This window comes from Pseudomonas phytophila, from assembly GCF_025643095.1.
GTDB classification, from domain to species: Bacteria; Pseudomonadota; Gammaproteobacteria; order Pseudomonadales; family Pseudomonadaceae; genus Aquipseudomonas; species Aquipseudomonas quasicaspiana.
In genome coordinates, this window is the sequence record NZ_CP081201.1 from 3,324,407 (window position 1) to 3,439,749 (window position 115,343).

Genomic DNA, 115,343 nt, shown 5'->3' on the forward strand with positions numbered 1-115,343 from the left:
GTGCCGCCGAACTTGAGGCCCTATTGAAAGGCGTGATGAATTCGGCGTATGGCGCTGATAATTACGACGCCTCGCGACAGTGCTGGAAGCACTCTTTTCAGGCAGGTCAGGACTCTTTGGATTACTGCATGCTGGGTACTGTTTCCAGAGTCGTCAGTGCCGAAACCGGCAGCACTGTTTACGTGCAAGCCCACAGTGATCCTGAAGCTGAAATATATTCCCAGGTTGATCCCGGACTGGAAGGGCTTTTTCTGGCCGGGCTGGACGCTAACCAGAATGTGAAGCTACTGGCCTCCAGGCCGGCAATCGACAAAGGGCAGGCAGGCGATTGCGGTTGCCTTGATGCCAAAGTCATTCAGGTCGGGCCTGACCGATATGGCTGGCTGTCTACCACTGGTGGTATCTGGCAGGGCGTGCAAGTGACTCGTTATTCACTTGAGGTTCCTGTTGGTGATGAGATTCGTGATGTTTCGGCGATTCCACAGATCAGTGAAAACTCGCCGGATGAAACCCACGAACTTAAGATCAAAAGTGACGGCGGGGTGGTGGCAGGTATGTACCCTCTGGAAGTAGTCAGCAAACGCAGCGATAAAGTGCTCGACACACGGCTGGTGCAGTACGACGAAGCCAAGCGGATTTACCCGTGGGCTCAATGAGTCGCAGCCGCTAATAAGCCATGCAGCAAATAATTGCCGCATGCCAAAGCGATATATCAGGTCAATGCAGGCGTCGCGTAACCCACGTCCTGCATCTGGTTCATTTTGAAACTCAGCAGTAATGAGCGAAGTTCAGCAGGTCGTACGGGCTTGGACAGTATCGGGATATCCGGATCGTTGAGCGATTGCTGTACATGCTGTAATTCATGACCGGTAATCACGATAGCGGGTATCCGTCGGCCATGCATTTCGCGCAGATAGGCAATGCTGTCAGCACCGGTCGCGGTCCGGTCAAGGTCGAAGTCGGTGACAACAAGGTCGCAATCCACGCGGGTCTGGGGGATCGCTGATGCGGTCTGCACATCGCAGCCCCATTTTCGCAGCAACATTGCGGTCGCTTGCAGAACGTTGTGGTTATCTTCAATCAGCAACACACGCAAGCCACCGAGCAGGCGTTTGTTCCAGTCGATATCAGGCGCTGGAACCACCACGTTGGCGGGTACGATCGGCAAGCCGTCAATGATCACGGATGTGCCGCGCTCAGGCCATGACTTGATGCTGAGTTGCAGTTTCAACAATCGGGCAATACGGCTGACAATACTCAGCCCCAGGCCGACGCCCTCAATGTCTTGATCTCGCTTCTCACGAACCCGATAAAACTCATTGCACAAGTGCGGCAAATGTTCAGCCGATATTCCGCGGCCAAGATCGTAAACGCCAATGCTCAACTTGCCTTTATGCTGTCGGCAGCCAATCAGTACCGGTTTGTCTGGCGCATATTTGAACGCGTTTGAGAGTAGATTCTGCACCAGCGTGCGTAATAACGCGGCGTCACAGCGAACATGCTGGCGGCACGGTCGCAGTCGGACTTCAACGCCTGCCCAGTTGGCCGCTTCGCTATTCTGACTGACCAGATTGCTCAGTAAAGCGTCGACATCGATGGTTTCCAGATGCGGCTTCATATCGCCCTGATTGAGGGTGTAGATATCCAGCAACGATCGGAAAAGTTGCTCAACGGCGCTCAAGGCCCGGTCGATGTTGTCGACCAGCCGCCGCTCATCATTGCCCAGTTGCCCGTCGCGCAGGCAGGCGGTGAACAAACTGATGGAGTGAATCGGTTGACGCAGGTCATGACTGGCTTGTGCCAGGAACCGTGACTTGGCCTCATTCGCGGCCTGGGTTTCCTCAAGCGCGATATGCAGACGCGAGAGCAGGAAATAAACGAATAGCGGCAGCACCAGCATCGTCAGGATCATCATCACCGCAACGGCAGGGTGTTGCTGCAGGAAAGGTGTGAACTGGATGATCAGCGCCAGGGAGGCGAGGGCAAATCCGGTGGCCAGCAACAGATACGTGCGCCCGTAGCGCATGCCGTAGCCCACCGTCATGCTCAACATTACCGAATAGACGGGCAGCATCGCTTCGCCCCCGACGGTAATGGTGACAATCCCGGCCATATTGTCGACCACAAGAGCAAACATTCTGCGCGGAGTTGAAGCGCCAGGTTTTTGTGCGATGCGTATGATCAACCCCGTGTTGACGATACCGAAGGCCAGGCAATAAGCCAGAATCACCCACATCCGCGTAGCCGTCATATCGTCCATTGCATAGGCGATGAGGGTGTATAACGAGGAGGTGGCAATCACTGCCATGCGCAACAGAGCCTGAATCATCTCCAGGTCTTTGCATTTGGTGAGTATCGATATCATTGACATCGCAGCGCCTTATCCTGGAATTGGCCGAAAGATTGCCAGGCTGGATCACATAATGCGGTTATAACACCGGACTCTTTTGTCTTCCCTGGAACGGTCCGTATGTTGTTGGTTGCCCATGTATAAACAGGGCGGGGCACTGGTCGTCTGAAACGTTGAGGCCGACGTGGAGTCAGCCCTGCGTTACTTGATGACCAGGCTGGAAAACTGCGCGGCAGCGGCTGAGCGTGTTGGCACGCCCAATACCTTGAGCAGACTGGATACATGGATGCGCACAGTAAAAGGGGAAACACCCAGTTCCTTGGCGATTTCCTTATTGGTTTTTCCAGAGGCTACCAGACTCAGTACCTGTTTCTGGCGAGCCGTCAGGTGGCTGAGTATCTTCACGTCAGCATCGTTAAGGATCGAACCGCCGGGTTTGTACTTGACGACAATCTCACCTTCGCGAATAGCGAGGATGGATTCTGCAATTTCCTGGGGATCGATGTTCTTTCCGATAAAACCGTCCGCGCCATGTGACATGACGAGGGAGATGGTCTCCAGATCATCGACCATAGACACCACAATGATGGACGTGCGTTTGAATTCCGCGCGCAGTTCGGCAATGGCCTGCATCGAACTCAAACCGGGAAAATGCAGATCCAGAAACAACGTATCAACTTCAGTGCCGGACCGGGCCAATGCCAGCACCTCATCGAGATTGCTGGCCTGCTCAATGACCGACCCGGGTAGCAGTCGCTCGATGGTCCGAAACATACCTTCACGAAACAGCGGGTGGTCGTCAGCCACGATAATTCTGCACGACATTCGTCTGTCTCCGTAATTCGAGGGAGCATCATACATACGAGGACGCGGTCTGTATCAAAAGTGATACGCAGTCAGAGTGTGGTTTCGTCGCAAAGTTGCACTGACAAGGGAACTTTTCAGGCGAAAGTTTGTGTGCGGTTTCCCTGACGAGGGAGAAGCGAAGGGAATCTGTTGCTTAGGAAGCAGTGGTGCGGGGACGGATTCGGCAATGCCGGGCACTTAAGGTTCGAGTACAACAATCTCTGAGCATAGAACAGCTTGCCCGGCTGCAGACTAATATTTTTTGAAAACCGGATCAGTGCACGCTGAATAAATAACGCTGCATGGCGCGCCCCCATTTACTTCGCAGTCTTTCGTTGCCAGATCAATTGCAATCTCCTCGCTTTCCGCCCCCTGGATATAGCTGATTGTTTTTGACGAAATCATGGCAGCACACTGATTGAAGAATACAAAATCTACTTCGCAATCTTTCGCTTCGCCTTGGGCGCATAGACGCATCGCCGACTCTCGCGCCTCGCGTTCAGAAAACTTGCCGACGGCACCGCCCGACTCGCCCGTCGCATCTGATCCCGCAATAGCGCCCCAGGTTTTGATCCATTCACCTGTAGGCCGGGGAGGAGCACTCTGGTTGTACTGAGGGTCGTCCGGCAGGCATTGCATGCTACCCGCCTGAGCGCCCATCGGGCAGCGTGTTTGTGCTTCTGCATACATCCCGAATATCAACATTGGCAAGCAGGCGAAAGGCGCGATCTTTTTCATCTCAGAACCCCGGTCTTTGATACTTCACGCTTGAACCAACGCCGTCACGGCTGGTGTGCCTGTGACGGCGTTTAATCTCTTATACCTACTCAGCTTTCAAAGCGTACGTCGGGCCCCACGCCGAATCGCCCTGGACTTCACGGGCCTTGATCTGGATTGGGCGGTAGGTAAGCCCTTTCAGGGTTTCCGCCAGTTTAGGCATGCCCCAGTCCGCAGGGTTGTCGGCTTTCCTGACTTCTTCGAGTTCCCCAAGCATTTGCACAAGGGCGACTTGTTTGAGCTCGCAACGCATCTGCTCCTGATCCGTCTGCTTGCAGCTTTTCTCTTTGAACGTTGCTGCGGGTGGTTCTGCGAAGAAGCCATCAATCAGAATGACTTCGCCAGCGGCGATATCAAAGGCGGCAAATTCCTTGTCCAGTTCGACCTTTACCGCACGGGCTTCGAGGGTCCGCTGCTCCGTGCTGGACACCCAGCCAGCGGCGGAGGTTTGTTGTTTGACGTCGTAGGATGATTTCCCCCAACTGGTGCATTCATTGTTAACAACGCGCCTTGAGGTGCAGTAATCCTCCTGAACTGTCTGATTGCGGTAGCTTGCGTCCTCCCATTTCTGACCGCGCTCGAACTCGTCGATGGTAAAGGATTTGAGCATCGCATGGCCTAGCGGCGATGGGCTGATATTGCGCCCACCAGGGGTTTCGAAACCACGCGTTCGTGGCAAGTTGTAGCTCACGCCGCTGATTGAGTAATGACCAGGATCGACCAGATAAATCATGTACATCGTCCGCCCGAAAACCACCTGGAAGTAAGCGTGTTTCGGGTCGTCCTCATCGCCGCGGTTTTTGGTGTCGTACCCCACCTTGAACATTGAAGAAGCACGCGAAGTATTCGTCCACTCGGTGGTGCCCGAGCGCATCCTCAGGAAGTTAGCGATGGAGTCATTGTTCTGAAAATCAGTGTGCAGGCTATCCAGGCTTGGGCTGGGAACAACAATGATTGCTTTGCCTGCACTTTTGAACTGCGCAAGCATTTCATCTGTTGCGCTATTTTGGGCAAATCGGGAGGCAGGCTGCGCTGGAACTGCCTGAGTAGTGCCGTATGGCGAGTAAGCAGCGTAGGGCGACGATGTCGCCGGTACGCAGCCGCTTAGCGCTACGCCACATATACTGGCGCTAAACAGCAGGAGGGCGTGAGTCGATAGCGTACTCATTTCAGCAACGTCCGGCAGCTTTCAACAATGCATTACAGTTTGCTGGTGCGGCGGCGGGTGCCGGAGCTTGATTGCCGGTCTGCTTTGCAGAACCCTCGACAGGACCAGAACACAGCGTGTCCGAATCAAGGCCGACGAGGGTAGTGTAGTAGCAGTTGTAAACACCCTTGTTTGTCTGTGCTTTGAACTTCACAGAGTCGAGCTCGCCGCGCTTGTCAAAAATCCGCACTTTCTCAGGCGTGGTATTAAGTGTGACGGCTGCCTTTTCCTGCAGACCGCTATCGCTGACCGTTTTCGACGCGATCATTCCGCAACCTTGCAGTAATAACGCTGCGGTAACGGTGCCGAGTGCCTTGATGAGTGTCTTATTGGAGATCATGATGTCGCACCTGTTTAGTTTTAGTTCGGTGTGGAGATGTGCAGAGCAATGTGCTCCGCAGATAATCGATGCTTAAAACTTTTCAAATATCGGATCAGTACACTCGGCGAGTGCAATCCTGCAGGACTGCCCAGAGTTCTTCTCGCACAATGTCATTGCATCGATCAGATGCGCGTTCCTTACTGTCCCCTCTTGAAGTGCCCGCATCTGGCCCGCATTGTGGGCTGCCCGGAGCTACCCCGGCAGGGCACGCTGTCTGACCAAAAGCGGAGTGAGACGCTAGAAGTGCAAATAACGAACACAGTTGGGTACGACGCATTAGATGGCCTGTTTAAGAAAGTGAGGTCTGCGCTCGCATCGATCGCGACGGTTCATTATTCAGTGTTGACGTTAACGCCCAGTCAGTCGCCGGGACAATAGTACACATGTGCTATTGATAAGCGCTGACCAAGTGCCCCACTATTTCTGGAGGAATAATCAGGCCGCAGCACTCAAGTGCGCGGGCCCTTAATTGCAGTATTGGACTGCTAGTGAATAACGTGCTGGTTGAATGAGCATGTTGTGCATCTTGCAAGGACAGGATTGAAATAATGTTCAAGATAACAGTGGCGGCTTTGATGTTTTTAGCTGTTTCAGGTTGCGTTAGCCTTAATCCCGAGCGCGAAATGATCAAACAGCTCATAGGCAAGGATGTCAATGAAGCTAAAGGGTTTCTGTTTTCAACCATGGGCAATCCCGTGTATGAGCCAACTCCCGTACCCAGCATCATTGCCGATTCCATTCCGGGCAGTGTCGGGGGGTTATACCAATGGGAAGCGCTGGCTTATTACGAAGATGTGCCGGAGCAAACAGGGTCGTACCAGGATGTTGACTCAGGTCGGCCCGTCATTGTGCACACCTACGACTATAAACGCGTGAATCACTACTGCACGGTCAATCTCCAGGTCGACACTCGAAATATCATTAGAGAAGCGAAAGCGGTGGGTTCAGGGTGCACTCGGATGTCCAAGAGCTGGTATTTCGGTAGCTGACACAGGTCTCAACTGCTCGCACTGAATGAATGACGCCTCAGTACTTCCTGAAGTACGGTTCGGTGCAATCCGTGCCCCTGACGAAACATTGCGCCCCGGAGTCCTCTTGGCATTCTTGCAATGCAGTTCGTTTCGCAATGTCCGCGGTTTCAGCGGTGATGATCTTCCCGCCTGTACGACCTTTGGCTGCCTGTACGACAGCCACACATTGATTCTTATAAGTCATGTTGACCTTGCAGTCCGAATTCCCAAAGTCCGCACAGATTTTTATTGCTTCAGCTTCGGCGTCGTTTTTTGAAAATTTCCCGGTACTGCTGCCGATATCACCGCTTTCCGAACTAGCGATCGCCCCCCAGGTTTTAATCCATTCACCTGTTGGCCTGGGAGCGGCGTTCACTTCTGCCTGAGGATCATCCGGTATGCATTGGATGTTTCCCGCCTGGACTCCGATTGGGCATCGCGTTTGGCCCATGGCGGTGGTGGAGATAATCGAACCAAACAGAAATACACACGAGAAAGAACGGAGCATTTAACAAACCTCGAGCTGGTATCTATTGGGCGCATTCAGCCCAGGTTGCTGCCACTTAGAATTTCTCGAAAACAGGGGGCGAGCACTCTGTTAACAGAACAGCGCAGGTGGAGTTTGTGCTGCTTTCACATTCCTTGACTGCGAGATCTGCGGCTTTCTCCCTCGGTCCTGTCACGGTTGCTGATTGCCCTGATTCGGCTCGGGCCACCGAGATGCATTGATTATAGAAATAATGCTTCGCCACACACTTGCCTGCACCAAACGCTTCGCACCGAGCGACCGCCTCTGCGGCAGCGTCGGATTTGGATAACTTGCCTGAGGCCAGTCCAATGTCTCCCGAACTGTTTGCGGAAAGAGCCCCCCAGGTTTTGATCCATTTTCCCGTTGGCTGAGGCGGTGAAGAGTCGCCTCTCGATGTGCTCGAATCAGGTCCGCATTGCGGGCTGCCTGGTGCTACGCCGCCTGGGCAAGCTGTCTGTCCTGACGCGGCAGTTGAGGCAAGCAGGGCGAGCAGTGTAAAAAGTCTGAAACGTCGCATTCTGAATGGCCCGGGATGTTTATCTGGGGAATGACGCAATCGACAGCGCGATAACGTGGGTCAGGTAATGAAAGTCGCTTAACTGATAGTTTTAATGGTTATTGCTATAGAGTCGGGTGCATGGGCCTATCGTGAAGTGACCCAGACCGATAAAACATAGTACATGTGTGCTATTGAAAGCCGGGCTGGCCTCCAAGAATAATGGCTGGCACTTGCTCCTGCGCTTTATACCCATGCGGGTGTGAGCACTAATAAGATTTATTCGGCATTCCCGTGCCCCATTGCTCAGGAGAGCTGACGTTGCGCGGTATGGACTTAGCGTTTAATTCGCATAAAAAACAGGGTGCTTTCATGCGCGGGACCAGTGACAAGCTGTATGGAAGCGCGCCGGTGCGTTGCGTGATGGCGCTGGTGTTAACGTTTGCCTCGGTGACTACGGCTTGCGCCGAGTCCTCTTCTGCACTCACGGAACCCGTGGGTGGCTGGCGTTACAACGGCCTTCTGGACCGAAGTGAGGCACCGCGAGTCGCGTATCCCACACCTCCCATCGACCGCGGCGCACAGCGCAGTCGCACCATGATCGAGGGCCAGATCAAAGCCCTTGGCAAACAACGCGGCCCCAATGTCCTCTCGGTCAACGGCAACCCTTTGAACCTTTATACGGATGAGCAGGGGCGCTTTGCCCGGCCATACGCCTTTGGTGCGGGCTCCAACAGTGTCGAGGTGCGCAGCGCCGAAGGCAAATCCCTCAAACGCGTGCAGTTTTATGAAGCCAACAACCAGCGCACGCCAGCACGCATTCGTGTCGTGCTGGGCTGGGATGATCCAAATGCCGAGCTCGACTTGCACATCGTTACGCCCGACGGCCAGCACGCGTTCTTCGCCCATCCAGTGCTGACCAACGGCGGCGGTCTGGATACCGACAGCGTGGATGGACCTGGCCCGGAGATGTTCACCATGACTGCGCCGTTGCAGGGCACCTACCTGATTTACGTGAATTATTGGGGCAACTACAGCAGTGGCGGCGGTTATAACTTCGATGAAGCCAGTAACGAAAAAGAAGTGATTACTTCGCAGATAAACCTGGTGCTCAACGAAAACACTGTCAATGAAAAACGCGAGACATTCATCGTGCCTTTGCGTGGCATCGGTGACCTGCTCTTGGTCAAGACATTCAACTATTGATCATCCCCTCCCACGGATGAATTGGGTTTTGTGAACATGAGCGATAACTCGACTTCAGCGACTTCCGAGCCAACCGGCACGCCCGTCGTAAAACCTGTCCGACGCTGGCCATTGCTGTTGGGCGGACTGTGTGTGGTCGCCGGTGTTGCCGGTGCAATGGGTTGGCTGATGCTCAAACCCAAGGGGCCGATGGTCGAAATTGCCAGTGACAAACTGCACTTGAGCCGACCGGATGGTTTGCTGGAAACAACATCCTTGAGCCAGTTGCCCAAGGATTTGCTGGCGGTGCCGTTCCTGAAAGACACACTCACCGAAGATTTCGTTTTCTATTACGAAACCCATACTGATCGCCTTGGATTGATCGGTAGCCTGCGCAGAATCATCTACGAATATGACCTGACATTGCAGGACACCCTGATTGAGCAACTCCTCGATCAACCTGCGGACATCGCACTGTGGCGCGGCAAGGACGGGCGCCTCAAAGACTTTCTTATGGTCATGGATCGAGGTGGCATGGCCAAGATGCTGGAACAGTTGCTCAAAGTGCTCTATGACCCGCAGCTGAGTGAAATCGGTGTGGTGAAGATCGGTTCCGATGAGGTGCCGCTCTATCTTTTGAATTACAACGCCAGCAAGTCGCTGGCGTTCGCCTCCTATGGCGACAAGCTGGTGGTGGTGTCAAATCCGAACAAAATCGCGGGGCGTGATTCGTCCACCTATGAAAGGGAACCCTCCACCCTGAGTCAGCCTTTGGGCCAGGAACTCGGAAAGTCCGCCCCGGAGTCGGGCAGCATTTCGCCCGAAGCCCTGGCCGCATTACTCAGTGGCGAAAAATTGTTCACCGAAGCATTTGGGCTGCAGCCACGCGCGCCGCAGGTCAAGCAACGGCTGTCGGTCAACGCCAGTGTTCTTGCCATGGGGTATCAGCGCTTCATTCCGAACTTCGCTGGCCTGCGTTTCGAAATGGACGAGAAGGGCTGGCACAGCTTTCTGGCGATGAACGAAACCGAACATCAGCCAGGCTTTGATTTCAAGCCGATCTGGCAGGCGATGCCCATCGGTGCCAGCGCCTGTGTGGCCTTGCCCCTTGCGGCCGCGCAACAAAAACCATTGCTGATAAAGCTCGGAGCAGAAGAGCCGGTTGCACAGGCGCTCACTGCGCACATCTCTGATGCAGCGGGTCTTTGCTGGTATGCCGATTCGCGTTTGTACACGCCGTTGCTGGTTGCTCATCTGAACGACAAGAACAGCGCCAGCCTGGACGGTGATCTCGGCAAGCTGTTCGGTTCCATGGTCGGCTCCTACGAGGCCAATGCCGAAGGTCATGTGTTCCCGGTGGTCGAGAAGCAGCAGGGCGATACTCATCAGTGGCAGCGACAAGTCAGCACCCGTTTTGGTCCGTATCTGGCCAGAGAGGCGGAAAACCCTGATGCGGTCAGCGGCAATGCGTTCATGAAGGTCAGTCTGGCGCGGCACGGTTCGACACTGCTGTTCTCCCTGGACGACCAACTCCTGGACAAAGCCGTGGGCACCCTCGACAAACGTTTCCCGCCGCTGGCCGACGTGCTGCCCGGCGATCAACTGGTCCCGATGTATTTCAACCCGGGGGCCATCGCGCAACTTCTGCAGCAAGAAACCCTGGGCAGTCTGCCCAAGGACATGGAACCGGTTTTTTACAACGCCGCGCAGACGCATCTGATCCCGAAATTGCAGAAACTCGGTGGGTACGGCAAGTACGCGCTGACGCTGCCCCAAGGTACTGAGCCTGATGGTCAATGGCAGTGGTTGCAATTGGAGTGGAAGCCGCTGTGATTGCTCTGGGTCGAGGCCTTGCTCTGCTGGCCATCTTGTTCGGCAGCCCAGCATTTGCCAGTCAGATTCCAGCGCTCGACGCGCAGCAGTCTCAGGTATTTCGTGCCTGGTTCGTACGTATTGCTCAAGAGCAACTGGCCCAAGGGCCCAGCCCACGCTGGTATCAGCAGGATTGCGCGGGCCTGGTGCGCTTTGCCAGCAATGAAGCACTGAAGGTTCACGACGACAAATGGCTGCGCAGCAATGGCTTGTCCAATCGTTACCTGCCGCCGGAGATGCAACTGAGCGACGCTCAGCGAGGGCTCGCCCAGCAATGGCAGCAAGGCGACGGACAAACCGGCCCCTACGTGAATGCGATCAAACTGATTCAGTTCAACAGTCATCTGGTAGGGCGCGACATGGCTCAGGCCCGACCCGGTGACCTGATGTTTTTCGATCAGGGCGACGACCAGCACCTGATGATCTGGATGGGCCGCTACATCGCTTATCACACCGGCACCACGACACCCACTGACAACGGCATGCGCTCGGCAAGCCTGCAGCAACTCATGACATGGAAGGACACCCGATGGATACCCGACGCTGCCAACCCGAATTTCATCGGCGTCTATCGACTCAACTTTCTCTCCCAATGATCGGTGCCCGCATGCCGCGTATTTGCTCTCTGATTACATTGTCGCTGGCACTGTTGCTGCCTATGACCAGCGTCAACGCCGACGACAGCGTCGAGCCAAGCGGCTATAGCGCAGTACCGGGAGAAAGCTTTTTTCTACTGGCGGACAGCAGTTTTTCCAGCGATGAGCAGGCCAAAGTACGCCTGGAAGCTCCGGGCCGTGACTATCGCCGGTTCCGCATGCAGCCTTACGGCGGCGCGGATATCCGCGTGTATCGCATCGACAAACCCATGGACTTCCTCAAGCGCCAGAAAAACCTGCACCGCGTGGTCAGTGACGGACAGTTCAGGGGCGAAGGGCTTTCCAACACCCTCGCGTATCTCTGGGACAGCTGGTATCGCCAGTCCCGACGCGTCATGCAGCGTGCGTTTTCCTATGAGTCCCGCAAGCAGGTCACCGAGGAAGTGCCTGAGCTGAAGATGGGTAACGCCATGGCTGCGCCTACACCCTACGAGGCCCAAGCGCAGTTCGCACTGATCCCCGGCTTGCCGGTGGTGAGTCAGTTCCGTTACCCGATCTGGGAAGCAAAACCGATCCAGCCACCGGCTGGTGTTGACCTGAACGGCTCGTCCAGCAAGTTCATCAAAGTCGTGCCCGGTAACGTCTACATCCCGCTTGGCAAGTTAAAGCCCGGGCTGTATCTCGTGGAGGCGCTGATCGGCAAGTACCGCGCCACGACCATGGTGTTCGTCTCCAATACCGTTGCGGTGAGCAAAGTTGCCGGTGATGAGCTTCTGGTGTGGGCTGCCCGCAAAAACGAAGGCAGCCCGGCCGAGAAGGTCAATGTGCTCTGGACCGACGGCCTGGGCGTCATGAGCAGCGGCGCGACTGATGCGCAGGGTTTGCTCAGACTGAAACACGTCAGCCCCGAACGCTCATTCGTGATCGGTGAAGACCAGGAGGGCGGTGTTTTCGTTGCAGAGAATTTCTATTACGACAGCGAGATCTACGACACCAAACTCTTCGCGTTCACTGACCGGCCGCTATACCGCCCTGGAGACTGGGTCTCGTTGAAGATCGTCGGGCGGGAGTTCAAGAATGCCCGCGATTCCGTGGCGCCAGCCGCTGCCGATGTTGACGTGACCATCCTCGATGCCACCGGTACTGCGCTGCAGTCGCTGGCCCTGAAGCTTGATTCGAAGGCGGGCGCCCAAGGCCGTTTTCAGCTTCCGGACAATGCCGTTGCCGGTGGTTACGAAGTGCGTTTCAGGTACAAGGATCAGGCCTACAGCAGCGCGTTTCGCGTAGCGGAGTACATCAAGCCGCACTTTGAGATAGCCCTGAACCTCGCTAAACAGGACTACAGCATCAACGAACCGGTGAAAGGCAACCTGACCTTGCTCTATCCCGATGGCAAGCCGGTGGCGAATGCAAAGCTGACCCTCAGCTTGCGCGCCCAGCAGCTGTCGACTGTCGATAATGAGCTGCAATACCTCGGGCAGTTTCCGGTGGAATTGAAGAGCGCCGAACTCACCACTGACGCGAAGGGTAATGCGACGCTGGACCTGCCGCCGGCGTTCAGCCCTAGCCGCTACATGCTCACCGTGTTTGCCAGTGACGGTGCGGCGTATCGTGTCCGGACCACGAAAGAAATCCTGATTGACCGGGGCGCCGCCAGCTACCGGATTACCGCCCCGCAACGGTTCAGTGCTGTGGGTGAAAAGGTTGTCTTCGGCTATTCGAACGAAGGTGGCAGCGAGCAAACCCGCTCGGTGACACCTGCCAGCTATAAATGGGTACGACTGGAGGACCAGACCAGCGGCGGTGACAAACTCGTCGCGGGGAATGAAGGTTTCAGCGTGACCTTTCAGCAACCAGGCACTTACAACCTGACGTTGATGGATGAAAGCGGTCGGTTGTTGGGGGCCACCGGCCATTCGGTGAGCGGTGACGGCGTGAAGGCGGTAGCGGGTACTGTTGAAGTCATTTTCGACAAGCCCGAGTACACCGTCGGCGACGAAGCTACTGCGCTGATCACCTTCCCTGAGCCCGTCAGCGATGCGTTGCTGTCTCTGGAGCGCGACAAGGTTGAAGCCACGGCGTTGCTGTCCAAGGGCGGCGACTGGTTGAAGCTGGAAAAGCTCAACGATACCCAGTACCGGGCGCGAATTGCCGTGAAGGATAACTTCGCCCCGAATCTGACCTTTTCGGTGCTGTACACCAAAGGCGGGCAGTACAGCTTCCAGAACGCCGGGATCAAGGTCGTTGCACCGCAGATCGACGTAGTCATCGCCACCGACAAAGACGCTTATCGGCCGGGCGACACTGTGTCCGTTGACCTGACGACTCAGTTCGCAGGCAAGCCGATTCCCGCGCATCTGACGGTCAGCGTGGTCGACGAGATGATCTATGCACTGCAGCCGGAAATTGCGCCTGCCATCGACCAGTTCTTCCACCACCCGCGCCGCAACAATGTACGCACCAGTGCCAGCTTGTCCTTCATCAGCTACGACGTCGCGTTGCCCGGCAGCCCGACCGCGCCCGGCAAGGCCAATCGCAGTGATCGCAGCGTTAAAGTGCTGGAGCGGCCACGCCGTGAGGACGTTGACACCGCTGCGTGGGAGCCTGAACTGGTGACCGATGCAAACGGCAAAGTGCGCTTCACTTTCAAAATGCCGGACTCGCTGACTCGCTGGCGCATCACTGCCAGGGCCATCGATCAAACAGGGCAGGTCGGTCAGAAAAAGCAATTCGTGCGCTCGGAAAAACCGTTGTACCTGAAATGGAGCGGGCCAACCCGATTCCGCGCCGGAGATAAACCGGATCTCGGCGTGTTCGCGTTCAGCCAGGCCGACCAGCCGGTCAAGTCAGAACTCGTGACCCACTACGCGGGAGCCGAGCAGCGCATACCGGTGACCTTGAACAAAGGCATCAACTACATCGCATTGCCTGCATTCTCCCTCGCAAGCGGCGAGTGGAAGGCCGAGTTGGTGCAGGACGGTAAAACTGCTGATGCGCTGGCCGTAAGCCTGACCGCCACTGGTGAGGGCTGGCAGGTCACGCAGAGCCAGAGTCTGGACGCGGTCAGTGGCGATACACCGCTGACCTTGCCAGCCGATGCCACCGCCATTCGACTGCGTCTGGATGACAGCTCACAAGCGTTGTTCCGCTCGGCACTGGATGATCTGCTGAGCTACCCCTATGGCGGTGTCGAGCAGATAGCCAGCCGTTTGCTGCCACTGGGCATGGCGTATCCAGTACTGTCATCTGATCCGCAAATCAGAGACCGCTTGCGCTTGATCATGCAAAACAGCCGTTTACGTCTGGTGCATCTGGCGGGGCCGTCGGCAAGCTTTAACTGGTGGGGCTACGGCGGTGAGCCGGACGCGTTCCTCACGGCTTACGCTTACTATGCCGACTGGCACGCGAGCAAGGCGCTGGAATTGTCGCTGCCGCCCGAGCACTGGCAACGCGTGCTGAATGTCTATGCGAAGCAGGCCGGTAAAACGCCGCTGTTGCAACGCGCGCTGATCCTCTCGTTTGCCAGACAAATGCAATTGCCGGTCAATACGCTGCTCAGTGGCTTGATGGATGACCTGGCTAAAGCCGGCGAGGGTGCTCAGGCCAATGTGATGGACATGGATGAGGGCAGCATCGTCATGAATGCTCCGGATTCTGCTTTGGGCCTCGCAGCCGCGCGGGTCATGACGGCTTCGCTGGCCAGGCAGAACAAGGTGATCATCCCAGAGGCGTTCAGTCGCCAGTTGCCGGGTGCCCAGCAGCGTCTGGATGTCAGCTCCGAGCCATTCGCCGAAGCCTTGAACCTGTCGCTCAAAGCTTTCGATCAAGAACGTGCGCGTGCGTTGTTGCAGCGTTTACTGCCTCAGCAATCAACCCTTGAGCGTGCTCTGGCGTTGAGCTGGTTGCAGCGCAGCATCGAGCAGGCGTCGCCGACTATCGCGCTGGCGCCAGGCGAAGGCTGGAAGAAGCGCTACGGTGCCAGCGGTGAAATGTACTGGACATGGGAAGGTGCCAATCCCGTCCCTTCATCGTTGTCATTGGCCGGAGCCCAGGAACGCCCTCTGCGTGCGTTGCTCAGCTACCAGACCCGACAGCCTGCGGTGGAGCCAATGCCTGTGACCGTCACTCGCCGACTTTCTCGTCTTGTGCCGGGCACTGAAGCGTTCACCTTCAGCCTCGAAGCCGTGGACGGCAAACCGCTGTCCAGTGACAGCCTCTATCTGGATGAAGTCATCATTACCAGTAAGGCTGCCAAGCCACTGCGCTACGGCATGATCGAAGTGCCATTGCCGCCCGGCGCTGATATCGAGCAAACGACCTGGGGTATCAAACTCCAGGGTAAGGCGGGCACGGAAGCGGCGGCGCTTGAGAAAGCGCGCTTCGAGCCGGGCCAGCTGGGCTACGCGATTCCGGTGGATGCCTTGAGCGGTGAGTTGCGCATGCGGCATCTGGTGCGTTTCTCGCAAAAAGGCCAGTTCAATCTGCCGCCAGTGCGCTTCACCCAGGTCTACGCACCTCAGCACCAAACCCTTGAGCAGAAACCTGCATACGGCCAGATCAAGGTCAATTGACGTGCGTTCACGCTGGCTCTGGCTGGTGCTGTTTCTACTCCCTGCGCTGGCCTCGGCGCAGGAGGACCCGATTCAGGTGGCGTTGAAGGGAGAGCTGTTGTCCCTAAACCGCACCGGGCTGGTTTCGCGAGCACCGCTGCCCGCTGATTTACAGGCCCCGCTGGGCAGTCTGTGGAAGTTGTTTGTCTACGCCTGGTTGGTAGACACCGGCGCCACCGAGCCCGCCTATGAGTGTCGAGGGCAGTCCAAGGAAGAAGTTTATTGCTGCACGGCCGGTGGCAGCATCGGTCGCGATCAGGCATTGGTGAAATCCTGTGGCTTGTATTTTGAGCCTCAGCGTCTCGGCATCTCCGAGTCGGACTGGCGAGCTTATTGGCAAGCGCGCAAAGCACCGCCATGGCTGCTCAGCACTTCCACACTGCAGCCGCAAACCCAGGTTCCCGTGGCGCAATTGCTGGAAACTCTGGGCACGCTTCCGGCACAGGATCAGGCGCGACGGGTGCTGCTTGATGTGGTGCTGGGTGCGGTGGACAACAATGTCGTTGGCACGTTGGCTGGCCTTCTGCGGATCAAAACCTGGAGCTGGTTTGCCGACGACGCCGCTGCGCAACGGGAGGGCGGCTTTGCCGGCTGGACCGTGGATGGCACGCCCATCTGGGCGCAGGGGCGCGGCACCAGCCAGACGGTCTTGCGCAATTACAGCGAGGCCCTGGCGTCGGTCCTGCCCGCAGGCTGGCCCGCCGAGCCGGGACGTTGCGTGGAGGTCGACCTGTTTTCACGTTACCCGATCGGGTACGTGCTCAAGGCGGGCCGCGCCGGTGAGTCAGGCCCCTTGCTGGGCGACTATCGCGTCGAGTTTTTGAATGGCAACCAACTGGACATCCACAGCGACGGCGAACTCTTTCTGGTGAAAGACAAACTCGTCGCCCGGCTGGACCGCGAAGAATATGTGGCGCGTGTGCTGCAACGCGAAGCCAGGGCAGAGCCCGCCGAGGCCGCCAAGGCGCTGGCCGTCGCGATTCGCACTTACCTCCTGCAAAACGCCGGCCGCACGGGTGAATGTCTGACTATCGATGACAGCAGCAACCGACAGCGCGTAGCGCCGCGCCCGGCGAATGCCGAATCACGCGGTATAGCCGCGTTGACCAGCGACCTGATCCTCGTGGGCACTAATGTCACCTATCACTTGACGCAACCGGATGCCGACAAATTGTCCTGGGAGCAAGCGGTAGAACAAGCCAACGCGGGCCAGCGTTACGACGCCATCCTGTCCCACGCCTATCCACGCGCAAGCCTCAGTCGCTGGGACAATCCGGTCGCGTCCTGCACAGCATTGCCCGACGCTCAGGAGTGGCTGCAAAAACAGCGCCGGGTCTGGCGTCAACGGCTCGAAGGGGAGGTGGGTTACAACGAAGTCAGTACGTTTGCCGTATGCCGTGTGGCCTTCGGTAATCCCCATGTCGACCGCGAACGCAACCGGATCTACGTACGCGGCGTGCTGTCGCTTCAAGACCGTCTCGACCTGACCCACGAGTATCTGCACCTGGCGTTCGAGGCGCATCCCAATGGTCAGGATGAAGCGTATATCGAAGGGCTCGCCCGGCGTCTTTTGCTGGAGTAGTACCCGTTAACTTACTGGCAATGGCAACACAAACTATCCCGCTCTGATTACTAGGCGTTGGCCACGACGAGTAAGCGGATAGTACACCTGTACTATCGAAAAACTTCAGAGTGTCGAATATGATTTTTTCACGATTCCACCCATTCCAGTAATTTTGAACGAGACGGTGTATGACAAGCATGATGAATGAAAGGTCTGAGCCGACAGTAAAGCTTTCCGCCCAGCCAGCCGCTTTCAGAGTTTTAAAAAGCGCAGCCACAAAACATGCGCTTGTCGCCGCGCTGCTGTCTTCATTGGTGGGGTGTACTTCGATCCCTAGTCAGGAGCTCAGTAGTGTAAAAGATGCCCAGGGTAAAGATGTCAATGAGGCCATCGCAAAACTTGCGCCTCTGATGGGCGAGCCTAGCGCTGTACAGCCTGACCGTAAAAATCCGGATAACACCGCTTATTACTGGAGTCGGTATAAGGGTACGTTTTCAGAAAACAAGTACATGGGGTCTACTCATGACCGGAGCGCAGGGTATCTTCAGATTACAGATCAATACCAACAGAATACGTGGACGGAACACTGCTACGTCAAGGTCGTGGCTGACCCTCAAGACATCGTAGTGGATTACGAAGTGGAGAACTGTGGTTTCATGGACCCTTTTTTTGGAAGTGGTGAACTCAAAAAAGATTGTCTTGTGTGTAAGCTGGCTGAGTAATGGTTAGTTCAGGGTTGAGGTCTCAGGCCCGCGAATACTGCACTGTAAAATAGCTCTATGTGTCATACAGTTTTTCACTGATTCATTTATTCGACGTGCTGTTCAATTTTTCTTTCATCTCGTTTGCTACCGCTGTAAGGACACTGAATGAATAACGTGCAACGCTGTGTGTTACTGTCGTCAATCGCGCTGCTCGTTGCATGTGGGCCTGACTCCGATACTTCAGGATCGAAATCCGGAGAGTGGGTCAGTACCTGGGGCGCGGTCATGACCTCGGACCAACTCGACAAGGTCTGGACGACCACTAAACAGCAAAGCGCGGACTACGCCAAACAGGATGTTCTTGGCAGGTGCGAATCAGCGGGCGCTACGGATTGCTTTCTCGTCGCGACCTATTCCGATCAGTGCGTGGCAGCGGTCCAGTCAGAAGACGGGAACGTAAATGCTGTTTTCACCGCTGACGATCCCTTGACGGCGCAAGAGAAGTCGATGGGCTACTGTAAGCGCAATGCCAAAAAATCAGAATGTAATCTGGTATTCACGGAATGTACTCAGCCGAGGTACAAAAAAAATTAAATGTTGCGCTTGATTGAATCTGGAGTAGCACCGTGAAGAAGACTGCCCTGTTTTTACTCGCATCGTCTGTCCTGCTGACAGCCTGCGGGCCCGACAAAATCGTTTACGATCTTCCTTCACCCAATGGCAAATATCACGCCCAGGTTCGAAGCTGTCCTGAGACCGGATCCATTACGTGGGGCGAGCAACTGGAGGTCAGCATTCTCGAAGTGGGCGTAGGGGAAGAATGCCATTCAGCGGTGAAGTCCCTCACAGGATTCAAAGCGGGCCCGCCCGGATTGGCAGTCGAACAGTTGCAACTTGAATGGCTATCGGACACACAGTTCAGGGCGTGGTACCCGGGTTTGAAACCGAACGTGGATCCCACGGGGTCGTACACAAAACCCAACACGCCGGTCCAGATAATATATCTGCCGAAGCCGTGACATTTGATGATTGCTTCCGCTTTGAAAACTGCAGCTCTCAGGGCAGCGACTGCTTTGCTGCTGACAGGTGCGCTGAACGCACCACTGGCTACGGCAGCCGAAATAACAGAGCTGTGCGACCTGACATTCACCGGAAACATCAAGCTTGCTGGCGTACCGGTCGCGCGTACCTGGCCGCAGCAATCCAAAGGGCTGTCTTATCTCGATGATGTGGGCCCCGGGATGCTGTTTGCCTACGACTCAGCGGGAACACTCTCATTCTGGATGCGCAATACATGGGTGCCTTTGTCCGTCGCTTACATTGGCGAGGATCGAAGGGTGTTCAAGATGGAGGACATGGAGCCGGATTCTGCGGACTATCACTTGTCCGGGCAGCCTGCCAAATATGCGCTGGAGGTCATGCAGGGGCAGTTTGAGCGAAAGGGGATTGCGGTGGGTTCAAGGCTTGAAAACATAGAGTGTCGAGCCAAGCGTCAAGCCGGATAGCGCAGCTATTAGGACACGAAGAACCATAATTCGTTAAGCAAATAACAGTGGGAGATCAACTATGTTTGCGGGCGTCCCCGGCACTGCACGGCGCAGAACAGCGTGTGTCTTGACTCTATGGCTAAGCAGCGCACTTGCTCCGGCTATGGCGCTGACGCCCGTAGAGCAGCCCATTGATCCCATGGCAGCACTGGAGGATTTCCGCTCAGAGGATCTTGCGTGGACATCGCGTAAAATGCGCGACTTCATGGAGCTGTGGTTCGACGTCACCGAACTGGACGAGCTGCCTTGTGCACCCGCTGACATCAAGTTATCGCCGATCACGACTGTCTGCGAATATAAACCAGACAACCAGGCTGATCATTCAAAGCCGCCACGGTTATTGGTTGGCCTTGTCGGCAAAGACGCGAATACCGCCCGCGTTGTCAGTGTCGTAAGTGAGCGGGCGCTCAGCGAAGCCACCTGGAAGTGCCGTCCTTCGCAACTGAATACGTTTGTGTGCTCGCCTGTTGGTGGTGGCAGTGCTGAGGATGACCGGTTATTTACCCAATGGGGTAAATGGCTGCCCCCCACGGAACGTGAGTGGTTTGCCTGGCACGCGACAGATCCGGAAATGAGGTACATCCAGAGTGCAGTCGCGTCAGGCGGAACAATACCGGCTGATGTTCAGCGATTGCTCTCGTGGAAAAACTGGCAGGGCGAAGCCACGAACGCTGTACGGATCGAGCGATTGGTCATGATCGGTCAGTTATGTCGGGTGCTGGATCAGGCTGACGCTGACACCATAACTCGCAATGCTCACGCGCAATTGAACTATAACCGGTACGCATTGGCTGATCAGGACAAGCGCCGTGCCGAAGAATGGTTGAAGGCGCTGCGTATCGGTGCAACTCAGTCTGCGAGGCTATCTGATGCGACCGATGAGGCATCCTGCAAGCGTTTTGCTGCGCCCTATGGAACGCTGTCAAAACTGCTGACCTGGACAGACAAACCGCAGGAGGCGAGTCCGGGCGTACGAGCAAGTCCCAGGACTTTTCCCTGAGAAACGGGAGACTCTTGCAGGGTCTACGTTTGGTGCGCGAGCGCGCGGCGTCTTGGCGACTCTACTGCAGGGATAAGCAGTTTTTCAGTTGGAGCGTGGTTTGCCCGCGAACCAGTCGACTCGGTAGGTCAGACGCACCGCATTATCGTTCTTCGCGGGCAAGCCTCGCTCCTACAGATCCAATGTTTGCTCCACGTTATTGTGGGGCCTCGGCGCCTGTGGGACGCCTGCTGGGATAAGCGGTTTTTTGTTGGAGCGAGGTTTGTCCGCGAACCAGTCGACTCGGTAGGTCAGATGTAGCGCATTACCGTTCTTCGCCGGTAAGCCTCGCTCCAACACGTTATGTTTTTGCAGCGATGGACACTGGGATCTTCAGGACAGCCGTTATTCAGAACAACCCTGCCTTTATCTTCTGCTCAATGATCTGACCTAACTCACGCCCAGGGGATTGATAAAGCAATGAAGAGTGCGGGCAGTGTGGTGCATGTTTGAACGGGTGTGGATCAATCAGATGTTGTGAATAACCACAATGCTGGCAGTACACCGACTCGCCCCTGAGTCTCCAGTGCTTGTTCCATGCCTGCAGTGGGAGATAAGGTATGGTCATCAGGGCCTACCGTATATTGAAAGGTGAGTCGTATGCGTTTAACTGAGTTCATACGGTTGGCCGTCTCCTCAATGTCGACATCACGTGTGGCCGGTATTTAGCTCCGCCGTCAATGTCTGCATAGAAGACGCCATCAGGACTGTATCAATTTGCTGCTGATCAAACGGAAACAATTCGTTTGTTTATGACTGTCAGGTTAAGTTTCATCTCATCAGTCGCGCAATAGTACGGATGTACTATGCGCTATTACACTGATGCAATCTTGAATAGGGCGGTATAGGTAATTTCCCAAAGACCCGCCAAGGATATCGATTACAGCGACTCATCCTGAATGCGGTAAAGCGTCCAGCATGCTTCTCGCTTGAAGAACAATGAGAGTTGATAGCCCGTGTCGGCTTTGGTCAGTTTGATCATGCCTGATCCGTCCCTTTGAGCCGCTTGGCAAGCGTCAAACCTTGCTCGTGCTGCTGCTGATCGCTGGGCATCAGTGGAAACTGCAGTTGGGACTTGTCCAGTAGCTCAGAGACAGGACGAGGTTCCGGTTGAGCCTCAGGATCGATGTACTCGCTCTGCAGAGGCGTACTGACGAAGGCTTTCTGTACCTCAATGTCGTTGGCGAAGCGCTTCAGGAAACCATCGAAATCCTGAGCCGGACACGCCGCCATGCTCGCCTGCGCAGGTGGTTGAGTGTTTGCGGCGAGTGAGGGCGCGCTGTAAAACGTGGCGGCCGAGATCACCGACATTGCCAGCAGAACGGCTCTGCGGGTTCCCCGATAAGCAAGCGTATTCATCAAAGCGCCTCCGACCATTCTTTGTGGATTGCCGCGATGCGTGCTGCGTAGGCCACGGAGAGGCAGACGGCATCCTTGCACGCGCGGACCAGGGCATCGCGCCACTCTTTCTGTTGCACGCCCATGGGGTCCAGCGCCTTACCGGTCTCACCATCGACCCCTTTGGTTTCTGCCCTCACGTCGTCGACCAGATTCAGCATTTTGGTTTCCTGGGCTCGCAGGCTGTCACTGGAACAGGCGATATCCTCGAGCGTGGTCAACTTTGCACTTTCATCGTCGCAGCGCTCGGCAAACCCAAAGTCGGAATAGCCGGGCGGAATATCGTCGGCTCCGGCATTTGCGTGCAGGGTCAAGACAAGGAGAAGGGCGCTTGTCACGCACAGGCCAATCCTTTTTTTCATCTGTCTGCCTCTTTCTATAGTGATCGACACAATAAAGGGGCTTTCGACGCATTAGAAATACTACACCTGTACTATTGAAAAGCCTTGGGCTTTGGGAAAAGCTTGATTGCTGAAACCTCTCATTGAACCGGATTTAAATCATGATGCGATGCCTGGCTGTATTGTGCGCCGTTGTATTCTCCCTGCATGCATCTGCGGAGGACAAATACTCTGCGGAATATGATGCGTGCGTCGAGAAGTCTGAAGGTATTACCTCCAATCTGAATGACTGCAATAACAAGGAACTGGCGTTACAGAATGCCCGCCTGAATGAGTCCTACAAAGCCGCGATGGGTGCACTCTCGGACGAGCAAAAAACACAACTGCGCGATGCGCAACGGTTATGGGTCAAATACCGAGACGCCAATTGCTTCATGTATTACAACTTTTCGGGCGGCACCATGGACCAGATCAACGGCGCTGGCTGCATGTTGACCATGACCATCGACAGAACCGGGGAACTCAAGTGGTTTGCTGAAACTGGCGAGTGAACTGAAATGCCCTGATGGCGTGTCGAAACGGGTGCGAAGGCCCCATTCGGGGTGGGGCCGATGTTCATCAAAGAGAAGACAGCTCTTTCGGCACTGGATAGTGGCTGCCGTCATATTCCAGCGTGAAACGGGTAATCACCGGTTTGGCTGAGATCCTTTCACACTCTTCGCCCTTGGGCCGGTTCTGGGTGTCGATGACTTTCTGCTCGATTTCCAGGGCCGCGAGACCTTTATTGCTTTTGTCCGAGATGGAGATCGTGCGCTGCGTCTCGGTAAATTCGCCAGCACAACGAGTGTCCCATTCACCGTTGCTTCTTTTGACCTCCAGCCCACTCACCACCGGCTTCAATTGAGCGCCTGGCAGCGCTGCGTACAAGGTCAGGACTTTACTTTCGAACGGATTGGGACGCGACGAGCCGCCGTAGGTAACTCGCACACCAAACGCTCGCAGCTTCGGTGCCAACTGATAACGGGCAGTATCCAGTTCCAGTCCGGAAAAATAGATGGCGTCTGAGCTGATCGCGGCTGCTTGATAGTGCTGCGAGATGATCTTGCCATTGCTGGCGTTCGCGACGATTACACCGAGGCCATAGTCGCCCTGGCCATCCTCGGTGACATTTTCGGCGAAGGGCAGAGCGGCCAGAACCTGGCTGGAGTTGGCCGGATTGATTTTGCACACCGCGTGCTCGCTGTCGAGCTTCAAGTCCGGGCGCAGCGTCTCGGCCCATCCCCGAATGTTGTCTGCACAGCTGGCCGATGCAAACACTGGTAACGCAAGCAATGGGAAGAAAAACAGGGGTAAGACGGTAAGTTTACGCATCGAGCTGTAGTCCGTTAGTAAGGGGACGAAAAATGAGTGCCAGCGGAGAATGTCCCGTTAGTGCTCACATCTTGAAGTTGCTCGGACCTACCGATAAGGCATTCTTGTCTGAGTACCCGCTATCAGCGTAAACAGGCGGAATGACACCACCACGACCAGTATTTTCAAAACAAAGCTCTCGCTCCATAACATAATCATGCTGGGTGCCGCTCCATGTTGGGGGGCTAAAATATCTTCATGGAGCAAACTGACATAAAGGCCGGGCCACTGAAGCATAATAAAATAGGTGGCCAGTAGATACGGAATGAATACCCACAGGATACAGCCCACCACTCGCCAGAACTCCCCCTTCATCATGAGAAAACTCTCACGTATCGCGGCGACACAGTTACGACCCCTCAGCAATACCAGGCAATGGCAGAGGGTCAGTCTGATCATCAGCCAGATTGCGAAAGGGTAAGGCAAATATCTGACTGTTTGCCAGAACTGGGTAGGCAGGTAGTCAAAGGTATTGAACATGAGCTGCCTCCACTCGTGCTCCCCCATGAACGGCAAATCACCGAGTATGTACAGCAACTCATTGAGCGCTGAAAGCGCCGCCAGATAGGGCCAACGGCGTAGCGCGATGGACAGTAACTCGGCCTTGCCTAACTGTTCGTCGCGGCTGCGGGCTTCCAGAGTGAGAATCACAAATGCCGCGTAGAGCGGTATAAAGCCTGTATTGATCAGCGCGCTCCAGGCCCACGCAGTGTCGTCCCCCAGTTGGCTTCTAATGAGCTGTCTTAAAAGCATCTCCACTAACAGCACTGGCAGGCATAACACGGCGATGCTCAGGGCATTTTGTCGTATCAGGCCAAATGAAGATTTTATAATGTCCAAAGGCGCCATACGGATCACTCCTTATTGACTGGTCGTTCGGCGACCACTGTGAAAAAGCGAAATACCACAATGGTCGTAAACAGCCGGATAAAACCCGCGAATATCGAATAGGCCGTGACGCTAGCTGGGCTGTCTTGCTGAAGAGCAATCATGACGTCTGCCGCCCAGTCGGGCTGCGGAATGAATACGATAAGAATAGCCAGCAACACCGGGGCCAGTAGTAACGCAAGGCAAGCCACTACCGGCCATAGCAGCCCTCTGGACAGGATGATACTTTCGCGTATTGATGCTTTTATCGAGAGTCCTCGAAATATCACCAGGCACTGATTAAACATCAGTCGCATCATTGCCCACAGTGCCAGGAAAAACACTGCCCACTTGAATGCCGCCCATACCCCGGGAGGGATGAACTGAACGGTGGCAAGGATGATCTTTAGCCACGTATCAGCCGAAACGAACGCCAGACCGGCAATGACGATCAGTATCTGGTCGAGCGCAGACAGCACAGCCAGCGCTGGCCACAGGCGTATTACTTTGGACAGTAAGCCGGCTTTGGCCAGTGGCTCGTCCCGGCCGCGCGCATCGAGAATGAGCAGCAGCAATCCGGTGTAGAGCGGCGGGATGACTGTGCCGATTATCGCCTGCCATGCCCAGTCGTTATCGATACCCAATAAGCTTCTACTGATATCTCTTATGAACATCTCTACGACCAGAAGTGGAACGCACAGCAACGCGATACTTCCGGCGTTACGGAATAGCAGGCGAAATGACGCTGTCAGGATCTTGAGCGGATTCATTCAAATTTCTTCACAGAGGATAAAAGCTCTATCCGGTTATTTTTCTGCGGTGAATAACGCCTAGGGCGTTGTAACAGCGCGACTGCATTAACTGATCCACTGAACCAGGAACCGGGTTACGGCCCCCAGCGATCGAACACGGTATTTTGTATCGCAGGGTCATACACTATCTTAACGTTCTCGGTCTCACTGACCGCCTTGGCCAGCGCAAGGAATATCGTGTTGCACGTGTGATGACCTAGTCGTAACTCGCCGAATTCAGGCTTCGCCCCCAGTGTCCAAATATGACCCCGAACTTCATTGTCATGGCTCAATTCTGACCAGACAAAAACCGATGCTTCCGGTTTGCCATTCACATTGAGGTAGACGTTACTACCCACGCGCGTCCCCCCAAATCGCGCCTGATAATAACCCTCAAGAGCTTCCCATTCACCCGATGGCGCTCTTGTGAACAGCAGAGGAGGGGATTCATCGCCAGCAGAGCCTGCTCTGGCCTTTGATGGCGAAGCGCGCAGCGTACTGAATGCCATCCAGCCGAGCAGCATCACGCCCAGAACCAGCACTGACCAGAGCCCGACACGTTTCCAGTCGATACCTGATGCGTCATCCGGTGACATCGGGATCAGTTTGACCTGCGTATTGTCGGCTTCAGCGCGACCCAGACTATTCATTTTCTGCGGGGTGAAGTCCGGGATCAGCGTCGCAATCGGTAAATCGGCGGGTTTTGCTGCAGCGTTGCCAATCGCCAGGGTAAACGGACCGTCGCCCCGGGCCAGAAACACCACCTGCGGCGCGCGCAACGCGAAACGCAAGGTAGGCGACGAAGAGCCCAGTCCTCCGCCGCGCTCGTCGAGTTCGAGTTTGACCTGACGCACGATTGTGCCGTTGGTCTCTACTTCATTCTGGACAACTTCCTTACCGTCTTGCGTCAGCCGGTAAAGCAGGCCATTGCCGATGGCCTGCCAGGGTGCCTTGCTGTCCGTTCGACCGTAAAAGCGGCCCGGGGCGACGCTGTTAGCCTGGGCAATGTTGACTTGCAGGCGCTCGACGGGCAGGCCATTCGGTAATCGCCATATATAGCTGCCAGCTTTTTCAACGCTGCCAGTCACGGGTTCCGACCAGGCAAGCGGTAACGGTGGGGTGTCGGTATTCACCGTCACCAACTGCGCTGACGTGAGCATCGGTGCTTCGGCCGAGGAGCTCCATATCAGGCGCAGATAACGTGCGGTGCGACCGGGCAGGGTGACCTCGCGCTGTTCTACAGTTTGATCGTCGAATGACAGACGCGCTACCTGGCTCGCGCCCCATGGACTCCAGTTCTGCAAATCATCGCTGGCTTCGATGCTGAAACGCTGAAATCCGTCTTGAGCGCTATCCCAGTCAAGAATCAGTTTTTGCAGAGGTTGTTTGATGGTGCTGGTGTCCAGCAGCCAGCCTCGCAAGACCTGCTCATCCGGAGATGCGCCATCCTGAGGTTGAACCTCCACGAGCGTACCCGTGGCGCTGCGCTCGACCTTGATCCTGGGCGCTCTGTCGAGCTCGTCCGCCCGGTTGTAAAGAGGGAACCACTTCACCATCGTCGGCGCTTGTGACTGCTTCGCCTGAGGCGGATTACGGTCGAGGGCATACGCCTGAGCCTGTCCTTGGGCATTGAAAATGCGCAGATCACCCAGATCCTGCTGTCGAGAATTGAGCTGCACATTCATGGGCAGCTCAATTCGATACCACGGGCCGTTACCGCTTAGTTTCAAGGGGGTCTGGCTGGCGAAATCTGCCTGGTTGTCATCAGCGCTGGCAAGTGTCGAGCCAAGCAATGCGACACCACACAGGGCTAGCCGGAACAGCTGCTTATAACTCAAGAGTGTGCTCCTCATAGTGACAGGTCCGGTTTGCCGGCAACTGAATCAGCTTTTTGCGTGTTGGTCTTTTTTGGCGGCAGAGGGGCGAAGTAGCCCACCACCAATAGCAGGATGCCGACCCCGATGAAGGAGATGACCCGCGCCATACCGCCACGGTCGCTCAGCTCTACCAGGAACAGCTTGGCAACCACGACCCCGATCAGCACTGCGCCGGTAATCCATACTTCACGCTGCCTGCGAAGGTGGCCGCTAATCATTAGCGCCAGTGCTATAAACGTCCAGACGATAGAGAGTGCCGCTTGCAAGAGCGTGGGATCGATGGGACTGCGAAACACCATCCCGGTGATCAGGGCGAACAACGAAGCACCGCCCGTAATGACCGCCAGTCTTTCGGCATGTTTAGCCTCAATGCCAATCAGCGGCAGGTTATGACGGATCCAGTTCACGATCCCCAGCAGGGCAAACAACAGGCCCAGATCCAGAGGGTTGAGCAGTGGTATGTAAGGCAGCGGGTCGGCTTTGACGTTGCTGTAGTAGTTCATCAACCAGAACCACCCCAGCGACCAAAGGACAAAGGGAACGGCGGCCCAAACGCGATAAGCCTTTGGATACGCGTCAACCGGCCATGGCCAGCGACGGCTCGCGGCCATGGCAATCAGGTAAAGGCTGGGGATCAGCGAGCCCGCAAAGGAAAACCAGGCGCTGTAATCAGCATTGGAGTCGATAAGGTTATCCAAGCCGTATCTCAGCTCAAGGCTGAGCAGCACTATGTATAACAACGCCCCCAGAATGTGGGCGCCAGTCACTGCCCTGCGAGGCAGCAAGTCAGCCAGGCGATGCAACGAGAGCATGTGCACCATCAGCAATGCGGTCCATCCCACCCACGCCCAGTGTGCAAACGGGTGTGTGTACTCGGTCAACGAGAAGACAAGTACAAGCCAACTGACCGGTTTCAGCCCCAGGCATAGCGCAGCCAGGCCGGGCCAACGCCAATGTCTCGCCCCAAAAGTCCACAGACCGACACTGATCGCGACTGACAGCAGTAGCAGCGAAGCGAAAAGGGTATGAGGTGCCAGGTGCATGTTCGCTACGAGTAACGACGTTCCCCACCATGCACCGCCCCAGACCAGAAATATCGCGGAAAGTGCTTTCTCGTTCATGTAGCGCAAAGTCTTGATGCGGTGCACCTGCAGGGCGCTGAACAAGCCGGAGAGGGCGATGATCATTGGCGTCCAGAAATCCCCCCCTTTTGTTGAGGGGAAGTACCAGGTGGTCATCACGCCGATGAATGCCAGACCTGCAGCTATTTGCAGCAGCACCCCAAAGCCACGAGCCAGCAGACGTTGCTGACGCATACCTAGCCAGAAGATTGCCGCACCTTCGATGGCCCAGGCGCTGGTGGTCCACTTCGCGCCCAGTCCCAGCGGAATGGCGAGGGTGGCAAACACGATGCCGAGTGCCAGGCATGTTTCAACCAGCAGCAAGGCACGTCCCGGTACCCGGCCAGAAAGCAGGCGGGCGATTCCCATGTAAAGCAGGCCCAACGCCAGGGCGCTGAACGCCGAGCCGAATTCGAGATCGGCTGTCAGTGCGTATTGCAAACCGAAGCCCACGAGCGGCGTACCCAACAGCAGCGTGCCGTCGACGTAGTCACCCTGACGTCGGGACCATTGCAGCATCGCCTCGCGGCCGGCGTCTGTCGGGGCATCGCTGAGCTCCTGCAGTTTGCGTCGGGCAAACAGAAGTCCGATGGCCAGATACATCAGGAAGAACAGAATCAGGAACGGCTCGACGCTCCAGAACAGATCCGGGGTGTAGGAGCGCAACCCCCATGCCACGCCAATCCCGAACGTGCCAAAAAAACCGATCAGATTGAGCAGACGCCAGGTCTTGAACCAGGCGATAGCGAAAATCCCGACGTTGAGCAAAGCGAAATAGCTGAACAGCGTGACATGACTGCCCTGGCCCGTGGAGGAGAGAATCGGCGCGGCAAAACCGCCCAGTGTCGCCGCACAGGCCAGCGCCAGGGAGTTCTGAGTAATCGCGAGCATGGCGGAGAACAGCATGATGACCACCAACAGCGCAAAGCCCAGCGTCGGGTCCAGTAACTCATGCACGCGAATGGCACCGCTGACGGTCAGGTACAACACGCCGACGCCGGTGCCTTGCATCATCAGCGCGAAGGCTGGTTTACGATGGCGCAGCCACCAGCCCAGGCCGAGCAACGCGATTGCGCTGCCAGCAACCCCTGCGTATCGGGTTTCGATTGGCACCACAACGCCTTCGGTGGCGTAACGCAACAGAAAGGCGAGCCCCAAAAAGAGCACCACAGCCCCTATTCGCAGCACAGTATTGCCACCCAATAACCAGTCACGCGCAGCCATGAAAGCGACGTTTACAACGTTCGGCATGGAGGGTTTTGGTGGGGCAGGTCGAGTGGGCGGCTGGCTGGTGACGGGCGACGCTGCGGGCTTTATGGGTAAGTCCGGGGTTTGCGAAGGAAGCTCCCAGACGAGCTCCATCTCAGGCGCCTGGCTTACAGAAGTGGAAGTAGTGTCGGAAAGCGGCGCAGATGCTGCGGCTTGCCCTGGCGAATCCGATGCCTGCACAGGCATCGACTCCAGCAGAGAGAGGCGTGCTTGCAAGGTTCCAATCTGCTGCTGCGCTTGCGCCAGCTGTTCGCTTTGCCGGGCAGAATCCAGGCGCAGCGTCGTTACTCGCTGATTGAGCCAGACGCCCAGGCCCAGCAGTAGCAGAGGAGCGCCAATGACCCAGATATAAGCCGGATTATCATTGAGAAAATCGGCTATCCCCAGACCCATTTCCAGAAGAAGAGACAGCACTCAATAACATCCTTTTTGATCAGCAACAGGGGCGCATTGATCGCTCACTATTAAGCGTCAGTGCGTGACGAGGCAGTCAAAAATCTGCCAGCCGTCGCCTGAAAGTTATGAATAAGTCTGAAGTTTGAAATCTGCACTTATTTTCAATAACTTAAAGTGTTTCGAGCGCGTAAAAAATAGTACACCTGTACTATACCGCCGTGCGGTAATCACCCCGTATAAGTGTCAATACAATGATCTTCTCTAAACGGAATTTGAATGCACACTTCACCGCTGGCTTTGCCCCCAAGGCGTGTGACCATTCTCGGTTCCGGCCATGCGCTGCCGGACAGAATAGTCACCAGTACCGCCCTCGATCATGAGTTGGGCCTGGCGGCGGGCAGCGTCGAGCAGATCAGCGGGGTTGTTCATAGGCATGTTGCGTCCAGCGCGGAAACGGCTGCAAGCCTGGGTGCGGCTGCCGCGCGAAATGCCTTGGCGGCCGCCGGCATCGAGCTGGACCAGATCGACTTGATCGCCTGCGCCAGTGGCACTATGGATCAGGGCATGCCCTGCAACGCCGCATTGTTGCAACGAGAGTTGGGCATGGGGCACTCAGGCATTCCCGCGATGGACATCAATGCCAGTTGCCTGGGGTTCATTGCCGCCGTCGACACCTTGTCATGGCCCCTCGTTGCGGGCCGCTACCGGCGCGTTCTGCTGGTCTGCTCAGACATCGCCTCCTGCGGGCTGGACTGGCAGCAAGTGGAGGTCAGCGGCATTTTTGGTGACGGCGCAGCGGCTGTTGTTCTGTGCGCCAGCGAAGGCGGAGCAAAAATTATCGCCTCGAACCTCAAGACGTTTTCCGAAGGTGCGCATTTATGCCAGATCCCGGCCGGTGGATCGCGCTTTCACCCGCGGCGTATCGATATCCCGTTCGAACCTCTGACCAGTTTTTCCATGCAGGGCAAAGGCGTATTCCGTCTTGCCGCGAAGCACCTGCCCACTTTGGTGAGCGATCTGCTGGATCAGGCGGGCCTGAATCAGGATCAGATCGACTGGGTAATCCCTCATCAAGCCAGCCAGCAAGCGATGCAGCATGCGGCCAGACGCCTGGGTTTTGCCCCGGAAAAAGTCATCGATGTATTTGCTCACCACGGCAACCAGGTGGCCGCATCGCTGCCGACAGCGCTGGACATTGCGATTCGTGATCAGCGCATTCAACGCGGGCAGATTCTGATGTTGATCGGAACCGGTGCCGGGTTATCGATCGGCGGCATGATCCTGGAGTATTGATGAAAGTTCTCGTGACCGGTGGCACAGGTTTCATTGGTCGGCATATCGCCTGGCGACTTGCCTCCCAAGGCTGTGAAGTGCTGTTCAGCGGCCGCAACCCGGTAGCAGCGGCGGATGTCATTCGCCATAGCCCTGGCGCGATTCAGTGGCTTGCGCTTGAGCACGGTTCTCCAGCCGGGGCGAGCGCGCTGGTTGAGGCGACGCATGGCTGTGCGGCAGTCGTCCATTGCGCGGCGTTGTCCTCGCCCTGGGGAACAACAGAAGCGTTTGCCCGGGCCAATCTGCTGGCCACCGAAGAGGTCCTGAACGCCTGCCGCGTCAATCAGGTGAAGCGCCTTGTACACCTCTCGACGCCCAGCCTGTACTTTGCCTTTCGCGACCGGCTCGACATCCATGAAAGCGAACCTTTGCCTGCGCCGGTCAACGAGTACGCGCGCACCAAAGCGCTGGCCGAAACCATGGTGAAGGAAGCGGGTCTTGCCGAGGCGGTGATTTTGCGCCCGCGCGCGGTATTCGGCCCGTGGGACGGTACGTTATTGCCGCGCCTGTTGCGTGTCATGCAGCGTGGACACATACCGCTGATGCGCGGAGGCAGGGCTCAACTGGACCTGACCTGCATCGACAATCTGGTACACGCCGTGGAACTGAGCCTCAATCAACCGTTGCCGCGCCCGGTCTGCACCTACAACGTGAGCAACGGTACGCCGCTGGCCGTTGAAGATCTGCTGCAACGCATTGCCGAACAATTTCAGCTGACGCTGCGAACCCGACGCCTGCCATGGCGGGTCGTGGATGCCGTAGCGCTGGCGTTCGAAACCAGCGCTCGCCTGCGGCAAAGTGGCGAACCTTTACTGACTCGCTATGGTGCTGGAGTGCTTGCATTCAGCCAGACCCTTAATCTGGACGCGATACGCAACGAGTTGGGTTACCGCACGGTGATCACTCAGGAGGAGGGCATTCGCCAACACGCTCAGTGGTGGCTTGCGCAACAGGGCATCAAACAATGAGCCGGACGGTCAGCCTCAACGTTTTGCGTGCCGGTTGGTGCCGACATCTGGCATGCATGGCAGATCGCAGCGCTCGTTGGGCGCCGACGCGTTTCCCGTCATTGTGCGGGCTGATTCGCCATCCCGTCGCTGGCTGGATCCTGTACGACACGGGCTACGCCGAACATTTCTTCAAGGCTACCCAGGACCTGCCAGAGCGTTTGTATCGCACAGCGGTGCCGGTGCAGTTGCCCGTTCAGGAGCAATTGCTCGCCCAACTGAAGGGCTTCGGCATTCAGCCGGAGGATATCCGCACAGTGATCATTTCGCATTTTCACGGCGATCATGTCGCCGGGTTGCGAGACTTCAATCAGGCTTCATTCATTGCTCTTGATGCTGATCGGCAGCACATTGAAAGCCTGCGCGGCTCGCGTTGGCGGGCCACCCTTGGCGGCCATTTGCCTGGCTTGTTGCCGGATGATTTCGCCAGTCGGCTGAGCCTTGCCGATCATTGCAGGCAAGCAACCTTACCGGAATGGATGGCCCCCTTCACCCATGGCCTCGACCTGTTAGGTGACGGCAGCCTGATCGGTGTGCCGCTACCGGGACACAGCCATGGCCAACTGGGTCTATTTATCCCTGATGCGCAAGGGCGTCCGGTGTTTCTGGTGGCCGACGCTTGCTGGTCGGTGCCCGCGTGTCGCGCAGAACGACTGCCGGCGGCGCCCGCGCTGTGGTTTGCCGGTCACGACGCCAGACAATACCGACAGACCTACGCCAGCCTTGGCACGCTGATCCGGCGAGAACCCGCCGTGGCAATGCTGCCTTCGCACTGCACGCATGCCTGGGAGGCGTTCAGCAATGAGCAATGAACGCTTGATCGGCAAGCTGCGCAGCGCACTGAGTTTTCTCAACAGTCGCTATCGCTTGCGGTTCACTCGACGAGAGCAACTGGAGGCGTGGCAAGCTCAACAGTTGAAGCATTTCCTGAAAGATGTGTTGCCGACAGCCGAGCGCTTCAAAGACCATCAGTACACGCATCTGGCGGACTTTCCGCTGATGGACAAAGCGACAATGATGAGCGACTTTGCTGCTTACAACACTCGCGGTCTTGGTCTGGATCAGGTCTTGCCAGTTGCGCGGCGGGCAGAAGAATCCCGCGACTTCAGCCCCACGCTGGGCGATATAACTGTGGGGCTTTCAAGTGGCACGTCCGGTAACCAGGGCGTGTTTCTGGTCAGCTCCCTTGAGCGTCAGCGTTGGGCAGGGATTCTCCTGGCGCGGACCTTGCCGGGCCGCTTCCTTCCTCGTCTGCTGTGCTTCTGGCAAGCGCCTCTGCGGATCGCTTTTTTTCTGCGTGCCAACAGCCGCTTGTACACCACGTTGAGCAGTCGCCGTATCGACTTCGCCTTTCACGACCTGACACTCGGGCTCGACGCTTCACTTGAACGTCTGCAGGCACAGAATCCCGATGTGCTGGTGGCTCCGGCGACCGTGTTGCGAGGTCTGGCTGAAGCCTCATTGAACGGGCTTTTATCGATACGTCCAACGCATATCCTGTCGGTTGCCGAGGTGCTTGAAAGCACGGATGCAGATGCCGTGCTCAAAGCCTTCGGGGTGATGCCGCAGCAGATTTATCAGGCCAGCGAAGGCTTTCTCGGTTACACCTGCGAGCAGGGGACTTTGCACCTCAATGAAAGCCATCTGCACATTGAGCCGGAGTGGCTCGACGCCGAGCACACCCGTTTTCAGCCCATCATTACCGACTTTTCAAGACGCACGCAGATGATCGTGAGGTATCGCCTCAACGACGTGCTGCGCATCAGTGAAGCCCCTTGTGCTTGCGGACGGGTCGAACGGGCGATTGCCACTATCGAGGGGCGTGCCGACGACATTCTCTGGCTGCCTGATGTGGCGGGACGTCAGTTGCGGGCGCTGTATCCGGATGTCCTGCGCCGTACCTTGCTAATGCATGGCGCTAAGCTGCAGGAATATGAGATCCATCAGACCAGGCTGAACTGGCAGATCAACATTCAGGCCTACGGCGATCATGACGCGCTGTGCAAGGCGATCAGCGAAACCCTTCACCAGTTATGTGCCGGGCAGGGCATGCGTCCACCGGAGTTCATCTTCGGGCACTGGCAAGCGCCGCCCCCGCACGTCAAACGCCGACGTTTGAAACTCCTGCAATTGCCTGAGGGGCTGCCATGCGCGTACTGATTCTGGGGGCTCGTGCACCGGCCTGTCTGGAGTGGGCGAGGGCCTTCAACGAGGCCGGCTGGACCGTGAGCGTGGGGGACTCGCTGGGTCAGCCGCTGAGCCGTTTCAGTCGTTCAGTACACCACTTCGTTCGTTTACCCGAGCCCAGACTCGACCCCGCAGGCTGGATCGAAGCGCTGGCCAGCGTGATCAAGGCAGAACGTATCGACGTGTTGCTGCCAACCTGCGAAGAAGTGTTCTATCTGGCCCATGGCCTGGAGCGCCTCAGGCCATTGTGCCGGGTGCTGACCAGTGATTTTGCGCTGCTGCATCGGCTGCATCACAAGGGCCAGTTTGCGGCCATGATACAGGGCTGGACGTTGTCGACACCCGAAACCCGGCTGCTGACGGATTACCCGTCTGTGTTGGCGTTGAGCGCGGAGACTGAGGAGTGGGTGTTCAAACCGGCTTATTCGCGTTTCGCTTCGCAAACCCTGATTCAGCCAAACGTGACGCAGTTGAGTCAAGTCCAGCCCAGTATTGAAGCGCCCTGGGTTGCGCAGCGGTTTATTCATGGGCGGGAGTTTTGCAGCTTCAGCGTGTTGATCGATGGCCAGTTGCGCGCTCATAGCGTTTACCAGCCGCGCTACCGTGTGGGCCGGGGTTCGGGGATCTATCTTTCCCCTGCGACGCCGGAACCTGTGCGTCGATTCCTGGAGCAGTTCGGCCGTGAAACCGGCTATACCGGGCAGGTCGGCTTTGACTTTATCGAAGATCAAGCAGGCCGTTTCCATGTGCTGGAGTGCAACCCGAGGGCCACCAGTGGCGTGCACCTGTTCGACAATCAGCGTCAGGCGCTGGTGAACAGCCTTGGCGAAGCATCCAGCGGCATGATTGAGCCTACCCAGGAACCGCGCATGATCGCACTGGCGATGCTTTTACTGGCTGCGCCGTCACGTGCATTGAGCGCGGCGTTCTGGCGCGATTACCGGCTGGCCCGCGACGTGATCGTTCAGCAAGGTGATGTCCTGCCGCTGGCCGCCCAATGGTTGAGCCTTGGGGAAATCATCTATCGCGCTGCCTCCCGCCGCTGCGGGTTGCTGGCCGCATCCACCGCGGACATCGAGTGGAACGGGCAGGCATTAGGGGAGCCGCCCCAGTGAAGCTGTTGTTTCGGGAGCAACTCCTTCAGGAGCCGGTGACCCCCAATGACAGTCCAGCCCGACAATACGTCCGCGGCTGGACCGAGGCAGGACTGATCGCCAATGTCAGCACTCGGATGGCGCTGCTGGACACCGGGACGCAGCAGCTTGCGGTGAGCATCAATGATGGACACGACCCTGAAGACAACTGCTATGTGGTGTCGCCCCGTACCGCCTACAGCGGTTACGCCCGCGAAGAACTCAACCGCATTGGCCGTCCGTGGCTGACCCGACCACTGAGCGCCCTGACCCAAGGCGTGGACGCCTTGTTGAGCGCAGCCAAAGTCGACAAGCTGGTTCATGTCAACAACTGGTTGCTGTCGACCAATCTGTATCCCGCTGACTGGGATCTGAACGAGCTGCCGCAGATCAGCGCTTTTTTGCAGCGAACATTTCCCGATCACGCTCTGTGTTTTCGCTCGATCAATGCGTTCAGCAACCGCGAACTGAAACAGCGTTTGAGAGGGCTCGGCTTCCTGAGTATCCCTAGCCGACAGGTGTATGTATTCGACGGCCGGAGCGGGGCAGATGCGCCGTTCCTCCGGCATCACAACACCCGACTCGACCGCACTCTGTTGCGACGCAGCCCCTATGAAGTGGTGCCTGGCTCGGCCCTGAGCGACAGCGATTTTGTGCGGGTAGAGCAGCTGTATAACCTGCTGTATCTGGACAAGTATTGCAGGCTCAACCCGCAGTACAGCGCCCGCTGGATGCAGCGTGGTCAACGTGAAGGCTGGCTGGAGATACGCGTTCTGCGCACCCCGGATGGCCGTATCGACGGCGCGTTGGGCTGGTTTGCCAATGACGCTACCATCAGCACCCCGATTGTGGGATACGACACTGCATTGCCACAGAAAACCGGCTTGTACCGGCAATTGACCTGTCTGTGCCTGCTGGAAGCCGCCGAGCGCCGCACCGTGCTGAATTTCAGCTCCGGCGCTGCCGGTTTCAAACGCTTGCGCGGGGGGCAGCCGCAGATCGAGTACAGCCTGATCAAGGTCGCCCATTTGCCCTGGCGGCGTCGCTGGATATGGCGATTGCTCAGCGTTTTGCTGCATGGAATAGGTGTGCCCCTCATGAGAACACTCAAACTGTGAATCCCCTTTCTCAATGGTGGCCGGTAGCGCTGAGCCACAAACTGAAAAAAGACCCGATGGCCTGTCAGGTTCACGACATGCCACTGGTGCTGTTCCGCGCCGATGATGGACGCGCCGCCGCATTGCCGGATCGTTGTCCCCATCGTTTTGCGCCATTGAGTCAGGGCAAGGTTCGCGATGGACATATCGAATGCCCTTATCACGGTTGGCGGTTTGCCGCAGACGGCCGTTGCACCCGGGTACCCGGCACTGATCAGTGCCCCTCCAGCAAAGCATTGCTTAACAGCCTGGCCTGCTGCGAAGCCCACGGCCTGGTGTGGGTCTGCCTGAATGACCAGCGTCCAGCTGAGGCGCCGGTTGCCCCGGCCCAGCAGGGGCAGAAACTCGATACGTTCTGGATGACGGATCAAGTGCAGTGCTCATTGCAGGACGCAGCGGAGAATTTCCTGGACGGATTTCATACTCATTTTGTTCATGCGGGCTGGATTCGCCACGATAAGCAGCGCCAACGCATCTCGGCCCGGGTTCGTCCGCTCGATGACGGTATCGAAGCGATTTACAGCGAGGAGGGCAAACAGTCAGGGCTTATCTCACGGTTGTTCGAAGGGCAGCGGGGCGAGAGCATGGGGCGTTTTCGTCTTCCCGGGCTTTCGGAAATCGAGTACCGCGATGGCAACGATCACCTCAATCTGCTGGTCAGCGCCTGGATGACTCCGTGTGCTGACGGGCAGTTGCGGGTCTTTGCGCGAATCGCGACTGCGCGGGGCAAAATTCCCGCCGTACTGAAACGTGCCGTATTGCGGCAGGCGTTCAAGGTCATCCTGCGCCAGGACCGACAGATTCTGGAACAGGTCAGTGCCAACAGACGACGCTTCCAGCAATACCCGGCCACGCCCCTGGACGGTCCGCAAGACTTGCTGGGGCCTGGCATCCGGCATCTGCTTGAGCAGGGGCAGCCGCTGGTTTTTGACGAGCGCTCGTTTGATATCTCGCTGTGAAGCAACCCAATCTTCGCGAATGAATTCGCTCCCACGGATTTGCGCACAGCTTCAGGTTCATGAAGAGCCTGTGGGTCCGAATTCATTCGGGAAGGCAGTATTCCTGACGATACAAAGGCTGCGGATGTACCGGCCCCTTCGCGAATGAATTCGCGCAGATAACCGTCTCAGGCGGATCGCAAATCCCTGTGGGAGCCGGGCTTGCCCGCGATACTGGCGACTCGGTTTTATGGCCATACCGCGTCGTCGTTCATCGCGAGCAAGCTCAGCTCCCACAGGTTGGTAGCATCTCAAGCTCATGCAAAACCTGTGGGTCCGAATTCATTCGGAAGGCAGTATTTCAGTCGATACAAAGGCTGCGGATGTACCGGCCCCTTCGCGAATGAATTCGCACAGATAACCGTCTCAGGCGGATCGCAAATCCCTGTGGGAGCCGGGCTTGCCCGCGATACTGGCGACTCGGTTTCATGGCCATACCGCGTCGTCGTTCATCGCGAGCAAGCTCAGCTCCCACAGGTTGGTAGCATCTCAAGCTTATGCAAAACCTGTGGGACCGAATTCATTCGGGAAGGCAGTATTCCTGACGATACAGCTACATCGAATGCACCGGCCCATTCGCGAATGAATTCGCACAGATAACCGTCTCAGGCGGATCGCAAATCCCTGTGGGAGCCGGGCTTGCCCGCGATACTGGCGACTCGGTTTCATGGCCATACCGGGTCATCGTTCATCGCGAGCAAGCTCAGCTCCCACAGGTTGGTAGCATCTCAAGCTCATGCAAAACCTGTGGGTCCGAATTCATTCGGGAAGGCAGTATTCCTGACGATACAGCTACATCGAATGCACCGGCCCCTTCGCGAATGAATTCGCACAGATAACCGTCTCAGGCGGATCGCAAATCCCTGTGGGAGCCGGGCTTGCCCGCGATAGTGGCGACTCGGTTTCATGGCCATACCGAGTCGTCGTTCATCGCGAGCAAGCTCAGCTCCCACAGGTTGGTAGCATCTCAAGCTTATGCAAAACCTGTGGGACCGAATTCATTCGGGAAGGCAGTATTTCAGTCGATACAAAGGCTGCGGATGTACCGGCCCCTTCGCGAATGAATTCGCTCCCACGGATTTGTGTTTGCAGGGAAACATAGAATCCCCACGGGTAAAAGTCTCGGGACCGGTAGCTGAAAAATCACTACCGGCTCTGCGCATCCTGGCGATTGATTGAGTCGTTGGCGTCTTTCTGGTAGCGCGGCGCGAAGTGCGGCAACAGTAACCGGGCCCAGGAAGAGACGATTTTGCTGGTTTCCTGAGGGCAACGCGCAGCTCTCGACTTTGGAAGCAGCCCTCGATCAACGATTGAGGCGTACTCCTGCGGATTACGGCCGTACACCATGCAGAGCAAGTTGTAATACCGCTGTTCGTTCAGGGAGTGCTCGTCCGAGAATGCATCGTGGAGTGCATTGCCATTTTGTAGTGAGGCATTGTTTTTGAACCAGGTCGCGGTCATCGACAATACCCGGGTGAGCTGCTCTGGGGTTTCATCACGGTTTACATGCATCAGGATCATGGTCGCCGCCATTTGATCGACTGCATCTTCTTCCCGGCCGGTAGAAGGCAGGTTCAACAAGTCGATAAACGCATGCCCGGTTTCATGCAGCAGAATAAACCGCAGGTTGGACTTCACGTAATCGGTTGGAAAATCCGGGTCGTTGTTCGTATTCAGTTCATCGGCCTGACGCAGCAGGTAGTTAACCATCTCATAGCAGAGGAATACCGCCGAGTCTTTCGGGCTGTAGAACGCATTCACCATCCCGCACTCCATGGCCACATAGTGCAGAGGGCGAGGCATCATGAACATGCCGTCCATGGCGTCAATTTCTACGTTACCGACCAGCAGGTCGGCCTTGCGCGTGAAACGATAGGCTTCTTCCAGCCGTGCATCACGAGGCGCCTGATACGTATAGGAGAACCGCGTGCCCTTACCGTCCGAGACATCGGTTTTTTGCGCGTTCTGTGCGGCAGGTTGCTGCTGTGCGGGTTGTTGTTGTTGTTGTTGTTGTTGTTGTTGCACAGGTTGCTGTGCGGGTGGTTGCGTATTCGCGTTGTTCTGAGGCGGGTTGCCGCCGGACTCGTTTTTCGCAGCCTGAGCCAGCCCGACAAGGTAGGAATAGTCAGGCTCTCTGTTTTGGCGAGGGGTATCGAAGGGCTCGAAGCTGTTTGAAATCAATACCGAGATCGCCTGCATTTCTGCATCCCGGCTGCCGCTCCAGACCAGATCATAACCACGGACTTCGCCACCACGCTGTTCATAGCGGCTGTAGTATTTGCCGGTGCCGCGATCACCCGCGATGATGAACAAGCTGCCTTTTCTGAACGAGTAAGTCACGGTGGATTTACCGTTGCCGGTCAGGTCGTTATACAACGTGTCGATGGCGTCGGGTTTGACCCTATCAATACGTAATAGCTGGATCGAAACACTTCTGTCTTCGGAGTCAATATTGACGAAGTTGGGTTCCGGGTTAGTGGTCCTGGTGAGCAACTTTGAAGGGTAGGCCAGCGTCACGCCGGATTTGGGCTCGGTGATAGTCGTCCAGCCATACTTCGTGCGGTTATTCAGCGCCATACCACCCAGATGCACGGCGAGGTCGGCATTGAGCATGCCGGTGCCAGGTTGCTTGTATTGCTGCTGAACAGTTGCAATGGCGTCCCGGGTGCCTTTGCCAAACTGACCATCGATCCAGCCGTTGTAAAAACCGCCCCAGATCAAGCCTTCCTGGATCAGCTTTCGCTCATCGTAATTGAGCGAGCCTTCGGTGTTGTCGGCATTCTGGGTGGCGTAGGGGTTAGCGGGGGCGGCGACACCCGCGAACACACTTGCAGGCTGCCAGCCCAAAGCTGCAACGGTCGTGATGAATGCCACGTGCAGCATTCGATTTTTCCAGCTCGTCGAGGAGCGTGTTTCTAAGGTCCCTATCATCAATGGAATAGCCCCTGAAGTGCGCTCGCCAGATTAAGTAAGTTCGTCATCGTTCAGTTCAGTTCTCAGGCAGGGCTTCATAGCCTTCCAGTGCGTAGCCTTTGATACTCGTGCCCGTCAGATGAGCGTCATCGCACCTGTAACTTCGCCTTTCATAACTGTAGGAAGTTCGTATGCTACTCATATTTATATCGCGCAGCAGTCGTCGGAATTGCCAGCCTTCCTCAACGTCATAAGTCAGGTGTTTGTCATCAATGGCAACCACACCGTCGGAGTAGATCAACGTCTGCCTCGATCCGTTATCACCGGGCAAAGGCTGCGGATCGGCTTTCTGCTGATCGGTTCGCCAGGTCGCCTCAAGGAAAGCACGGCAGGCGGCAGCGCTGGGCAACGTGCGGTCTTCGAGCGTACTCGGCGGCAGTTGCCCGCTGGCATGGACGCCGGCGGGCAGTACCAGAAGTACAAGTGACACCATGAAGCCTGCTGAGGCTTTACGCGGTGTTGTTCTCCAGACGGATGCAGTAGCCATACTCCGTATTATCCTTAATTGCTGCACTGTCGACGGCTTTTAATGTCTGCCGCGAAATCACGCTATTGGCATAATTAGCAAGGCGGTGGTTATTAGCAATTTACGGGGAAACGATAAAATTCCAATAGCACATCCGTACTATAGGTGTCGCGATAGCGAGTGTGCTAACAACTAACTTTGACGAGCGTTGTTTCAAAGGCATCAAAGATTCGGACATGCTCAGTGTGCCTCCGGCCAGGCATCTACCCAACCCCATAAGGTCCAGGGACTGATGTGCAGTTAAATTTAAGCGGGCGCCAGTTCCCCTTTTAAACGGGGGGTCCTGCAGCCAGACACGCCGGTCCTGCTCTAAGTTCTTCAACGCTATCGACATTCAAGAGTGTGCTCAGCCCGGCGCTTAAATTCCCTGGATCCGCAAGACGGAAAAGCAATCGTTGCAAGGCCGCTACGCAGCGCAACAAGAGCGGCGGCAATTCACTTGTCGGGTGGCGTCATGTGTCGTCCGCAACCGCCCTCGGAATCAGCTTTAAGGATGGTTTGATCTGGAGCCACGTAGAGCGTGATCTTGCAGTCCACATTTGTCGTTTCGTCGGCGTAATAATTGGTGATGTTTCGAACACCACCACTCACGTTCTCACTGCTGCCTTTGTAGACCGTATCGGTTTCCCAGTGTGATTCAAACCAGACGAGGGTAAACACGCCATCAGGAGTCTGGTCCATCTGATGGGGTCCACCCCACTTTTTATAAGCATCCTGTACGTTGCGGCCTTCCCACGCGGAGCGTGCCATCAGCTCTGGAACAGAGGCGCAGGCACTGATCAACGTTATGCTCGAAAGCAATAAAGGTTTGAGCGCACGAATCACCATGTCGGGTTCTCATCAAATTTGCAGGAGTCGTACTCCATCGCAGGCTTCAAAGCCTTGCCGAAGTGGGCGTTTATCATCTTGACGGAGTTACTGCACGCTTCTGGATCCCGATCGTTTTGTGCCTTTGCCTTGTCAAGCATGGGACCCATCACATCGAGTTCTTTCGACAGGTTTGCGCACGCGGTTTTCGTACTCATCTTTCCCGGCTCGGCCAGTTGCCCTTCACACTGTTTGCCGAGTGCATCGAGCTTTCTGAAGTCAACACGAGCGCACTGTTTCGGAATAAGTTCATCAAGTTGCGCAGCCTGGAACCTGTTCAACGTTTGCATGGCTTTGTCCATATCGCCGCTGATCTGATCCATCACTGTTTCGCGGCAACCATTGCCACGCTGGGCGGCTGTCATGCGAGCGGGTTCCTGCTGCGCCTGAGCGATCACTTTGGCAGTCTCTTCACGCAAAGAACCGCAGGCCAGAGGCTGGGCACCGGATTGCAATTGACTGTCGCAAGCTTTGGTCAGGAACGCGACAGTATCGGTTTTAACCCCTCCACACTGCGTAGGGGCGTAAGCCGCAGCACCATTGGAGGGTTTTGGCGGTACACCTGCGCATGCGGAGAGAAAAACAAACACAGCGACGGGCGCTAAAGTTTTGAGTGTGCTTGCAGTCATTAATCAAATCCTGACGGAATTAGGCTAATTGAATTGCGTAAATCCAATCAAAAAATAGTATTTGATTGGATGACGACTATCCATAGCACACGTGTGCTATTGAATCATGCGGGGTTCGGCGGAATCATTAATGGTTTTCTGATAGCGCGGCGCGAAGTATGGCGACAGGAAGTCCACCCAGGCTTCATATTTCCTCGGCGCATCTTCTCTGCAACTTGCTGCTCTGGATTCCGGAAGCAGCCTCTGATCGATAATCGATGCGTACTTCTTCGGGTTGCTGCCATAAATCATGCACAGCACGTTGGAATAACGTTCCTCATTCCAGGCGTGTTTTTCGGAAAAATAGTCGCGGGTGTAAGCCGGCTGCACTGACGGATCGGCTTTGAATCCGGCCGCGTTCATTGCCAGCATGTGCGTGAGTTCTTCAGGATCGTCCTCATTTTTCATACCCAGCAGAATCAGGGTGGCGACCAGTTGATCGACAGCTTCTTCGACGTTCATAGGGGGTGGCAGTTTCAGCAGGTCAATAAGTGCGTGGCCTGTCGCATGCAGCAGAATAAGCTGCAGCCTGGCCTTGATGTATTGAAGCCGGAATGCCGGATCCTCATTGACGTAGAGGGAGTTAGCCTGGCGAAGAAGGTAGTCGACCATCTCATAACACAGGAAAACTGCGGATTCCTCTGGGTTGTAATCCGCGTCCACGCGACAAGGTCTGGCGATATAACGCAAAGGATGCTGTGTCATGAACATCCCATCCAGCGCGGTGATTGCGATGTTGCTTCTCAGCAAGTCAGACTTGCGTGCCACGCGATAGGCGTCTACAGCTTTCCCACTTGTGAACTCCTCGTAAGAATACGAAAAGCGCGGCCCAAGCCCGTCGGGAGTCGCTTCCACCGGGGCTTGCTGTTTGAGGGGTGAAGCCTTGGTGCCGGCGGTTTGTTTTTTTATTTCCCGAGAAAGCCCCCCCAGATACGGGTAATGAGGAAACTTTATCCCGTGAGGTTTAAGAAAGGGGTCTGATGTCCCGAGCGTGCCGAATGCGAAACTGTTGGCAATCAAGGGGGATAGAATTTTCATCTCTGTATCACGCTCGCGGAACCAAATCAGGTCATAACCACGAATCTCATCCCCTCGTTGCTCGTAACGGCTGTAGTGCTTAACAGCACCACGCTCCCCGGCGCTGACGAACATGTTCTCGTTCTTTAGCTTATAAGTGATGTTTGACTTTGAGTTTTCAGTCGTTTGCTTATAAAGGGCGTCAATAGCGTCAAATTGGACGCCAACCTGATTGACCATCTGAAGCACTATTTTCTTGTCGTCGGAGACAAAGCCCATCGCTCCGGTGCGTGGGTCCGGGGATGCTGTGAGTAATATCTCCGGGTAGGAAAGCGTCACGCCCGTCCTCGGGTCGATATAGGTTTCCCAGCCGAATTTATTTCTTGAGTGTTGGGCTAACTGGTACAGACGCGCGGCTATTTTAGTACTCAGCCGACCCGTTTCGGGTTGTTGGTACTGTTTCTGGATTACCGCAATAGCGTCACGCGTGTCCTTTTCAAAGTTGCCATCGATCCCGCCAGTATAAACCCCGCTCCAGATCAAGCCTTCCTGAATGATTTTGCGCTCATCAAGATTGAGCAGGTTTTCAATATCATCCGTCGTCTGAACAGGATAGGGAGGAGCGGGGGCTGTCGGCGCGGCAAGTGCGCCCAGCGGCTGCCAGAGGAACGCCGATGCTGTGAAAATATAGGCCAGATGAAGCATATGATTTCTCCAGCGCTTCGAGGCACTGCTTGCAACAGTCAGTATCGTCAATGGATTGTTTCCTTTGCTTCTGCAATGGCCTGCTAATCAGGTCCGTCGTTCGTGGCGTATGACCTCAACGAAATTCCGGATAGTCATGAATCAATCTGGCCTCCACGTTATCCACCAATGCGTAGCGCTCCACCGATTTCATCTCCTGCACGAAACTCCAGGGCGTGTCGATGAGGAGGTGGCCCACGGTAAAATCGGGGAGACCTTTTCGACGACGCAGGGCCTGAACGGCAAGCAGCTCAGCGGGGAAGCAGCGATCCAGCGTGGCGTCAAATTCATATCTTTTCCGGTCTGTATTTTCTTTGCTCCGGCTGATATGAAAGTCTGCCGCCTCTTGCATGACGGTGGTGAAGGTGGCTTGATCTTCGCTTTGCCAGTGCTCCAGCAGCGCCCGGTAACCGGGTACAAGCGGCTCTGGAGCCATGAAATCCGTTTCGATGTTGAACGCCTGGGAAAACAGACCAATCAAGAAAGCGTCGCTCGTGCCGCGCTTTATTCTGCGCATCTCACGCATAGTGTTAATGCGCTGATCTTTCTCGGCCATTTCGATAAATAAACGGGCACAGATCTCGGCGCGGTCCCACCAGGAAAACATCGCCGGACTGGCAGCCCTCATTCCGTATTTAAACTCTCTTGGCCAGCTCCCCAGATCCTGACGCATATGGCTGTACATGCCGTCCCAACGCAGCATCAGTGTCCGCAAGGAGGCTGCGCGTTGAAGCGTACGGCTGAGCATCGGCCTGTCGCTGCGAAGAAATGCGTCACAGCTGGCCACATCGTAGTAATGAGCCAGGCTGTCCAGATGCAGTCCCGCCTTGGCGTGAAGTGGGCCAGCGGTATCGAGGTAGGCCTGGACAGCGGCTGTGAAATTCTCGTGTTTTCTTTCAAGCCTGGCGCGTTCAACCCACTCACTACAATCCAGTGCCAGGCGTTTCAAGGATGGATGGATGTGGCTTTGCATACGATGTCGCCCCTGATCTGGCCATGTAAGTGTGCTCACTGAGGGTTTTGCAGAAACACCACATACCCTAAAAATCCCTCACTGCGCTCCAGATAAGCCGGCGCGTTCCACTCACCGCCCTGAATCAGTCCTACTTTGAAAGGCAGCCCCAGGCGACTCAGTCGCGGCAGATAGGCTTTGTAGTCTGGAATGCTGTGCCTGCCCTGATACGTTTGAACCACTACCTCATCGATCACGCCTTTGAGCTCGCCGATGACTGAAGTGTCCGCGTTACTGCTCCAGTCCATCAGGCCAGTGATACTGAGCCGATAGTTTTTGGGCAGGCGCTTTCGTAGATCGCGCAGAAATTCCACGTACTCGCCGAGATATCGTGTACGGGCGTCAAAGTCGACCTGTATGCCGACAACGTTGTTACCAGCCTGCTGCCATCGATTGAGCTGTCCGAGCAACTGCGTGTATACAGAGTCCGGCCAACGCAGGGTATGTGCACGATAAACAATCCAGAGCTCTTCCTGAGGCAGCCTGGAGACTGGCATGCCCTGCGCGACAAAATTCACCCGTTGATGGCGCTCACTGCGTGAACTGCTGATTTGTCCTTGCAGCACATACAGTGTTTTGGCCTTGGCGAGCACGTCTTGCGATGACACGCCTCCCCATAGCCAGAACGCATCATAGTCGTCGGCCTTGACTGCGGCAGATGCCGTAGCAACTTGCAGCAGGCTGACCAGGGTCAGCCATAACAGGGTCCGCATTTACCAGTAATACTGTTGGGATTTGGCCCAACGGGTATCAGCAAATTCCTTCTTGAGGTCCTGGAACCAGAATTTACGGACTTTGGGTTCTACATCCTCTCCGCCACAGCTATTGATACCCGCCGGGCCATAGCAATTAATCCCGCGGTAAAGCGCATAAGCGACGTCTGTGTGACTGGCCTTTGGATTGTTGATGACCGTTACGTAAGCGTTATGCCGTGAGAACGACTCGCCCGGGAAACTCGAGGGACCGCTGCCCAGCACGCCATCAGTCAGCTTTTCATTCAGTGGCGAGTCGTCCAGATGGTTACGCAGCATGAACTCACCCATGCAAATCAAACCCTGGTCGTCACTTGCGTTTTTCTCCAGTACCGCCGCAATCTCGGCGATGCTCGGGCAGCGGTAACCGGACTCAGCCTTTTCACCGTTCCATTTGAACAGTGCCAGTGACTGGCCCTGATCATATTGATAGCCCAGGCTGTAACTGAGCTTGGTGTCAGGGACTTGATCAGGCAGTTGTTTCAGGTCCTTGGCAAACGCTGCGAACTGACCGTGCATCAATTGTTTATAGAGCAGCAGGAAGAGGGCGGTGTCGCGTTCAGTTTTGCTGATCCCCTGAGTAACCTGTTGACGCAGTAGATCTGCATTAGCCGATTTGGCTAGCAGGATATACCGCACTTTCTCGTTCTTGATCGGCGAGTCTGCGCGGAATGCATCGGCTACCTGACCGCTGCGCTCATAGTTCATCGCCAACACGAGCTGCAGTTGCTCTTGCTGCAAAGGCAATTTGGCCTTGGTCAACAATTGCAGCCAGAGTTGCTGTGCGGTCTTGTCATCCTTGATGGCCTCCAGCGCCAGGCCGCGCAAGACTTGCTGGCTGAACGCGACATAGCCAAGCGTGTCAGGCACCTCGGAAGGCAACAATTGCAGCGCGCGATTCGGGTTTTTTTCGGTGTAGAAGGCGACCGCTGCTTGCAGGTAGCTGAACAGTGCGGGCTGTTGAGCAAAAATCTCTTTCTGCTGAAGCAGTGCCGGTTCGGTCAACGTGTTCGATATGCCCACGCGCATCCACATCAGGTCATTGACCGCCGCAATCAGCGGCGAACTGACAGGCGCTTTATTAGGCGTGATCAGCTTCAGATCCAGTTCGCGAATCAGCGCATCGTAAGCTGCGCTGTCGGCTTGAGTGACTTTGTCGATGTCGGCAAACAGCGCTTCATACTCGGCAGCGAGCTTGTTGGTGTCTTGTAACAGCCAGTGGACACGGCGCTGCAGCCCTTTGGCGGTGGCGGAATACGTGCCTGACGGGAGCGTTTGAAGGTACTTCTCGAAGGCCTCCTCGGCGCGTTGGGCAGCCGCTTTATCGACCCGGTCAGGCTTCAATTCGCCGTACTCGAAGGCTTTTTCCTGAGCCAGGTTCAACTCACTGCGGCCGATCATGTACAGCGATGTGTCTTTCAGCCAGGGATTGGGATTATTCGCGAGCGACGTAAAGCCAGACGTGGATTCAAGGAACCGGCCGCTGTAAAAATCCCCCGCTGCCTCCAGATAGGTCGCGAAAGATTTGCCTGCAGCGGACTGCAGATCCGCAGGCAGCATGCTTTTAACTTGCTCTCGCTCCCAACTGCAAGCCGAGAGCATGCGCAACCGGCTAGTGCCCAGCGCAGAGCGTTCAGCAGGGGATAAATCCTGTGTGTTGACCAGCGCCTGAATGAAGTTGGCGGCCGTCTGTTCATTGTTGCTTCGGCAACGACTGCCTTCACCGTCGACCAGTGTCGAGCTGGCAACCTCCGCCTGCTCGCGCTTGATTCCCAGGCTTGTCAGCAATGGATCAAGGCTCTGGCTTTTTGCGCCGTCCGAAGATGTCGTACTTTCATTCTCAGTGTCAGACGCGGGTTGAAGGCGATAGTAGGCGAAAGGCACCTCACCATAACCTTCTGCGATGTCATCTTTGCTCAAGGGCGCAGGCGTTAGCGGCAGTTTGCCGGAGTCTGCCAGTAACAGGCGCAAGTTGACGGTGCTGTCGTTACTGGGGCTGAGAAAAGGGAGATTGCTGCAAACACTGAATTGATTCTTGTTGACCGACCAGGTCGGTGCGCAGGAGTCATCATCACTCGCCTGAGCCTGGAAAGCAGTGATCGCACTTACAGCAAGAGCCAGAGTAGTCAGCAAGCGATGGTGCATAAAACATCCTTCATAGATAACTAACAGATCAGCGATGCCCATGAGTGGCATGCGAAAGGCTATACCGAGGGCGCGCACGAACAAATAGCACACATGTGCTATTGAAAACGGCCTGGCATGAATGAATTAATTGCTGCCATTGGCTACATCTTTTCGAAGTCCACCACTAAACGCGAGTCATGACAGGCGAGCAGGATCAGAAACCATCAAGGGGTTGTCCATGGAACTAGCTCCTGGACTGAACGTTAGAAGATTTTTTCGACATGCAGCGCTATACGGTTCAGGGGTCGTCATTGGAGTTTTCATCGTTCTAATGTGGGACTCGGTGCGTTCGCCATCTTTTCTGACTGATGGATTACCCACTTCATGGAACGGCGCGTCTGCGGAGTTTGACAGTCGTCTGCGCGCCCGTTTTCCTCTGGGTATGCCTGCGGGTGATTTCATTCGTGAACTCAACAAGGAAGGCTTCAAGCCCACGTGGTTTGAGAGTGCAGGTTATTACGGTGCTGTACGACGCGAGGGATGGATACCGTGCAGAGTGACTGCCAGGGTCCGCTGGCAGCCTGGGCCGGGCGATACGCTGGCTTATGTTGACGGCAATTATCGGGAAGAGGGCTGTCTGTAAATCCTGGTCAACAATGTTTCGGTAAATATCAGGTCAAGAATTACCAAGGATCCTCTTAATGAAGTACCCCGCGGTTGCAGTTATTTTGCTGGCTTTCTCTTCGCATCATGCTCTGGCGCGATCCATGGATTGTGGTAAACCGAACCCGATTGCGTCGTGTAAATCCGGTAGCCAGGATTGTGCCGAAGTCAGTCCTGAGTGGAGTGCCAGTTCGGGGGATCGGCAGGCAAACCTGAACGCCATGTTTGACGAGATTTACGCGTCGAGAAAACCGGTCGGGTTTGAGCAAATCGATGTCAGCGATGTGGTCACGCGATATTTTCCATTGAATACCCACAAGGCGGCGCTCATCCAGGCATTTACGCCACCCAGGACATGGACGATTGTCGAGAATCTGCCTGACAGAGTGGTGGTTCGGGATAACCGGGGGCGGGCTATAGTCGACCCTGATGCCAGTTCCGTGGTGATGACTTTCGTGTTCAGCAAGGAAAGCATGCTCAGTCAGGTAAGTGCAGTTCGTATAAAAAGCCAGTAGAGAGGCTGGCCTGGATCACATCGCTAACTGGCGCAACATTGAATGCTTTTCCGCGCACGAACAGGACACTTCTGTTTGTCCGCCCATTCCAACCTCCAATACGTGATGGAGTTATAAATGTCCAAGCTTGCAGAGTTTCGTTTGCTGGAAAGAAAATTGGCCGAACAGCTTAAAGAGCTGGATGCGCTGAAAGGCGATGAAGGGCTAAAGAAAGAGATCGAATTCGAAACAAGATTGCGCAACCTGTTGGCTGATTACGGATTCAGCCTGAAAAATGTGGTGGCGGTGCTTGATCCCCATGCTGCAGCTCCCCGTGTCAAGGCTGACAAGCCCGTCGCCGAGCGCAAAACCCGCAGAGCACGAGTGATCAAGGTGTTCAAGAATCCTGAAACCGGCGAGGTTGTTGAAACGAAAGGGGGCAATCATCGCACCCTTAAAGAGTGGAAAGCCAAGTACGGTGCAGATGTTGTGGACTCGTGGCTTGCCAACTGATCTGAATAAGTAAGCAGCTGACAGTGTGCCGGGGTGCGACCGTATGTAACGGTGGCAACCTTCTGACCATGGGCATGACGAATCCGCCTTCATGTTCGAAAAAGGGTGAGCCCACCAAGCAATCGCCTTACTGATTTCGACAGTCACTTGTTCAATTTTAATCCTGGGTTGATCTCGGTGTATGGCATGGATGATCAGCTCAGGTTTTTTGAACGTTTGACGAACATCGTTCAGCAATACTTAGGGACCCATACAGCTGAACGCAAATACACGGCCTGCAGGGTGAATATGACCGTTAACTCTAAAGGCATCATCGAGTGCTACGAAACCATAGGCTGTGGCCTTATGGGGATGGGTAACACTGGATCGCTGCACAAGTGGGGGATTAACTAAGTTTATTCGCAAGTCAGACTTCAGGGCTGAAGTACCCTGGTGAATCGGCTTTCATCAAACAACGTGCAAACTACTGGATTGAAAGCGTTTTCTGTAGGAGCTGCCGAAGGCTGCGAAGCATTTCTCCTGGCAGACCGTGATCGCAGCCTTCGGCAGCTCCTATAGATCGCAATGTTTGCGAGACAGCGCGGTGTCAGCGACACGGGGAGTAGATCTTGCGCAATAAAAGCCCACACCCAAATCAAGGCCATATAGCACATATGTGCTATTGAGCACGTTTTCAGCGACTGATATCGTCCGTGGTTTGTCTTTACGTCGACGCAGCCAATGATTTGTGCTGCGAGTGCAGGCGTGGGGCGGTTGTAGCGGTGAAGAGACTGTCCATGGGTGAAATCAGTTTGAAGCGTCGTTATCCAAAACAAGCAACGCGCTTGGCAGTTTTGGTGGTTGTGGCCTGGAGCGGGGTATTTGCAGGCTCAGCGGCTGCCAGCGACAAGTCGTCAGGCACTTGCGTTGCCGAGACCGACTTCCGTCAAGGCTCGGTGGTCGAAACTCAAACGCGGATCAGCAGCGCGCCCGCAGTGCCAGGGCACAACAAAACCGAAACACTCGGCCGTCAGTCATTTGCCGGCGCCAATCCGCTGATGCAGGCACAAACCACGCTGATTAATAACGACCCGGTTTTTACCGGGTACGCCTTCGTCGACCTGGTGGATGGCAAGCTCATCAGATACGGCAACCAGCACGGCAGCGGTGCTTCGCTGGTCGCCACCTACAACGAGCCGCCACCAGCCGTCCCGATTGATCTGCAGCCGGGGCAAACCGTCACGGTCAGCTATCGCAGCAAAACCGTCACGGCCGGGCCTGGTGTCGAGTACGAGATCACTGAAAAGCACACTTATATCGGGCGAGAAACTATAACGACTCCGCTGGGCACCTTTGATGCCTGCAAGTTCACCAATGAGATTTCCTCGGGACTCGCTTCCAGCAAGGATGGGCGAAATCTGGCTGTCATCGAGAGTTGGTTTGCGTCGGCCGGGCAGTACCGCGGGCGGCTCATAAAAACTTTTGTTCCAGCCCATGGTGGATTGCCGGACGTGACTAACGAAACGATAAAAATCGTCACCACCTCGCAATAACTCGCCATGAAACTGAGTGTTTGATTTATCGGATTGCTGTGTGAACGGACTCGCCTCGGCCTCGCGCCGATTCATGTTGGAAGAGAAGGCATCGTTGATGATCTTCCCCGGCACTTTTCAATAACGGGTTCTGAAGAAAGAAATGACCATGCTCAAGACAACCCTTGGCCTTGCCGTTGCATTTGTATCCACTCAGGTTCTTGCTGGCGGCTTCGCCCGCACTGAACAAAGCATCAGTTCCATGGGCAGTGGTCAGGCAGGGCGCGCATCGGCCGCCAATGACGCAGGTACCGTGTACGGGAATCCGGCAGGCATGGCGCGCCTTGAAGGCACGCAGATTACCGCGGGCGCAACATTCATCGACGCCTCCACGGACATCAGCAATGTCAGCGGCCGTTCCACTGGCAGCAACGACGGCGATATGGTTCCGTTCAGCACGGTGCCATTCGGCTTCTATACGCAAAAGCTCGATGAACACTGGTCCTTTGGTTTTGGGGTCTATGCACCGTTTGGCCTCTCGACTGATTACGAAAACGGCTTTCAGGGACGGATGTTCGCCAGCAAGAGCGACATCAAGGTCATCACGCTGCAGCCCACCGTCAGCTACGCCTTTAACGACAGATTATCGATCGGCTTCGGGCCTACCTTCAACCGCATTGCTGGCACGCTTGAGTCCGACGTCACACTGAATCCGGCCATTCCTGACACCAACGTCAAGGTCAAAGGTGACGACTCGGCTGTCGGTTTCAATCTGGGTGTGTTGTTCAATGCCACCGACACCACCCGGATCGGGCTGACCTACCACTCCAAAGTCGACTACAAACTGGACTGCCACACTCAGGTCGCCACCGGTGCAGGAACGCCTCCGCAAATACTGGCCAGCAACCGTTATGACTGCACGCTGAAAGTGACCACGCCTGAGTCCTACGATCTTTCGGTTACCCAGGAAGTTACCGACGCCTGGAAGGTCTTCGCCAGCGCGACCTGGACGGGCTGGAGCAGCATGCAGGACCTGAGTCTGCGTAATCAGCCGATCTCGGCAGCGCAGGGTGGTGCGTTGGCTTCGGCCTTGACTGGCTCCATTCAGGAGGGCCTGAACTGGCATGACACCTGGGCTTATGCCATCGGCACGGCTTACCAGTTGAATCCGCAATGGGTCGTGCGCGCCGGTTTGACACTCGATCAATCGCCGACCAGCAACACCAATCGTTCGCCGCGCACGCCGACCGGTGATCGGCAGATATTCAGCGTCGGTGTCGGTTATAACGTGACGCCGCAATTAACGATTGACCTTGCTTATTCCTACCTCAAGGAAGAAAGCGTTGATGTCAGTCGCTCCAATGCGTTGGCGAGTTACAGTGCGACTTATCAAAGCGACGCTAACTTGTTTGGGGTAGGGGCTACTTACCGGTTCTGATAAAACCCGGTTAGCCATGTGCCCGAGAACCGATGCCTTTATCTTTAAAAGGCATCGGTCATTGCTCAATAGGTTCTGAACGCTCGTACGATGTCACCTCTGAAATCAATATGTATCGAGGTTATTTTTACCTGTTTTCCGGGAGTGTTGCTGCCTGTAAGCGTGCCAGCGTCAGTTGCAATCTCCTGAGCATCACCCACTTTGTTTTGGCCACCAATAATGGCGCTTGCCGAATCGCCCGCTCCATATCGGCTGGTGTATTTATAGGCCATATCCGCGAGCTTGCCCAATTTCGAGTCTTTACTATCGTAGACCCACTCAGCAGAATTATTGCCTAAATCATCACGCACCGATGTGGGGTCACCGAACTTTTCCCGGATCTGTTGTTTTGAAGATTTGCCGGCAATGATGTTTGCCTTAATGTACTCAGGCGCATACTTCGAATCACCCGTCAGAGAATCCAGTCCAGGAATTGAACTCCCGATTCCACTTGAACAGGCTGTTAACGCGGCCATTAACATGGCTGCGGTCGCCAAACCTTTGAATTTTGCCAGTTGGCAATAAGTACCCATGCCTGTTACCTCTGATCTGAAAATAGAGTGGTATAATTCTTCGCGCGCGGGGGCGACAGCAATGGCAGGTTACTTGCCATGTGGAGTGACCGGGCGACGCATACTTTTAACGGTGGGGCGGATTTCGTTTATGGCGATAGCTTAAGGGGGCTGTTCCAAAACTGCCTATAGTACAGATGTGCTATTGCCTGAAAGAGGTCGCGAGCAATAACCTTTAAGCATCTACCATCAGGTTTTGATTTTCGACGAAGTAATCTCCTACCAGGTGACTACCCACTGGTGCAGTGTCTGGACAATAACAGCGATCACCCGCCTGGGTGTGTTGACGCCAACTTTCTCAATCCTTAAGTATTGCAACGCGCGTTTGCGCCGGGAGGCTTTCCTTGCTTAGAACACTGCTGGCCGGTGCGCTCGGGATTCTGGCAGTCGTATCCGGGATCATCGTGCTTTTCGTCGTATTCCTGCTTACACAGTTCACGCCAGATCGCACGCCAAGGTATAGCGTGCTGTTGGATATGCAGGGCCCAACCAGTACAACAAACCTTGAGGTATGGGTGACGGAACCCGGTCGTTATGCCGTGGCGCTGCAGTATCCCTACCGCGACGGCATCGAACGGAAAAAAGCCTGGGCGTTGGCGGGAGGTGACACCCGTGAGAACGACACATGGCGCGAGCCCGGATCTGCGTTAGTGTTTCAAGTCCGCATTCAAGAAATCGAGAGCGGTATTGAGATGCTGAACGAGCAGGTCATGCATCCTAAATTAGACTCATGGGCAGGCAACTATCTCAATGCCGACCTGGTTAAGAGAAAACTTGAGACGGGGCATTATCAGGTGACTGTGCAGCGGCAAGGAAGTCTTGACGATACGCCCCCGGTGCCACTCGAGATCCATTTTGGCAAGGCTCATCAGGGAAAATAAATCCGGTTCTGCGACTTGCTGTATGAATCTTCCATGCCTCATCTTTAAACTTGTACGAAGCAAGACCGCGCATCACCGCCAGACTAACGGCAGGGTTACTCATGACAGACCGGAAAAACGCTGAACTGGATCAGGCCACGCTGAGATTGACCGTGGCAACGGTGGCGATCACTTATGTATCGTTGATAGGTTTTTTGCCGGGATACGATGTCGCGCAGTATGAGCCGATCATTGCTTACTACGCCGGTTTTCTGGTGGTTTCGTTTATCTTGCGGCAATACATTATCACCCGGCCTGGCGTATTCCCTGCACGTCGGATATTCGGCATGGTGCACGATTACACCGGGATTTCAGTAGGGTTGGTGGTGGGCGGAGAGGCGACGCTGCCGATCTTCAGTGTGATGGTCTGGGTCACGCTGGGCAACGGCATGCGCTACGGCTCGCGCTATCTGGCGATTGCTGCGTCTCTGGCACTGTTGGCGATCCTGATTATTTATCAGTTGACTCCGTACTGGCAGGCCCAGCCGTTCATGGTCCTGATGCTGGTTGCTGTCACCATTCTAGTGCCGGGCTACGCCCATATCTTGCTGGTCAGGACGCGCCAGGCGTCGGAGCAGGCCACCGTTGCCAATCAGGAGAAAGAACGTTTTCTCGCCCAGGCCAGCCACGACCTGCGTCAGCCCATTCACTCCATCGGCATGTTCACTGCCTGCCTGCGTTCAAGCCCGCTCGGGGATTACGAGCGCAAGCTCGTGGACAATATCGATCGGTCACTGCACAACGTGGCACAACTATTCCGCTCGATCCTTGACATCTACACACTGGACAGCGGCAAGGTGTCGGCCAAATCAGACGTGGTCAATCTGGGCGAAATGCTCGGCGAAATCGCCCAGCAGAATATCGCCGCCGCGCGCTGGGCCGGTGTCGAACTCAGAATCCGGCCTTGTAACCGGTGGGTGAGGGTGGACGCCACGCTCCTTGCCACCATGGTTCAGAACATACTGTCCAACGCACTCAAATACGCACCAAACCATCCGGTACTGATCGGCGTGCGCAGCCATAAGGGAGCGCTGTCGATCAGTGTCCATGATCAAGGGCCGGGGATCGCCGCCGAGCATCTCCCCAACGTCTGGGATGAGTTTTATCGAATACGCCACGAGCGCGACAAGGATGTAGAAGGCGTGGGATTAGGCCTGTCCATTGTCAAGCGACTCAGCCAGATCATCGGCGTGCAGATTCAGATTAAATCCAGAGTGAACCGTGGTACGAGCGTGACCATTCACGGTCTCGAAGAAGTCGCTGCGCCCGTGCAGCAACCGCGCAAAAAAACACTGGGGCACAGCCTGCTCAAGGGCGTTAAAATTTGCCTGGTGGAGGACGACAACAACGTCCTCATGGCCACCGCAGCTTTGCTTGAGCGCTGGGGCTGCGACGTACAGACCGCCAGTTCGGCGGAAGGGTTGAGTACCAACTGCGACATTATCGTGGCCGATTACGATCTGGGTACGAAAGCCAACGGTCTCGATTGCATCGACAGCATCCGCATGGCTCGGGGCTGGGATGTTCCCGCGCTGATTGTCACCGGCCGAGAAGTGGACATGGTCCAGGAGGCATCGCAGGCACGGGACATCTCTGTGCTGTCAAAACCGCTGAGACCTTCGGAACTGCGCCTGACACTGCTGTCAATGTGTGAGAAACCTGTGGAACGGGCCTGATCAACTTAGCGGCGAATGTTAACGTGAACAGTATTTAAGACAGGGAAGCATTGGATGTCGTTGAGAGTCATGGTGGTTGGCGGGTATGGAAATTTCGGCACAATTGTTTGCCGACACCTGATCAACATGCCCAACGTTGTACTTGTGATTGCAGGGCGCAATCCTGAAAGGCTGGCTGAGAGTGTCAGTACGCTGCAAGGCCAATCGGGCGTCATATGTGAGAGCTGGTGTGGTAATGCCATGGGCGCAGAGTTTGGTTCGGCATTGCGCGCGCTGGATATCCAGTGGGTCATCCATACAGGCGGGCCATTCCAAGGCCAGTCCTATGCGGTGGCCCAGGCGTGTATCGAGGCCGGGGTCAACTACTGTGACCTGGCGGACTGCCGAGCTTTCGTCAACGGTATCGGCATTCTCGACGCAGCAGCCAGACAGGCAGGTGTAACCCTGCTCAGCGGCTGCAGCTCGGTGCCTACGCTGTCATCAGCCATCATTGACCAGTACCGTCACCGCTTCAGCCGTATTGATGTCATTGAACATGGCATCTCTTCCTCGGCAAAAATGCCCGGATTGTCCACCGTTGAAGGTGTACTCGCTTACGCGGGCAAGCCGATCAAACAACTGCGAGGCGGTAAAGTCCACGAAGTTTCGGGCTGGCAGGATCTGACGTTACGCAAAATGCAGCATCTGGGTACGCGCGTGCTGGCTAACGTCGATGTGCCGGACATCGACATTTTTGGCAGCCGTTATGGCGCGCACACCCTGAGTTTCAAAGCTGGCTCGGGCCTCAAGCTTGGGGGCGTAGCCAATTACCTGTTGGCGGCCGGCTTGCGCGCAGGGCTGGTCAAGGACCGGATGGGGTGGGCCGCACGACTGCATCGCTGGGGGACGTTATTCGAGCGCTTCGGTGATGGTCTCAGTGCGATGTACATCGATGTCGAGGGTGTCGGTTTGGACGGTAAAGCCCTGAGCATGAATGCCCAGTTAACGGCGGACAACGACAAAGGTCCGGAGATTCCCAGTTGTGCCGCGGTAGCGCTGATGGCGAAAGTCGCTCAGCAGTATCGTCCGCAGCCAGGCGCCCGACCCTGCGTAGGGGAGATCAGCGTTGACGAATATCTGGCAGCTATGAACGATCCGCAGAATATAAAGCTGGCTGTACGCTTTTCAGATGAGCAGGGTTGATCAATGCTTTATCTGGCGATGAAGTATTTGCATGTGATCGCGGCGATCTTCCTGTTCGGATTCGGTATGGGCTCGTTTCTTTATCTGATCGCAGCCAGTCGCACTCGCAACCCACAAGTCATAGCTCATGTCTGTGCGATGGTGGTGCGGTTCGATACCTGGATTACCACGCCCGCAGGCTTTCTTCAGCTTGGTACGGGCTACCTGTTGGTGACGCTTGCGGGGCTGCCGATGACTTCACCCTGGTTGATGATTTCGGTGGCGATCTTCATTGGCGTAGGTGCCCTCTGGCTGCCGGTCCTTGTCCTGCAAAAGAGGATGCATGGGCTGGCATTGAGCGCGGTTGAACAGGGCCTGTCGCTGGATGATCGGTACCACACCCTCTATGAGAGATGGTTCTGGATGGGTGTTTGCGGTTTTCTCGGCATGTTCGTCGTGGTGCTCATGATGGTGACGAAGCTGACACCGTGGCAGTGGTTTGTAATGCTGATGGCCTGATCATTTAAGGCAGTTGGCCGAGCTGCTCGGCCGTCGGGAATCCATCGACCCGGTACCTGATCGGGTAGAGCGTCACGGGCTTCATCAACTCGCCGAACCGGCTTTCAAGTTCGTCCCATTCCACAATGCGCGTATGGGTTGTTCCATCCTGCAGAGGTTGCACAAGCGAAACCCGGTCTGTTTTGGGCAGCAGCGTGATGACGTTTTCTGCCCAGCTACAGATGGAAAAAGTGCTTTCGCCGGACTCATCCGATTTGTAAAGCAAGTAAGACGCAACGAACACATCCTCCTGCTGTTCCTCATGGAGCGCATCAAGAAGCGTCTTTTGTGAATCGTACTCACCCTGAAGAAGCATCCGTTCCAGTGTGGCGAGACGGGCCTGGCTGTCCTCGTCCTGAGGCAAGAACGTGACGACATTTTCGTCCTGATACGTATATAACTGGCTGGAAACGGCGCACCCGGTTTCGATTACCTGAAAGCAGACCTCAATCATGTGGCGAATCCCGTGCTCATCCTTGTCGCCGGCCACCATCAAAACATCGCGTGTTGGCATCATGAAAACGGGCTGTCCCTGCAAGGGGATTCGCTGCAAAACGTCAGGCAGCAGTACCCGACTGATGTCATAACCGTCATTCCAACGACCTACATGAAGTCCCGGCGCGACTTCTTCGAAGCGGTCCTCGGTCTCGTCACGCAGGTTTCGAATTGCAATCGATAATGCTTCGTCCAGCGTGATTCCCCAGTCATCAGGGATACCGTTGAACAAAGTTGATAGTGAATCGGGGTAGTCGACGGCGAGCAGTACAGCGCAATCTTTGCCAAAGGTCCGCTGGGCTATTTCGAACGGTGCATCCGAGCCTTTAGTACGGACCTGATTCAGGCGAATTTCTTCATACGTCGCCAGGTTACGAATAATTGGCCGCAACAGGGGCCTGGTTTGCTCGAAACTCCGGGACGATGCTGAGGGGGCGGAGCTGGCGTTGATGAACGCCGTCACATACCTGGCCACTATTTGAGGCCTTTCGGTTGTATCAGCGTTCTGATACTCGTCAAACGCATTGTGGAGATTCAGGTAGCTGTTATCGCCATGCTCGATTCTGAATTCTTCCGGGCGGTATTCGAGAGGGCCGGTAAAGCCTTTTTCCCGCGCAGCCTCGATGAGGTGTTCGGCGAACTGATCTTTTGTCAGCGGACGATTGAAAAGGCTGTTGAACAGGTTTTTGAGCATACTTTTCAATCCTGCAATGGCATGTTCGAGACCTTGACTCTAGGTCCCGGAGTTGTCGTGGTGAATAGTACAGGTGTGCTATTGAACGCTAAAGAGGGTATGCGATCATTAACGTCAATTAAAAGTTTGTTCGAGTCTTATTGTCAGCAACTCCGGGAGTAAACGCTGGTGCATAAATACGCTTTGGTTCTTGCCGTCCTGTCACCGCTCGTCATCGCTCCAGGCGCGGCAGTTGCCGCAATGCCTGACTGGTGGCTAATCTTCGGAAGTGGGGACCAGCCGAAACGGCAAGTCATTTATGCCGATGCTCTTTCCGTCGCGGACAGTCCTTCGAAATCAGGTGCTGAGCCCACTCGTTCAGTGGATGTTGTTTATGTGTTCGAAGATAAGGACAAACCTCTCTTCACCCTGTACCGGATTGCCTTTCAGTGTAAAGCTAGCCTGTACAGTGTAGATGAATCCAATTCTAAACTGCGTTCGGGCGACGTCACCCAGGGACCGACCAGTACTCAGTGGGAACCGGTTGCCCGCACCATGCTGGAGCGGCCCTATGATTTCGTCTGTAAGGCAAGCACTCGGCGAACCAACGGCATGGTCAAAATAGGTCGACCGGAGCTCGCGACTACGTTGCCGGAGTTCACCTATAGAGCGTTTTGGGCGCCTGAGACTAACGCTCCAAGTCAGTGACAGATAACGCCAGGTCAGCGTTGCCATGCCTTGAAGAAGCAGGCGTGCGCTGACCGTAAACCTGGTTAGTTAGCTCACACTCGACACAAAAAGCTTAATATTTGCGAAAAATCGGATCAGAGCAGGCGGTGTACAGGACCTTGCATTCACGGCCACCGCTATCTTCTTTACAACTGGCCATCGCCAAATCAATCGCTCTCTGTTCCGAAACGGAGCCTTGTACGACGCTATTGATTTCACTGGAGATCAGTGCGACACACTGGTTTTTATAGGCCAGGTTCACCTTGCAGTCAGTGGCTCCTCCTAGAGCGCATCGATGCAGGGCTACCGACCTCGCTTCCTCTTCGGTTAACTTGCCGACCACCGCTCCGGACTCGCCAGTTGCATCCGAACCTGCAACTGCTCCCCATGTTTTTATCCATTCGCCGGTCATGCGGGGAGGTGCACTTTGACTGGTCTGCGGGTCATCCGGAATGCATTGAATGCTGCCCGCCTGAACGCCCATAGGGCACCTTGTCTGCGCTCCGGCTTGCAGGCTGAATAACAGCAGCGAAATACTCACCAAGTGAACTTTAAATCCCATCTTTTTAATCCTGTGGCAGTAACTGACTATCAGAGTGGATTATTGGATTTAGATAACGGTGCGCATTAACCGCCATAGCATTGCGCATAGGTGAAATCGATGAGGCGCTTGTCTGAAACGTCCTGCAAAGTGGACGGCTGTACCTGGAAATGGCCAAACATATCGTCGTTACAGATCATCACGGTTTTGCGCTGCGCACCTTCCTGCAGGACGCAGAGGCCGCCAAAACTGTGATTACCTCCGGCTACACCCACCGGCAGATCAATCAGTCGGCTGCAACCAATCACCTGGCCGTTTTGCTTGCGCTGTTTCAGCGACTGGTTGAATGAGTCGATCCGGGAGTCGGGATCTCGGACAGGCATCACATTTACGCATTCGCTACTGGCGGTCTGGTTGGCTTCGCCCGGCAGCTTGCAGTCCGGGTAAGCCTCACCGTCGAGTATATTTTTCTCATTACGCGCCAGCATGGCGATGCGAGAGGTATATGCCTGTTGCAGGCAGGTCGTATCCTGGCAAAGGCCACGACTGTAAGTGATCCAGTTGCGTTGTTCTTTAGCCAGCGCTTTCTTGCCATACGCATCGGTCGCAGCCAGTGCCGTCTTATAGGCTTGCTGCAGTTTGCCATCCAGCGCGGATGTCTCGGCATCGCTACAGATCAGCTTTTCCGTATCGGTCGAGGCCTTGTTGCAATCGAAACTGGCAGCCAAAGCGCAATGCGATAGCCCTGCAAGGCTCAGCGCAAAGATAAGCTTCATCGCGCGCGTAGACGTAGTTTTTATCGATAAGCAGGCCGGGTTTGGTGAATACGACTGGGTCATGACCCGATCTCCTCAAGTTGCTTGTGGATGATGTCTTGCAACAGCACAACCTCGGTTTCTTCATTAACGGCGGGTCAAACCAGCATCACGAGATAATTCCTGCAGTGCGCTCCGTGCGCGGTCTTGAATCTTCTTCCAGTCCTTGAGCGCGAAGCGCACATAGTTGATCTTCACGGCCACCTTCGTCCCGGGCATGACAAACGTGTGCTCACACTCGGGTAACTGGCGCTCCTTGCTGCGTATCAGCTTGCCGTCACGATATTCCACGCCGGACTCTTGGACTTCGCGCGATGTGCACTTGATGATCGTCTCGATTTGACCTCGCGTATCGCGCGCCACGTACCAGTCCATGTAATAGCTGGCGTCCATGATGGAGTTGGATGGCTTCAGTCCCTTCGCCAGATAGTGCGCGCGATACGTAGCAACATCGGCGTAATAAGGTGTAAGCCCATCGACCTCCTTGCCTTTGATACGCGTCTGGATATCCATTTCGGGCGCATCTTCGCCAGAACCGTCTGGCACGGTTTGTCGTCGCATAAACGCCTCGGCGCTTACCCGGTCGAGGTAGACATAACCAATGTTCACCGTGCGCGTGGCCACATCCAGTGTCAGGTGTGTTCGTTCGCCTGGCGCGAAGGGCGTCAGGTCCGGGTATTCGAGATACAACCCAAAGCTGCCATCAAAGTTCGGTCCCATCTGGTCATCGAAATAGTTGGCGGGAATGCGCAGAGAGTAGGGGCCCACGCAGGCATCCATGACGGGCGGCGGCACCGTGCCGGGATCCTGTGGACCGCCGCGCTGCCTGATGCATCCCTGCTCATTGGTCACGGCGCTTGTTTCGCTCGCACTCACGATGGATATGTCCGCGACCAGACAGACAGCGCCAACGAGGGCCAGTGGAAGTCTCATGCAAATGAACCGTCTGGAAGACTGGCTTCATTTCTCAAGTCTGGCTTCTGGCGCATAGCTCTACTGAGCGGGCACGGCATTTGGTTTGTCGCCAGCCGATTCGTTATTTGCCGCTCGGGCGAGGCTGGAGAGGTAAGGGTATTGCGCCTCTTTTTGCGGGCCGGAAGTATTGAACGGGTCGAAGCTGTTGGAAATCAATATCGCGAGGGCTTTCATATCTGCATCTCGCTCGCCGAGCCATACGAGGTCGAATGCACGAATCTCATTCCCGCGTTGCGTATAGTGACGCCAGAACTTAAGTGGACCACGGGAGCCCGCAGTAACGAATGAATCAGCATGCCTGGCATTGTACGTAACAGTGGACTTGTGGTCGCTGGCGAGATTGTTGTAAATCTTATCAATCTGGCCGGGCTTCATATTGACCAGCCGCTCAACCCGCAATGAAACACTGCTGTCCTCAGTATTCAGATTCACGGTATTGGCGTTTGGGCTGGTGAGCACAGTAAGTAGTTTTGCGGGGTAACCGAGTCTCACCCCGGTCTTGGGCTCAGTTCCGGTGGTCCAGCCGAATGCTATTCGCTTATTCAGCGCTGAACCACCCAGATGCATGGCCAGGTCGGCGTTCAGTAGACCGGTGCCGGGCTGTTTATACTGTTGCTGAATAGCTGCAATGGCATAGCGGGTGTCTTTGTCAAAGTTGCCGTTAATAGGGCCTTGATAAAAACCGCCCCAGATCAGTCCTTCCTGAATCAGCTTGCGCTCATCAAGGTTCAGTGAGGCTTCGGTGTTATCGACAGGCAGAGTAGAGGCGGAATTGGCCGGGGCCACAGACCCGGCCAATGCGCTCAGCGGCTGCCAGCTGCATGTCGCCGCCACTGTGATGAACGCGACTCGCAGCAGTTGATTTTTCCAGCCTACGGGCAAACGGTTGTGAACGGTATCTAGCGTCAATTGAAAAGCCTCTGTGCTCTCGTGCCTGATCAAAAAGTCGTGGAAAAGTAATCCTGCGATGATCATCTGTAAGTTACAGGGGCAGGGCATTTTTCCAATAGCACACCCGTACTATAGGTTCGGTTTTAACGAGTATGTTATTAAGACATTCAGACTGGACGTACCTTTACACATCGGCAGCGTCCCGCCATAAAAGACCTCCAGAACTTGGCTTGACGCCAATACCGGCTTTCCTGATCGCGGTGTACATCACGCGATCACAAATGACTGACGATTTCTTCTCGGCCATGCGGAATACATGGGCAGAACCCACAAGATCCTTTTTGAAGGCGAGATGTGCGCCGCCAGCAAAGGTCATTATCCTGAACGGCTTTCCAGTCTCGAATTCATGACCTGTGCGAACCTGGTAAGTAGATTTTTCTTCGTCTAATGCCGCGATCATGCGTACAACGTCACAGAGGTAATGCGGCGGGCCATCTGAACCATCCGGCAGCGTGTAGTCACTGGCCAGAAACTCGAATCCATCTGGATCTATGGATTCGAAGACCTGCTTCAGACGCTCGGAAACCAGCCAGTAACCGCTGAATCCACCTTCAAGATCACGAGGCATTCGCTTTGACTTGTTGGCATGCACCAAATGCGGCACCTCTGGCAGTGCAGGAAATCCTCCGTTTACAGGCCTGAGAATGCGGCTAGGAGGCGTTAAAAGTGCATCCAGGTTGTCGATCTCAACGTCCGTACCGGGCCCACCGCCGCGCGGATCACTCTGCAGGACATAGAACTGTTCTTTTTCCGGTAATTGCCTGGTAGTCATTTGCGCTTCTCTTGCCAGAGTCTGCCGAGTCTTCGGTCAGAGAAATTGCGGATAGCCACTCTTTACGCGTTTCAGAACAGCCGCGATAAGAGGGTGCGGCGTAGCGCAAGGCAGTTCCTTTATCACCGACCACGGCCCATCAACCAGTACGTGACCCGTTGGAAGATCCGCTTGCGTGGCTCAAACAGGGTCGACACTGCATAGGCGTCGCAGAACAGGAACGTTAAAAACACATCGTGGGTGTTGTGGGCGATTCGACGTGACTGAGGGAACAGATTGAGTCGTGCGTCTTTCTCCGCCATTTCCAGAAAGCGCTGCGCGGCGGTCTTGCCTGTATCCCACTGAGACAAGACTGTGGGGCCTGCAGCACGCAGGCTGTCTGAGTACTCCTGGGGCCAGTTGCCAAGCTGTGGACGCAGCTGACTGTGTACCGCATCCCAGCGCAGCAACAGCGCACGGCTTTCAATCGTCCACCTGAAAAAACAGGCAAGTTCATCCAGATCCGCCCGAAAGTAGGCGTCGCAGGCGGCGACGCTCCAAAAGTGGCTGATTCGTCCAAGCTGTGTTCCGACCTTGGGGCTAAGGCGGCCGGGAGCTGAAAGATGAGCTTCCACGGCACTGGTGTAGCGGTCGATATCGCCCGAGGTCCGGGCCCGATCAAGCCATTGCCTGCATTCCGGTATCAAGGACTTCAACGAGGGGGACAACTGCATGGCTGACTCCTCAGCGTGAATTAATCATGGCGCGTTCATCGGAGCGGATTTATCCGGGAGGTCGGTAGTCCTGATGATAAGGATGTTGTGAATGCACCCGCCTGTTCGCGAATGAATTTGCCCTGATTAACAATTATAAGCGACTGATTTAGTTTGATTTTACCCGTAGGAGCGCGCTTGCCCGCGATTCGGTGCGTCAGCGAAAAATGTGTTGCCTGACCAGATGCCATCGCGGGCAAGCGCGCTCCTACAAGTCTCCGTTTGCTGCACGACAGTGTGGTGCCATGGACACCGGGGGCCACAAGATTTGTACCAGCCACGAGTGTTTGCTTCGGCCTACAGATTGGCAGCATCTTCGAACCACAGCCCGTCAGAGTGACTCTTGGCGCCAATCCCGGCCTGTCGAACCGCATCCCGAAATGCTTTATCGCAGACAACCAGACGGCCGGAGTAGGGGACGCGGAAAATCTGCGCCGAACCGACGACGCTTTGATGGAAAGCGAGCCTCGCGCCGCCGCAGAGGTTATAGAATTTTCCATTCACGAATTCATCGCTGATCTCGACGTTTAACCTGGAAGCTTCTTCATCTACCGCATCAAGAACGCGCACGATGTCACAAAGGAAATAAGTGGGCCCCACCGAGCCATCGGGCAAATGGAATGTGCATTCGGCAAACTCAAAGGCCAGTGGATCTATCTCTTCGAAGACCTTCTTCAGCCGCTCTGAAACCAGCCAGTAGCCGCTGAATATGCCTTCAAGGTCGCGCGGCATTTTGCCTTTCCTGGGGTCATATTCAAGCTGCGGTATCTGGCGTAGCGGCGGGAAACCACCTTCAGGGGGCCGCAGGATACGGCGCGGCGGTGTCAGTAACTCGCGTTCATTCGAAAAGATGACGCCGTAGGGCCCCCAGTTACTTCGGATGTCGGGCATCAGCGTGTAGAACTCGTTTGCTTTGGGGCTGTTATGCGCTGTCACGGCTGCCATGATCATCAGAACTTTTTAAATATCGGATCTGTGCATGCGCTATAGATAACTTCACAGGCTTGCCCATTTACTTCCTGACACTTGGCCAGCGCGTCTTGATTGGAAATTTCTTTGCTCTTTGCACTGTTAGTAGCGCTGCGCCCGGAACCAGGAGGGGAGGCCATCGATACGCACTGATTTTGATACGCTAACGTCACAATGCAGTCCGACGCTCCTGCGGCCTTGCATTGGTCAAGCGCTTGCTCTTCAGCTTCAGCTTTCGACAGTCGTCCAATGGAAGTCCATGCTTCCCCACGACTATCCGATCCAGAAATCGCTCCCCAGGTTTTAATCCATTCCCCGGTTGGCCGTGAAGGCGCGGAGTTCGCTCGTGAGGTCCCCGAGTCAGGTCCGCACTGAGGGCTGCCAGGGGCGACGCCGCTTGGGCAAGCCGTCTGCGAAAAGGCCGGAGTAGAGACAGCGAGTACCAACAGTGAAAATAACGTGGCACGAATCATATTGATCACTCGACCTCGACGAACCTTTAAATACCTGTCCAGCGGGAAACAGTAATTGACCTGCTGATGATTTTCGATAGCACAGGTGTGCTATTGATTTATCGACTGCAGTCCGTAAGTTGGTTACTAGAAAAAAACGGCGCTCACCAAGAGCCAGGAAGTGTCATGTGCGCCTGTCGAAACGTTGCGGAGCGCCAAACTCGATGTTGTTTATTTACGCAGTGGGGCAGTTTCAGGTCCCTATGCATATTATCCGCGGTGGCAGTAAATGGGCTCAATCCTCCATAAGGGCGTAGCGATGAAGCGAGCTATTAATATTTGCTGTGCTGCTTTTTGTTTTACCTCTTTGATGTTGCCTGCATCAACCATGGCGCAACAATCACCGCTAAAAGCGGGCACTTATGCGACTGAGGGTGGTTGGGGGCAACTGGTCATTGGCTCCGCTGGAGTGAAGGGTAGCCAGACTTTCTCACTGGACACCGAAAACGCCGGTAGTGGCTGCACGTTTTCCGGCCGGTTGAATCCGGGAGGAAGCGCGGTAGTTTACGAAGGCGATGCCCCGAGCCAATGTTCACTGGAACTGACCATCGCGCCCAACGGGTTAGTGGTGAGTACCTCTACAAAAGAGCAGTGTCGCGAGTATTGCGGCAGCAATGGCAGTTTCGAAGGTGATTACCGCTATGTGCCGGCCTGCTGCGCTCAACCCGCGCTGGACAAGACGCGCCGACTGTTCAAAAAGCTCTACGAGGAGAAAAAATACGCCCAGGCCGAGACGACCCTGGCGCCTGTTTATCGTGAGTGCCTCGGCACAATGGGATTGATGGATGAGGGCGGTCTGCGCAATGACTATGCGCTCACGCAGTACAAATTGAAGGATAAAGCTGGATGCCTGGCGACGCTGTCGAAATATCGCCAGGATGCTGCGATGGCAGATGATGCAATTACCCAGGACATGTCACCTGCCGTCGTCGACGATTATTTGAGCGTGATCCATGCTGCGCGCACGAACATTGCGCTCTGCGTGAAATAACGGTTATTCAAGGGGAATGAAACTCGCGATGAACATCGGTGACCAAGGATAAGCCGGTTCCGACTTCAGTATTTTCTGAACAGCGGTTCGGTACACTCTGAGTACAAGACCTTGCATGTCCCTCCGCCACTCTCATCACACACCTTTTTCACGCCACTCTCTGCAAGCTGTTGGATTGGAGACGACTGGAAAAAAGTGTCCACCTGAGACGCAGCGAGCGCAGCGCATTGATTCCGATAAAACAGCTGAACGGCACAATCATTTGCTCCGCCCTTTGCACATTGTTTGATGGCAGAGATCTTCGCATCGCCCTCGGATAGTTTGCCAACAACGGTTCCTACTTCGCCTGTGGAGCGAGACATTGCAATCGCCCCCCAGGTCTTGATCCATTCGCCGGTGGGACGAGCAGGAGCCGAATCGGCCCTTGATGTCCCAGAGTCCGGCCCGCACTGAGGGCTGCCGGGAGCAACACCGCCCGGGCAAGCCGTCTGGGCAAATGCCGAAGCAAACGCTGTGAGCATCAGCGAAGAAAACGCCGTGGTACGTAGCATGGCAATGACTCTATTCAATGAACCTGCAATCTGGTTCAGTTGAAAAACAGTAATTGACCTGCAGATGATTTTCGATAGCACAGGTGTGCTATTGATTTATACGTCGTCCAGGCGCCGCGCTGTCTCGCGGTGAACATAGGACTTGTAGGAGCTGCCGAAGGCTGCGATCGCGGTGTGTCAGGACAAGGTGCTTCGCAGCCTTCGGCAGCTCCTACAGAAAACGTATTTCAATCCAGCGTTTGCATGTTGTTTGATGAAGGAAGGGAAAGGCGCCGAATAAATTACGGAACACCTGAAATATCGAAGGGTACAGACCTTATGCACCCACCTCGAATATCACCCCTTCAAGGCCCAGGATCTCGCCGCTACTCGAGTACAGCCCGACGCCGGTTTCACACACTTCCTTGATTCGGCCATCGGCACAACATATCCGGTATTTCAGCTGAAATGGCTCACGCTTGAGCAGTGCGCATTGCACGCAGTACCAGACATAGTCGCTGTATTCCTCAAGAATCAATGCGCCATAGCTTTGTTCGCGAGTCAGTTGTTCGGCGGAGTAGCCAGTCAGGTGCAGGCAGCCTTCACTGACGTACTGCATGCGCCAGGCGCGCGCGTTTTCACCCTTGTAAATCAGCGCCGGCAAGTCGTTGACCAAGCCGCTGACACTGATCGTAGTGGTGGCCTGCGGGGCCTGTTCAGTGAGCGTTATCGGGTCATGCCCTTGGGGCTGCGCTTCATGACGATGCATCCAGGACGCCAGCTCCAGGCGTGAGTGCAGGTCAAACTTGCGCAGGAGGTTGCGCACATAAATCTTTACCGTGCCATCGCTGATGCCCAGCTCCCGGGCGATCTGCTTGTTGTTGAGGCCGTCCCTGATCAGGCTGAGGGTTTGCGTTTCGCGTTCGGTCAGCGAATGGGTGGTCGATAACGGCGAAGGCGCGGGGCTGATTGTGTGCATTTTTTCCTCCCGTCTTGTCGATATGAATGCTGTAAGACAGCAAATTCCATGCCTCTGACTGTCAACTACCCCTTTGGGAGTAGCTCATCGTGAGGATTGAGCGTGCATGCCGCATAGGAAATTATCTTGCCCATGAGGAAACACCTCAGGGCAATTCCGCCCTCGTCAGCACGAGGATCGACATGAACAATCCGATTGCAGCGTCGCGCCCTGTCAGCCTGCCGACGTATGACGCAGTACCACCCATGCAGTTGTCCCGTGATTATTTGCTGGTGACCCAGACGCAAGGCCTTGAGCTTCATGCCGAGCTACAAGACCGGGTTGCACAAGCCCGCCGCCTGACGCACCTGGCCTTGCCCGAACTGGAAGATCTGCCCACGTTACAGCGGGTACTGGCCGAGCATTTACGCAGCAGCCATGTCGGTGTGCAGTTGCATGTGCAGGGCGATGAGTCGTTTCTCTGGAAGGTGCGCACGGTAGCCGTTGACGCGGGGCTACTGACCGATGAAATCACGTTGAGCCTGAACTCGGGACCGGGCGAGGGCGGTAACCGTTCGGTGTTCTGCGTGCACTGTGCCACATTGCAGGACGCTACTGATGCCGCACTGCACACCTGTTGCCAGTGCGCTGTAGTGCTTGAAGTTCGCCAGCACTTTTCCCCGCGTTTGGGCGCGTATATCGGAGTTTGCGCCGATGCCGACCGACCATACGGGGAGGCCTGCGCATGAGCCGCACGATTGCTGTTCGAGTGGCGCAAACCCACTTGCTGACGCCGATGGTGCGCGAACTGTTGCTGGAGCCGCTGAGTGGTTCGTTGCCAGCGTTTTCAGCGGGCAGCCATGTGCAAGTGCACTTGCCCAATGGTCGGCGCAATGCCTATTCGCTGCTGGGTGATCCCGCTCAGACGGGCCATTACCGCATCGCCGTGCGTCGTCAGTCGCAGTCACGCGGTGGCTCGCACTTTATCCATGACGAACTGGACGTCGGTGACCGGCTGACCATTTCGGCACCGGCCAATCTGTTTCCCGTACACAGCAAAGCGCGCCAGCACCTGTTGATCGCCGCAGGCATCGGCATTACGCCGTTCATGGCGTATTGCGCGGAGCTAACGCGTCAGGGCCAGGATTTCGAGCTGCATTACGCCTGCCGTCCCGGCATCAGCGATGCCTATCTGGACACGTTGCGCGAGCAGTTGGGGCCACGCCTGCATGTGTATGCCAGCCCCACGCGACGACTGGATCTGAACACGTTGCTGAGCCAGCGCCCACTGGGCACACATGTTTACGCCTGTGGCCCGCAAACGTTGATCGATGCCTTGCGCGAGCAGAGCCAGGCGCTGGGCTGGCCGGCCAGTCGCGTGCACTGGGAGGCGTTCGCCGCCCCGGAGCCTGGTAATCCCTTCGATGTGCACCTCGCACGTAGCGGTCGACAGTTAAAGGTCAATGCCGAGGACAGCCTGCTAGAAGCCCTGGAAGCGGCTGGCATCGAGGTGCCCAACCTCTGTCGCGGCGGGGTCTGCGGGCAGTGCCAGACAGCCTATATAGACGGCGCGGTCGAGCATCGTGATCTGTTTCTCAGCGACCACGAACGCAGCACTCACCTGATGCCCTGTGTGTCGCGCAGTTGCGGCAGAGCGCTGGTACTCGATATCTGATTGTGGAGTTTTGTCATGACCCTAGCCTTCAAAGCGCCGCAAACCTACTGCGACGACTTCAGCTTTCGCAATAGCCCGCAGGCCATCGCGCGCTTCCCGTTTCCGTTTCCTGAAGACCAGTACATGTATTCAGTGAACATCGAGCCTGCGATTTCCCGTGATCCGGGCTCGATCTTCGAGCACCTGTTCGACATCGACGAACATTACCTGTCCGAGACCGCCGAACGAGCCCGCGTACTGGAACGCGACCCTGGGCGCTGTCTGGTCATGCCGCATATGACGCTGGCCGCCTGGGACATGGTGCAGGTGCTTATGGAGCATCTGTCTGAAGACTATCCGCAGCACTTTCAACTGCAGCGCGACGGCGACGCCTGGCACTGGCAGAACCTGCCCATGGGTATTGATCAGCGCTTCACGTTCGGTGATCCGGCGAGCCTGCCGTGCGAGCCACTGGAGTACATCACCCGCCAGTTGCAGGGCGACTTCGCTGTGCTCGATCAGCGCGATGGTGACCTGTTCATGGACGCGGGCATGGTCACCTGTCCGGCCGACTGGTCATTGCGTTTCGACGCTGGCATGAGCTTCAAACAATGGCACTCGCCTGTACCGATGGCGCACCAGATGGGCATCTTCGACCGGGCGCTGAAATACCTGCTGAATGTGCAGGTCGGCCAGCCGGTGCGTCGCCTGAACTGGACGTTGACGATCAATCCGCGACTGGATTCGTCGCCGGAAACCTTTCATGAATGGGGCAACGACCGTGGCAAGGTCACCGCCGAAAACGCGGGGCGACTGGTTCATCTGCGCGTCGAGATGCAACTGATGATGCGCCTGCCGCGCTCCAATGCGCTGATGTTCGGCATTCGCACCTACTTGATCAGCATGGACGAACTCGTCACCAATCCGGCCTGGGCGCAGCGCATGCATCGGGTGATTCGCGATTTGCCCGAGGCCATTGCCGACTACAAGGGCATGACCCGTTATCGGCAGGTCCTGATCGACTGGCTGCGACGCTTTGATTTCGATACCTGAGATCAGGCCTGACTTCCAGCTCTGACCTCAAACCCTCACTCAATCCAAGAGGAATACTCCATGACTCATTCATGGCGCACCCCTGCGCTTCGCGAACGGCATCTGGCCCTTGGCTCACAGCTGGAAGACTGGAACGGCATGCCCACCGCCTGGACCTACGACAGCGATCTGGCGGACCACCATGAGGCCATTCGCACCCGCGCCGGGTTGATGGACGTGTCGGGACTGAAGAAGGTGCATTACGTCGGCCCGCACGCCGAAAACCTGCTTCAGCAGGCCACCACCCGCGACATCGCCAAGCTGTATCCGGGCAAATCGGTATACGCCTGCATGCTTGATGAAGACGGAAATTTTGCCGACGACTGCATTGTGTACCGCACCAGCCCCAATGCCTTCATGGTTGTGCATGGAGCGGGCAGCGGCCATGAGTTGCTGGTGCGTTCGGCACTGGGCCGTCAGGTCGCGGTGTTGTTCGATGACGACCTGCACGATCTTTCGCTGCAAGGACCGAAGGCCGTGGATTTCCTCGCCGATCACGTACCGGGTATTCGGGATCTGGCGTATTTCCACCATCTGCAAACCCGCTTGTTCGACCGCCCGGTGATGATCTCGCGCACCGGCTACACAGGGGAGCGCGGCTACGAAATTTTCTGCAAGGCTGCCGATGCCCCGCTGATCTGGGACGGCATTCTTGAGCAGGGCCGCGACCTGGGCATTATCCCGTGCGCTTTTACCGCACTGGACTGGCTGCGTGTCGAAAGCTCACTGCTGTTTTTCCCCTACGACAACTCGCAGATGTACCCCTTTGCCGATCAGAAGGCCGGCGACAGCCTCTGGGAACTGGGCCTGGATTTCACCGTGTCGCCCGGCAAACAGGGGTTTCGGGGGGCTGAGGAGCATTACCGACGCCAGGGCTCCGAGCGCTTCAAGATATTCGGTGTACTGCTCGACGGTCAGGTGGCGGCTCAGGGTGGCGACACCCTGTGGTTCGAGGGCCGCGAGGTGGGCTTGATCACCTGCGGCATGTACTCGCGTCTGACCGGCAAATCCATGGCGATCGCCCGGGTCCAGCCGCACATTGCCGAGCAGGGCGTCGCCCTGGAAGTGCGGGGCAGCCTGAGCGTGAAGGCAATCAGCCACAGCTTGCCGTTCGATGACCCCGAGAAGAAAAAACGCACGGCCAAGGGCTGAGTACGCGATTTTTTCATGACAAGAGAACATGCCATGTCCACCTCCCACTACATACTCAACGTCCAATGCCCGGCGACCTCGGGCATTGTTAGCGCCGTGACCACATACCTGGCCGAGCGCGACTGTTACCTGAGCGAACTGGCGCAGTTCGACGACGAGCACACCGGGCGCTTTTTCATGCGGGCGGTGTTTCGCTTCAATGCGGGCACCACTGGCGATATTGAGTCGTTGCGCCAGGGCTTCGACGATGTTGCCATGCCCTTCGACATGCAATGGGCGCTGCACGCGGGCGATAAACCGCTGCGGGTGCTGCTGATGGTCAGCAAGTTCGACCATTGCCTGACTGACCTGCTGTATCGCCACCACAAGGGCGAGTTGAGCATGCACATCACCGCCATAGTTTCAAACCACCTGGACCTGCGGCCGATGGCTGAGCGCGAGGGCATCCGCTTCGTGTATCTGCCCGTCACGCCTGACACCAAGGCGCAGCAGGAAGCCGAGTTGATGAGCATCATCGAGCAGACCGGGACCGACCTGGTGGTGCTTGCGCGCTATATGCAGATTCTGTCCGATGATTTGTGTCACAAGCTCGCCGGGCGGGCGATCAATATTCACCACTCGTTTTTACCCGGCTTCAAGGGCGCCAGGCCCTATCACCAGGCTTATGCACGGGGCGTAAAACTGATCGGCGCAACGGCGCATTACGTCACCGGCGACCTCGACGAGGGGCCGATCATCGAGCAGCAGGTGCAACGGGTCGAGCATGACCACAGCCCGAACGACCTCGTCGCCATCGGCCGGGATACGGAGACCGTGGCGCTGTCGCGGGCCCTCAAATACCACCTGGAACATCGCGTATTCATCAACCACGACAAGACGGTGATCTTCCGATGAGCCCCCGATGTTCGTCACCTGCCTGATACGCAACGCCTTGGTTGCCAGCCGCTTGTACTGCCTGTGAGGCATCGAGCTTTTCTCATTGCGGAGAATCGAACATGAAAAAACGAGTCGCGATTATTGGTGCGGGCCCCTGCGGACTGGCTCAGTTGCGGGCCTTTCAGTCGGCCGTGGAGTCGGGTGCATGCACGTCGGAGCAGGCCCCCGAACTGGTCTGCTACGAGAAGCAGGCTGACTGGGGCGGTATGTGGAATTACACCTGGCGCACCGGGCTGGATGAGCATGGTGAACCGGTTCACGGCAGCATGTACCGCTATCTGTGGTCGAACGGCCCAAAAGAGTGCCTGGAGTTTGCCGACTACAGTTTCGACGAGCATTTTGGCCGTCCCATCGGCTCTTATCCGCCGCGCGAGGTGCTCTGGGATTACATCAAGGGCCGGGTCGAAAAAGCCGGTGTGCGTGACTATATCCGTTTCAACACGGTGGTGCGCAGCGTGAGTTTTGACGAGGTACAGGAGCGGTTCACTGTCACCGTTCATGATCACAGTAGCGACCTGACCAGCAGCGAAGTCTTCGATTATGTGGTGGTCGCGAGTGGGCATTTCTCCACACCCAATGTGCCGCATTTTCCGGGTTTCGAGAGCTTCGCCGGGCGCGTGCTGCATGCGCACGATTTCCGCGATGCTTTGGAATTCAAAGACAAGGACGTCTTGATCGTCGGCAGTAGTTATTCGGCCGAAGACATTGGCTCGCAGTGCTACAAGTACGGCGCGCGGACCATCACCAGCAGCTATCGCAGTGCACCGATGGGTTATCACTGGCCGGAGAATTGGGAAGAGAAGCCACTGCTGACTCATGTGCAGGGCAATCGCGCCTTCTTTGTCGACGGCACGAGTAAAGCAGTCGATGCGGTGATTCTGTGCACCGGCTACAAACATCATTTTGCTTTTCTGCCCGAAGAGCTGCGCCTCAAAACGGGCAACCGCCTGTGGCCGCTGAACCTGTACAAAGGCATTTTCTGGGAAGCCAACCCGCGGCTGATCTACCTGGGCATGCAGGACCAGTGGTACAGCTTCAATATGTTCGACGCCCAGGCCTGGTACGCCCGCGATGTCATTCTGGGGTGCATCGATTTACCGGATAAAGCCCACATGGAGGCGGAAAACCTGGCTTGGCGCCGTGAGGAAGAAACCCTTGAAACCGCGCAACAGATGTTCGAATTTCAGGGCGAATACATCCGCCAATTGATCGAAGCCACTGACTACCCCAGTTTCGATATCTCGCAGGTGAATCAGACCTTCCTGCAATGGAAGAAAGACAAGTACGAAGACATCATGGGCTATCGCAACAACTGCTATCGCTCGCTGATCACCGGTACGCTGGCCACCGTTCACCACACCCCCTGGCTCGACGCGCTGGACGATTCGTTAGAGACCTATCTGGCCAGCGATGGTTTTGATCGCCTGAAATCTGCAGGTTGAGGTTGCCATGAATCTTCCTGTCACAAGCCGGCCCCTGGAGCCGGCCTTGTTTGCCCGCACGCCTGGTTACGAGCGCCACCGGGTTGCGCCGGGTGGGTTGACGGTGATTGCCTTGCAGGCTGGGGATCGCTTGCAGGTCATTGATCTTGAAGGTGACCAGGCCGCTGAATTGCTGGCCTTTCTCGCCGATGGCCGCGAAGCGCTCTCGGCGTTGGGTTTGCAACGTACTCCCGGGGCACGCTTTATCGGCCAGAGCCTTGGCCAGTCCAGTCGTGAGGCGCAGCATGCTGTGGCGGGCCTGACGCAGCGCGGGGTGGATTGCCGTCATCTCGCGGATGCGTGCAGCCTCTGGCCGAGCGCCACACCGGCAGGCTTCAGCCGCGCAATGACCGCCAGTGCCGATCTGTTGGTGGTGGTCGCCGCACCGGGTGGGCGCGCATCGGTGGATGAACAGGGCAGGGCCAGCGAGTTGCGTCTGATCATTGAACGGGCCAATCCGACAGCATTGTGGGTGCCACCGCTGCCAGCGCCTTTGGGTGAGGTCATTGACGAGTTCACCATTACGCCGGGTACCGCGCGGGACTATCGAGTGGGCGCGGGTCAGTTCATTCAGGTAATTGACGTCGCCGGACGCCAGTGCTCTGACTTTGTCGCCTTCGATCGGCGCGGGCTGGATGTCGGCCGAGAAATTGACCTGGACCCCACGGTCACCCGCACCCTCAACGGCAGCGCCTATCCGGGGCCAGGCCTGTTCAGCCGTTTCTTCGACCGCAACCTGCAACCGATGCTGGAAGTGGTGCGTGACACGGTCGGCCGCCATGACACCTTTGCCTTGGCCTGCACCGCACGCTATTACGAATCCCAGGGCTACTTTGGCCACGAAAACTGCAGCGATAACATCAGCCGCGTGCTGGCCGCGCATGGTGTACAGGGGCGGGCGGGGTGGCCTGCGATCAACTTCTTCTTCAATACCGGCATCGATGCCCATCAGCACCTGACCCTCGATGAGCCATGGTCTCGTCCCGGTGATTACGTGTTGCTCAAGGCTATGACCGATCTGCTCTGCGCCAGTAGCAGTTGCCCGGATGACATCGACCCGGCCAATGGCTGGCAGCCCACCGATATTCATGTTCGCGTGTATTCCGAAAAGGAGCGTTTCAGTATCGCCATGACCACACGACAGACAGCTGACGCCGACCCGGTGCTGACCCGCAAAAGCGGTTTTCATGCGGGCACTTCAAGCCTGACCCGACAGTTCACCGACTATCGTGGCTTCTGGACCCCAAGCCGCTTTGATGGCTACGGCGCCCTTGAGGAATACCACGGCTGCCGTGAACGGGTAGCCGTGATGGACCTTTCGGCGCTGCGCAAATTCGAAGTGCTTGGCCCGGATGCCGAAGCGTTGCTCGACTATTGCCTGACCCGTGACGTACGCAAACTTGCCATCGGCCAGGTGGTGTATTCAGCGATGTGTTACGAGCATGGTGGCATGCTCGATGACGGCACTTTACTGCGACTGGGCCAGGATGCGTTTCGCTGGATCGGCGGCGAAGACCATGCCGGTGTATGGCTGCGCGAGCAGGCCGAAAAACTCGGCATGAAAGTGTGGATCAAGAGCGCTTCCGAACAGATTAGCAACGTCGCGGTGCAAGGCCCGCTGAGCCGTGAATTGCTCAAGCAGATGATCTGGACACCAGGCACCCAGCCTGCCCTGGAAGAACTTGGCTGGTTCCGTTTTCTGACTGGACGCCTCGATGACCATAACGGCCCGGCGCTGATGGTTTCGCGTACTGGTTACACCGGCGAACTGGGTTTTGAAATCTGGTGCCACCCCGATCACGCGATGCAAGTCTGGGAACGGCTCTGGGCGCTTGGCAAACCCTTGGGGTTGGTGCCACTGGGGCTTGAAGCCCTGGACATGCTGCGCATCGAGGCCGGGCTGGTATTTGCTGGTTACGAGTTCGACGACCAGACCGATCCGTTTGAAGCAGGGATTGGGTTTTGCGTGCCACTCAAAAGCAAAACCGCCGATTTCATTGGTCGCGAAGCGCTGTTGCGGCGTACCGCTCAGCCTCGACACAAGCTGGTGGGACTGGTGCTGGAAGGCAATGAAGTGGCGGCACATGGCGATTGCGTGCGGGTGGGAAGAGCTCAGGTAGGGGTGATCACCAGCGCGACGCGCTCTGCGGTGCTGGGGCGCAACATCGCGCTATGCCGACTGGATGTTGGGTATTGCGAACCGGGGACGACCGTGGAGGTCGGCAAACTTGATGGTCAGCAAAAGCGTATTCGCGCGCACGTGGCTGCCAGTACCGTGGCGTACGATCCAGACAAACTCCGGGTTCGTAGCTGAAGTCTTTCCATCGGTTAAAGGCGCCAGTGCAGGATGTATCTTGCACTGGCGCTTTTTTCTTTTAATTGGAAAGGAGGGGGCGTGCAGCTGCGTCCCCCTCAGAGCCATAGCTTTCTTCATCGTCAGAAATGCCGCCTTCCCGGATGAATCCGGTCCCACAGGGATCGCGTTGGATTTGAGGTTGGCACATACCCCGTGGGAGCGAATTCATTCGCGAAGAGGCCGTTACATCCACAACCTCTTTATCGTCAGGAATGCCGCCTTCCCGGATGAATCCGGTCCCACAGGATCGCGTTGGTGCAAACCCCGTGGGAGCGAATTCATTCGCTCATGCATACACTTTTGCAGGGCAATCAAGACAATGATTGTGCAGCAATGCCGAATCGAAAGCAGTCGGGCTTAATACCTTCAGCCCGACCATCAACCCCGAATAATCCTGAGACTCAGTTCGAGTATTTGTACCCGACCTCGCCGTGCGCTGCCAGGTCCAGGCCATCCACTTCAGCATCCTCGTCGACCCGCAAGCCACCGCACAGCATCGCAGCGATCTTGAATGCCACCAGGCTGCTCACCGCCGAGAACACGATGCTGAACAGCAACGCGCCGCCATTGACCATCAACTGACTGATGAGGTCACGGCCTTCAGCAAATCCTTGACCACCCAACGCTGTCATGGCAAATACCGGGGTCAAAAGCCCACCCAGAATACCCGCGACTCCGTGTACGCCAAATACGTCGAAGGCGTCGTCCAGGCCCAGCATCGGTTTGAGTTTTTCCACCGACCAGACACACAGAGGGCCTGCGATGAAGCCAAGGACGATGGCGCCCATGGGCCCGACGAAACCGCATGCCGGGGTAATTGCCACCAGACCCGCGATAGAGCCCGATACCGCACCGAACAGACTTGGTCGGCCACGGTGTTTCCATTCCACAAGCATCCAGCCCAGCGCACCGGCACAGCTGGCCAGCATGGTATTGACCATCACCAGCATGGCGAAACCATTGACGGCCAGCACGCAGCCACCGCAGAAACCCAGCCAGCCAACCCACAACAGTGAACCGCCGGTCATGGTCATCGTCATGTTGTGCGGTGCCAGCGCTGAGGTGCCGAAACCGCGTCGCCGACCGATCAGCCAGGCACCGACCAGCGAGGCAATACCGACATTGAGATGCACGACGTTACCGCCGGCAAAATCCTGCACGCCCAGACTGAACACCCAGCCACCGCCCCATGCCATGTGCGCCATGGGAATGTAATTAATGGTGATCCACACCGCCATGAACACCATCACCGCTGCAAACTTCATGCGTTCGGCAAATGCACCGACAATAATTGCCGGTGTAATGGCGGCAAACAGCAACATGAACAGAAAGTACAAATACTCAGGAATGGTCCCCACCGCTGTATGAATGGTTACGCCCTGCAAAAACAACTTGTCGAAGTTGCCAATGATTGCATTCAGCGAGCCGCCGTCGCCAAACACCAGACTGTAGCCATACACGGCAAAAATGACCGACATCAAGGCCGCCGTGCAGAACACCTGCATCATCACCGATAGCACATTCTTGGTTCTGGCCATACCACCGTAGAACAGCGCAAGGCCGGGCAACGTCATCAACAACACGACCAGCGAACACAGCGCCACAAACGCTGTGTCACCCGTGTTGATCACTGGCGTAGCTTCATCGGCATACCCTGAAGAGCAAGCCACAACAAGAGGGAGGCCGCAGATGGCGCGGCCTGTGCGAGTAAGGCGGATCATGGCTGAGTATCTCCAGAGGTCAGGAATTTCGCTGGCACGACCCTGCAGGGCAGAGTTCGTCAGCGCTTGGATTTACGCCTCAGGGTGAAATTATTCATTCCCTTTGAGTAAATTAGTTTCCTGTAAGGAATAGCAATTTGCTTGCCATTCCCGCCTTGGTCAGTGGCGCGGATCGACGTTATTGCCGAGAACTCGGCGTTTGCCTGTTGTGAGGAAAGGTTTTTGTTTGCAGCAGGTGCTGGATGCCAACAACGGCAATTATGCAGGCTGGGAATATGCACTGTTACTGCACACTTTCTCGAGTCGAGCGCTTTTATGGCTATATGCACAATGGGGTATTGCCAAGACATTCCCAAGTGTCGATCGCCTGCCTGTATGTTGCGACTTATCCAAAAATAGCAGCTACATATTTGCTAATTTCTTCTACTGCCAAAACAGGCTGTATGAAAATGCTCAAACAGACGAGGTGGTCAGCCGCCCACGATCAGCACGCCTCCCCACGTTCGTTACAAGGCAAAATGTCCAGGGCACGCCATTCCTTGATCATCTGGCGGCGATTGCGGGAGTAGCGTTCTGCAAGCACTTCAACGTGTGTCACGTTATCCAGGTCTATCATGCGAAATTTGCCGTCAGCCTCGCACCAGGCTGCTACTGAACGCCGGTTTTCAATAAACCCCAACATGATTGGCCAGATGATCTGGTCCATATCGGGTGCATGTGTGATCGACAACGTGATACGCAGCTTGCACTGGTTGCGCAGGGCACGGCGAATCTCGCTCAAGTCGATGGGTGTGGCATGGGATGCAGGGCCGCTGACGTAAAATGTTTCATCGTCGAAGGCCGGTCGCATGTCCGGAGGCAGGACAGCGTTAATCTTCGCTAATGCGTTTTTAACGGCGAAGGCAAACTTGTCGTCGGTATGACGACTGACCCATAAAGCGCCGGTTACCAGTGCCTGTATTTCTTCCTCCGTAAATGAGAGCGGAGGCAGAAGAAACCCCGGCTTGAGCACGTATCCCAAGCCAGGTTCGCCCTCAATCTCGGCCCCCATGCCCTGCAATGTCAGAACATCGCGGCGTATGGTGCGAAGCGATACTCCCAGCTCTTGAGCGAGTGTTCGTCCTGATACCGTTCTGCGATGACGCCGAAGCACTTGCATCAGCTCAAACAAACGATCACTTCTGGCCATAGCTACCCTATCTCGTTAACCATCTCGATGACGGCCTTACCGCCAGGTTTGCGACCGTTTTCGATGTCCCCGATCAGTTGTATAGCATCGTGTAGGGCCACAGATATGCCTATCGGGATTCTGAAGCTTCCTGCACTGGCAGCCTTGGCGAGCTTATCCAGAATTTCTGCTCGGGGCGATCCGATGATGGGTTTGAGTCGGCGATCAAAGATCGCTCGAATAAACTTGCCAGGGCCTGGGTTCAGATCCAGAAACACCCCTCCCGGGCGCAACATCGCAACCCCTGTCGAAACAGCGAGTGTCGCCGCAGTGTCGTAAACGACATCGAATCGGACCGCGATACTGGATACCTGTGTATTACGGTAGTCATAGACGGTTTGCAAACCGAGTGTTTTTGCCCTTTGTATGTCCCTGGTGCTGCAACTGCCTGACACGATAGCGCCATGCATAAGCGCTATTTGTACGGCGGCTTCGCCGACGGCACCCGCACAACCGTTGATGAAGACATGCTGTCCCGCTTGCAGCCTGGCTTTGTCGATAAGGCCGTTCCATGCGGTTACGCCAGGCGTACCAAGGCACGCAGCTTCCTCGAATGAAACATCGTCGGGCTTACGGGTTAGAAATGCTTCTTTTGTGATAACGGCCTCGGCAAACGCGCCGATTTCCTTGAATCGGGCCAACCCGAAAACCGCATCGCCCACTTTCAAACGTGTCACACCTGGGCCGACCGATAAAACCGTTCCGGAAAAATCCATACCCATCGCACGAGGAAATTTCTTCCCGGTGACGATTTTCATTTGCCCACTGCGCAACTTCCAGTCAATCGGATTGATCGCAGCAAACCTGACACTGACTGCAACTTCGCCTTCGCCTGGGGGAGGGAGGTCAAAATCCTCGACCCGCATCACTTCCGGCCCGCCGTACGTGTGATATTGAATGCGTTTCATGATACGTCTCCGAACCTGGTCCAATAGTTGAGCTGGCTTCGGAGTTGAATCTATAGCGGGATGTGGACAGTTTTTGTCACCATTCGGATGGGGCATGCCAACGCTATGGAAGGGGACCCATCGGTTCGAGTTCGCGGATGAGGTCAATGAGCAGGCGAAGGCCTACAGGAACCAGCCTGAAGCTTGAGTAGTAAATGTGAAAACCCGGATCGTAATGAGTCCAGTCCTCCAGAACTCGCTGCAGCGAGCCTTCCGCAATCTGTCGGTCAACGACCGTCGCGGGAACGTACATCAAGCCGGCGCCACGCATCGCCATTGCTACACCGACGCGGGTTTCATCAATCGTTATGGTGCCGGGCGCGTCAATCTCCAGCTGTTGATTCTCTTTCGAGAATTGCCAGTGATAGATGCGTGCGTTACCCAGGCGCACACGTAAACACCGATGTTGGTGCAGATCGTCTGGATGTTTCGGGGTACCGAATCGCTCAAGGTAATCAGGCGCTCCAACAACGGCCCATGCCACATCGGGAGACAGGCGTTGAGCGATCATGTCTTCGGGGACCGTGCCACCAAAACGAATGCCTGCATCGTGTCCGTCGCCGATGATATCGACCATCCGGTTGGTCACGGTCAGGTCGACCTCGATGTTCGGATAGCGATCGACAAATACCGGCAGAACGGGCCCCAACAGCAATTTGGCTCCGTCACTCAAGACGTTCAGACGAATACGCCCGGCGGGCTCGTCACGTAAGCGGTTCAGAGACTCAAGCGCTTGCCCGATATCATCTATCGGAGAGCTGATGAGGCCCTGCAACTCCTCACCCGCGGCCGTGAGCGTCACGCTTCGGGTTGTGCGATTAAGCAGCCGAACACCAAGCCGCGCCTCAAGGCCTTTCATGGCATGGCTCAGCGCTGACGCACTGATGCCCACCTCCAGGCCCGCCTTTCTGAAGCTCTGATGCCGAGCGATGGCGAGGAAATAAACAATATCGGCCAAATTCGTCCGGCTGAGCTGCATTGATGACTCCGTAGCCAAGTGAGTTGAAGGGTAAGGTCAGCCCAGAGCGGGCAAATGATCAATGAGCTTATCGAGCGTAATGGGGTAATCGCGAACCCTTATGCCGGTCGCGTTGTAGACAGCATTGGCAATCGCCGCGGCAGCTCCGGAAATACCAAGCTCGCCGACACCCTTGGCCTTGAGAGGTGTGGCGTAAGCGTCTACTTCATCGAGGAAAATAACCTCCTGATGAGGGATGTCGGCATGCACCGGCACTTCGTAGCTGGCCAGATCATGATTAACAAAAAATCCCAGGCGATGATCCACAATCATTTCTTCCATAAGCGCTGCACCTGCGCCCATGGTCATCCCGCCAATGATCTGGCTGCGGGCTGTTTTGGGGTTGAGTATCCGTCCTGCTGCACAGACCGCCAACTGGCGGCGAATGCGAATTTCTCCTGTGGCGGCATGGACGCCGACCTCGACAAAATGAGCGCCAAAGGTTTGCTGGGCATACTTTTTTGCCAGGGTGCCGAACTCCATGACGTCCTCGGCCATTACGTCGCCGTCCATTGCCGCTTGTGCCAATGGCATGCTTTTCAGACCATCACGAATCTGGCCATCGATAAATTCCGCTGTGGTTGGGTCCAGTCCCAACTTCGTCGCGATGGCTTCCCTGAGTTTCACACAGGCAGCGTAGACGCCCGCCGTGGATGAGGCTGCACCCCATTGGCCGCCTGACCCGGAGGACTCCGGGAAGCGTGAATCCCCTAAATGCACGTTCACCTTATCCATGCCCACACCCATCATTTCCGCTGCAGTCTGGGCAATGATTGTGTAGGAGCCAGTTCCGATGTCTGTCATGTCGGTTTCGACGGTGACGATGCCATCGCGATCCAGCCGGACGCTAGCGGCGGATTTCGTGGTGGGCGCTCCACGGATGGCGGATGCCATGCCCATGCCGCTCCACCAGCCGTCATGTAGCTCCTTGCCGGGCAGGGGATTACGTCGAGCCCAGCCGAAATGATCAGCTCCCGTATTCATGCACTCGACTAACTGGCGCTGCGAAAACGGGCGATCTGGCTGCTCCGGATCTACCTGCGTATCGTTGATGATGCGAAACTTCACAGGATCCATGCCCAGTTTCTCAGCCATTTCGTCCATGGCAATTTCCAGCGCCATCATGCCTGGAGCCTCACCGGGCGCTCGCATGGCGCTGCCTTCAGCCAGGTCGAGTTTGGCCAGGTACAAACGGGTCATGCGGTTCGCGCCCGCGTACAACGTTCGGGTTGATGCGGTGGCGGCTTCAGTACGACCACCGCGCAGATTGCCGGACCAACTCTCATGGCCGATGGCGGTGAGTGTGCCGTCCGGATTGGCACCCAGCCGTATTCTTTGAATCGTCGCTGGCCTATGGGTCAGGTTGTTGAACATCAGCGGGCGGGGAAGCGCTACTTTTACCGGCCGCCCGGCTTCTCTGGCCGCAAGAGAGGCCAACACGGCGTCACACAGAATGGTGCCTTTCCCGCCAAAACCGCCGCCAATGTAAGGCGAGATCAAGTGAATGTTGTCTTTGGGGATTCCAAGTGTCTTGGCCAGGTCTCTGACGCCCCAGTTCATTTGCTGAATGGACGTCCATAGCGTCAGTTTGTCTCCTTGCCATTGAGCAATGGTGGCATGGGGTTCCATCATCGCGTGGGCATGATCCGGGGTGGTGTAATGACCGTCGAGGGTGAAAGCTGCTTGCTTGAACGCGCCTTCGAAATCCCCGATAGCGGTTTGTGGAGGAGGGCCGAACGCACCCGGTGGGGGTGTCCTGGCCGACTCGCGCTGCGCTGCAAGGTCATAGGCACCAGCCTCTTTGACGTAATCGATGCGAAGCAATGCCGAGGCAGCCCGGGCTTGTTCCAACGTGTGGGCAACGACGATTGCTACTGCCTGGTGATAGTGATCCACCTCAGGGCCGGCAAGTGCGCGATCAACGTAAAATTCACCCCTGTCCAGATGCCCGGCATTTTCATAGGTTACGATTGCAATAACACCGCTGGCCTGGCGTGCTTCGCTCGAATCAATTGAGGAGATCCGGCCTTTGCCAATGGATGCACCTAATACATAGCCGTAGGCGGGCGCGCTGGCAGTGGCCTGCTGTTCGTAAGCATACGTCGCCGTGCCGGTTGTTTTCAGTCTGCCTTCAACACGATCCTTGGGTTGACCAATCACTTTCATTTGATCGATGGGGTTGGTGCTCGCAGGCGTCTCAAACTTCATGGGGCTTACTCCTTGTCAATCGACCGCCGTCTTGCGTCGCAGGTGCACTGGATGAAAACAGGTGTGATGGACTTTTCCATGGCTGGAGCCTATGGCACCAGGCTTGCGCTGATAACAGGGCTTTACAGCATGAATCCATGAGCAGGGCTCAGCAGTACTACGTGAAGTTCATGCAGTCTGAGCGAATTTATTCGGGAAGAGATCGGTACATCCGCCACATCATTGCTGTCTGGAATGCCGTTTTCCCGGATGAATCCGGTCCTACCAGTCTCGCGGCAAACATAGGGCCTGTAGGAGCTGCCGAAGGCTGCGATCGCGGCGTGTCAGGAGAAAGGCTTCGCAGCCTTCGGCAGCTCCTACAGAAAATGCATCGCCCGTACATCACCTAAAAGCCGCCCAAATCCATTGCTGAACAGATTTCTGGCACATGTTGCATCATTCGAGGTCAGAGTTTTGCTCGGTCGTCCGACATCTCGGCGAGCGCCCTTACTCCACTTTGACGTGGACCCCATGACGTTTAAAGGATTGGCAACATGGAAGAGCAACGCACGCATACCGTGATTACAGCCCCTGGGCAGGTTTATGTAGACCCCACAAACTTGGGTGATAAGGCCAACAGCGTCGCCATGCAGGCGGATGGCAAGATACTGGTTGCCGGCTTCAGTACCTATGTTCTGGGGCGCTTGGGCGATTCTTATGAAGAGCACGAAACACGCGACAACTATTCGGTGATTCGCCTCAATACGGACGGTACGCTGGACACCACGTTTGGAGAAGACGGCGTGGTGATGGTTCAGGCTAGCGTAGACCAGGACCAGGGTATCTATATGACGGTACAGCCGGACGGCCATATCCTGTCAGCCGTCGCCGGGCCGTTGGGCGTGCGTGTTCAGCGCTTCAATGAGGATGGCGTAGCGGATACCTCCTTTGGTGGCACGGGGGTTGTTGACGTCGATATTCCGCCCGCCGACAACGGCGGACATATTACGGTGAATCCGGACGGGACCCTCTACATCACGGGCATGGAGGGTGACTACCCATCCGTGGCAAAGCTTAACGCTGACGGTTCCCTGGCCACTGAGTTTGGTGATAACGGCAAGTTCACCTTCACCGGTGGAGGTGAATTCATCGGGGTTTACAATTCAACGACAGTACAACCTGACGGCAGCTTTCTGTTCGGCGGCAATTACTCGGCAATGAGTGACTACTCCTACAGCATCGTCAGGGTCTCTGCTGACGGAGAACTGGACACCAGCTTTGCTGACAACGGCACCCTGGTGTTCGAACAGTCGTTTGGGCTACAAGGGCAATCTGCGGTCACTGTGCAGCCCGATGGCAAGATCATCGTTGCAGGTACCAGCACGACTTACGACGCCGCTACAGTAGTGCGCCTCAACGCGGATGGCAGCTTTGATACCAGCTTTGGCGACAACGGTGTTGTGCACCCGGCATTGGGTGCCAATGAAGGCTACTCTGCGCGTGGCGTAACCGTACAGGAAGACGGCAAAATCGTGGTTGTCGGTCAAGGTGGTTACGCCATTACCCGGCTTAATGCTGACGGATCTCTGGATACTACGTTCGGTAGTCAGGACGGTAATCGCCACATTGATGGCTGGACCGGCGCGGACAACCTGATTGGCAACGATCAGGCTGAAATCATAAAGGGTCTGGGCGGCGATGACGTATTGCAGGGTAACGGCGGGCGGGACGTCCTGATCGGCGGCACCGGCGCTGACATTTTCAGGTTCGACGCGGTGGGCGACAGCTTCCGTACCGGCACCACTACTGGCAGTGACCGTATTGTTGACTTCGACGCGACTCAAGATCGTATCGACCTGATTGGCATGGGTTTTACAGGCCTGGGTAATGGTCTGGACGGCACGCTTTCACTTCAGGTGAACGCAGAGGGTACGCGTACCTACCTGAAAAACTTTGAAACCAACGCTCAAGGGCAACGCTTCGAACTGGTGCTTGAGGGGAATTACCTCGATCAGTTGAACACCGACAACCTGGTATTCGAACCGGTGAACATCAAAGGCACCGCAGGCGCTGACGTGATCAACGGCTCGGCCATCGCCGAGATAATCCAGGGACTGGGCGGTAACGACCATATCAATGGCGGCGGGGGAGATGACGTTATCCAGAGTGGTGCCGGTCGCGACATCCTGGACGGCGGAGAGGGCGCAGATACCTTCCTCTACACCTCCATCCGCGATAGCTACCGCACAGCCACGGACAGCTTCTCCGACGTCATTGAAAACTTCGACAAGAGGTTTGATCACATCGATGTCTCGGCACTGGGCTTTACCGGGTTCGGAGATGGTACTGGCGACACGCTTAAACTCAGTTACAACGCAGAGTTGGGCCGCACTTACCTCAAGAACTACGAGACCAACGACCTGGGCCAGCGCTTTGAGTTAACCCTGGACGAACGCTGGCCGTTGACGGAGCTGCAAGATACCGTAATCTTCGCGCCGCAGAACGTCGCCGCCGCATCTGTAGAGGTGGAGCTGGTGGGCGCTCAATCAGAACCTGCGCAGGATTGGGCGTTCTCCTGAGTTATAGAGCCTGAATTAGAAAGGCTGAGTTATAAAGCCTGAGCGGCTCTTTCTAGCGCTTGTAAAACAACGAGCCCCGGTAGCTTTGCAGGCTACCGGGGCTCTTTAGTGATGCCCGTGCGTACAGAATTAACGTTAACGGTTGTGCCTGAGAATATAAAAATTCAGCGCTGCCGCTACGGAGAGCCACGCCAGATAGGGCAGTAAAATCAGGCCCGTAACGACGTCCAGCTGGAAAGACATCACGACCATGGTCGCGACTACCACCCAAAGCAGCGCAAGAACTACCATTGCGATGACGATGCGGTGCGCTCCAAAGAATACCGGTGTCCACAACGTGTTCAGCGCTATTTGTGCAGCCCAAAGCGCGAGCACGATCTCGCTGCCGGGGATCAGGGTCAAGCGATACCCTGCCCATGCGAGCAGCAGATAGATCGTCGTCCACGCCACCGGGAAGGCCCAGTTCGGCGGGGTGAAGCCTGGCTTTTGAAGTGACTCGTACCAGGCCCCGGGTTTGAAGATGATCCCCGTTGCGGCGGCAGCACAGCATGCGAGTAGATAAATGTAGAAGGTCATAGGTATCCCTGAACGGAGAGCATGTGATTCTGAAAAGGCAGTGCCTGTATCGGGATTGGATACTTATGTGATGAAAAAGTCCGTACCGGATTCAACAATCAGCCGCGTTCGGTGGTAGATACCTTTGACTCTTGATTGACGCGCACTCAGGGCCTGCTCGTCAGCCCCGTTTTCCTGAAGCCTTGGTATAGTCACCGCTCATTACGCGCAAGGAGACGTTGCAGGATGTTCAAGCTCAAGTCGTTTCGCGAAACCGTCGAGGCTATTGCTGCATGCTCTGATGATCGGGCTTTGTGGAGCCAATACGTCTGGGTCTACGTTCAGGGCGACACAGCATTGCTGGACAGCCGCTTTTACCTGGTTACGCGCGATGACGAGGACGAGGATGAGCGTCGCGTTTCGGAATTTGGCGCTCAGCACGACCTGTCCTCGTGCCTTGAGGCGGCTACTTTTGCAGACGTGTTATCGGTACAGAAGCGACAGCGGCCGCACTCTAGCCTTGAAGACTACGCCATCGCCCTTGAGCATTATTCTGAGCGGGATGCTTTTCTGGAGGTGCCGGGCGGTGATGACCCCAAGGCCGCAGAACCCGGTTTGGCGCGGGACTTATACGCCGAGTACGATCTTTTTCTGGCTGAATGCGCGCCTGAGCGGTTGAGTGTCGCGGCGAGAGAGGTCAGCGCGGTACTTGAAATCAACGTTGCCAGTGCGCTAGCGGGATGTCGGGCGTTGCCCTTGTGTCTGGGAGAGCGCATAAACGGCGATCAGTGTATGCAGATCGAGGCGCGTTTTTCCGCGCTCTCGATTCCGTTGCAGCGAGTGACCCATCGCTCATTTCCCTGGCAGTAAGCAGGCGTCAGGTCTCCCGGCGAATGAACGGGTAGTCGTGATCAATCAGTTGTTGCAGGTAATGATCGAAGCTGGACGCAATCACTTCATAGTTATCCGGGTCATGCAGAAAACGCATGATCTGACCTACCGTCCCACCCGTTGCCGGGTTGAAGTCAATATACAGCCTCGAAGTGCCCCCGTTGTTGAGGCAATTTGAAAAGCAAAGCCGCTCGTTCATGCCCACCGTGCGATCAATGCCTTCTCCGGCCAGCTCGCCTTCCTCATCCGGCCAGCCTTCATAAATTTCGTCGATGCTTTCGGTACAAAAGCCGTCAGCCTCGGCAAGTATGTCTTCTACCGAATTCAGGTAGTAAGGCAAACCCGCCAGATCGGAGCCCAGCATCAGTACTACGGACTCGTCGTCCGGGCGCTCCCAATGCGTGCCGTCGAAATGGCCAAGCAGTTGCAACAGGCTAGCCGGGCACAACGGATAACGATCGGTGAGCCGCTGCAGGTCAGCCGCTGAAGCGCCGTGTGCGTGTTTCAGTAGATCGAGATCTTCGGCCGGTAACACCTCGCGCAGACCGGCAAGATAAGTTTCGACGATGCTCATGATGGGGTGCCTTTAAAAAGAAAAACTGGATTCAGGTTGCCACGTTTATCGTCCAGGCTGAGCTGTAAAACCCTGGACTTACAAAACGTCAGTAGTCTTCATCCTCGAAAACGAAGGCGTAATTATCGTCAATCAACTGTTGCAGGTACTGATCGAAGCTCGGCGCAATCACCTTGTAACTGTCAGGATCGTGAAGAAAGCGCACGACCTGACCCACATTGCCGCCGGGCCCTGGATTAAAGTCGATATACAGTCTGGAACTGCCGCCATTGTTCATGCAGTGCGAGAAACACAGACGCTCATGCATGCCCAGCGTTATGTCGATCCCGGGGCCGACGAGGTCGGGTTCGTCAAGATAGCCTGCATAAATTTGTTCAATGCTTCGGGTGTAAGTCTCAATTTCTTCAAGGATCTGATCGACCGAACTGAGGTAGTAGGGGTACTCGAATACATCGGAGCCAAGTATCAGGACCATGACTCTGCCGTCCGGATAATCCCGGTAATGCGTGCCGTCGATCTGGCCGAGCAATTGAAGAAGGCTTGCCGGGCACAACGGATAACGATCGGTGAGCCGCTGCAGGTCAGCCGCTGAAGCGCCGTGTGCATGTTTCAGCTCATTGAGTTGTTCGGCTGGTAAGGCTTTGTGCAGGCCGGCGAGGTAGGTATCGACGATGCTCATGATTCAAGTCCTTGTATAACTATTGGATATCCCGGTATTCGCGGTTTCAGCTGGAGGGTGACTCCATCCATGTCCTGAATTCGTCGGCCTGGTCTGGAGTGTTGAGAGCGGTAACCCAGGCAATCTCGTCTTCCGGGCACTCAAAGTCCGAAACCGCAAACACGTAAATGGCATTGTCGAAGGTCGTTGTCAGCTTTTTCAGGGCGATGACAGATTGCTCGAATACATGTTTGCGATGTGCCACGAAATTGTCCTCGGTGGTCGCGTCGGCAAGGTTCCAGAGCATTTTGCATAGATCGTTGAAGTAATCCCCGGCGTAGGCTTCGTGGCTCCATTCGGCGGGATACCACTTGAGGTATTGCCATTCCTCGGGATATTCAGCTTTGACACGTTCCAAATGGTCTTGAGTGTTAAAGGCGGGTACCAGCGTTCGTGCATCGCCGTCGGAATACAGCGCGAATCCGCAGACCTTTGCGTTCGGGAAGTCCGCTCGAAACTGTTCGATGGCGCTCATGGACGCTTTCAGGACATCCCGTTGAAACTGCTCAATGTTCAAAGTCGACATGGGGTTCTCGTGGCAGCTTATGGCTAACGATCATTGTTCATCAGCGCGGGTCTGGCTGAAATTCCATGAACGCATCGTTTTGGTAAAAGAATTCGAAGGCCTGGAAGTAGTTCTCCAGCGATGCGTGAGTCAATTGCTGGTCGGCGTTGAAGATGACGTCCTCAATCATGGCCTTCTCCAAGGTCTCCACCCAACCTTCACTGGCCACCTGCGGGGGCAGGTAGTCGGTGGAATCGGGTGCGAAATCCCGGCTGTCCAATGAGAACGCGCCGCGGGTATCTAGCGTCCATTGAGTCGCTGGCAAGTAGAACCAGCTGTCAGGCATGTCTGCGATATTCTGCAGTACTTCGCGAATGCTGTAAGTTTTCATCAGGCCTCACTCAGGCTGTTCAAGCAGCGGTATCAAATCATTCCATCAGGTTGAAAAAACAATCACAGCCTGTGGGGTGAAGTCATTGCTTCGATTAATTCAAAGGTGGCGGGCTCTGCCGAAGAAGTGGCTGCTGCCTGCTCCAGCAAGTTATCGAGAACATGCTGCTCTGCGGCCGTCAGTTCCATTTGTAGGTAGTCAGGGTCGCGCTCGTAGTACAGCAAGTCAACGTTTTCCAGGGTCATGTTGATACTACGCTGCAATAGAGCCGCGTCGCCGGTGGCTGTCGCTCCTATCAGATAAAACAGGGCGATAAACGCGTTTTGTGCATAGCTCGCTTCCTGCTCACTGAACTCATCGGTGTCAGGTATGTGGGCCTCGATCTCTGCGTGCAGGTCGCGGCTCTCGCTGGCTCGTCCGGTGATGTAGACCGATAAGCCGTGGCAAAAAAGATCTGCCAGACATTGGTTATAACGACGATCAAACATCTCGACCAGACGCAGACTTCTGAGCGTATAGCTGGCGATCACCAGTCTTTGTTGCTGCGCGGACAATGCCTGATAGTCAGGCTGGTGGATTAGGTCGTGTACGGGGTCGATGTCTTCCATTTGATTACGCTCAGTCCTCTTCAACGACAGCTTTGATCAATGCCTCAAGGGATGAAAAAACCTCTGCGTCATCGATGAAAGGATTTCCCGAGTCCTGCAGGTAAAACCGAGGCTCTGCCGAGCGCTCCAGTAATACAAAGCGACCGCCAGAGTCGTCACCAATGAGCAGGTGATCAGGAAAAGACGTCGCTATGTCGTAGGTCTCTTGCCGTTCAGCGATGTGGTCCGTGGAATAAATGAGCACAAGGTCTTCGATCATCGCGCCGTTGCACTGCGCCCAGAACCCGGTTATCCATGCCTCCGATTTTATGTTGCATTGCTGCATGGCCATAGCGATGTCTTCGACACTCGCAGGCGGATTTTTGTAGTCGTAGCGCAAGCTCATTGGAGTACACCCATTGAATTAAAAGCCTGAGGCGGCTACTGAATAGGAGATTAACTCCACGTGTTCATTCAAAAAAGAACTTCATGAATCCATCCACGTCGGCGCCCTCAACATCACCCACTACGTCTCTGACTCTATCCAGAAAGGCAGGTTTGGGACTCAGGTCGTCGTCGAGGGTGTCATCATTGAATTCCTGCAATTGCACCGTGATCCCGGCTTGTAAGGCGTTGAGCAATGAAACGATATCTGAAGCGACCTTGAACGACCTTTTCTGAATCGATCCGTAAATGGCAGAACAGGCATCGTGGCGGTCATAAACCAGCACATCGCCATTGCGATCTGCGAAAACGGTGAAGCCTTCTTTCCAGCCCCACGCAGGGTCTTCATCGTCTATGACATGCCAACCTTGCTGTGCTTGTTCCAGCCTCAGTGGGCCATAAAGTTCCAGGCCGAAGTCTGCGCCAATCATGGGGTCGGCCGAGAGGTCTATGTGCTCGAAATACCTGCGCATCAGGCCCGCTTGCGGCATCTCGGCGATGGCCGGAAGATTAGCCGGGGCGGCGTTAAAGGTGAGGGCCCCGAGCGAGCCAGGCCAAGCATTGAATTGCGCTACAAACCGTTCAAATGCCTGCAACGACTCATCCATGCTATTTCCCTCTGACCGTACGTTGATGTTGGAGCGTAATTCTCGTCGCCAGGCTCGTTCAAATAATATGTTCGGGCCGCCCGGCTGCAATCCAGGCCGCAAAGCGTGCATCCATCGCAGCAGACAGTTGGTCGTAATGGTCCCAGCTGTCCTCAACGCTGTAGAGGATTTTAATGCTGACGCCAAAGGTCTGCAGGTAGTCGTCGACGTAGCGACTGTCGTTATTCAAACCTTCGTAGTAGGCAACGGCAAATGCATTGCCGGTTTCAGAGAACTCCTGGTCGGTCAGCTTTTCGTCCAGTACGTTCATTAGAAACTGTGCGCCGGTGAGGGTGCGAGCCTTGAGTTGGGCAAGTTCGCTCTCGGCATCTTCTTCCAGTTCTTCGCTGGCCAGGTTATTCATCAGCATCCACGCGAGAAACATACCGATATGAGTGGCGCCAGCGGCTTTTGGCAGATGCTTGGGGAAGGTGCCCAGGTAGTGCCAGGAGGCATCGTCATATTTCATGTATTGCTCCATTCAGAAGGTACATATGAGTCACGAAGAGCAAGTCATGCAGGTGATGACCAAAGTCGATCTCAGTGCGATATGCTCATGCCATAAAGACGTCGTGCAGCAGTTTTGTAGTGGGGGCACTGAGCGCTGCGTGTCCTCGGTTGTGAATTTCGGAGATGTTTTTCATGATTGTTCAAGATTTGAATGCATTGTGGAGTCTCGTTCGCGCAGACGGTTTTTTTGAAGCGTTGTGTGCAGGCAACCCTGACTGGGACTCGATGCTTGATGCCCGCGATGAGGCGGGGTTTGATGAGCAATGGTCCCGGCATCACCTCATTGTGCAAAGCACTCCACTGACCGGTGAGGTGATTGAAAACATCACCCTGTTGAGAGAGTGGGTATTCAAAAAAGTTTTTTCAGTCTCGGACAATTCCGAGCTTGCAGGGTATGTCAGCGATGATTTCGGTCTGATTGCTTATCACCTCGAAAGCAATACGGACTCTGCGTGGGTAACGGGGCTACTGGATGCTTATGTCCACAACCAGTTCCCCCACAGCCCTTGATGCGCAGCCATCAACTTTTAGTCAGCACGGTGCCGGGCATGTGCAGTTGCACATAGCCGATGACACACAGCATCGAAACGCCAAACAGCCATTGCAACGGGCTGAGTCCGGCAATCCGATAGATCGCCTGCAACGGCTTTCGCCAACGGTACTGACGGTCTGCAGGCGCGGCACCGGCAAACCGCAGCAGGCCTATGGCTCCGGTCAGCACATAAGCCGCGAGGCCGAGTATCCCGAGCAACTTCCATATTAGAAATCCGAGTGCTAGATAACCGCCGCTGTTACGGATCACGAGGTATCGACGATCCTTGATCAGATTGTGTCGCACACACCATAGGCTGATTTGCAGGTCCACGTCATACAGGTATTGCGTCAGCGACGCCCAGTGGCTCAGTAACCATTTACCGACGTAAGCCGCCAACACGCCGCCCGCGATATAGAGTGGCAGCAGGATTATTGTGACCGTGAACATGAAGTCGGGTTGATCCATGCTGTTCAGGATCAGGCCGAGGGTGATGACGCAGGCGCTGCGTTTCAGCCCGTAGGGCGGCGCCTTTTGTACGACAAGTGCCTTCCAGAACCTGGGGTTGTGGTTAGGGAATATTCCCAGCAGGTCAGGGTACTGACTGGCAAAAATCTCTGACAGTTGTTCGCAGGCGTGCCAGTCTTCCTCGCCAAAATCAGCAGCCAGTTGCGCTTGCTGTGCAGGGGCGGTGCAGAGCAGAAACAGAGTGGCGGCATTGGCGCGCGCACTGGGTTGTTGTTCGCGCAGTTGCATGAGGCTGCGTAACTCGTTAAGCCAGGCTTGTTGCTCGCAGCGCCGACGCAGGTATTGCCATGACTTATCCGCAATGGGCACCACTGCCGCTTCATCGTCCCAACCGAACAACTGGCAGACGCGCTGGAATAGTGCGGGCGACCAGCTTTCAGTGTTGAGGAACAGATTCAGGACGTGCACCTGCAGTGCCTGGCGGCGTGAAAAATCACTGAGCCAGCCTTGACGGCTGTGCTGCTCCAGGCAGTCGAAAAAATACGCGTCTTCGCCTGCAGCCATGTGCTGATCAAGGCGGTTATAAAGCACTGTGGTGAGAGCAAAGGCAAGCCGTTGTTGCTGAAACTCGCCACCAATGATCTGCTGCCACGGCGTCAGCCATTGACGTTTTTCCAGACCCCACGTCAATAGCGCAGTGTGCGCTTCAGGGTCGTCTGCACATCGCTGGAACAGAAGACGCTCGAACTCAGGGCCACAGCCTTTGGCCGAGGCTGTATCCCAATACTGCTCAACGTCTGCGTCATCAAATCTGGAGAACAGCTCGACGGCTTGCTCGTAGGGTGAAGGTGTCGGGTTGAGAGGCTCATGGGGGTGGCTTCTGACAACAAAGGGTTCAGCCATGAAGTCAGCAGCAGCTTGCTCGCTCTCGTCCAGGCCGCCATCACGCATGATCTGCAGGGCTTGCTCATACGCTTCACGCAGTCGCTGGAAGGCGACCGGATCTTCGTCCGGGCGCGTGGTCTTTAGCTGTCTGGCGTATTGGCGCTTGATGCTGCGCTCATCGGATCCGGCAGGCAGGCCCAGTATTTCCCAGCAATCGAAAGTCGACACCATGGCTCAGTATCCGCCGCCTCTTTCCAGCCGCGCGATGCGCTCGCTCAGGTCACTACGGGCCTGACGAATGATGTGTTCGTCCTGGGTTGCCAATGCCTGCTGAAACCGATTCGCACAGCGGTCAATCTCCTCACGAAGATCGCCCAGGCTCTCCTGATACATGCGCTCCAGACGGGCGACCAGCAGGGTATTGATCTGCTGATCACGGGGATGCACTTTCAGTGCGGCAAGCGCTTGCAGACGCTCGGCAATTTCTTTGGTGCTCAGTACGCCCGGGTTATTTTCGATGACCAGTACGTGCTGCTCGCCGGTGGCAGGGATGCTCACCTGACATTCCAGAATGCCGTTGTTGTCGTAGGTAAAGCGTACGTCGAGATCCACGGGGCCTTTTTGTGGCGGGACGGGAATATCCAGTTCACCCAAGGCAATGTTGTCGCGTACCAGGCGACTTTCGCCCTGGTAAATGCAGACCATCACACTGTCCTGAAAATCATGAACCGTCGACACAGTTTTAACCCGGCTCACCGGGACTGTGCTGTTGCGTTCAATGATCGGTAAATAGTGGCCGTTCTCACGATCCTTGCCGACTCTTTGCGAGATCTCGATGCCCATGGTGTAGGAGCAGACGTCTGTAAGTATCACTTCCTCAAGTGCAGCACTGCGTGATTTCAACGCAGCCTGTATGGCTGCGCCGTGGGCCACGGCTTCGTCAGGGTTGAGATGAATCGAAGGAAAACGACCGAACAGGCCGGCGGCAAGTTTACGAACCAGTGGCATACGTGTGGTGCCGCCCACCAGCAATACTTCGTCGAGTTCGTTGATGCGGATTTTGGCATCACGCAACGCGCGTTCGATGGGGTTGCGCAGACGTTCAAGCAAGGGGGCAAACAACGTGCTCATATCGTCCTGGGTGAAAACGTGCTTCCACTCTTTGCCATCTACCCGCAAAACGAACTCGCTGTCGTTGTCCTGCCCGAGTGCCTGGCGCACACGTTCGGCTTCGCGGCGTAGCGGCTGGATGATCGACTGTGGGGCGGGAAAATCAGGCTGGTCGCGTTGGGTCTGGATGAAGCGCTCGGCCAGCAAATGGTCGAAGTCTTCACCGCCGAGGTAGTTGTCGCCAGCGCTGGCACGGACCTCCACGACACCGTCGAAGAGCTCAAGAATTGACACGTCAAAGGTGCCGCCGCCCAGGTCGAAGACCAGGAACGAAGTCTCTTTGTCGCGCTGAGGCAAGCCATAGGCCAATGCGGCTGCGGTCGGTTCGTTGATCAGTTTTTCGACTTTCAGCCCGGCCAGTTCACCCGCGATGCGGGTGGCCTTGCGCTGGGCATCACTGAAATAGGCCGGGACGCTGATGACAGCCTCGGTCACCGGTTCGCCGTAAGCGCGCTCAACATCTTCCTTGAGACTGCGCAGTACCAGCGCCGACAATTCCTCGGGGCGAAATGACCGTGAACCCAATTGAACGGTATGGGCGCTGCCCATGTGGCGTTTGAACAACGCTGCGGTCTGGCCGGGATGAGTATGCAGGCGCTCGCGTGCAGCCTGGCCAACCAGTATCCGGCCTTCCTCATCCAGCCCTACGACCGAAGGCGTCAGGACATGGCCCAGTACATTGGGCACCAGCACGCTGGCATCGTTATGCCAGACGGCAACCAGACTGTTAGTGGTGCCCAGGTCAATTCCGACAATCATTAATTTACTTCCTATCCCTGGTTTGACGACGCGTTGCTGTGATGAGCCTGAGGGCTGAACGTAGCCATTTGAGATCACCTTTTGAAATGTTGGTTCAATACTGGCACGCTCGAGTAATCGGTGAGAGATTCCATGTTTGTCTGCGAACACAATCTTTGTGGGAGCGAATTCATTCGCGAAGAGGCCGGTACAATCGCAGCCTTATCGCCTGGAATGCCACCTTCCCGAATGAATTCGGTCCCACGGATCAGTCATCAACTCGATATCCTGGTCAGCCTTTGGAAGTGACGAATGAAAACTGAGGCAAACATAGAAACCTTCAGCCCCGGTGTGGTTATTTTCGACCCGGTCGTGTTGCACCGTTTTGTCGCTGAGCAGTGTCCTGATGCCTCCAATCTTTTTGAGGTGTTCGTCGAGCAAAGCGAAACAGGGCGGCTGGCAGTGCAGAGCGGGGCGGTTGTGCCCTTGTATCCACTGCCCGAGGAAGACTATGTGTTTCGTTTGCTCAATGAGCGAGAGTTGCCCTTTGAACAACGCAGCGAAGCGGTTTTTCGATACACGGATATTCCACTGAACGTCACCAGCGGCCTGTTGATTATTGCCGATCTGCATGCCTTGACGGATTGGGACCCTGAGTTCTTTCTGAATTACAAAGCCCGGCTCTCAGATCGCCTGGGGAATAGTGATTATCTGGATATTTTGCCGGGGCTCTACGCATTGAGCATCACTGGCCTCAGTGAGTTGAATGAAGGATTCTCACGAAGCGTCTATGAGTTGGGGATCACTACTGTCGAGTCGTTACCGGTTGTGCGTGATGAGGCAAATTTTGATCAGTGGGATTTCAGGATCAATCGGGCATAAACAAGTTTTCGCGCCAGCAGGAGGTTTTTCCTGAGTAAAAAAATGCACATAGAGAACTACAACCCGATTCATGAGTCCATGACAGGCGCATGCAAGGATGTGCAGTTTTTATTGGCTGATCAGTCACCAGAGACAACAGTATCAGTATTGATTGTTTACGCTGGCGAGGTGTCAATGGCAGACAGTAATGAGTACGTTGCGGACAGCATACGGATGTGGGTTTCGTCTGGCTTCTACACGGCTGAAGAAATGCACGCGATGGTCGATGACATCGTTGACGGCGACTGTGATGTTTCCGCGCTGAAGGCGTTGATCCTGCCGGAGCTGCAACGCAAGCTCGACGCAGAGCGTAACTGGCCGCAGGTAACTGCCTGCGATCGACTCGATGATGTGTTCTATCACCTCCATGAAGACGGTATCTGTGCCCTCCAGAATGCGGGCTATGAGACGTCGGATGGTTTTACGGAAGTGGCTGAAGCGCTTGACGAGGCCCCCGATGATCATTATCACGGCTTTTGCTTTTATCATGGGCAAGACGTTGAATGTGTTATCAAGAGTGATGTTCTGTACATCGCCTTTGGGGCGATCAGTGATGATCCTGCACAGGCTCTCAAGGTGGGGCAACGGCTGGCCACAGTGTTGAAAACTGCTGGGTTTGAAGTCGTCTGGAATGAAACCGTCGAGCGGTGTGTGGAAGTTCACAACTTCAAGTGGCAACGCAGAAGTCCAGTGGCTGACAGTGGACTGGATGCGTTATCCACGCTTCATTAATGTTTTTATTTATGTATTATCCCCGGACTTTTTCTCGCTAAGGAAGACAATCGATGTCAGTCATCAGGAGTGTTTGGGCAGTGCTTTTCAGTATCTGCCTGTTGGGTTCATCCGTTGCAATGGCCGAAGAGGCCCGCCCGGAAGTCGCTGATAAAATGTTCGCTTACAGTGGCGAGAAGGGCGTCAAGGTCTGGGTCCTGCGCATCGGCGATCGGTCTGCCAATGAAGCATTGGTGCAGGTGGCGGGTGTCGATCACGAGTGGAACTTGCGCATTCAGAAGATGAAAGTCGAGAGCACCAACAAGGACACTCGTTATTCCGTTCAGAGGGACGGCAAGCCCTACGAAGTACTGCGACTTGATCGAGATAATGGCGAGCTTTACCTGCCTGGTGAAAGCCATGAACTGCGTGTCAGCTACAACGACGAGTTGTCCATGACCGGCCGTCCGCAGTGGTTCCTGACAGAGTTCCTTGACCAGAAGTAAGGTTGTTGTCTGGCCTGATCGCATCGCATGTGCGCTCGGGCCTGTCAATATCAGGAGATCCTGTTCATTGGGAAAGGTCGACAGCGTGAACAATGCACCTGAAGCAGCCATGATCTGCGTAGACATGAACGGCAAGGATCCGATGCTGGACATTCCCTGGCCAGAGATACAAGGCAACCAGGCTGTATTTATCGAGCGGATTAAACTCGAGCAAGCAGACCTGGAGATTCTGGGCAGCCAGATTGAAAGGGAACTCTATCTGTTTGGCGGCAAAGTCAGTACCGGTGAAGTCCACCCTGAATATGGTGAATTGTTCTCGGTTCATTACCTGGTCATAGAGAAACAACTGAACAGTGGAACGCTGATTTACCACCCACTCTCACAAAATGGAGAAGTGACGTACAGCCGCAAAGGGGAGGCCACGCGGCCTGTTTGCGTTGACATGATCAAAAAGAAAGACATTCTCTTTCTGCGTCGCCCACCCAGATGGAATGCGTCCGAGGCCAGCATCCCGGCCTGTAACGGACAAATGTTCCATTTCTGTTCACAGGTGTACCTTCCGCAAACCGCGACCAATCGTAAATCCCTGACCTTTGTTACCACCGTGTTTTTATTTTTACACGTGCTGGAGCAGGATGAGTTACGGGTGCAGCTTTTCGCTCAGGACACTTCGGAGCAAACCGCTGAAGGGCACTATCGGCTGGAAAGCCAGATGATGCGCTTTGAAGAAGACTACAACGAACCTACGGTTGTTTTGCAGCTCATTCGGGCCGGCAACAAACTCTTCCACGAGTACCTGCTCAATCATCCCAAAGCCAGCAAACAAACACTGGAGTTGCTGGCAGAGCACGGTAAAACCAAAGCGCTCAAAGCCGAGGCTGCTAAAAGGGCTTCGACCAAAACCTGATGCCCTAATGGTGAAGCGGTTACGTCGCAAGGTTTCTCGATCAGCCCCCCGTGCGGGCGAGGGTTGATGTATTTAGCCCGTTAGCAAACCTTTAAATGGCGTCTTCAACGGACGCTGCAGGACGCAGAATGTCGTACTCATTTCTTACTCGCCGACGCTCGTTGGTGATGTGGCTGTATGTGATGGTGTCAGGCCATTTGCTGGCGAGCATGGTACTCACATGGACCGCTCAGTCAGGCCTGTTCGATAATTACCTGAGCTCCCTTGAAGAGGTTTTCTGGACCGGCGCGGCGCCGACGTCTGCCCGGGCCCAACAGACGTGGTGGCTCGCCTTGTTTGGCGCGACGCTGCAAAGCTATTCGTTATACATGCTGGCCCTGGTGCACATTGGCAATCGCCAGAAAACGCCGATGGTCTGGGGTTGGCTGATTGCAGGTCTGATGCTCTGGGCGCCTCAGGACATACTGCTCTCAATTCAAGTCGGGGTCTGGTCGCATCTGTGGCTCGACACTTTTGCACTGCTCATGCTGCTGCCACCTTTGGTGTGGCTGTATCGCCTTGACCGTAAGCATCAACGTGGCGCCATAGGGCAGGGACCCAGCAATGTCTGACCGAATGCTTCTGAGTCTGGCTAATTTGCCTGAGGCGCGCGCATGAGCAAGCCACTTCTGTATCTGTTGGCGGGCAACGGCAGTAGCGCCGAGTGGTGGGACGACGCGCTGCCTCACTTCGAGCACTATCAGGTCACCGCACTGGAGTTGCCGGGTTTCGGCAGCAACCCTGAGCCGCCTTGCGAAGACCTGGCGAGCTACGCCGAGGCACTGCTAGCCGCGACCGTGAGCGGCAGCGCTATCGTGGCGGTCGGGGTCAATGCCTTGCTTGTGATGCATGCACTGCAACGTCGCCCGGGTCATTTCTGCAGGAGTGTCCTGCTGGCGCCGGTGGGTGCGTTTCTCTGGCAACGTCGTCTGCCGGCATTGATGTCGCCACTGCCGATTCGCAAGACCATCCACTGGTTATTGGCCAACAAACCCGCACTGTTTGCCCGCAAGTTCTCCCGGCAGACCTGGCCCGCCAGTCACTATCAGCGCATGGGTGAAGGGTATGCCCGCTGCCGTGCGTTTATGCCGTATTGGGACTTGGTGCGGGCCGACACCGCGTTGCCTTTGCTGGAGTGGGTGCAAGACCCGATCGAGCTGGTCTGGGGCGATCAGGATGGGGTGTTGGGCATTGAGCAGGCAGCGGCATGGTCGGCTATTCTTGCCCGCGCTGACCTGACCATCAGTTTGCAGCCGGGCTGGGGCCATTATCCGTGGATCGATTCGCCAGCCGCTTTTGTACAATGGCTGGAATCGAAGCAACGCGGATTTGTCGCCCATACCAAAGGTGGACGCTTGCGTCTGGCCGCCTGCGCCGGGCAACCGGTACCGCCGGCGTTGTCACTGGTACAGGGTGACGATAACGGCTTGTCTGCATTTCTTGCCAGCCAGCCGGATGCCATTTGGGCGGTGCGTTCCTCCAGCTTTGGTGAGGATCAGGCGGACTCTGCGAACGCGGGCCTGAGCACTACTTACCTGCGCGAACCTTCGTCTAACGTATCTGCGCGTGTCACCGAACTGCACGACGCGGGTGTTGAAGAAGTGGTTGTGCAGCGGTTCATCGCGCCGGTGCTTTCCGGAATTGCTTTCGTTCGCCACCTGGCCGTCGAGCTGGAGTGGATCGAGGGCCACCTTGAATCTCTGGCTGACGGCCAGGCAAGCCCTGAGCGGGCAGTCATTTCCCGTCTGGGTGAGTCCTGGAGCTGTCACGCGTTCAAGTCAGCTCACGGTTTGACCCAGCAAAAGCTCTGGGATTTTCTGCAAGGTGTACTGCGGGTCTTTCACTATGTGCCGGGCGATGTCGAGTGGGCATGGGACGGCCGCCAACTGTGGTTGCTGCAGTATCGACCGATCAGCGACTACGGCTGGCGTCGTCACTTGACCGCGGCCAACATCGCCGAGATCCTGCCGCCGCAGCCCAGCCGTCTGGTTGAATACGCTCAGCGGCGCGCTGCAAGCAGTATTCCGGCAATCATGGCGCGCTGGGATCCACGGGTGTTGCAGGACAACGAACCGTTTACCGCCTTGTTTGGCGGTGCCTCCTATATCAACAATGATCTGTTTCTCGCTCGCCTGGCCGACTGGGGCGTTGCTTCAAGCAGCTACGCCGGTGAAGTCGGCGGCGCAACGCCGCATCTACCCTGGCGGCCCATGCGATTGCTGCGTTCGCTGCTACTGTTCCTGCGCATGCAACGCATCGCGCGCGGGCATTTGCTGACGCTGGAAAAGCAATTGCAGCGTTTTGACCGGGAACTCAGCGCCCTCCAGGCGCAAGGTGCTGATGGCAGGCAGTTTGCCGACTGGTTCACCCGTTTTTATGTGTTCGTGGTGCAGGGCAACCTGTGCATTGCAACCGCACTTGCCAGCAGTGGCGGCGAGCTCTTTGGCCGCCCGCCGACCGCTTACCATGACCTTGAACACTGTCCTCATCGCTTGCCATGGGAAACAGATCCGGCTACTGCTCGTCCGCCCCTGACCGACCTGCCGTTGCAGGCATTCCCGACGTGGTCGAACGCTATAAAACTGGCGCATTACGCCGGTTTGCCCGGTCTGCGTGGCTATTACCTGCAGGTGCGAGAGTGGTATCGCGATAACCTGATGCGGGTGTTTTTTCGCCTGCATCACGCCATACCAGAGACTGACCGAGCGTACTGGTTTGCGGCGCATGGGGATGTTCGCAACCGCGCTGGCAGCTTTTGGCAGGACGGCAGTGAGGGAACCGAACACGCCACCGGGTTCATGATTTATCCGGGGCAAGTGCAGGGCGTTCTGGGTGAGGATATTTTGCTCGAGGACACTCTGGACCCCGGGCGTCACGCTCATTATCAGAATGCCCGTGCGGTGATTGCACGCATGGGTGGACGCCTGTCACATGGCTCGACCCTGCTGCGTGAGCTGCGTAAACCCTCGGCGGTGATGCCCGATGTAGACCCCGCGTGGCTGGGGCGCGAAGTGCGGTATGTCGATGGTGCATTAACACTGGCCGAGTGAACAGGCGCGCCAACTCTTGGCGGCGTCAATAGGTTGCTGTGCATGGAGCAGGAAATGCCAAACAGAAGTCGTGCCCTGGAACGCTGTTCGACGGCGCAAATAGTGGTGCTGTGTTTTACGTTTTGGCTGCCGCTGACGAGTCAAGCGTTTGAGACGTTCAGCTGTACCGAAAGCTGGTTTGATACGACCTTTGCCGAGACCTTCGCGAACCCTCGCCCACCTGATCGGGAGCGCGACTGTTCGAAGGAGAAAGATGCTGTGCGAGGAGACCGTTTCCAGATCGTTGATGGCCGCGTGTACTTGGGTGCAGTGTCCCGCGAGCGCGAAAGCCCCTGCAGCGGTACAGGCGTTGGATCAGTAGCGCAGGGGCTCAACCCGGTGTGTTACCTGCCTGCCAGGTTGCAAATCCACGAAACGTTCGAACGACGCACATTCTGGTTGCTCAGTACCGATGCGGCACACTTTCGAGTCGCACGCTCCAGTCAGGCTGGCTTTACGCCTGATCAGGCGAATCAAGTCGCTGCTTACTCAATGGACAGCACCACGGTATATCTCGGTGCTACCCGGATTGAAGGCGCCGACCCCAAGAGTTTTGAAGTCATTTTTCCTTTCGGTGACTATTCAGCGGTCAATCTCAATGCCAAAGATAAGTTACAGCGCTACTCGTATGCCAGGGATAACCAGCATCTTTTCATTGGTGAATGGTCGCTCCCACCCATCGACCTCACCAAGGTTGAATGGCTGAGCGGGCACTGCACCGGGGAAATAATGGAGTGCCAGAACACCACCTACGCCAAGCCACTGGTAGGTAAAGTCGGGAACGACATCCTGTTTCTCTACAAGAGCGCGCGTCCTACGCTTTTTCGTAACCTCGCTACTGCAGATTTTGAATTGTCGCGGGAAGGTTTCAAGAGCTATGTCATCAGTGGTGGGAAGCGCTACCTGATTGAACACGGGTTCATGGAAGAAGCGAAGCTGGTTGCTCAACCGCAAGGTTGAACCTAAGAAAAGAGGCGTCTGGACAGTGAAAACAATCAAGTGGACTGATGATGCCGTGCTCGTTGTTGAAGTGGCTGAGGGTGTTTATACCCTTGCCCAGATGCGAGAACATGGCTTGATGGAGTTTTTTGACACCTTCAGAACGGTCGATGAATGGGAGGGCATTGATTTAAATAACAGTCCCATTCTGTTCTGCCTCTTTATTGCCTCCAAGCCGGTCAAGAAACTTTTCCTGCGTTTTTTAGCCGCAGATGAAGTGAAGGTCAATGAACGCCCGATACTCAAAAAAATGCTGAGTTTCAGATGGGTCTCAGAGGACACATACACCGCTGACCTCATAGAACTGAGCGACCGTTACTCGAGTATCGGGGCGAGGGTGCTGAAGTCTGATCTATGCCCTGAGAAAGACCTTGAGATCATTGAAAGTCATGACTTCTGCGGCGTTGCCGGCGACCCGGTCAAGCTGCAGGAAAGGCTGCGGTTTTTTTACGACACGGGGATCAACTGGGATGACAGCAAGCAATTTATTTTTCCGGCACTAAAAACTCCAGAGGCGCTGCTTTTGTCGCGCAAGAAAAGCGCCGAGGCTTTGATATCTGCACCGGATGTAAAAACGGGACTTCAGTTACTGGAAGGGGATGAAGAGCTTCTGGCTAAAATTTATCCTGTGGTCTCTGCACTTTATGCTGAAGTGCTGAAATTACAGGGCGCCGATGCGGCTGATCGCGCGCTGCCGCTGTTCGAAAAAGCAGTGCTGCACATTAACCAGTTTGAAGATGAGATTGAAACGGTAGAGCGCGAGTCCCTGATGGAGGTTCTGTACCAATTAGGGGAAAGAGTCGGCCTGTCCAGAGACACTGAGTTTCTCGAGCAGTGGCGCGGCGACTGGTAGCGGCGGGGCGGTTCAATGTTCGAAAAGCCCCGGCGCCGAACATACAAAGGTGCGTCAATGATCACGTACGATTTAGATAATTATGACAAGGTCCATGTGTGGCTAGGCACTAGCTTTGCGCCCGAAAGCGAATATCAAAGATATTTTGAACTGGATTACTCCACGGAGGATGGCTTTGATGACCCCGACTACCGGATCTGCGGGTTCTGCAAGGATGTCGGCGTCAAATGGTATGACGAAGATTTTATCGGGATCATTGCGCGCCGCGACAACTTGGTCACGGTTGATGAAATCCTGCAAGACGCTCCCATTGATGCGAGTGATTGGGAGAGAGCCAAGGCTGCCTGCGCAGCATTAGGCATCGCCGAAGCCAACGCGACTTTCTGGTACACCGACGGTGATGGGGTAATCAGCGTCCCACCTGAAAATAGTTATAACGGTTTACGCTATCTTGGGTTGTTCGAAGGGAACTGAGTATCAGACTGTGGTTCATGCAAACCCACTCAAACTTTTGCGTGCAAACCAATGACTCGGCCGAGCAGGGCGGGCCTTGGCAGCTCGGATTGTTCAGCGCTTATCGCATCAAGTTTTTCCCGTGTGGCCTCGGTAAAAACGGTTGCGTGCGGGCCGGCCAGGTCTACGTGTAACAACATCTGCTCATTACCAGCCAGTTCCATGTCATCGCCGACCAGATGCAGGCTGTGATAGAGGTGCAGGCGCTTGGCGTCGAAGGCAATCAATTGGGTATGCACCTCAACCTCGGCGCCGAGTTTGACTTCGTGCAGATAATTCAGGTGCAATTCCAGAGTGAACAGCGAGTGACCGCTGACTTCGCGGTTATCACTGTCCAGGCCCAGAGCATCCATCAGCCCGTCAGTGGCGTAGCTGAAGATCAGCAGGTAGAACGCGTCGCGCAAGTGGCCGTTATAGTCGACCCAGGCGGGTTCAACTTGGGTGGTATAGGTGGTCAGTGCTGGCATGTCGGCGATTCCGGGTCGGTGCTCGGGCAAATGTGGGAGCCGGCTTTGCTTGCGTTAGTGATACACAACTCACCGCCGCCAGCTCCCGAGGGTTATTCGGCAAAGGTCATGCCGTGCTTGATTTTGGTAGTTTTCACCGCCTCCAGCACGGCGAGCAAACAATCATCACGGTAGCGCTCCAGCTCTGAAATACTGCGTTCACCTAGCTGATCACTCGTGCCGTCGACCACATCGTCGATCAGTTTTTCGGTCAGATCCGGCGCAGTCAGGTAGGTCCACGGCAACTGCAACGCCGGGCCGAACTGCGCCATGAAGTGACGCATGCCCGCGTCGCCACCTGCCAATGTGTAGGTGAGAAAGGTGCCCATGAACGACCAGCGCAACCCGGCACCGAAGCGAATCGCGTCATCGATTTCGCCGGTGGTCGCCACGCCGTCATTGACCAGGTGCAGCGCCTCGCGCCATAGCGCTTCGAGCAAGCGATCAGCGATAAAGCCGGGGACTTCCTTACGCACATGCAGCGGGCGCATGCCGAGGGATTCATACACCTTGATCGCCGCTTGAATAGCCTCAGGAGCGGTGTTTTTGCCGCCCACCACTTCAACCAATGGCAGCAGGTACACCGGATTGAACGGATGGCCGACCACGCAGCGCTCCGGATTCACGGAACCTTCGTAGAATGCACTTGGCAGCAGCCCGGACGTACTTGAACCAATCAATACATTCGGCCTGGCTGCCGCGCTGATCTTGCTGTGCAAATCCAGTTTCAATTCCAGGCGTTCCGGGGCGCTTTCCTGGATGAAGTCGGCGTCTCTGACACATTCTTCGACTGTGGCGACAAATCGCAGGCGGGTCTGGGATGCACCGGGTGCCAGGCCCTGTTGCTCCAGGGCGCCCCAGGCATTGGCAACACGTTTGCGCAGCGCTGCTTCGGCGCCGGGCGCGGGGTCCCAGGCGACCACATCCAGGCCATGGGCGAGGGCGCGGGACACCCAGCCGCTGCCGATGACGCCGCTGCCGAGGGCGGCGAAGGTTTTGATTTCAGTGATAAAGCTCATGGCGACGTTCCTGAAGAGTTCGGTGATCAATGTAAAAGCCGACCCGGATAAGGGAGTTGGCTTGTATCTGATCTGGAATACTTTCTGGAGCTCACGAGCGTTGCGAGGCAGCGATGGCGGTGGTCAGACAGGACGCCATCGCTGCCTCGCGGTGCTCGTGAGCTCCTACAGATCCTGTGGTTTTCTGCGCAGCGAGTCAGGTCGCGGCAGGCGTCAGCCGCGCTTGGTAAGGCCCATCCTGATGCGGCCTTCCGCCGGGGTCATGACCCGCGCGCCAAGGCGGCTGAGGATTTCACCGGCGCGTTCCACCAGTTGGCCATTGGTGGCAAGCACGCCCTTGTCCAGCCACAGGTTGTCCTCCAGGCCGACCCGCACGTTGCCGCCCAGCAATACCGCTTGCGCGGCCATCGGCATCTGCATGCGGCCGATGCCAAAACCGGCCCACACCGCCTCGGCGGGAAGGTTATCGACCATGGCTTTCATGGTGGTGGTGTCGGCCGGTGCGCCCCATGGAATACCCAGGCACAGCTGGAACAGCGGGTTATCGAGCAGCCCTTCCTTGATCATCTGCTTGGCGAACCACAGGTGGCCGGTGTCGAAAATTTCCAGCTCAGCCTTCACGCCCAGTGCCTGGATACGCTTGGCACCGGCACGCAATTGCGACGGAGTGGACACATAAATAGTGTCGCCATCACCAAAGTTCAGGGTGCCGCAGTCGAGGGTGCAGATTTCCGGCAGCAGTTCTTCGACGTGGGCCAGACGCGTCAGCGGGCCGACAAGATCGGTGTTGGGACCGAACTCCATCGGGTGCTCGCCGCTGCCAATCTCCAGATCGCCACCCATACCAGCGGTGAGGTTGACGATAATGTCGATATCGGCCTCCCGGATACGCTCCATCACTTCGCGGTACAAGGCCACGTCGCGGCTGAATTTGCCGGTATGCGGGTCGCGCACATGGCAGTGCACCACCGTCGCACCTGCTTTGGCGGCCTCGACTGCGGCTGCAGCGATTTGTTTGGGCGTGACCGGTACGTGAGGGCTTCTGGCGGTCGTGTCGCCAGCACCGGTGAGTGCGCAGGTGATGATGACGTCGTGGTTCATGGGGTTGGCTCCTTACAGACGTGGAGATGCCGTTCGCGGTCAGGGATGACCGCGAAACGGGGGGTCAAATCAGGTTATTTACTGCTCAATTGAAGGTTCGCCGCTGCCGGTTTACCGTCGAAGGTGGTGACACCTTCCAGCCAGCGCGCCAGATCTTTCGGATTATCCTTGAGCCACTGCCTGGCGGACTCGAGTGCGTCCTTGTGATCCAGTATCGGCTGCATCATCCGGCTCTCGTCCGCGGAAGTGAACGTCAGGTTGGTCAGCAATTTGTGCACGTTGGGGCACTGTTCGGCATAAGTCGGCGAAGTGACGGTCCACACGGTGGCCATGCCCTCGTTGGGTCCCAGAGCGCCGTCACTGCCGTTCAGGTACGTCATTTTCAAATTGACGTTCATCGGGTGCGGCGCCCAGCCGAAAAATACCACGGCTTCCTTACGACGCACGGCGCGGTCTACGGCGGCGAGCATGCCGGCTTCGCTGGATTCCACCAGCTGGAACTTGCCCAGGCCGAACTGGTTTTTGGCGATCATCGCCTTGATCTGCGTATTGGCGCCTGAACCCGGCTCGATGCCGTAAATCTTGCCGCCCAGCTCCTTCTCGAATCTGGCAGTATCGGCAAAGGTCTTCAGGCCCTTTTCTGCAAGATAGTCAGGGACGGCGAGGGTGGCGCGGGCGTCTTCCAGACTTGGTTTGTCGAGGACCTTGACTGTCTTCGCCTCAACGAACGGGGTGATGGTCTGGGTCATCAGCGGATTCCAGTAGCCCAGGAACAGGTCCAGGCGCTGGTCGCGGATGCCTGCGAAGATGATCTGCTGGGAAGCGCTGGTCTGTTTGGTCTTGTAGCCGAGGCCGTCGAGCAACACTTGGGTCATGGCGCTGGTGGCGATGACATCGGTCCAGTTCACCACGCCCATGCGCACGTTCTGACAGGATGCGGCATCCGCTGCCATCACGTTGGAGCTCAAAATAGCGGTGACGCTGAGTGCAAGTACGTTACGGCTGATCAGTCGGTTCATGGTGGGGCCCTGGGCAGATTGTTATTATGGATTTCGGCGTCTTCGTGCGCCGTTAGATCAAGTTACGCGGCCTGACAGGCGACGAAGCGCACGGCGGCGACCGGCTTTTGCACTACGGCGACCTGCCACCCCTTGAATCCGCCCATAACCGGAAGTATCACAGCGTCACGATGCCGGTCCGACGAGAGCGCCACATGGCCCAGGATTTCTATTTTTTGTTGATGCCGGGCTTTTCGGCCATCGGCTTTATCTCCGCTCTGGAGCCGCTGCGGGTGGCCAACCGCTTTGGTGGCGAGCTATATCGCTGGCACGTCTTGAGCGCCGACGGCGGGGCGGTACTGGCGAGCAATGGCATGTCGGTGAACGCTGACGCGGCGCTGGTGCCGCTGGAAAAAGACACAACCTTGCTGGTGGTGGCCGGCTTTGAACCGCTGCAGTTCGTCACCCCGGCCCTGGAGCAGTGGCTGCGTCGGCTCGACCATGAAGGCGTGACCCTCGGTGCCATCGACACAGGTGCCTGCGTGCTCGCCAAAATCGGCTTGCTCGAAGGCTATCGACTGACCCTGCACTGGGAGGCCATCGACGCGTTTAAAGAATCCTATCCACGGCTCACCGTGACCCAAGAGCTGTTCGAGATCGACCGTCGCCGCATCACCTGCGCTGGGGGCACCGCGTCCATCGACCTGATGCTTGACCTGATCGCTCAGGCCCACGGTCCCGAGCTGGCGATTCAGGTGTCCGAACAATTCGTCCTTGGCCGCATCCGGCCGCGCAAAGACCACCAAAGGATGCAGATCGCCACGCGCTACGGCATCACCAACAAGAAACTGGTTCACGTAATCGGCGAGATGGAGCAGTACACCGAACCGCCCCTGAGCACGTTGGCGTTGGCCGAAGCGATCAAAGTCACCCGACGCCAGCTGGAGCGCCTGTTTCGTCTGCATCTGAACGACACGCCGAGTAACTTCTATCTGGGCCTGCGCCTGGAGAAAGCGCGACAACTGCTGCGTCAAAGCGGTCTGAGTGTGCTGGAAGTGAGCATCGCCTGCGGGTTTGAATCACCGTCGTATTTCACGCGCAGTTATCGAGCAAGGTTTTCGAAATGCCCGAGGGAGGATCGGAGGCGGGAGGTGGTTTGAATATCGTTCCTTCGAGCGATCCCTTTCCGATCGCGACCTGGCTTGGGTAATGCGGCAGGGAGCCTGGCTCAGGTTAACGTTGACAGCTATTTCGGCGGTAATCCGCGGGCCAGGCTCATTACAGTCAAAGATCTTTGATAGCGTTTCTAACAGTGGACAGGAAAAAGTCTTCGTAGCTTTCGAAGATTATCTTTTTGCTGGCTTCTCTTTTGAATGATAGCTCTGTTTCTATTATTGGATGTTCGCCAGAACCGCTGCTGATTGATGTGTCTATGGAGTAGATTGGTCCATATCCAGACGACTGGATGACAATCATTTGTGAATCAGCATCGCCTTGCGAGCGAGCGCTCATTGTCGCAAACAATACGCTGGGTATGGAGTCCGCCTCCAATCCACTTTTTGTGATGCCGTAATAGGTATCACCGCCGAACGATAATGCGCCAAATCTCTTGAGAAAAAGCTTGTACGAGAAAGGAAAAGCTAAACCCATTTCTTTCTCGAAAGCCAGGATCAGGCTTTCATTCGCGCTTCCGGCGCATATCAACTCTTCTCCACTTGCGTTTATTTCAGATTCAATAAGGTCCAGGTAATTCATGCGTGCCTCTTGGAAAGTCAGTGCTCGTTATTCTCAATAGTTTTCAAGTATTGGAAGATAACGCGATTCATGCTTTAGGTCGCACTGGCGCGGAGCATTCTACTGCCATTGGCGATTTGTTTAGCCACGTCAAAGGCCGCTTAACCTGTTCTCACGGCGGCCGTCTCAGGCGCTCTAGGGGCCTGTTTGCCACACTTGCGATCAGCAACCGCTTTGAACCTAAGGTTGGTTCGGTCTTGCCGGTTTTCTAGAACCTCTCATCCGCTGCCTGTATGACAGGATCCGCTTGCTTGGATTTTGGCCCGAGCGAGCCTGCTCGAGAAGCCGGTCGCACTTTCGACAACTGACCCCAGCGAACGCCGCACAAATGAGCACATCCGCACCCAATATGAACACACTCCCCATTTACCGTAGCGATTGGTAGCGGTTCCCGACGTGCACTTGCGTCACCCCGATTTTCACAATTTCTCCCATCCCTCTGATTCAAAACACTTTTCAATCCCTCCCTGCATTCTCCTTATGGCCGATGGCACGTTTTCTGCTGTTTATTCCGTTGTTACATACCATGTTCCACTATAGCGGAACAAACATCATCCTGGAGTGCTTGCCATGCATCGCCGACCTTCCTTGTTTAAAGCGTGTGTTTTTCTCTGTGCGGCTTCGGCTGCTGCCGTGGGCGTGGCCCAGGCGGCGGACAGCAAGCTCGATAGCGTGCTGGCCCGCGGGAAATTGATCGTGGGGACGGGCAGTACTAATGCGCCGTGGCACTTTCAGGGGGCGGATGGCAAGTTGCAGGGTTTTGATATCGACATCGGGCACATGATTGCCAAGGGTTTGTTCAACGACCCGAGCAAGGTCGAGTACGTGGTGCAGTCGTCTGATGCGCGGATTCCCAATCTGCTGACTGACAAGGTCGACATCAGTTGCCAGTTCATCACCGTGACCGCCAGCCGTGCGCAGCAGGTGGCGTTCACGCTGCCTTACTACCGCGAAGGGGTCGGCCTGCTGCTGCCCGCCAAAAGCAAGTACAAGGAAATCGAAGACCTGAAAGCGGCCGGTGACGAGGTGATCGTGGCGGTGTTGCAGAACGTGTACGCCGAAGAACTGGTGCATCAGGCGCTGCCGAAAGCCAAGGTCGATCAATACGACAGCGTGGACTTGATGTACCAGGCCGTGAACTCCGGCCGTGCCGATGCCGCGGCCACCGATCAATCGTCGGTGAAATACCTGATGGTGCAGAACCCGGGACGCTATCGCAGCCCGGCCTACGCCTGGAGTCCGCAAACCTACGCCTGTGCGGTCAAACGCGGCGATCAGGACTGGCTGAACTTCGTCAACACCACCTTGCATGAAGCCATGACCGGCGTTGAGTTCCCGGCCTACGCGGCGTCCTTCAAGCAGTGGTTCGGTGTGGACCTGCCTACGCCAGCTATCGGTTTCCCTGTTGAATTCAAATGATCCCGAGAGAGCGGGGCGGTGATGAGTCGCCCCGTTCAAGGTACTGCTGACCATGAACTATCAGTTGAACTTTGCCGCCGTGTGGCGCGATTTCGATACCTTGCTGGCGGGGCTCGGACTGGGCCTGGAGCTGGCGCTGGTGTCGATCGCCATCGGTTGCGTGATCGGCCTGATGATGGCGTTCGCTTTGCTGTCAAAGCATCGCGCGTTGCGGGTGCTGGCGTCGATATATGTGACAGTGGTCCGTAACACGCCGATTCTCGTGTTGATCCTGTTGATCTACTTTGCTTTGCCAGGCCTAGGGATTCGTCTGGATAAAATCCCGTCGTTCATCATTACTCTGTCGCTGTACGCCGGAGCGTATCTGACCGAGGTGTTCCGTGGCGGTCTGTTGAGCATTCCCAAGGGCCAGCGTGAAGCCGGACTTGCCATCGGTCTCGGCGAATGGCAAGTCAAAGCCTACGTCACCGTCCCAGTGATGCTGCGCAACGTGCTGCCAGCTCTGTCGAACAATTTCATTTCGCTGTTCAAGGACACGTCACTGGCGGCTGCGATTGCCGTGCCGGAGCTGACCTATTACGCGCGCAAGATCAATGTCGAGAGCTACCGGGTGATTGAAACCTGGATGGTGACCACAGCGCTCTATGTTGCGGCCTGTTACCTCATTGCCATGGTGCTGCGTTATTTCGAGCAGCGTCTGGCGATCCGCCGATAGGAGGCCCCATGTACGAATCCCCCAGTTGGTTAAATGAGTTGTGGGTTGCCCGCGAAGTACTGTGGCAAGGCTTTTTAACCAGTGTGCAAGTGTCGGCACTGGCGATTTTGCTGGGCACGATGGTAGGTATTGTCGCTGGCCTGGTGCTGACCTACGGCAATGTCTGGATGCGTGCGCCGTTCCGTTTTTACGTGGACATTATTCGCGGCACGCCGGTGTTTGTGCTGGTGTTGGCCTGCTTCTATATGGCTCCGACACTGGGCTGGCAGATCAGCGCATTTCAGGCTGGCGCATTGGGGCTGACCCTGTTCTGCGGCTCACACGTCGCCGAAATCGTGCGCGGTGCATTGCAAGCATTGCCAAGCGGTCAGATGGAAGCGAGCAAGGCGATCGGTCTGACGTTTTATCAATCCCTCTGCTACGTGCTTTTACCTCAGGCGATGCGGCAGATTTTGCCGACCTGGGTCAACTCGTCCACCGAGATCGTCAAGGCTTCAACGCTGTTGTCAGTGATCGGTGTCGCCGAGTTGCTGCTAAGTACCCAACAGATCATCGCCCGGACGTTCATGACGCTCGAGTTTTACCTGTTCGCCGGATTTCTGTTTTTCGTCATCAACTACGCCATCGAATTACTCGGCCGGCACATTGAAAAGCGGGTGGCCTTGCCATGACTCAACCTTCGCTCTCTAACGTAAAAGACCCTCAACACGGCCAGGCGCTGCTGGACATTCGCGGTCTTCACAAACAATACGGCAAGCTCGAAGTGCTCAAGGGCGTCGACCTGACCATGCAACGCGGCAACGTGGTTACGTTGATCGGTTCCAGCGGTTCGGGCAAGACCACGCTGCTGCGTTGCGTGAACATGCTTGAAGAGTTCCAGGGCGGGCAGATCGTGCTCGATGGCGAGTCCATCGGCTATGACGAAGTCAACGGCAAGCGCGTCCGGCACTCAGATAAAGTCATTGCCCGCCACCGCGCGATGACCGGCATGGCGTTCCAGCAGTTCAACCTGTTCCCGCACCTAACGGCGCTGCAAAACGTCACGCTGGGTCTGTTGAAGGTCAAGAAGCTGCACAAGGATCAAGCCGTGGCCCTGGCCGAGAAATGGCTGGAGCGCGTCGGCTTGCTGGAGCGCCGCGATCACTTTCCCGGCCAGCTGTCCGGCGGCCAGCAACAGCGTGTGGCGATCGCCCGGGCGATTGCGATGAACCCGAGCCTGATGCTGTTCGACGAGGTTACTTCGGCCCTTGACCCGGAACTGGTCGGTGAAGTACTGAGCGTGATCAAGGGTCTGGCAGACGAGGGCATGACCATGCTGCTCGTGACCCACGAAATGCGTTTCGCTTTCGAGGTTTCGGACAAGATCGTTTTCATGAATCAGGGGCGTATCGAAGAGCAGGGGCCACCCAAGGAGTTGTTCGAACGTCCGCAATCACCGCGTCTGGCCGAGTTTCTAAAGAACACGCGGTTCTGATTTTATTCAAAACCATTCTTCACATTTCAAACAGGAAAAACATTCATGAGCATTACTCGTTACGGCACCGGCAGCTCCGCCGCTGGCGGTACGCCTCGTCCTTTTGCACGCGCCGTTGAAGCCGATGGCTGGCTGCACGTTTCTGGCCAGGTGCCTGCAGTAGAGGGCGAGATCATTGTGGGTGGTATCGTCGAGCAGACCCACCAGACCATGAAGAACCTGATCGCGATTCTCGAAGAGGCCGGTTATGGCCTCGAAGATGTGGTGCGTGCCGGTGTATGGTTGGAAGATCCAAGGGATTTCACGAGTTTCAACAAGGTATTCTCGGAGTACTTTAAAAGTGAGCATGCGCCGGCACGGGCTTGTGTGCAGGCGAATATGATGGTCGATTGCAAGGTTGAAATCGACTGCATCGCTTACAAGAAAAAGGCCTGAACACTGCGCTCGTTTTGGTAGGAGCAGCAGGCTGGTTGCTGTTGGAGCGAGGCTCGCCCGCGAAGAACGATGACGCAGCAGGGCTGACTTACCGCCTTGTCTTATTCGCGGGCGAGCCTCGCCAGCAGATCCATGTTTGCTGCGCGACAGCGCGGCGCCTGGACGACGAGGGCGCTTCTACAGGACGAATTTGATTGGGAAAACACCGACATGACCGAAGACACCATCAAGCGCCGGGCACGCGGTCTGGACCGGGCGTTCGATATCCTCGATTTCCTCAAGGAAATCGGCCAGCCGTTGCGTCCGAATGAAATCGCCAGCGGCATCGGCAGCCCCAAGTCCACGGTCTACGAACTGGTAGCCTCGCTGCTGGAGCGGCGCATCCTTGAACCGGTTGGCAAGGAGGGTCACGTCTACCTCGGTCGTCAGCTTTACTTCCTCGGACAAGCGCATTTGCGTCATTTCGACCTGACCCGCGAGGCCGAT

General features: G+C 56.0%; 111 protein-coding genes and 1 pseudogene (1 of these 112 cut by a window edge). 57 read left to right on the forward strand and 55 right to left on the reverse strand.

Annotated features, from left to right (window positions below):
* The first annotated feature begins 35 nt into the window (after positions 1–35).
* Positions 36–656 (forward strand): hypothetical protein, encoded by a 621-nt coding sequence (locus K3169_RS15090; RefSeq protein WP_231677041.1) that lies wholly within the window; start codon positions 36–38, stop codon positions 654–656.
* A 56-nt stretch (positions 657–712) separates the two neighbouring features.
* Here the strand turns inward: K3169_RS15090 and K3169_RS15095 are convergent, their stop codons facing one another.
* The 5 genes from K3169_RS15095 to K3169_RS15115 all read right to left on the reverse strand — a co-directional run bounded on the left by K3169_RS15095 (position 713) and on the right by K3169_RS15115 (position 5,520).
* Entirely contained in the window at positions 713–2,329 is a 1,617-nt protein-coding gene (locus K3169_RS15095) for a hybrid sensor histidine kinase/response regulator (protein WP_231677056.1), read from the reverse strand.
* Positions 2,330–2,551: 222 nt separating this feature from the next.
* The gene (locus K3169_RS15100; RefSeq protein WP_027898257.1) at positions 2,552–3,175 is read right to left on the reverse strand and encodes a response regulator; all 624 of its coding nucleotides are present in this window, start codon (positions 3,173–3,175) and stop codon (positions 2,552–2,554) included.
* Positions 3,176–3,448: 273 nt separating this feature from the next.
* Positions 3,449–3,934, reverse strand: coding sequence for a DUF4189 domain-containing protein (locus K3169_RS15105; RefSeq protein WP_231677042.1), 486 nt, complete (start codon positions 3,932–3,934; stop codon positions 3,449–3,451).
* A gap of 85 nt (positions 3,935–4,019) precedes the next feature.
* Positions 4,020–4,961: a hypothetical protein gene (locus K3169_RS15110; RefSeq protein ID WP_263267047.1), complete on the reverse strand. Its 942-nt coding sequence runs from the start codon at positions 4,959–4,961 to the stop codon at positions 4,020–4,022.
* A gap of 181 nt (positions 4,962–5,142) precedes the next feature.
* Positions 5,143–5,520, reverse strand: a complete 378-nt coding sequence (locus tag K3169_RS15115) for a hypothetical protein (protein WP_231677044.1) — start codon at positions 5,518–5,520, stop codon at positions 5,143–5,145.
* A 590-nt stretch (positions 5,521–6,110) separates the two neighbouring features.
* Between K3169_RS15115 and K3169_RS15120 the strand changes: the two genes are divergently transcribed.
* Positions 6,111–6,551, forward strand: coding sequence for a hypothetical protein (locus K3169_RS15120; RefSeq protein ID WP_263267048.1), 441 nt, complete (start codon positions 6,111–6,113; stop codon positions 6,549–6,551).
* 37 nt (positions 6,552–6,588) lie between these two features.
* Here K3169_RS15120 and K3169_RS15125 read toward each other — a convergent pair whose 3' ends face one another.
* Both K3169_RS15125 and K3169_RS29780 read right to left on the reverse strand, forming a co-directional pair.
* Positions 6,589–7,080, reverse strand: a complete 492-nt coding sequence (locus tag K3169_RS15125) for a DUF4189 domain-containing protein (RefSeq protein WP_122808121.1) — start codon at positions 7,078–7,080, stop codon at positions 6,589–6,591.
* A 55-nt stretch (positions 7,081–7,135) separates the two neighbouring features.
* On the reverse strand, positions 7,136–7,618 hold the full coding sequence (locus K3169_RS29780) for a DUF4189 domain-containing protein (protein ID WP_122808120.1): 483 nt from the start codon (positions 7,616–7,618) through the stop codon (positions 7,136–7,138).
* 402 nt (positions 7,619–8,020) lie between these two features.
* Here K3169_RS29780 and K3169_RS15130 point away from each other — a divergent pair, with 402 nt between their 5' ends.
* From K3169_RS15130 to K3169_RS15175, 10 genes are all read left to right on the forward strand, one after another.
* Positions 8,021–8,803 (forward strand): YfaP family protein, encoded by a 783-nt coding sequence (locus K3169_RS15130; protein ID WP_122808165.1) that lies wholly within the window; start codon positions 8,021–8,023, stop codon positions 8,801–8,803.
* A gap of 36 nt (positions 8,804–8,839) precedes the next feature.
* Complete coding sequence (locus K3169_RS15135; RefSeq protein WP_263267049.1) at positions 8,840–10,615, forward strand: DUF2138 domain-containing protein; 1,776 nt, start codon at positions 8,840–8,842, stop codon at positions 10,613–10,615.
* Positions 10,579–11,250: a DUF1175 domain-containing protein gene (locus K3169_RS15140; protein WP_411567000.1), complete on the forward strand. Its 672-nt coding sequence runs from the start codon at positions 10,579–10,581 to the stop codon at positions 11,248–11,250. The genes K3169_RS15135 and K3169_RS15140 overlap by 37 nt, the downstream gene beginning before the upstream one ends.
* Positions 11,247–15,821: an alpha-2-macroglobulin family protein gene (locus K3169_RS15145; RefSeq protein ID WP_263272301.1), complete on the forward strand. Its 4,575-nt coding sequence runs from the start codon at positions 11,247–11,249 to the stop codon at positions 15,819–15,821. Before K3169_RS15140 ends, K3169_RS15145 begins: the two co-directional genes overlap by 4 nt.
* Position 15,822: 1 nt before the next feature.
* A complete protein-coding gene (locus tag K3169_RS15150) occupies positions 15,823–17,442 on the forward strand; it encodes a DUF2300 domain-containing protein (RefSeq protein ID WP_263267050.1) in 1,620 nt (539 codons plus the stop codon).
* Positions 17,443–17,612: 170 nt separating this feature from the next.
* Positions 17,613–18,146: a hypothetical protein gene (locus K3169_RS15155; protein ID WP_122395245.1), complete on the forward strand. Its 534-nt coding sequence runs from the start codon at positions 17,613–17,615 to the stop codon at positions 18,144–18,146.
* Positions 18,147–18,293: 147 nt separating this feature from the next.
* The gene (locus K3169_RS15160; protein WP_122395244.1) at positions 18,294–18,722 is read left to right on the forward strand and encodes a DUF4189 domain-containing protein; all 429 of its coding nucleotides are present in this window, start codon (positions 18,294–18,296) and stop codon (positions 18,720–18,722) included.
* Positions 18,723–18,754: 32 nt separating this feature from the next.
* Positions 18,755–19,147, forward strand: a complete 393-nt coding sequence (locus K3169_RS15165) for a hypothetical protein (RefSeq protein WP_122395243.1) — start codon at positions 18,755–18,757, stop codon at positions 19,145–19,147.
* 6 nt (positions 19,148–19,153) lie between these two features.
* A complete protein-coding gene (locus tag K3169_RS15170; RefSeq protein WP_122395242.1) occupies positions 19,154–19,633 on the forward strand; it encodes a DUF192 domain-containing protein in 480 nt (159 codons plus the stop codon).
* A 109-nt stretch (positions 19,634–19,742) separates the two neighbouring features.
* A complete protein-coding gene (locus K3169_RS15175) occupies positions 19,743–20,675 on the forward strand; it encodes a hypothetical protein (protein WP_263267051.1) in 933 nt (310 codons plus the stop codon).
* A 1,017-nt stretch (positions 20,676–21,692) separates the two neighbouring features.
* Here K3169_RS15175 and K3169_RS15180 read toward each other — a convergent pair.
* Entirely contained in the window at positions 21,693–22,073 is a 381-nt protein-coding gene (locus K3169_RS15180) for a hypothetical protein (protein ID WP_263267052.1), read from the reverse strand.
* Positions 22,073–22,474 (reverse strand): hypothetical protein, encoded by a 402-nt coding sequence (locus K3169_RS15185; protein WP_263267053.1) that lies wholly within the window; start codon positions 22,472–22,474, stop codon positions 22,073–22,075. The genes K3169_RS15180 and K3169_RS15185 overlap by 1 nt, the downstream gene beginning before the upstream one ends.
* Before the next feature lie 140 nt (positions 22,475–22,614).
* On the opposite strand from K3169_RS15185, the gene K3169_RS15190 reads away from it, so the two are divergent.
* Positions 22,615–23,004 (forward strand): lysozyme inhibitor LprI family protein, encoded by a 390-nt coding sequence (locus K3169_RS15190; RefSeq protein WP_027899973.1) that lies wholly within the window; start codon positions 22,615–22,617, stop codon positions 23,002–23,004.
* 67 nt (positions 23,005–23,071) lie between these two features.
* Here the strand turns inward: K3169_RS15190 and K3169_RS15195 are convergent, their stop codons facing one another.
* The 5 genes and pseudogenes from K3169_RS15195 to K3169_RS15215 form a co-directional block, all read right to left on the reverse strand.
* A complete protein-coding gene (locus K3169_RS15195; RefSeq protein WP_122395239.1) occupies positions 23,072–23,824 on the reverse strand; it encodes a hypothetical protein in 753 nt (250 codons plus the stop codon).
* Between the two features lie 87 nt (positions 23,825–23,911).
* Positions 23,912–24,712, reverse strand: a complete 801-nt coding sequence (locus K3169_RS15200) for a hypothetical protein (RefSeq protein WP_263267054.1) — start codon at positions 24,710–24,712, stop codon at positions 23,912–23,914.
* A 5-nt stretch (positions 24,713–24,717) separates the two neighbouring features.
* Complete coding sequence (locus tag K3169_RS15205; protein WP_049826887.1) at positions 24,718–25,500, reverse strand: hypothetical protein; 783 nt, start codon at positions 25,498–25,500, stop codon at positions 24,718–24,720.
* 503 nt (positions 25,501–26,003) lie between these two features.
* Positions 26,004–27,374, reverse strand: a pseudogene (locus K3169_RS15210) (DUF3999 domain-containing protein); the annotation flags it as partial.
* Positions 27,371–30,202 carry a DUF2339 domain-containing protein gene (locus tag K3169_RS15215; RefSeq protein WP_263267056.1) on the reverse strand — a complete coding sequence of 944 codons (2,832 nt, stop codon included), beginning with the start codon at positions 30,200–30,202 and terminating at the stop codon, positions 27,371–27,373. The pseudogene K3169_RS15210 and the gene K3169_RS15215, both read right to left, overlap by 4 nt.
* A 258-nt stretch (positions 30,203–30,460) precedes the next feature.
* Between K3169_RS15215 and K3169_RS15220 the strand changes: the two genes are divergently transcribed.
* The 7 genes from K3169_RS15220 to K3169_RS15250 are packed head-to-tail and all read left to right on the forward strand — an operon-like array spanning position 30,461 to position 37,959.
* On the forward strand, positions 30,461–31,477 hold the full coding sequence (locus tag K3169_RS15220) for a beta-ketoacyl-ACP synthase 3 (RefSeq protein ID WP_122395236.1): 1,017 nt from the start codon (positions 30,461–30,463) through the stop codon (positions 31,475–31,477).
* The gene (locus K3169_RS15225; protein WP_263267057.1) at positions 31,477–32,484 is read left to right on the forward strand and encodes an NAD-dependent epimerase/dehydratase family protein; all 1,008 of its coding nucleotides are present in this window, start codon (positions 31,477–31,479) and stop codon (positions 32,482–32,484) included. The genes K3169_RS15220 and K3169_RS15225 overlap by 1 nt, the downstream gene beginning before the upstream one ends.
* Entirely contained in the window at positions 32,481–33,335 is an 855-nt protein-coding gene (locus tag K3169_RS15230; protein ID WP_263267058.1) for an MBL fold metallo-hydrolase, read from the forward strand. The genes K3169_RS15225 and K3169_RS15230 overlap by 4 nt, the downstream gene beginning before the upstream one ends.
* Positions 33,325–34,683 carry a F390 synthetase-related protein gene (locus tag K3169_RS15235; protein WP_231670777.1) on the forward strand — a complete coding sequence of 453 codons (1,359 nt, stop codon included), beginning with the start codon at positions 33,325–33,327 and terminating at the stop codon, positions 34,681–34,683. The genes K3169_RS15230 and K3169_RS15235 overlap by 11 nt, the downstream gene beginning before the upstream one ends.
* Positions 34,671–35,825, forward strand: a complete 1,155-nt coding sequence (locus tag K3169_RS15240; protein WP_263267059.1) for an ATP-grasp domain-containing protein — start codon at positions 34,671–34,673, stop codon at positions 35,823–35,825. The genes K3169_RS15235 and K3169_RS15240 overlap by 13 nt, the downstream gene beginning before the upstream one ends.
* Positions 35,822–36,961: a hypothetical protein gene (locus tag K3169_RS15245; protein WP_263267060.1), complete on the forward strand. Its 1,140-nt coding sequence runs from the start codon at positions 35,822–35,824 to the stop codon at positions 36,959–36,961. Before K3169_RS15240 ends, K3169_RS15245 begins: the two co-directional genes overlap by 4 nt.
* Positions 36,958–37,959, forward strand: a complete 1,002-nt coding sequence (locus tag K3169_RS15250) for an aromatic ring-hydroxylating oxygenase subunit alpha (RefSeq protein WP_263267061.1) — start codon at positions 36,958–36,960, stop codon at positions 37,957–37,959. The genes K3169_RS15245 and K3169_RS15250 overlap by 4 nt, the downstream gene beginning before the upstream one ends.
* Positions 37,960–39,144: 1,185 nt before the next feature.
* Here K3169_RS15250 and K3169_RS15255 read toward each other — a convergent pair.
* The 8 genes from K3169_RS15255 to K3169_RS15290 form a co-directional block, all read right to left on the reverse strand.
* Positions 39,145–40,881 (reverse strand): DUF4344 domain-containing metallopeptidase, encoded by a 1,737-nt coding sequence (locus K3169_RS15255; RefSeq protein WP_263267062.1) that lies wholly within the window; start codon positions 40,879–40,881, stop codon positions 39,145–39,147.
* Between the two features lie 106 nt (positions 40,882–40,987).
* Positions 40,988–41,458, reverse strand: a complete 471-nt coding sequence (locus K3169_RS15260) for a hypothetical protein (RefSeq protein ID WP_164581497.1) — start codon at positions 41,456–41,458, stop codon at positions 40,988–40,990.
* Positions 41,459–41,932: 474 nt separating this feature from the next.
* A complete protein-coding gene (locus tag K3169_RS15265) occupies positions 41,933–42,325 on the reverse strand; it encodes a hypothetical protein (RefSeq protein WP_027899961.1) in 393 nt (130 codons plus the stop codon).
* Positions 42,319–42,993 carry a hypothetical protein gene (locus K3169_RS15270; protein ID WP_263267064.1) on the reverse strand — a complete coding sequence of 225 codons (675 nt, stop codon included), beginning with the start codon at positions 42,991–42,993 and terminating at the stop codon, positions 42,319–42,321. The genes K3169_RS15265 and K3169_RS15270 overlap by 7 nt, the downstream gene beginning before the upstream one ends.
* Before the next feature lie 96 nt (positions 42,994–43,089).
* Positions 43,090–44,754, reverse strand: a complete 1,665-nt coding sequence (locus tag K3169_RS15275) for a DUF4344 domain-containing metallopeptidase (RefSeq protein ID WP_263267065.1) — start codon at positions 44,752–44,754, stop codon at positions 43,090–43,092.
* 115 nt (positions 44,755–44,869) lie between these two features.
* Positions 44,870–45,766 carry a hypothetical protein gene (locus K3169_RS15280; RefSeq protein WP_263267066.1) on the reverse strand — a complete coding sequence of 299 codons (897 nt, stop codon included), beginning with the start codon at positions 45,764–45,766 and terminating at the stop codon, positions 44,870–44,872.
* Positions 45,767–45,801: 35 nt separating this feature from the next.
* Positions 45,802–46,518 (reverse strand): DUF3142 domain-containing protein, encoded by a 717-nt coding sequence (locus tag K3169_RS15285; RefSeq protein WP_231675468.1) that lies wholly within the window; start codon positions 46,516–46,518, stop codon positions 45,802–45,804.
* On the reverse strand, positions 46,519–48,702 hold the full coding sequence (locus tag K3169_RS15290; RefSeq protein WP_122806157.1) for an outer membrane assembly lipoprotein YfiO: 2,184 nt from the start codon (positions 48,700–48,702) through the stop codon (positions 46,519–46,521).
* A 325-nt stretch (positions 48,703–49,027) separates the two neighbouring features.
* Here K3169_RS15290 and K3169_RS15295 point away from each other — a divergent pair, with 325 nt between their 5' ends.
* The 5 genes from K3169_RS15295 (at position 49,028) to K3169_RS15315 (ending at position 53,303) form a co-directional block, all read left to right on the forward strand.
* Positions 49,028–49,327 (forward strand): hypothetical protein, encoded by a 300-nt coding sequence (locus K3169_RS15295; protein ID WP_152525143.1) that lies wholly within the window; start codon positions 49,028–49,030, stop codon positions 49,325–49,327.
* A 58-nt stretch (positions 49,328–49,385) separates the two neighbouring features.
* Positions 49,386–49,862: a DUF6393 family protein gene (locus tag K3169_RS15300; protein WP_263267067.1), complete on the forward strand. Its 477-nt coding sequence runs from the start codon at positions 49,386–49,388 to the stop codon at positions 49,860–49,862.
* Positions 49,863–49,979: 117 nt separating this feature from the next.
* A complete protein-coding gene (locus tag K3169_RS15305) occupies positions 49,980–50,354 on the forward strand; it encodes a histone-like nucleoid-structuring protein, MvaT/MvaU family (protein ID WP_027899953.1) in 375 nt (124 codons plus the stop codon).
* A gap of 776 nt (positions 50,355–51,130) precedes the next feature.
* Positions 51,131–51,886, forward strand: a complete 756-nt coding sequence (locus K3169_RS15310; protein ID WP_263267068.1) for a hypothetical protein — start codon at positions 51,131–51,133, stop codon at positions 51,884–51,886.
* Positions 51,887–52,034: 148 nt separating this feature from the next.
* Positions 52,035–53,303, forward strand: coding sequence for an OmpP1/FadL family transporter (locus K3169_RS15315; protein WP_231673401.1), 1,269 nt, complete (start codon positions 52,035–52,037; stop codon positions 53,301–53,303).
* A gap of 65 nt (positions 53,304–53,368) precedes the next feature.
* Here K3169_RS15315 and K3169_RS15320 read toward each other — a convergent pair whose 3' ends face one another.
* Positions 53,369–53,875 (reverse strand): hypothetical protein, encoded by a 507-nt coding sequence (locus K3169_RS15320; RefSeq protein WP_027899950.1) that lies wholly within the window; start codon positions 53,873–53,875, stop codon positions 53,369–53,371.
* Between the two features lie 383 nt (positions 53,876–54,258).
* Between K3169_RS15320 and K3169_RS15325 the strand changes: the two genes are divergently transcribed.
* The 4 genes from K3169_RS15325 to K3169_RS15340 all read left to right on the forward strand — a co-directional run bounded on the left by K3169_RS15325 (position 54,259) and on the right by K3169_RS15340 (position 58,190).
* Positions 54,259–54,795: a DUF5625 family protein gene (locus K3169_RS15325; protein WP_231673403.1), complete on the forward strand. Its 537-nt coding sequence runs from the start codon at positions 54,259–54,261 to the stop codon at positions 54,793–54,795.
* Between the two features lie 101 nt (positions 54,796–54,896).
* Positions 54,897–56,510: a hybrid sensor histidine kinase/response regulator gene (locus K3169_RS15330; RefSeq protein WP_231673404.1), complete on the forward strand. Its 1,614-nt coding sequence runs from the start codon at positions 54,897–54,899 to the stop codon at positions 56,508–56,510.
* Positions 56,511–56,564: 54 nt separating this feature from the next.
* Positions 56,565–57,692 carry a saccharopine dehydrogenase family protein gene (locus K3169_RS15335; RefSeq protein WP_263267069.1) on the forward strand — a complete coding sequence of 376 codons (1,128 nt, stop codon included), beginning with the start codon at positions 56,565–56,567 and terminating at the stop codon, positions 57,690–57,692.
* A gap of 3 nt (positions 57,693–57,695) precedes the next feature.
* The gene (locus tag K3169_RS15340) at positions 57,696–58,190 is read left to right on the forward strand and encodes a DUF2269 family protein (protein WP_263267071.1); all 495 of its coding nucleotides are present in this window, start codon (positions 57,696–57,698) and stop codon (positions 58,188–58,190) included.
* Positions 58,191–58,194: 4 nt separating this feature from the next.
* On the opposite strand, the gene K3169_RS15345 is transcribed toward K3169_RS15340, so the two are convergent.
* Positions 58,195–59,418 carry a DUF1444 family protein gene (locus K3169_RS15345; protein ID WP_263267072.1) on the reverse strand — a complete coding sequence of 408 codons (1,224 nt, stop codon included), beginning with the start codon at positions 59,416–59,418 and terminating at the stop codon, positions 58,195–58,197.
* A gap of 168 nt (positions 59,419–59,586) precedes the next feature.
* Between K3169_RS15345 and K3169_RS15350 the strand changes: the two genes are divergently transcribed.
* Positions 59,587–60,105, forward strand: coding sequence for a hypothetical protein (locus tag K3169_RS15350; RefSeq protein ID WP_263267073.1), 519 nt, complete (start codon positions 59,587–59,589; stop codon positions 60,103–60,105).
* A 94-nt stretch (positions 60,106–60,199) separates the two neighbouring features.
* On the opposite strand, the gene K3169_RS15355 is transcribed toward K3169_RS15350, so the two are convergent.
* From K3169_RS15355 to K3169_RS29785, 8 genes are all read right to left on the reverse strand, one after another.
* Positions 60,200–60,688, reverse strand: coding sequence for a DUF4189 domain-containing protein (locus K3169_RS15355; RefSeq protein WP_231675477.1), 489 nt, complete (start codon positions 60,686–60,688; stop codon positions 60,200–60,202).
* A 65-nt stretch (positions 60,689–60,753) separates the two neighbouring features.
* Positions 60,754–61,506: a lysozyme inhibitor LprI family protein gene (locus tag K3169_RS15360; protein ID WP_231675478.1), complete on the reverse strand. Its 753-nt coding sequence runs from the start codon at positions 61,504–61,506 to the stop codon at positions 60,754–60,756.
* A 63-nt stretch (positions 61,507–61,569) separates the two neighbouring features.
* A complete protein-coding gene (locus K3169_RS15365) occupies positions 61,570–62,415 on the reverse strand; it encodes a hypothetical protein (protein ID WP_263267074.1) in 846 nt (281 codons plus the stop codon).
* A 60-nt stretch (positions 62,416–62,475) separates the two neighbouring features.
* Positions 62,476–63,432, reverse strand: a complete 957-nt coding sequence (locus K3169_RS15370) for a peptidoglycan-binding domain-containing protein (protein WP_263267076.1) — start codon at positions 63,430–63,432, stop codon at positions 62,476–62,478.
* A 100-nt stretch (positions 63,433–63,532) separates the two neighbouring features.
* On the reverse strand, positions 63,533–64,180 hold the full coding sequence (locus K3169_RS15375; protein ID WP_263267077.1) for a DUF1629 domain-containing protein: 648 nt from the start codon (positions 64,178–64,180) through the stop codon (positions 63,533–63,535).
* Between the two features lie 122 nt (positions 64,181–64,302).
* The gene (locus tag K3169_RS15380; RefSeq protein ID WP_263267078.1) at positions 64,303–64,893 is read right to left on the reverse strand and encodes a hypothetical protein; all 591 of its coding nucleotides are present in this window, start codon (positions 64,891–64,893) and stop codon (positions 64,303–64,305) included.
* Between the two features lie 336 nt (positions 64,894–65,229).
* On the reverse strand, positions 65,230–65,883 hold the full coding sequence (locus K3169_RS15385; RefSeq protein ID WP_263267079.1) for a DUF1629 domain-containing protein: 654 nt from the start codon (positions 65,881–65,883) through the stop codon (positions 65,230–65,232).
* Positions 65,883–66,374 carry a DUF4189 domain-containing protein gene (locus K3169_RS29785; RefSeq protein ID WP_411567050.1) on the reverse strand — a complete coding sequence of 164 codons (492 nt, stop codon included), beginning with the start codon at positions 66,372–66,374 and terminating at the stop codon, positions 65,883–65,885. Before K3169_RS29785 ends, K3169_RS15385 begins: the two co-directional genes overlap by 1 nt.
* Before the next feature lie 268 nt (positions 66,375–66,642).
* On the opposite strand from K3169_RS29785, the gene K3169_RS15390 reads away from it, so the two are divergent.
* The gene (locus K3169_RS15390; RefSeq protein ID WP_263267080.1) at positions 66,643–67,404 is read left to right on the forward strand and encodes a hypothetical protein; all 762 of its coding nucleotides are present in this window, start codon (positions 66,643–66,645) and stop codon (positions 67,402–67,404) included.
* 65 nt (positions 67,405–67,469) lie between these two features.
* Here the strand turns inward: K3169_RS15390 and K3169_RS29790 are convergent, their stop codons facing one another.
* Both K3169_RS29790 and K3169_RS15395 read right to left on the reverse strand, forming a co-directional pair.
* Positions 67,470–67,955, reverse strand: a complete 486-nt coding sequence (locus tag K3169_RS29790; RefSeq protein ID WP_411567001.1) for a DUF4189 domain-containing protein — start codon at positions 67,953–67,955, stop codon at positions 67,470–67,472.
* Between the two features lie 316 nt (positions 67,956–68,271).
* Positions 68,272–68,913 carry a LuxR C-terminal-related transcriptional regulator gene (locus K3169_RS15395; protein WP_231666726.1) on the reverse strand — a complete coding sequence of 214 codons (642 nt, stop codon included), beginning with the start codon at positions 68,911–68,913 and terminating at the stop codon, positions 68,272–68,274.
* 182 nt (positions 68,914–69,095) lie between these two features.
* Here K3169_RS15395 and K3169_RS15400 point away from each other — a divergent pair, with 182 nt between their 5' ends.
* The 7 genes from K3169_RS15400 (at position 69,096) to K3169_RS15430 (ending at position 77,521) form a co-directional block, all read left to right on the forward strand.
* On the forward strand, positions 69,096–69,641 hold the full coding sequence (locus K3169_RS15400) for a dimethylamine monooxygenase subunit DmmA family protein (RefSeq protein WP_263267082.1): 546 nt from the start codon (positions 69,096–69,098) through the stop codon (positions 69,639–69,641).
* Entirely contained in the window at positions 69,638–70,567 is a 930-nt protein-coding gene (locus tag K3169_RS15405) for a PDR/VanB family oxidoreductase (RefSeq protein WP_263267083.1), read from the forward strand. Before K3169_RS15400 ends, K3169_RS15405 begins: the two co-directional genes overlap by 4 nt.
* 15 nt (positions 70,568–70,582) lie before the next feature.
* Entirely contained in the window at positions 70,583–71,599 is a 1,017-nt protein-coding gene (locus K3169_RS15410; protein WP_263267084.1) for a heme-dependent oxidative N-demethylase family protein, read from the forward strand.
* Positions 71,600–71,659: 60 nt separating this feature from the next.
* The gene (locus tag K3169_RS15415; RefSeq protein ID WP_255881932.1) at positions 71,660–72,790 is read left to right on the forward strand and encodes an aminomethyltransferase family protein; all 1,131 of its coding nucleotides are present in this window, start codon (positions 71,660–71,662) and stop codon (positions 72,788–72,790) included.
* A gap of 33 nt (positions 72,791–72,823) precedes the next feature.
* Positions 72,824–73,684 carry a formyltetrahydrofolate deformylase gene (purU, locus tag K3169_RS15420; protein ID WP_263267085.1) on the forward strand — a complete coding sequence of 287 codons (861 nt, stop codon included), beginning with the start codon at positions 72,824–72,826 and terminating at the stop codon, positions 73,682–73,684.
* 101 nt (positions 73,685–73,785) lie between these two features.
* Complete coding sequence (locus tag K3169_RS15425) at positions 73,786–75,168, forward strand: NAD(P)-binding domain-containing protein (RefSeq protein ID WP_263267086.1); 1,383 nt, start codon at positions 73,786–73,788, stop codon at positions 75,166–75,168.
* Positions 75,169–75,175: 7 nt separating this feature from the next.
* Entirely contained in the window at positions 75,176–77,521 is a 2,346-nt protein-coding gene (locus K3169_RS15430) for a DUF1989 domain-containing protein (protein ID WP_263267087.1), read from the forward strand.
* A gap of 443 nt (positions 77,522–77,964) precedes the next feature.
* On the opposite strand, the gene K3169_RS15435 is transcribed toward K3169_RS15430, so the two are convergent.
* The 5 genes from K3169_RS15435 to paoC form a co-directional block, all read right to left on the reverse strand.
* A complete protein-coding gene (locus K3169_RS15435; protein ID WP_263267088.1) occupies positions 77,965–79,284 on the reverse strand; it encodes an ammonium transporter in 1,320 nt (439 codons plus the stop codon).
* Positions 79,285–79,768: 484 nt separating this feature from the next.
* Positions 79,769–80,473 (reverse strand): helix-turn-helix transcriptional regulator, encoded by a 705-nt coding sequence (locus K3169_RS15440; RefSeq protein WP_263267089.1) that lies wholly within the window; start codon positions 80,471–80,473, stop codon positions 79,769–79,771.
* Between the two features lie 2 nt (positions 80,474–80,475).
* Positions 80,476–81,420: an NAD(P)-dependent alcohol dehydrogenase gene (locus K3169_RS15445; RefSeq protein ID WP_263267090.1), complete on the reverse strand. Its 945-nt coding sequence runs from the start codon at positions 81,418–81,420 to the stop codon at positions 80,476–80,478.
* Positions 81,421–81,523: 103 nt separating this feature from the next.
* Positions 81,524–82,438 (reverse strand): LysR family transcriptional regulator, encoded by a 915-nt coding sequence (locus K3169_RS15450; protein WP_263267091.1) that lies wholly within the window; start codon positions 82,436–82,438, stop codon positions 81,524–81,526.
* Positions 82,439–82,474: 36 nt separating this feature from the next.
* Positions 82,475–84,685 (reverse strand): aldehyde oxidoreductase molybdenum-binding subunit PaoC, encoded by a 2,211-nt coding sequence (gene paoC, locus K3169_RS15455; protein ID WP_263267092.1) that lies wholly within the window; start codon positions 84,683–84,685, stop codon positions 82,475–82,477.
* Between the two features lie 533 nt (positions 84,686–85,218).
* On the opposite strand from paoC, the gene K3169_RS15460 reads away from it, so the two are divergent.
* Positions 85,219–87,243, forward strand: a complete 2,025-nt coding sequence (locus K3169_RS15460; protein ID WP_263267093.1) for a M10 family metallopeptidase C-terminal domain-containing protein — start codon at positions 85,219–85,221, stop codon at positions 87,241–87,243.
* Positions 87,244–87,378: 135 nt separating this feature from the next.
* On the opposite strand, the gene tspO is transcribed toward K3169_RS15460, so the two are convergent.
* A complete protein-coding gene (tspO, locus tag K3169_RS15465; protein WP_263267094.1) occupies positions 87,379–87,819 on the reverse strand; it encodes a tryptophan-rich sensory protein TspO in 441 nt (146 codons plus the stop codon).
* A gap of 225 nt (positions 87,820–88,044) precedes the next feature.
* On the opposite strand from tspO, the gene K3169_RS15470 reads away from it, so the two are divergent.
* Positions 88,045–88,668, forward strand: a complete 624-nt coding sequence (locus K3169_RS15470; protein ID WP_263267095.1) for a hypothetical protein — start codon at positions 88,045–88,047, stop codon at positions 88,666–88,668.
* A gap of 7 nt (positions 88,669–88,675) precedes the next feature.
* Here the strand turns inward: K3169_RS15470 and K3169_RS15475 are convergent, their stop codons facing one another.
* The 8 genes from K3169_RS15475 to K3169_RS15510 all read right to left on the reverse strand — a co-directional run bounded on the left by K3169_RS15475 (position 88,676) and on the right by K3169_RS15510 (position 93,024).
* Positions 88,676–89,263 (reverse strand): SMI1/KNR4 family protein, encoded by a 588-nt coding sequence (locus K3169_RS15475; RefSeq protein WP_263267096.1) that lies wholly within the window; start codon positions 89,261–89,263, stop codon positions 88,676–88,678.
* A gap of 88 nt (positions 89,264–89,351) precedes the next feature.
* Positions 89,352–89,942 (reverse strand): SMI1/KNR4 family protein, encoded by a 591-nt coding sequence (locus K3169_RS15480; RefSeq protein ID WP_263267097.1) that lies wholly within the window; start codon positions 89,940–89,942, stop codon positions 89,352–89,354.
* Between the two features lie 46 nt (positions 89,943–89,988).
* Positions 89,989–90,507 carry a DUF4303 domain-containing protein gene (locus K3169_RS15485; protein WP_099271379.1) on the reverse strand — a complete coding sequence of 173 codons (519 nt, stop codon included), beginning with the start codon at positions 90,505–90,507 and terminating at the stop codon, positions 89,989–89,991.
* Positions 90,508–90,547: 40 nt separating this feature from the next.
* The gene (locus K3169_RS15490; protein ID WP_027900408.1) at positions 90,548–90,877 is read right to left on the reverse strand and encodes a hypothetical protein; all 330 of its coding nucleotides are present in this window, start codon (positions 90,875–90,877) and stop codon (positions 90,548–90,550) included.
* 62 nt (positions 90,878–90,939) lie between these two features.
* On the reverse strand, positions 90,940–91,485 hold the full coding sequence (locus K3169_RS15495; RefSeq protein WP_231675502.1) for a hypothetical protein: 546 nt from the start codon (positions 91,483–91,485) through the stop codon (positions 90,940–90,942).
* 10 nt (positions 91,486–91,495) lie between these two features.
* Complete coding sequence (locus K3169_RS15500; protein WP_049826949.1) at positions 91,496–91,870, reverse strand: hypothetical protein; 375 nt, start codon at positions 91,868–91,870, stop codon at positions 91,496–91,498.
* A 64-nt stretch (positions 91,871–91,934) separates the two neighbouring features.
* Positions 91,935–92,516, reverse strand: a complete 582-nt coding sequence (locus K3169_RS15505) for a hypothetical protein (protein ID WP_231675503.1) — start codon at positions 92,514–92,516, stop codon at positions 91,935–91,937.
* Between the two features lie 58 nt (positions 92,517–92,574).
* Positions 92,575–93,024: a hypothetical protein gene (locus tag K3169_RS15510; protein ID WP_263267098.1), complete on the reverse strand. Its 450-nt coding sequence runs from the start codon at positions 93,022–93,024 to the stop codon at positions 92,575–92,577.
* A 173-nt stretch (positions 93,025–93,197) separates the two neighbouring features.
* On the opposite strand from K3169_RS15510, the gene K3169_RS15515 reads away from it, so the two are divergent.
* Complete coding sequence (locus K3169_RS15515) at positions 93,198–93,575, forward strand: hypothetical protein (protein WP_231675505.1); 378 nt, start codon at positions 93,198–93,200, stop codon at positions 93,573–93,575.
* A gap of 10 nt (positions 93,576–93,585) precedes the next feature.
* Here K3169_RS15515 and K3169_RS15520 read toward each other — a convergent pair whose 3' ends face one another.
* Both K3169_RS15520 and K3169_RS15525 read right to left on the reverse strand, forming a co-directional pair.
* On the reverse strand, positions 93,586–95,181 hold the full coding sequence (locus K3169_RS15520; protein WP_231675506.1) for a J domain-containing protein: 1,596 nt from the start codon (positions 95,179–95,181) through the stop codon (positions 93,586–93,588).
* Between the two features lie 3 nt (positions 95,182–95,184).
* Entirely contained in the window at positions 95,185–96,879 is a 1,695-nt protein-coding gene (locus K3169_RS15525; RefSeq protein ID WP_263267099.1) for a molecular chaperone HscC, read from the reverse strand.
* 291 nt (positions 96,880–97,170) lie between these two features.
* On the opposite strand from K3169_RS15525, the gene K3169_RS15530 reads away from it, so the two are divergent.
* The 9 genes from K3169_RS15530 (at position 97,171) to K3169_RS15570 (ending at position 105,357) form a co-directional block, all read left to right on the forward strand.
* Entirely contained in the window at positions 97,171–97,740 is a 570-nt protein-coding gene (locus tag K3169_RS15530) for a hypothetical protein (RefSeq protein ID WP_231675508.1), read from the forward strand.
* Between the two features lie 42 nt (positions 97,741–97,782).
* A complete protein-coding gene (locus K3169_RS15535) occupies positions 97,783–98,511 on the forward strand; it encodes a DUF6891 domain-containing protein (RefSeq protein ID WP_263267100.1) in 729 nt (242 codons plus the stop codon).
* Positions 98,512–98,564: 53 nt separating this feature from the next.
* Complete coding sequence (locus K3169_RS15540) at positions 98,565–98,996, forward strand: hypothetical protein (RefSeq protein ID WP_122706690.1); 432 nt, start codon at positions 98,565–98,567, stop codon at positions 98,994–98,996.
* Positions 98,997–99,081: 85 nt separating this feature from the next.
* Positions 99,082–99,903 (forward strand): hypothetical protein, encoded by an 822-nt coding sequence (locus K3169_RS15545; protein ID WP_263267101.1) that lies wholly within the window; start codon positions 99,082–99,084, stop codon positions 99,901–99,903.
* 128 nt (positions 99,904–100,031) lie between these two features.
* Positions 100,032–100,514 carry a cell division protein gene (locus K3169_RS15550; protein ID WP_231666703.1) on the forward strand — a complete coding sequence of 161 codons (483 nt, stop codon included), beginning with the start codon at positions 100,032–100,034 and terminating at the stop codon, positions 100,512–100,514.
* Between the two features lie 42 nt (positions 100,515–100,556).
* Positions 100,557–102,992 (forward strand): alpha/beta fold hydrolase, encoded by a 2,436-nt coding sequence (locus tag K3169_RS15555; protein WP_263267102.1) that lies wholly within the window; start codon positions 100,557–100,559, stop codon positions 102,990–102,992.
* Positions 102,993–103,034: 42 nt separating this feature from the next.
* Positions 103,035–103,991, forward strand: a complete 957-nt coding sequence (locus tag K3169_RS15560; RefSeq protein WP_263267103.1) for a DKNYY domain-containing protein — start codon at positions 103,035–103,037, stop codon at positions 103,989–103,991.
* A gap of 25 nt (positions 103,992–104,016) precedes the next feature.
* Positions 104,017–104,883 carry a hypothetical protein gene (locus tag K3169_RS15565; protein WP_263267104.1) on the forward strand — a complete coding sequence of 289 codons (867 nt, stop codon included), beginning with the start codon at positions 104,017–104,019 and terminating at the stop codon, positions 104,881–104,883.
* A 57-nt stretch (positions 104,884–104,940) separates the two neighbouring features.
* Positions 104,941–105,357, forward strand: a complete 417-nt coding sequence (locus K3169_RS15570; protein ID WP_263267105.1) for an immunity 22 family protein — start codon at positions 104,941–104,943, stop codon at positions 105,355–105,357.
* Between the two features lie 29 nt (positions 105,358–105,386).
* On the opposite strand, the gene K3169_RS15575 is transcribed toward K3169_RS15570, so the two are convergent.
* The 4 genes from K3169_RS15575 to K3169_RS15590 form a co-directional block, all read right to left on the reverse strand.
* Positions 105,387–105,863, reverse strand: coding sequence for a thioesterase family protein (locus K3169_RS15575; protein ID WP_099271366.1), 477 nt, complete (start codon positions 105,861–105,863; stop codon positions 105,387–105,389).
* 92 nt (positions 105,864–105,955) lie between these two features.
* The gene (locus tag K3169_RS15580) at positions 105,956–106,921 is read right to left on the reverse strand and encodes an L-carnitine dehydrogenase (protein ID WP_263267106.1); all 966 of its coding nucleotides are present in this window, start codon (positions 106,919–106,921) and stop codon (positions 105,956–105,958) included.
* Positions 106,922–107,134: 213 nt separating this feature from the next.
* Positions 107,135–108,022 (reverse strand): 3-keto-5-aminohexanoate cleavage protein, encoded by an 888-nt coding sequence (locus K3169_RS15585; RefSeq protein WP_231675518.1) that lies wholly within the window; start codon positions 108,020–108,022, stop codon positions 107,135–107,137.
* A 74-nt stretch (positions 108,023–108,096) separates the two neighbouring features.
* Complete coding sequence (locus tag K3169_RS15590) at positions 108,097–109,041, reverse strand: choline ABC transporter substrate-binding protein (RefSeq protein ID WP_263267107.1); 945 nt, start codon at positions 109,039–109,041, stop codon at positions 108,097–108,099.
* A gap of 194 nt (positions 109,042–109,235) precedes the next feature.
* Here K3169_RS15590 and K3169_RS15595 point away from each other — a divergent pair, with 194 nt between their 5' ends.
* On the forward strand, positions 109,236–110,180 hold the full coding sequence (locus tag K3169_RS15595; RefSeq protein ID WP_027900391.1) for a GlxA family transcriptional regulator: 945 nt from the start codon (positions 109,236–109,238) through the stop codon (positions 110,178–110,180).
* Between the two features lie 124 nt (positions 110,181–110,304).
* On the opposite strand, the gene K3169_RS15600 is transcribed toward K3169_RS15595, so the two are convergent.
* Positions 110,305–110,775, reverse strand: a complete 471-nt coding sequence (locus K3169_RS15600; protein WP_099271362.1) for an SMI1/KNR4 family protein — start codon at positions 110,773–110,775, stop codon at positions 110,305–110,307.
* Between the two features lie 609 nt (positions 110,776–111,384).
* Between K3169_RS15600 and K3169_RS15605 the strand changes: the two genes are divergently transcribed.
* From K3169_RS15605 to K3169_RS15630, 6 genes are all read left to right on the forward strand, one after another.
* Positions 111,385–112,233 carry a transporter substrate-binding domain-containing protein gene (locus K3169_RS15605; protein WP_027900390.1) on the forward strand — a complete coding sequence of 283 codons (849 nt, stop codon included), beginning with the start codon at positions 111,385–111,387 and terminating at the stop codon, positions 112,231–112,233.
* Between the two features lie 52 nt (positions 112,234–112,285).
* Complete coding sequence (locus tag K3169_RS15610) at positions 112,286–112,948, forward strand: amino acid ABC transporter permease (protein ID WP_027900389.1); 663 nt, start codon at positions 112,286–112,288, stop codon at positions 112,946–112,948.
* 8 nt (positions 112,949–112,956) lie between these two features.
* Positions 112,957–113,619, forward strand: a complete 663-nt coding sequence (locus K3169_RS15615; protein ID WP_231672600.1) for an amino acid ABC transporter permease — start codon at positions 112,957–112,959, stop codon at positions 113,617–113,619.
* Positions 113,616–114,422, forward strand: a complete 807-nt coding sequence (locus tag K3169_RS15620) for an amino acid ABC transporter ATP-binding protein (RefSeq protein ID WP_099271359.1) — start codon at positions 113,616–113,618, stop codon at positions 114,420–114,422. The genes K3169_RS15615 and K3169_RS15620 overlap by 4 nt, the downstream gene beginning before the upstream one ends.
* Positions 114,423–114,467: 45 nt before the next feature.
* Positions 114,468–114,857 (forward strand): RidA family protein, encoded by a 390-nt coding sequence (locus K3169_RS15625; protein ID WP_027900386.1) that lies wholly within the window; start codon positions 114,468–114,470, stop codon positions 114,855–114,857.
* Between the two features lie 210 nt (positions 114,858–115,067).
* Positions 115,068–115,343 carry the start of an IclR family transcriptional regulator gene (locus tag K3169_RS15630; protein ID WP_263267108.1) on the forward strand. The gene runs 489 nt beyond the window's last position, so the window shows 276 of its 765 coding nt (coding positions 1–276); it begins with the start codon at positions 115,068–115,070; the stop codon falls past the right edge of the window.

Coding starts and splice junctions, on each gene's coding strand:
- K3169_RS15265 (WP_027899961.1), bottom strand. CDS start 42,325: ATGGTGATTCGTGCGCTCAAACCTTTATTGCTTTCGAGCATAACGTTG.
- K3169_RS15345 (WP_263267072.1), bottom strand. CDS start 59,418: ATGCTCAAAAACCTGTTCAACAGCCTTTTCAATCGTCCGCTGACAAAA.
- K3169_RS15120 (WP_263267048.1), top strand. CDS start 6,111: ATGTTCAAGATAACAGTGGCGGCTTTGATGTTTTTAGCTGTTTCAGGT.
- K3169_RS15195 (WP_122395239.1), bottom strand. CDS start 23,824: ATGCGTAAACTTACCGTCTTACCCCTGTTTTTCTTCCCATTGCTTGCG.
- K3169_RS15185 (WP_263267053.1), bottom strand. CDS start 22,474: ATGAAAAAAAGGATTGGCCTGTGCGTGACAAGCGCCCTTCTCCTTGTC.
- K3169_RS15155 (WP_122395245.1), top strand. CDS start 17,613: ATGACAAGCATGATGAATGAAAGGTCTGAGCCGACAGTAAAGCTTTCC.
- K3169_RS15505 (WP_231675503.1), bottom strand. CDS start 92,516: ATGGATGAGTCGTTGCAGGCATTTGAACGGTTTGTAGCGCAATTCAAT.
- K3169_RS15550 (WP_231666703.1), top strand. CDS start 100,032: ATGTCGTACTCATTTCTTACTCGCCGACGCTCGTTGGTGATGTGGCTG.
- K3169_RS15475 (WP_263267096.1), bottom strand. CDS start 89,263: ATGAGCATCGTCGAAACTTATCTTGCCGGTCTGCGCGAGGTGTTACCG.
- K3169_RS15570 (WP_263267105.1), top strand. CDS start 104,941: ATGATCACGTACGATTTAGATAATTATGACAAGGTCCATGTGTGGCTA.
- K3169_RS15580 (WP_263267106.1), bottom strand. CDS start 106,921: ATGAGCTTTATCACTGAAATCAAAACCTTCGCCGCCCTCGGCAGCGGC.
- K3169_RS15520 (WP_231675506.1), bottom strand. CDS start 95,181: ATGGTGTCGACTTTCGATTGCTGGGAAATACTGGGCCTGCCTGCCGGA.
- K3169_RS15555 (WP_263267102.1), top strand. CDS start 100,557: ATGAGCAAGCCACTTCTGTATCTGTTGGCGGGCAACGGCAGTAGCGCC.
- K3169_RS15090 (WP_231677041.1), top strand. CDS start 36: ATGAATTCGGCGTATGGCGCTGATAATTACGACGCCTCGCGACAGTGC.
- K3169_RS15450 (WP_263267091.1), bottom strand. CDS start 82,438: ATGCAGCTCAGCCGGACGAATTTGGCCGATATTGTTTATTTCCTCGCC.
- K3169_RS15115 (WP_231677044.1), bottom strand. CDS start 5,520: ATGATCTCCAATAAGACACTCATCAAGGCACTCGGCACCGTTACCGCA.
- K3169_RS15500 (WP_049826949.1), bottom strand. CDS start 91,870: ATGAGCTTGCGCTACGACTACAAAAATCCGCCTGCGAGTGTCGAAGAC.
- K3169_RS15620 (WP_099271359.1), top strand. CDS start 113,616: ATGACTCAACCTTCGCTCTCTAACGTAAAAGACCCTCAACACGGCCAG.
- K3169_RS15590 (WP_263267107.1), bottom strand. CDS start 109,041: ATGAACCGACTGATCAGCCGTAACGTACTTGCACTCAGCGTCACCGCT.
- K3169_RS15240 (WP_263267059.1), top strand. CDS start 34,671: ATGCGCGTACTGATTCTGGGGGCTCGTGCACCGGCCTGTCTGGAGTGG.
- K3169_RS15170 (WP_122395242.1), top strand. CDS start 19,154: ATGATTGCTTCCGCTTTGAAAACTGCAGCTCTCAGGGCAGCGACTGCT.
- K3169_RS29780 (WP_122808120.1), bottom strand. CDS start 7,618: ATGCGACGTTTCAGACTTTTTACACTGCTCGCCCTGCTTGCCTCAACT.
- purU (WP_263267085.1), top strand. CDS start 72,824: ATGTCCACCTCCCACTACATACTCAACGTCCAATGCCCGGCGACCTCG.
- K3169_RS15205 (WP_049826887.1), bottom strand. CDS start 25,500: ATGAATCCGCTCAAGATCCTGACAGCGTCATTTCGCCTGCTATTCCGT.
- K3169_RS15285 (WP_231675468.1), bottom strand. CDS start 46,518: ATGCGGACCCTGTTATGGCTGACCCTGGTCAGCCTGCTGCAAGTTGCT.
- K3169_RS15600 (WP_099271362.1), bottom strand. CDS start 110,775: ATGAATTACCTGGACCTTATTGAATCTGAAATAAACGCAAGTGGAGAA.
- K3169_RS15355 (WP_231675477.1), bottom strand. CDS start 60,688: ATGGGATTTAAAGTTCACTTGGTGAGTATTTCGCTGCTGTTATTCAGC.
- K3169_RS15370 (WP_263267076.1), bottom strand. CDS start 63,432: ATGATCATCGCAGGATTACTTTTCCACGACTTTTTGATCAGGCACGAG.
- K3169_RS15625 (WP_027900386.1), top strand. CDS start 114,468: ATGAGCATTACTCGTTACGGCACCGGCAGCTCCGCCGCTGGCGGTACG.
- K3169_RS15385 (WP_263267079.1), bottom strand. CDS start 65,883: ATGATCATGGCAGCCGTGACAGCGCATAACAGCCCCAAAGCAAACGAG.
- K3169_RS15130 (WP_122808165.1), top strand. CDS start 8,021: ATGGCGCTGGTGTTAACGTTTGCCTCGGTGACTACGGCTTGCGCCGAG.
- K3169_RS15575 (WP_099271366.1), bottom strand. CDS start 105,863: ATGCCAGCACTGACCACCTATACCACCCAAGTTGAACCCGCCTGGGTC.
- K3169_RS15255 (WP_263267062.1), bottom strand. CDS start 40,881: ATGCTGCACGTGGCATTCATCACGACCGTTGCAGCTTTGGGCTGGCAG.
- K3169_RS15260 (WP_164581497.1), bottom strand. CDS start 41,458: ATGGCTACTGCATCCGTCTGGAGAACAACACCGCGTAAAGCCTCAGCA.
- K3169_RS15180 (WP_263267052.1), bottom strand. CDS start 22,073: ATGAATACGCTTGCTTATCGGGGAACCCGCAGAGCCGTTCTGCTGGCA.
- K3169_RS15235 (WP_231670777.1), top strand. CDS start 33,325: ATGAGCAATGAACGCTTGATCGGCAAGCTGCGCAGCGCACTGAGTTTT.
- K3169_RS15340 (WP_263267071.1), top strand. CDS start 57,696: ATGCTTTATCTGGCGATGAAGTATTTGCATGTGATCGCGGCGATCTTC.
- K3169_RS15395 (WP_231666726.1), bottom strand. CDS start 68,913: ATGCACACAATCAGCCCCGCGCCTTCGCCGTTATCGACCACCCATTCG.
- K3169_RS15315 (WP_231673401.1), top strand. CDS start 52,035: ATGCTCAAGACAACCCTTGGCCTTGCCGTTGCATTTGTATCCACTCAG.
- K3169_RS15305 (WP_027899953.1), top strand. CDS start 49,980: ATGTCCAAGCTTGCAGAGTTTCGTTTGCTGGAAAGAAAATTGGCCGAA.
- K3169_RS15135 (WP_263267049.1), top strand. CDS start 8,840: ATGAGCGATAACTCGACTTCAGCGACTTCCGAGCCAACCGGCACGCCC.
- K3169_RS15425 (WP_263267086.1), top strand. CDS start 73,786: ATGAAAAAACGAGTCGCGATTATTGGTGCGGGCCCCTGCGGACTGGCT.
- K3169_RS15200 (WP_263267054.1), bottom strand. CDS start 24,712: ATGGCGCCTTTGGACATTATAAAATCTTCATTTGGCCTGATACGACAA.
- K3169_RS15160 (WP_122395244.1), top strand. CDS start 18,294: ATGAATAACGTGCAACGCTGTGTGTTACTGTCGTCAATCGCGCTGCTC.
- K3169_RS15335 (WP_263267069.1), top strand. CDS start 56,565: ATGTCGTTGAGAGTCATGGTGGTTGGCGGGTATGGAAATTTCGGCACA.
- K3169_RS15440 (WP_263267089.1), bottom strand. CDS start 80,473: ATGGCCAGAAGTGATCGTTTGTTTGAGCTGATGCAAGTGCTTCGGCGT.
- K3169_RS15605 (WP_027900390.1), top strand. CDS start 111,385: ATGCATCGCCGACCTTCCTTGTTTAAAGCGTGTGTTTTTCTCTGTGCG.
- K3169_RS15230 (WP_263267058.1), top strand. CDS start 32,481: ATGAGCCGGACGGTCAGCCTCAACGTTTTGCGTGCCGGTTGGTGCCGA.
- K3169_RS15330 (WP_231673404.1), top strand. CDS start 54,897: ATGACAGACCGGAAAAACGCTGAACTGGATCAGGCCACGCTGAGATTG.
- K3169_RS15530 (WP_231675508.1), top strand. CDS start 97,171: ATGAAAACTGAGGCAAACATAGAAACCTTCAGCCCCGGTGTGGTTATT.
- K3169_RS15435 (WP_263267088.1), bottom strand. CDS start 79,284: ATGATCCGCCTTACTCGCACAGGCCGCGCCATCTGCGGCCTCCCTCTT.
- K3169_RS15480 (WP_263267097.1), bottom strand. CDS start 89,942: ATGAGCATCGTCGATACCTACCTCGCCGGCCTGCACAAAGCCTTACCA.
- K3169_RS15525 (WP_263267099.1), bottom strand. CDS start 96,879: ATGATTGTCGGAATTGACCTGGGCACCACTAACAGTCTGGTTGCCGTC.
- K3169_RS15290 (WP_122806157.1), bottom strand. CDS start 48,702: ATGCACCATCGCTTGCTGACTACTCTGGCTCTTGCTGTAAGTGCGATC.
- K3169_RS15320 (WP_027899950.1), bottom strand. CDS start 53,875: ATGGGTACTTATTGCCAACTGGCAAAATTCAAAGGTTTGGCGACCGCA.
- K3169_RS15125 (WP_122808121.1), bottom strand. CDS start 7,080: ATGCTCCGTTCTTTCTCGTGTGTATTTCTGTTTGGTTCGATTATCTCC.
- K3169_RS15145 (WP_263272301.1), top strand. CDS start 11,247: ATGATCGGTGCCCGCATGCCGCGTATTTGCTCTCTGATTACATTGTCG.
- K3169_RS15400 (WP_263267082.1), top strand. CDS start 69,096: ATGAACAATCCGATTGCAGCGTCGCGCCCTGTCAGCCTGCCGACGTAT.
- K3169_RS15270 (WP_263267064.1), bottom strand. CDS start 42,993: ATGACTGCAAGCACACTCAAAACTTTAGCGCCCGTCGCTGTGTTTGTT.
- K3169_RS15490 (WP_027900408.1), bottom strand. CDS start 90,877: ATGAAAACTTACAGCATTCGCGAAGTACTGCAGAATATCGCAGACATG.
- K3169_RS15095 (WP_231677056.1), bottom strand. CDS start 2,329: ATGATTCAGGCTCTGTTGCGCATGGCAGTGATTGCCACCTCCTCGTTA.
- K3169_RS15100 (WP_027898257.1), bottom strand. CDS start 3,175: ATGTCGTGCAGAATTATCGTGGCTGACGACCACCCGCTGTTTCGTGAA.
- K3169_RS15365 (WP_263267074.1), bottom strand. CDS start 62,415: ATGAGACTTCCACTGGCCCTCGTTGGCGCTGTCTGTCTGGTCGCGGAC.
- K3169_RS15460 (WP_263267093.1), top strand. CDS start 85,219: ATGGAAGAGCAACGCACGCATACCGTGATTACAGCCCCTGGGCAGGTT.
- K3169_RS15275 (WP_263267065.1), bottom strand. CDS start 44,754: ATGCTTCATCTGGCCTATATTTTCACAGCATCGGCGTTCCTCTGGCAG.
- K3169_RS15140 (WP_411567000.1), top strand. CDS start 10,579: ATGGCAGTGGTTGCAATTGGAGTGGAAGCCGCTGTGATTGCTCTGGGT.
- K3169_RS15300 (WP_263267067.1), top strand. CDS start 49,386: ATGAAGTACCCCGCGGTTGCAGTTATTTTGCTGGCTTTCTCTTCGCAT.
- K3169_RS15540 (WP_122706690.1), top strand. CDS start 98,565: ATGTCAGTCATCAGGAGTGTTTGGGCAGTGCTTTTCAGTATCTGCCTG.
- K3169_RS15445 (WP_263267090.1), bottom strand. CDS start 81,420: ATGAAACGCATTCAATATCACACGTACGGCGGGCCGGAAGTGATGCGG.
- K3169_RS15310 (WP_263267068.1), top strand. CDS start 51,131: ATGGGTGAAATCAGTTTGAAGCGTCGTTATCCAAAACAAGCAACGCGC.
- K3169_RS15375 (WP_263267077.1), bottom strand. CDS start 64,180: ATGACTACCAGGCAATTACCGGAAAAAGAACAGTTCTATGTCCTGCAG.
- K3169_RS15410 (WP_263267084.1), top strand. CDS start 70,583: ATGACCCTAGCCTTCAAAGCGCCGCAAACCTACTGCGACGACTTCAGC.
- K3169_RS29790 (WP_411567001.1), bottom strand. CDS start 67,955: ATGCTACGTACCACGGCGTTTTCTTCGCTGATGCTCACAGCGTTTGCT.
- K3169_RS15595 (WP_027900391.1), top strand. CDS start 109,236: ATGGCCCAGGATTTCTATTTTTTGTTGATGCCGGGCTTTTCGGCCATC.
- K3169_RS15535 (WP_263267100.1), top strand. CDS start 97,783: ATGCACATAGAGAACTACAACCCGATTCATGAGTCCATGACAGGCGCA.
- K3169_RS15105 (WP_231677042.1), bottom strand. CDS start 3,934: ATGAAAAAGATCGCGCCTTTCGCCTGCTTGCCAATGTTGATATTCGGG.
- K3169_RS15190 (WP_027899973.1), top strand. CDS start 22,615: ATGATGCGATGCCTGGCTGTATTGTGCGCCGTTGTATTCTCCCTGCAT.
- K3169_RS15510 (WP_263267098.1), bottom strand. CDS start 93,024: ATGAAATATGACGATGCCTCCTGGCACTACCTGGGCACCTTCCCCAAG.
- K3169_RS15485 (WP_099271379.1), bottom strand. CDS start 90,507: ATGTCGACTTTGAACATTGAGCAGTTTCAACGGGATGTCCTGAAAGCG.
- K3169_RS15515 (WP_231675505.1), top strand. CDS start 93,198: ATGATTGTTCAAGATTTGAATGCATTGTGGAGTCTCGTTCGCGCAGAC.
- K3169_RS15430 (WP_263267087.1), top strand. CDS start 75,176: ATGAATCTTCCTGTCACAAGCCGGCCCCTGGAGCCGGCCTTGTTTGCC.
- K3169_RS15220 (WP_122395236.1), top strand. CDS start 30,461: ATGCACACTTCACCGCTGGCTTTGCCCCCAAGGCGTGTGACCATTCTC.
- K3169_RS15615 (WP_231672600.1), top strand. CDS start 112,957: ATGTACGAATCCCCCAGTTGGTTAAATGAGTTGTGGGTTGCCCGCGAA.
- K3169_RS15470 (WP_263267095.1), top strand. CDS start 88,045: ATGTTCAAGCTCAAGTCGTTTCGCGAAACCGTCGAGGCTATTGCTGCA.
- K3169_RS15380 (WP_263267078.1), bottom strand. CDS start 64,893: ATGCAGTTGTCCCCCTCGTTGAAGTCCTTGATACCGGAATGCAGGCAA.
- K3169_RS15225 (WP_263267057.1), top strand. CDS start 31,477: ATGAAAGTTCTCGTGACCGGTGGCACAGGTTTCATTGGTCGGCATATC.
- K3169_RS15405 (WP_263267083.1), top strand. CDS start 69,638: ATGAGCCGCACGATTGCTGTTCGAGTGGCGCAAACCCACTTGCTGACG.
- K3169_RS15415 (WP_255881932.1), top strand. CDS start 71,660: ATGACTCATTCATGGCGCACCCCTGCGCTTCGCGAACGGCATCTGGCC.
- K3169_RS15390 (WP_263267080.1), top strand. CDS start 66,643: ATGGGCTCAATCCTCCATAAGGGCGTAGCGATGAAGCGAGCTATTAAT.
- K3169_RS15585 (WP_231675518.1), bottom strand. CDS start 108,022: ATGAACCACGACGTCATCATCACCTGCGCACTCACCGGTGCTGGCGAC.
- K3169_RS15360 (WP_231675478.1), bottom strand. CDS start 61,506: ATGACCCAGTCGTATTCACCAAACCCGGCCTGCTTATCGATAAAAACT.
- K3169_RS15610 (WP_027900389.1), top strand. CDS start 112,286: ATGAACTATCAGTTGAACTTTGCCGCCGTGTGGCGCGATTTCGATACC.
- K3169_RS15560 (WP_263267103.1), top strand. CDS start 103,035: ATGGAGCAGGAAATGCCAAACAGAAGTCGTGCCCTGGAACGCTGTTCG.
- paoC (WP_263267092.1), bottom strand. CDS start 84,685: ATGAAGTTTGAGACGCCTGCGAGCACCAACCCCATCGATCAAATGAAA.
- K3169_RS15110 (WP_263267047.1), bottom strand. CDS start 4,961: ATGCTTGCGCAGTTCAAAAGTGCAGGCAAAGCAATCATTGTTGTTCCC.
- K3169_RS15495 (WP_231675502.1), bottom strand. CDS start 91,485: ATGGAAGACATCGACCCCGTACACGACCTAATCCACCAGCCTGACTAT.
- tspO (WP_263267094.1), bottom strand. CDS start 87,819: ATGACCTTCTACATTTATCTACTCGCATGCTGTGCTGCCGCCGCAACG.
- K3169_RS15280 (WP_263267066.1), bottom strand. CDS start 45,766: ATGCAAAGCCACATCCATCCATCCTTGAAACGCCTGGCACTGGATTGT.
- K3169_RS29785 (WP_411567050.1), bottom strand. CDS start 66,374: ATGATTCGTGCCACGTTATTTTCACTGTTGGTACTCGCTGTCTCTACT.